General features: G+C 70.2%; 97 protein-coding genes, 4 tRNA genes, 3 pseudogenes and 2 CRISPR repeat arrays (1 of these 106 running past the window's edge). Of the genes and pseudogenes, 48 read left to right on the top strand and 56 right to left on the bottom strand.

Annotation, left to right across the window (positions count from 1 at the left end; genetic code table 11):
• Positions 1-151 precede the first annotated feature (151 nt).
• Positions 152-1,741, top strand: coding sequence for a hypothetical protein (locus EV186_RS12330; RefSeq protein ID WP_133849362.1), 1,590 nt, complete (start codon positions 152-154; stop codon positions 1,739-1,741).
• Here the strand turns inward: EV186_RS12330 and EV186_RS12335 are convergent.
• The 6 genes from EV186_RS12335 to cas2e all read right to left on the bottom strand — a co-directional run bounded on the left by EV186_RS12335 (position 1,735) and on the right by cas2e (position 8,295).
• A complete protein-coding gene (locus EV186_RS12335; protein WP_133849363.1) occupies positions 1,735-4,080 on the bottom strand; it encodes a tetratricopeptide repeat protein in 2,346 nt (781 codons plus the stop codon). The two genes, EV186_RS12330 and EV186_RS12335, sit on opposite strands and share 7 nt — an antisense overlap.
• 193 nt (positions 4,081-4,273) lie before the next feature.
• Positions 4,274-4,912, bottom strand: a complete 639-nt coding sequence (locus tag EV186_RS12340) for a hypothetical protein (protein ID WP_133849364.1) — start codon at positions 4,910-4,912, stop codon at positions 4,274-4,276.
• A 705-nt stretch (positions 4,913-5,617) separates the two neighbouring features.
• A complete protein-coding gene (locus EV186_RS12345; RefSeq protein WP_208115581.1) occupies positions 5,618-6,007 on the bottom strand; it encodes an STAS domain-containing protein in 390 nt (129 codons plus the stop codon).
• A 50-nt stretch (positions 6,008-6,057) separates the two neighbouring features.
• Positions 6,058-6,558, bottom strand: coding sequence for an ATP-binding protein (locus EV186_RS12350; RefSeq protein WP_133849366.1), 501 nt, complete (start codon positions 6,556-6,558; stop codon positions 6,058-6,060).
• Between the two features lie 363 nt (positions 6,559-6,921).
• Entirely contained in the window at positions 6,922-7,209 is a 288-nt protein-coding gene (locus EV186_RS12355; protein WP_133849367.1) for a hypothetical protein, read from the bottom strand.
• A 103-nt stretch (positions 7,210-7,312) separates the two neighbouring features.
• Positions 7,313-7,891: a CRISPR direct-repeat array (repeat unit 29 nt; unit sequence GGGAACAGCCCCGCGGGCGCGGGGACGAC).
• Between the two features lie 59 nt (positions 7,892-7,950).
• Complete coding sequence (gene cas2e, locus EV186_RS12360; RefSeq protein ID WP_133849368.1) at positions 7,951-8,295, bottom strand: type I-E CRISPR-associated endoribonuclease Cas2e; 345 nt, start codon at positions 8,293-8,295, stop codon at positions 7,951-7,953.
• Between the two features lie 555 nt (positions 8,296-8,850).
• On the opposite strand from cas2e, the gene EV186_RS12365 reads away from it, so the two are divergent.
• The 10 genes and pseudogenes from EV186_RS12365 to EV186_RS12405 all read left to right on the top strand — a co-directional run bounded on the left by EV186_RS12365 (position 8,851) and on the right by EV186_RS12405 (position 22,750).
• Positions 8,851-9,183 (top strand): hypothetical protein, encoded by a 333-nt coding sequence (locus EV186_RS12365; RefSeq protein ID WP_208115582.1) that lies wholly within the window; start codon positions 8,851-8,853, stop codon positions 9,181-9,183.
• 6 nt (positions 9,184-9,189) lie between these two features.
• The gene (locus EV186_RS12370) at positions 9,190-12,816 is read left to right on the top strand and encodes a P-loop NTPase family protein (protein ID WP_133849369.1); all 3,627 of its coding nucleotides are present in this window, start codon (positions 9,190-9,192) and stop codon (positions 12,814-12,816) included.
• Positions 12,817-13,084: 268 nt separating this feature from the next.
• A CRISPR array of direct repeats spans positions 13,085-13,537; the repeat unit is 27 nt; unit sequence GAACAGCCCCGCAGGCGCGGGGACGAC.
• A 212-nt stretch (positions 13,538-13,749) separates the two neighbouring features.
• Positions 13,750-16,116, top strand: a complete 2,367-nt coding sequence (gene cas3 / locus EV186_RS12375; RefSeq protein ID WP_133849370.1) for a CRISPR-associated helicase Cas3' — start codon at positions 13,750-13,752, stop codon at positions 16,114-16,116.
• A 122-nt stretch (positions 16,117-16,238) separates the two neighbouring features.
• Positions 16,239-17,115 (top strand): annotated as a pseudogene (locus EV186_RS12380) (IS5 family transposase).
• Positions 17,116-17,191: 76 nt separating this feature from the next.
• A complete protein-coding gene (locus EV186_RS39915) occupies positions 17,192-17,419 on the top strand; it encodes a hypothetical protein (protein WP_166659091.1) in 228 nt (75 codons plus the stop codon).
• Entirely contained in the window at positions 17,407-18,312 is a 906-nt protein-coding gene (locus EV186_RS12385) for an IS630 family transposase (RefSeq protein ID WP_243753993.1), read from the top strand. The genes EV186_RS39915 and EV186_RS12385 overlap by 13 nt, the downstream gene beginning before the upstream one ends.
• A 61-nt stretch (positions 18,313-18,373) precedes the next feature.
• Positions 18,374-19,156, top strand: a complete 783-nt coding sequence (locus tag EV186_RS12390; protein WP_133849371.1) for an aminotransferase-like domain-containing protein — start codon at positions 18,374-18,376, stop codon at positions 19,154-19,156.
• Positions 19,111-19,830 carry an aminotransferase-like domain-containing protein gene (locus tag EV186_RS12395; protein WP_133849372.1) on the top strand — a complete coding sequence of 240 codons (720 nt, stop codon included), beginning with the start codon at positions 19,111-19,113 and terminating at the stop codon, positions 19,828-19,830. The genes EV186_RS12390 and EV186_RS12395 overlap by 46 nt, the downstream gene beginning before the upstream one ends.
• A 1,166-nt stretch (positions 19,831-20,996) precedes the next feature.
• Positions 20,997-21,317: a helix-turn-helix domain-containing protein gene (locus EV186_RS12400; protein WP_133850215.1), complete on the top strand. Its 321-nt coding sequence runs from the start codon at positions 20,997-20,999 to the stop codon at positions 21,315-21,317.
• Between the two features lie 62 nt (positions 21,318-21,379).
• The gene (locus tag EV186_RS12405) at positions 21,380-22,750 is read left to right on the top strand and encodes a tyrosine-type recombinase/integrase (protein ID WP_243753994.1); all 1,371 of its coding nucleotides are present in this window, start codon (positions 21,380-21,382) and stop codon (positions 22,748-22,750) included.
• Positions 22,751-22,786: 36 nt separating this feature from the next.
• Here EV186_RS12405 and EV186_RS12410 read toward each other — a convergent pair.
• The 4 genes from EV186_RS12410 to EV186_RS12425 form a co-directional block, all read right to left on the bottom strand.
• Positions 22,787-22,861, bottom strand: a tRNA-Val gene (locus tag EV186_RS12410).
• Position 22,862: 1 nt separating this feature from the next.
• Positions 22,863-22,934, bottom strand: a tRNA-Cys gene (locus EV186_RS12415).
• A 72-nt stretch (positions 22,935-23,006) separates the two neighbouring features.
• A tRNA-Gly gene (locus EV186_RS12420) sits at positions 23,007-23,079 on the bottom strand.
• A gap of 107 nt (positions 23,080-23,186) precedes the next feature.
• Positions 23,187-23,612 (bottom strand): SsgA family sporulation/cell division regulator, encoded by a 426-nt coding sequence (locus tag EV186_RS12425; RefSeq protein ID WP_133849373.1) that lies wholly within the window; start codon positions 23,610-23,612, stop codon positions 23,187-23,189.
• A 450-nt stretch (positions 23,613-24,062) separates the two neighbouring features.
• Between EV186_RS12425 and EV186_RS12430 the strand changes: the two genes are divergently transcribed.
• From EV186_RS12430 to thrS, 4 genes are all read left to right on the top strand, one after another.
• Positions 24,063-24,464: a TIGR02611 family protein gene (locus tag EV186_RS12430; RefSeq protein ID WP_133849374.1), complete on the top strand. Its 402-nt coding sequence runs from the start codon at positions 24,063-24,065 to the stop codon at positions 24,462-24,464.
• Positions 24,465-24,515: 51 nt separating this feature from the next.
• Positions 24,516-24,587 (top strand) — tRNA-Val (locus EV186_RS12435).
• Positions 24,588-24,815: 228 nt separating this feature from the next.
• Positions 24,816-25,781, top strand: a complete 966-nt coding sequence (locus EV186_RS12440; RefSeq protein ID WP_133849375.1) for a hypothetical protein — start codon at positions 24,816-24,818, stop codon at positions 25,779-25,781.
• A gap of 117 nt (positions 25,782-25,898) precedes the next feature.
• Complete coding sequence (gene thrS, locus EV186_RS12445; RefSeq protein WP_424982806.1) at positions 25,899-27,920, top strand: threonine--tRNA ligase; 2,022 nt, start codon at positions 25,899-25,901, stop codon at positions 27,918-27,920.
• 42 nt (positions 27,921-27,962) lie between these two features.
• Here thrS and EV186_RS12450 read toward each other — a convergent pair whose 3' ends face one another.
• On the bottom strand, positions 27,963-29,561 hold the full coding sequence (locus EV186_RS12450) for a carboxylesterase/lipase family protein (protein ID WP_133849377.1): 1,599 nt from the start codon (positions 29,559-29,561) through the stop codon (positions 27,963-27,965).
• 60 nt (positions 29,562-29,621) lie between these two features.
• Here EV186_RS12450 and EV186_RS12455 point away from each other — a divergent pair, with 60 nt between their 5' ends.
• Positions 29,622-30,578: an aminoglycoside phosphotransferase family protein gene (locus EV186_RS12455; protein ID WP_243753995.1), complete on the top strand. Its 957-nt coding sequence runs from the start codon at positions 29,622-29,624 to the stop codon at positions 30,576-30,578.
• A gap of 23 nt (positions 30,579-30,601) precedes the next feature.
• Positions 30,602-31,189, top strand: a complete 588-nt coding sequence (locus EV186_RS12460) for a TetR/AcrR family transcriptional regulator (RefSeq protein WP_133849379.1) — start codon at positions 30,602-30,604, stop codon at positions 31,187-31,189.
• A gap of 5 nt (positions 31,190-31,194) precedes the next feature.
• Here EV186_RS12460 and EV186_RS12465 read toward each other — a convergent pair whose 3' ends face one another.
• Complete coding sequence (locus EV186_RS12465) at positions 31,195-32,070, bottom strand: NAD(P)H-hydrate dehydratase (protein ID WP_133850217.1); 876 nt, start codon at positions 32,068-32,070, stop codon at positions 31,195-31,197.
• On the bottom strand, positions 32,045-32,773 hold the full coding sequence (locus EV186_RS12470; RefSeq protein WP_133849380.1) for a histidine phosphatase family protein: 729 nt from the start codon (positions 32,771-32,773) through the stop codon (positions 32,045-32,047). Before EV186_RS12470 ends, EV186_RS12465 begins: the two co-directional genes overlap by 26 nt.
• Positions 32,774-32,903: 130 nt before the next feature.
• On the opposite strand from EV186_RS12470, the gene EV186_RS12475 reads away from it, so the two are divergent.
• Positions 32,904-34,445: a glycoside hydrolase domain-containing protein gene (locus EV186_RS12475; RefSeq protein WP_133849381.1), complete on the top strand. Its 1,542-nt coding sequence runs from the start codon at positions 32,904-32,906 to the stop codon at positions 34,443-34,445.
• Here the strand turns inward: EV186_RS12475 and EV186_RS12480 are convergent.
• The 3 genes and pseudogenes from EV186_RS12480 to EV186_RS12490 form a co-directional block, all read right to left on the bottom strand.
• Positions 34,442-34,807 (bottom strand): dienelactone hydrolase family protein, encoded by a 366-nt coding sequence (locus tag EV186_RS12480; protein ID WP_133849382.1) that lies wholly within the window; start codon positions 34,805-34,807, stop codon positions 34,442-34,444. The two genes, EV186_RS12475 and EV186_RS12480, sit on opposite strands and share 4 nt — an antisense overlap.
• Positions 34,762-34,980 (bottom strand): annotated as a pseudogene (locus EV186_RS40475) (MFS transporter); the annotation flags it as partial. The gene EV186_RS12480 and the pseudogene EV186_RS40475, both read right to left, overlap by 46 nt.
• Positions 34,977-36,476, bottom strand: a complete 1,500-nt coding sequence (locus tag EV186_RS12490) for a flavin-containing monooxygenase (protein ID WP_133849383.1) — start codon at positions 36,474-36,476, stop codon at positions 34,977-34,979. The pseudogene EV186_RS40475 and the gene EV186_RS12490, both read right to left, overlap by 4 nt.
• Positions 36,477-36,891: 415 nt before the next feature.
• Between EV186_RS12490 and EV186_RS12495 the strand changes: the two genes are divergently transcribed.
• From EV186_RS12495 to EV186_RS12520, 6 genes are all read left to right on the top strand, one after another.
• On the top strand, positions 36,892-37,293 hold the full coding sequence (locus EV186_RS12495) for a cupredoxin domain-containing protein (protein ID WP_133849384.1): 402 nt from the start codon (positions 36,892-36,894) through the stop codon (positions 37,291-37,293).
• A 219-nt stretch (positions 37,294-37,512) separates the two neighbouring features.
• The gene (locus tag EV186_RS12500; RefSeq protein ID WP_133849385.1) at positions 37,513-38,931 is read left to right on the top strand and encodes a phenylacetate--CoA ligase family protein; all 1,419 of its coding nucleotides are present in this window, start codon (positions 37,513-37,515) and stop codon (positions 38,929-38,931) included.
• Between the two features lies 1 nt (position 38,932).
• The gene (locus tag EV186_RS12505; protein ID WP_133849386.1) at positions 38,933-39,907 is read left to right on the top strand and encodes a hypothetical protein; all 975 of its coding nucleotides are present in this window, start codon (positions 38,933-38,935) and stop codon (positions 39,905-39,907) included.
• Positions 39,908-40,080: 173 nt separating this feature from the next.
• Entirely contained in the window at positions 40,081-41,610 is a 1,530-nt protein-coding gene (locus tag EV186_RS12510) for a PP2C family protein-serine/threonine phosphatase (RefSeq protein WP_133849387.1), read from the top strand.
• A gap of 9 nt (positions 41,611-41,619) precedes the next feature.
• The gene (locus EV186_RS12515; protein WP_133849388.1) at positions 41,620-42,693 is read left to right on the top strand and encodes a cobalamin B12-binding domain-containing protein; all 1,074 of its coding nucleotides are present in this window, start codon (positions 41,620-41,622) and stop codon (positions 42,691-42,693) included.
• Complete coding sequence (locus tag EV186_RS12520) at positions 42,690-43,022, top strand: STAS domain-containing protein (RefSeq protein ID WP_133849389.1); 333 nt, start codon at positions 42,690-42,692, stop codon at positions 43,020-43,022. The genes EV186_RS12515 and EV186_RS12520 overlap by 4 nt, the downstream gene beginning before the upstream one ends.
• A gap of 122 nt (positions 43,023-43,144) precedes the next feature.
• Here EV186_RS12520 and yidC read toward each other — a convergent pair whose 3' ends face one another.
• The 9 genes from yidC to EV186_RS12565 form a co-directional block, all read right to left on the bottom strand.
• Complete coding sequence (yidC, locus tag EV186_RS12525; protein WP_133849390.1) at positions 43,145-43,996, bottom strand: membrane protein insertase YidC; 852 nt, start codon at positions 43,994-43,996, stop codon at positions 43,145-43,147.
• A 69-nt stretch (positions 43,997-44,065) separates the two neighbouring features.
• Entirely contained in the window at positions 44,066-44,386 is a 321-nt protein-coding gene (locus EV186_RS12530) for a DUF6412 domain-containing protein (RefSeq protein WP_133849391.1), read from the bottom strand.
• 66 nt (positions 44,387-44,452) lie between these two features.
• Positions 44,453-45,259 carry a hypothetical protein gene (locus EV186_RS12535; RefSeq protein ID WP_133849392.1) on the bottom strand — a complete coding sequence of 269 codons (807 nt, stop codon included), beginning with the start codon at positions 45,257-45,259 and terminating at the stop codon, positions 44,453-44,455.
• A complete protein-coding gene (locus EV186_RS12540) occupies positions 45,256-46,101 on the bottom strand; it encodes an SMP-30/gluconolactonase/LRE family protein (protein ID WP_133849393.1) in 846 nt (281 codons plus the stop codon). The genes EV186_RS12535 and EV186_RS12540 overlap by 4 nt, the downstream gene beginning before the upstream one ends.
• 4 nt (positions 46,102-46,105) lie before the next feature.
• A complete protein-coding gene (gene dgoD, locus EV186_RS12545; RefSeq protein WP_133849394.1) occupies positions 46,106-47,251 on the bottom strand; it encodes a galactonate dehydratase in 1,146 nt (381 codons plus the stop codon).
• A gap of 12 nt (positions 47,252-47,263) precedes the next feature.
• Positions 47,264-48,013 (bottom strand): SDR family oxidoreductase, encoded by a 750-nt coding sequence (locus EV186_RS12550; RefSeq protein ID WP_133849395.1) that lies wholly within the window; start codon positions 48,011-48,013, stop codon positions 47,264-47,266.
• Between the two features lie 76 nt (positions 48,014-48,089).
• Positions 48,090-49,121 (bottom strand): ABC transporter permease, encoded by a 1,032-nt coding sequence (locus EV186_RS12555; RefSeq protein ID WP_133849396.1) that lies wholly within the window; start codon positions 49,119-49,121, stop codon positions 48,090-48,092.
• Entirely contained in the window at positions 49,118-50,635 is a 1,518-nt protein-coding gene (locus EV186_RS12560) for a sugar ABC transporter ATP-binding protein (protein ID WP_133849397.1), read from the bottom strand. Before EV186_RS12560 ends, EV186_RS12555 begins: the two co-directional genes overlap by 4 nt.
• The gene (locus EV186_RS12565; RefSeq protein WP_133849398.1) at positions 50,635-51,663 is read right to left on the bottom strand and encodes a substrate-binding domain-containing protein; all 1,029 of its coding nucleotides are present in this window, start codon (positions 51,661-51,663) and stop codon (positions 50,635-50,637) included. The genes EV186_RS12560 and EV186_RS12565 overlap by 1 nt, the downstream gene beginning before the upstream one ends.
• Positions 51,664-51,749: 86 nt before the next feature.
• On the opposite strand from EV186_RS12565, the gene EV186_RS12570 reads away from it, so the two are divergent.
• The 4 genes from EV186_RS12570 (at position 51,750) to EV186_RS12585 (ending at position 54,611) form a co-directional block, all read left to right on the top strand.
• Positions 51,750-52,688, top strand: a complete 939-nt coding sequence (locus EV186_RS12570) for a sugar kinase (protein WP_133849399.1) — start codon at positions 51,750-51,752, stop codon at positions 52,686-52,688.
• A complete protein-coding gene (locus EV186_RS12575; RefSeq protein WP_133849400.1) occupies positions 52,685-53,308 on the top strand; it encodes a bifunctional 4-hydroxy-2-oxoglutarate aldolase/2-dehydro-3-deoxy-phosphogluconate aldolase in 624 nt (207 codons plus the stop codon). Before EV186_RS12570 ends, EV186_RS12575 begins: the two co-directional genes overlap by 4 nt.
• A complete protein-coding gene (locus EV186_RS12580) occupies positions 53,301-54,050 on the top strand; it encodes a FadR/GntR family transcriptional regulator (protein WP_133849401.1) in 750 nt (249 codons plus the stop codon). The genes EV186_RS12575 and EV186_RS12580 overlap by 8 nt, the downstream gene beginning before the upstream one ends.
• 186 nt (positions 54,051-54,236) lie before the next feature.
• On the top strand, positions 54,237-54,611 hold the full coding sequence (locus EV186_RS12585; protein WP_133849402.1) for a hypothetical protein: 375 nt from the start codon (positions 54,237-54,239) through the stop codon (positions 54,609-54,611).
• Positions 54,612-54,666: 55 nt separating this feature from the next.
• On the opposite strand, the gene EV186_RS12590 is transcribed toward EV186_RS12585, so the two are convergent.
• Complete coding sequence (locus tag EV186_RS12590; protein ID WP_133849403.1) at positions 54,667-56,727, bottom strand: NPCBM/NEW2 domain-containing protein; 2,061 nt, start codon at positions 56,725-56,727, stop codon at positions 54,667-54,669.
• 135 nt (positions 56,728-56,862) lie between these two features.
• Here EV186_RS12590 and EV186_RS12595 point away from each other — a divergent pair, with 135 nt between their 5' ends.
• Entirely contained in the window at positions 56,863-57,567 is a 705-nt protein-coding gene (locus EV186_RS12595) for a FadR/GntR family transcriptional regulator (protein WP_166659145.1), read from the top strand.
• Here EV186_RS12595 and EV186_RS12600 read toward each other — a convergent pair whose 3' ends face one another.
• Positions 57,568-58,074: a winged helix-turn-helix domain-containing protein gene (locus EV186_RS12600; protein ID WP_243753996.1), complete on the bottom strand. Its 507-nt coding sequence runs from the start codon at positions 58,072-58,074 to the stop codon at positions 57,568-57,570.
• Positions 58,075-58,332: 258 nt separating this feature from the next.
• Here EV186_RS12600 and EV186_RS40775 point away from each other — a divergent pair.
• Positions 58,333-59,181 (top strand): annotated as a pseudogene (locus EV186_RS40775) (MFS transporter); the annotation flags it as partial.
• A gap of 177 nt (positions 59,182-59,358) precedes the next feature.
• On the opposite strand, the gene EV186_RS12610 reads toward EV186_RS40775, so the two are convergent.
• The 6 genes from EV186_RS12610 to EV186_RS12635 all read right to left on the bottom strand — a co-directional run bounded on the left by EV186_RS12610 (position 59,359) and on the right by EV186_RS12635 (position 64,947).
• Entirely contained in the window at positions 59,359-60,237 is an 879-nt protein-coding gene (locus EV186_RS12610; protein WP_133849405.1) for a Rieske (2Fe-2S) protein, read from the bottom strand.
• A 36-nt stretch (positions 60,238-60,273) separates the two neighbouring features.
• Entirely contained in the window at positions 60,274-61,005 is a 732-nt protein-coding gene (locus tag EV186_RS12615) for a glycosyltransferase family 2 protein (protein ID WP_243753998.1), read from the bottom strand.
• A complete protein-coding gene (locus tag EV186_RS12620) occupies positions 61,002-62,300 on the bottom strand; it encodes a bifunctional PIG-L family deacetylase/class I SAM-dependent methyltransferase (RefSeq protein ID WP_133849406.1) in 1,299 nt (432 codons plus the stop codon). The genes EV186_RS12615 and EV186_RS12620 overlap by 4 nt, the downstream gene beginning before the upstream one ends.
• Positions 62,297-63,232, bottom strand: coding sequence for an acyl-CoA dehydrogenase family protein (locus tag EV186_RS12625; RefSeq protein ID WP_243753999.1), 936 nt, complete (start codon positions 63,230-63,232; stop codon positions 62,297-62,299). Before EV186_RS12625 ends, EV186_RS12620 begins: the two co-directional genes overlap by 4 nt.
• Positions 63,233-63,316: 84 nt before the next feature.
• Positions 63,317-63,865 (bottom strand): HAD-IIIA family hydrolase, encoded by a 549-nt coding sequence (locus tag EV186_RS12630; RefSeq protein WP_208115583.1) that lies wholly within the window; start codon positions 63,863-63,865, stop codon positions 63,317-63,319.
• 83 nt (positions 63,866-63,948) lie between these two features.
• On the bottom strand, positions 63,949-64,947 hold the full coding sequence (locus EV186_RS12635) for a DNA topoisomerase IB (RefSeq protein ID WP_133849409.1): 999 nt from the start codon (positions 64,945-64,947) through the stop codon (positions 63,949-63,951).
• A gap of 130 nt (positions 64,948-65,077) precedes the next feature.
• On the opposite strand from EV186_RS12635, the gene EV186_RS12640 reads away from it, so the two are divergent.
• Positions 65,078-65,527: a hypothetical protein gene (locus EV186_RS12640; RefSeq protein WP_133849410.1), complete on the top strand. Its 450-nt coding sequence runs from the start codon at positions 65,078-65,080 to the stop codon at positions 65,525-65,527.
• A gap of 13 nt (positions 65,528-65,540) precedes the next feature.
• Here the strand turns inward: EV186_RS12640 and EV186_RS12645 are convergent, their stop codons facing one another.
• Positions 65,541-66,563 carry an NAD-dependent epimerase/dehydratase family protein gene (locus EV186_RS12645; RefSeq protein WP_133849411.1) on the bottom strand — a complete coding sequence of 341 codons (1,023 nt, stop codon included), beginning with the start codon at positions 66,561-66,563 and terminating at the stop codon, positions 65,541-65,543.
• Between the two features lie 127 nt (positions 66,564-66,690).
• Here EV186_RS12645 and EV186_RS12650 point away from each other — a divergent pair, with 127 nt between their 5' ends.
• On the top strand, positions 66,691-67,089 hold the full coding sequence (locus EV186_RS12650) for a hypothetical protein (protein ID WP_133849412.1): 399 nt from the start codon (positions 66,691-66,693) through the stop codon (positions 67,087-67,089).
• Positions 67,090-67,214: 125 nt separating this feature from the next.
• The gene (locus EV186_RS12655) at positions 67,215-67,589 is read left to right on the top strand and encodes an STAS domain-containing protein (RefSeq protein WP_166659146.1); all 375 of its coding nucleotides are present in this window, start codon (positions 67,215-67,217) and stop codon (positions 67,587-67,589) included.
• Here EV186_RS12655 and EV186_RS12660 read toward each other — a convergent pair.
• The 3 genes from EV186_RS12660 to EV186_RS12670 all read right to left on the bottom strand — a co-directional run bounded on the left by EV186_RS12660 (position 67,562) and on the right by EV186_RS12670 (position 71,091).
• On the bottom strand, positions 67,562-68,329 hold the full coding sequence (locus EV186_RS12660; protein WP_133849414.1) for a SigB/SigF/SigG family RNA polymerase sigma factor: 768 nt from the start codon (positions 68,327-68,329) through the stop codon (positions 67,562-67,564). The genes EV186_RS12655 and EV186_RS12660 overlap by 28 nt on opposite strands.
• Positions 68,330-68,402: 73 nt before the next feature.
• Positions 68,403-69,158, bottom strand: a complete 756-nt coding sequence (locus tag EV186_RS12665; RefSeq protein WP_133849415.1) for a Pvc16 family protein — start codon at positions 69,156-69,158, stop codon at positions 68,403-68,405.
• Positions 69,139-71,091, bottom strand: coding sequence for an ATP-binding protein (locus EV186_RS12670; RefSeq protein ID WP_166659147.1), 1,953 nt, complete (start codon positions 71,089-71,091; stop codon positions 69,139-69,141). Before EV186_RS12670 ends, EV186_RS12665 begins: the two co-directional genes overlap by 20 nt.
• A gap of 40 nt (positions 71,092-71,131) precedes the next feature.
• Between EV186_RS12670 and EV186_RS38875 the strand changes: the two genes are divergently transcribed.
• The 4 genes from EV186_RS38875 to EV186_RS12690 are packed head-to-tail and all read left to right on the top strand — an operon-like array spanning position 71,132 to position 79,839.
• The gene (locus EV186_RS38875) at positions 71,132-72,694 is read left to right on the top strand and encodes an NlpC/P60 family protein (protein ID WP_166659148.1); all 1,563 of its coding nucleotides are present in this window, start codon (positions 71,132-71,134) and stop codon (positions 72,692-72,694) included.
• A complete protein-coding gene (locus EV186_RS12680; protein WP_133849416.1) occupies positions 72,694-74,505 on the top strand; it encodes a dynamin family protein in 1,812 nt (603 codons plus the stop codon). The genes EV186_RS38875 and EV186_RS12680 overlap by 1 nt, the downstream gene beginning before the upstream one ends.
• Positions 74,502-76,031 (top strand): dynamin family protein, encoded by a 1,530-nt coding sequence (locus EV186_RS12685; protein ID WP_166659149.1) that lies wholly within the window; start codon positions 74,502-74,504, stop codon positions 76,029-76,031. Before EV186_RS12680 ends, EV186_RS12685 begins: the two co-directional genes overlap by 4 nt.
• Before the next feature lie 49 nt (positions 76,032-76,080).
• Complete coding sequence (locus tag EV186_RS12690; RefSeq protein WP_208115584.1) at positions 76,081-79,839, top strand: eCIS core domain-containing protein; 3,759 nt, start codon at positions 76,081-76,083, stop codon at positions 79,837-79,839.
• A gap of 7 nt (positions 79,840-79,846) precedes the next feature.
• On the opposite strand, the gene EV186_RS12695 is transcribed toward EV186_RS12690, so the two are convergent.
• A complete protein-coding gene (locus EV186_RS12695; protein WP_166659150.1) occupies positions 79,847-82,501 on the bottom strand; it encodes an Hsp70 family protein in 2,655 nt (884 codons plus the stop codon).
• 142 nt (positions 82,502-82,643) lie between these two features.
• On the opposite strand from EV186_RS12695, the gene EV186_RS12700 reads away from it, so the two are divergent.
• The 7 genes from EV186_RS12700 to EV186_RS12730 are packed head-to-tail and all read left to right on the top strand — an operon-like array spanning position 82,644 to position 95,227.
• On the top strand, positions 82,644-83,624 hold the full coding sequence (locus tag EV186_RS12700) for an AAA family ATPase (protein ID WP_133849420.1): 981 nt from the start codon (positions 82,644-82,646) through the stop codon (positions 83,622-83,624).
• A gap of 8 nt (positions 83,625-83,632) precedes the next feature.
• On the top strand, positions 83,633-84,778 hold the full coding sequence (locus EV186_RS12705) for a DUF58 domain-containing protein (protein ID WP_133849421.1): 1,146 nt from the start codon (positions 83,633-83,635) through the stop codon (positions 84,776-84,778).
• The gene (locus tag EV186_RS12710; protein WP_133849422.1) at positions 84,775-87,201 is read left to right on the top strand and encodes a transglutaminase TgpA family protein; all 2,427 of its coding nucleotides are present in this window, start codon (positions 84,775-84,777) and stop codon (positions 87,199-87,201) included. The genes EV186_RS12705 and EV186_RS12710 overlap by 4 nt, the downstream gene beginning before the upstream one ends.
• Before the next feature lie 7 nt (positions 87,202-87,208).
• Positions 87,209-89,512 carry a PASTA domain-containing protein gene (locus EV186_RS12715; RefSeq protein ID WP_133849423.1) on the top strand — a complete coding sequence of 768 codons (2,304 nt, stop codon included), beginning with the start codon at positions 87,209-87,211 and terminating at the stop codon, positions 89,510-89,512.
• Positions 89,512-91,620: a PKD domain-containing protein gene (locus tag EV186_RS12720; RefSeq protein ID WP_133849424.1), complete on the top strand. Its 2,109-nt coding sequence runs from the start codon at positions 89,512-89,514 to the stop codon at positions 91,618-91,620. The genes EV186_RS12715 and EV186_RS12720 overlap by 1 nt, the downstream gene beginning before the upstream one ends.
• A 10-nt stretch (positions 91,621-91,630) precedes the next feature.
• On the top strand, positions 91,631-93,742 hold the full coding sequence (locus tag EV186_RS12725; protein ID WP_133849425.1) for a PKD domain-containing protein: 2,112 nt from the start codon (positions 91,631-91,633) through the stop codon (positions 93,740-93,742).
• A 33-nt stretch (positions 93,743-93,775) separates the two neighbouring features.
• Complete coding sequence (locus EV186_RS12730) at positions 93,776-95,227, top strand: COG1470 family protein (RefSeq protein ID WP_166659151.1); 1,452 nt, start codon at positions 93,776-93,778, stop codon at positions 95,225-95,227.
• 79 nt (positions 95,228-95,306) lie between these two features.
• On the opposite strand, the gene EV186_RS12735 is transcribed toward EV186_RS12730, so the two are convergent.
• From EV186_RS12735 to EV186_RS12800, 14 genes are all read right to left on the bottom strand, one after another.
• Complete coding sequence (locus tag EV186_RS12735; protein WP_133849427.1) at positions 95,307-95,777, bottom strand: zinc-ribbon domain-containing protein; 471 nt, start codon at positions 95,775-95,777, stop codon at positions 95,307-95,309.
• Entirely contained in the window at positions 95,774-96,316 is a 543-nt protein-coding gene (locus tag EV186_RS12740) for a phage tail protein (RefSeq protein WP_133849428.1), read from the bottom strand. The genes EV186_RS12735 and EV186_RS12740 overlap by 4 nt, the downstream gene beginning before the upstream one ends.
• Positions 96,313-98,274, bottom strand: coding sequence for a putative baseplate assembly protein (locus EV186_RS12745; protein WP_133849429.1), 1,962 nt, complete (start codon positions 98,272-98,274; stop codon positions 96,313-96,315). The genes EV186_RS12740 and EV186_RS12745 overlap by 4 nt, the downstream gene beginning before the upstream one ends.
• Positions 98,271-98,678 carry a GPW/gp25 family protein gene (locus EV186_RS12750; protein ID WP_133849430.1) on the bottom strand — a complete coding sequence of 136 codons (408 nt, stop codon included), beginning with the start codon at positions 98,676-98,678 and terminating at the stop codon, positions 98,271-98,273. Before EV186_RS12750 ends, EV186_RS12745 begins: the two co-directional genes overlap by 4 nt.
• The gene (locus tag EV186_RS12755) at positions 98,675-99,040 is read right to left on the bottom strand and encodes a PAAR domain-containing protein (RefSeq protein ID WP_243754000.1); all 366 of its coding nucleotides are present in this window, start codon (positions 99,038-99,040) and stop codon (positions 98,675-98,677) included. Before EV186_RS12755 ends, EV186_RS12750 begins: the two co-directional genes overlap by 4 nt.
• 43 nt (positions 99,041-99,083) lie before the next feature.
• Positions 99,084-100,748, bottom strand: a complete 1,665-nt coding sequence (locus tag EV186_RS12760) for a VgrG-related protein (protein ID WP_243754001.1) — start codon at positions 100,746-100,748, stop codon at positions 99,084-99,086.
• Positions 100,729-101,412, bottom strand: coding sequence for a CIS tube protein (locus EV186_RS12765; RefSeq protein WP_133849432.1), 684 nt, complete (start codon positions 101,410-101,412; stop codon positions 100,729-100,731). The genes EV186_RS12760 and EV186_RS12765 overlap by 20 nt, the downstream gene beginning before the upstream one ends.
• Positions 101,412-103,094 (bottom strand): eCIS core domain-containing protein, encoded by a 1,683-nt coding sequence (locus EV186_RS12770; RefSeq protein WP_133849433.1) that lies wholly within the window; start codon positions 103,092-103,094, stop codon positions 101,412-101,414. Before EV186_RS12770 ends, EV186_RS12765 begins: the two co-directional genes overlap by 1 nt.
• A complete protein-coding gene (locus tag EV186_RS12775; RefSeq protein ID WP_133849434.1) occupies positions 103,072-103,533 on the bottom strand; it encodes a phage tail protein in 462 nt (153 codons plus the stop codon). The genes EV186_RS12770 and EV186_RS12775 overlap by 23 nt, the downstream gene beginning before the upstream one ends.
• Positions 103,526-103,708, bottom strand: a complete 183-nt coding sequence (locus tag EV186_RS40700) for a DUF6760 family protein (RefSeq protein ID WP_133850222.1) — start codon at positions 103,706-103,708, stop codon at positions 103,526-103,528. Before EV186_RS40700 ends, EV186_RS12775 begins: the two co-directional genes overlap by 8 nt.
• The gene (locus tag EV186_RS12785) at positions 103,705-104,061 is read right to left on the bottom strand and encodes a hypothetical protein (protein WP_133849435.1); all 357 of its coding nucleotides are present in this window, start codon (positions 104,059-104,061) and stop codon (positions 103,705-103,707) included. Before EV186_RS12785 ends, EV186_RS40700 begins: the two co-directional genes overlap by 4 nt.
• 76 nt (positions 104,062-104,137) lie before the next feature.
• Positions 104,138-104,569, bottom strand: a complete 432-nt coding sequence (locus EV186_RS12790; RefSeq protein ID WP_133849436.1) for a phage tail protein — start codon at positions 104,567-104,569, stop codon at positions 104,138-104,140.
• A 14-nt stretch (positions 104,570-104,583) separates the two neighbouring features.
• Positions 104,584-106,173 carry a phage tail sheath family protein gene (locus tag EV186_RS12795; RefSeq protein WP_133849437.1) on the bottom strand — a complete coding sequence of 530 codons (1,590 nt, stop codon included), beginning with the start codon at positions 106,171-106,173 and terminating at the stop codon, positions 104,584-104,586.
• 378 nt (positions 106,174-106,551) lie between these two features.
• A complete protein-coding gene (locus EV186_RS12800) occupies positions 106,552-107,580 on the bottom strand; it encodes an aldo/keto reductase (protein ID WP_133849438.1) in 1,029 nt (342 codons plus the stop codon).
• Between the two features lie 86 nt (positions 107,581-107,666).
• On the opposite strand from EV186_RS12800, the gene EV186_RS12805 reads away from it, so the two are divergent.
• Positions 107,667-108,242: a TetR/AcrR family transcriptional regulator gene (locus tag EV186_RS12805; protein ID WP_133849439.1), complete on the top strand. Its 576-nt coding sequence runs from the start codon at positions 107,667-107,669 to the stop codon at positions 108,240-108,242.
• 40 nt (positions 108,243-108,282) lie between these two features.
• A complete protein-coding gene (locus EV186_RS12810) occupies positions 108,283-110,175 on the top strand; it encodes an ABC transporter ATP-binding protein (protein WP_133849440.1) in 1,893 nt (630 codons plus the stop codon).
• Positions 110,176-110,188: 13 nt separating this feature from the next.
• Here the strand turns inward: EV186_RS12810 and EV186_RS39930 are convergent, their stop codons facing one another.
• Both EV186_RS39930 and EV186_RS39935 read right to left on the bottom strand, forming a co-directional pair.
• Complete coding sequence (locus EV186_RS39930; protein WP_243754002.1) at positions 110,189-110,578, bottom strand: hypothetical protein; 390 nt, start codon at positions 110,576-110,578, stop codon at positions 110,189-110,191.
• Positions 110,579-110,581: 3 nt separating this feature from the next.
• Positions 110,582-110,854 (bottom strand): hypothetical protein, encoded by a 273-nt coding sequence (locus EV186_RS39935; RefSeq protein WP_243754003.1) that lies wholly within the window; start codon positions 110,852-110,854, stop codon positions 110,582-110,584.
• 107 nt (positions 110,855-110,961) lie between these two features.
• Here EV186_RS39935 and EV186_RS12820 point away from each other — a divergent pair, with 107 nt between their 5' ends.
• Positions 110,962-111,444 carry a GNAT family N-acetyltransferase gene (locus EV186_RS12820; protein ID WP_166659152.1) on the top strand — a complete coding sequence of 161 codons (483 nt, stop codon included), beginning with the start codon at positions 110,962-110,964 and terminating at the stop codon, positions 111,442-111,444.
• A 140-nt stretch (positions 111,445-111,584) separates the two neighbouring features.
• Here the strand turns inward: EV186_RS12820 and EV186_RS12825 are convergent, their stop codons facing one another.
• A complete protein-coding gene (locus EV186_RS12825) occupies positions 111,585-112,478 on the bottom strand; it encodes a proteasome assembly chaperone family protein (protein WP_133849442.1) in 894 nt (297 codons plus the stop codon).
• Positions 112,479-112,762: 284 nt separating this feature from the next.
• Between EV186_RS12825 and EV186_RS12830 the strand changes: the two genes are divergently transcribed.
• Positions 112,763-114,841, top strand: a complete 2,079-nt coding sequence (locus tag EV186_RS12830) for a helix-turn-helix transcriptional regulator (RefSeq protein WP_166659153.1) — start codon at positions 112,763-112,765, stop codon at positions 114,839-114,841.
• 6 nt (positions 114,842-114,847) lie between these two features.
• On the opposite strand, the gene EV186_RS12835 is transcribed toward EV186_RS12830, so the two are convergent.
• Positions 114,848-115,343, bottom strand: partial view of an ATP-binding protein gene (locus EV186_RS12835; protein ID WP_133849444.1) — the 3' end only. 1,835 nt of this gene lie beyond the right edge of the window; 496 of the gene's 2,331 nt are visible here — the last part of the coding sequence; its start codon lies off the right edge, out of view; it ends in the stop codon at positions 114,848-114,850.

The raw sequence follows: 115,343 nt of genomic DNA on the forward strand, positions 1-115,343 counted from the left end.
CGGAGCCGGGAGCCGGGAGCCGGGAGCCGGGAGCCGGGAGCCGGGAGCCGGGAGCCGGGAGCCGGGAGCCGGGAGCCGGGAGCCGGGAGCCGGGAGCCGGGAGTGGTCGACGGTCCGTGCCAAGCGGCGGGTGTTGGTGGTGTGCCGGACCATGACCTCGGCCAACCGGCTGCTCGACGTCGTGAATGTTTTCGCCGGCGATCACCGGGTCGAGTTGACCTTTGTGATCGACCACGGCTCGGTATTCAGCCGCGGCGCTGAGGAGCGGGTGCGTTCCGCTGGGTATCTGCCGGTCGCGATGGCCTCGATCCGTGCGTCCGAGTTCGATTTGGCATTGGCCGCGAGTGACAAGGGCGCCCTGGAGACGCTCGATGTTCCGCTCGTGCTGTTGGCGCATGGCGCCGGTTATCATCGGCACACCGGCCCTGCGCGGACGTCTGGCGATCGCGCCGTGTCCGGGCTTGCGGTGGCCGCTCTTCGGGACGCCCACCGGTTTCCGACGGTGGTCGGACTCGCGCATCCTGCGCAGCGTCCACGGCTTCGGGAAGTGTCGGCGGCGGCTGCTCGGCGGGCCGAGGTGGTTGGGGATCCCTGTCTGGACCGGCTGGTGGCCGGCACGGCTCTACGCGATGTCTACCGGGAGGCCTTCAGCACGGTTGGCCGGACTCTCGTCGTGGTCAACTCGACGTGGGGGCCGAACTCGTTGTTCGGCTCCGACCCACAACTGGTGTCTCGACTTCTCGCCGAGCTCCCGGTGGACACGCACCGGGTGGCGTTGGTCTTGCACCCCAATGTCTGGGCCTGGCACGGCCCCGGGCAGGTGCGTGCCTGGCTGGTCGAGGCGCGAGAAGCGGGTCTGATCATCGTTCCCCCGGAGGAGGGCTGGCGCGCGGCGTTGATCGCGGCGGATGCGGTCATCTCCGATCACGGCTCGGTGACCTGTTACGCGGCCGCGCTCGGTCGTCCGGTGGCGTTGGCCGCCGACGGCGGGGACGAGGTCGTCGCCGGGTCGCCGATGGACCTCCTGCGCAAAGACCTACCACGCATCCGCGGCCGCGATCTCCTTCTGCCACAGCTCGAGGATTTGCTGACCGATCACCGGCCGGAACTCACGCAGTCGCTGACGACAACGGTCTTCGACCAGACCGAAACATCCACCAACCGGATGCGACGTCTGCTGTATTCGATGCTCGACTTGGCACCACCTCGCCGGCACCGGGCAGCGCGACCGCTACCGATCCCGGAGCTGGATGTCGCCCCAGCGCAGGCGCACGCCGTGCAGGCGACGGTCGTCAACGGTGGCACCATCGAAGTCCGGCTCGAGAGGTTCGCCGCGGTGTTCCATGACCGTTGGCTGACGCCCGGGCATGAACGCTTCCTGGCGGCCTTCGACGACGAACACGACTTGCGGCTGCGCGAGTCAGCCTCCGTCGTCGCGGCCCGGCAAGCCGCGGCCTCCGTCGGCGAGGCTCACGACCGTGTGGGGCAACTGCGCATCCGATTCCCCGCGGCGCGCACCACCGCGTGCCGAGTCGGTTCGCACCTCGTCGTCTCCACGGCCGGTGCCGTGCGGATCGTCGCCTGTCCCGCCGACCCGCCAGGTGGCGACAGGCTCGATGACCTGGGTGTCGCGGCAGCGCTGCACGCGATCCACCGGTCTGGCCTGTCCTTCCCCGCCGGCTCACCGGTCATTGTCACCGCCGGCGGTTCGACGGTTCACCTTGAGCCGGCAGGTCACTGACCGGCTTGACGGCGGGCATGGATCCGGGCCGCACGCGGGCTGCCCATGGTCGCGTATGCCTGCTCGGCCCGATGGAGCAATTGCTGTTCGGCCGCGCTGTCGCCCCGGTCACGGGCCATCCTTGCGAGCAGCACACACGCATCGGCTTCGCCGGCGGTGAGCTTGAGCTCACGGGCTTGCTCGAGGGATGAGCGCGCGGCGTCTTCCGCTTCGTCCGTCCGGCCGGCAGCGTGCAACGCGGCTGCGGTGGTGAGTTCGATGCGCGGCAAGAGCGACCGGCCATCGGAGTGTTCGATGAATCGCCGAGCCGAGGCGAGCAACGACAGGGCCTCGTCGATACGGCCCAACTCGACCAATGTCCGTCCCGCCAACCAGGACTGCAACGCGATGCCACGCGGCCGGCCCAGCTTCTCGTTGATCGTCAGCGCTCGCCGGAAGCAATCCAATGCCTGTTCGTACTGGCCCTGCGCGAAGTGGACGTTGCCGGTGAAGTCCAGAGTGGACGCGAACATGCGCTCGTCGTCGTCCAGTTCGGCCGCCAACGTCCGCGCCACGTCCAACTGCCGGTGGGCAGCCGCGTACTCATCCCGCTTCTGCAATGCTCTGGCCATTTGGCACCGCGCTCGGGCCTCGGCGGCGGCGTTACCCGACAGGTGCGCCGCGGTCACCGCCAACTCCCCTGCCTCGCTCCAGGCGGCCAGCGGCTGACGGTTGTCGTAGTAGGCGTAGAGGCCCTCGAACAGCTGCCAGACCGGCTCGTGCCAGCCGTGCTCGGCGCACGCTCGCATCAGGCCCAGCAGGTTGGCGTGCTCGTTCTCCAGCCAATCCAGTGCCTGCTTGGCGGACATCGCCGGCACCGGCACATCGCCGATGAGCTGAGCTGGATCAGTGACCCGCAGACGTTGCGTGCCGGTGGCGGCGACGTCGGCGGCCACCGCCCGGGCCAGCCACCAGCGCAACGCGCGGCGCAACGCCGCGGTGCGATCGCCTTCGGTGTCCTCCTCCAGGGAACGGCGAAGGGCGTGCGCCTGCACCAGACGGTGCAGCTCGTAGGTCCGGTCGGGGCGTTCCTCGATGAGACTGGCTTGGCTGAGGTGGTCGAGCGCTCGCCGCACCTGCTTGACCGGCAAGTCGCACAAGGCGGCGACGACCTCCAGGTGCAGGTGCGACCCGACCAGCAAGCCGGCCATCCGGTACACCTGCTTGCCGACGTCGGTGAGGTCGTCGTAGGCGAGGTCGAACATCGTGTTGATCGCCGCGCCGCCGGTGAGACCGTCGAACGGATCGGTGTCGTCGAACTCCTCCAGGAGCCGTTGGACTGTCCACGTCGGCCGCGTGGACAGCCAGCCTCCCGCCACCCGCAAGGCCAACGGCAGGTGCCCGCACAGCTGAGCCAGCTCAGCGGCGTGGTCCGGCTCGGCGGCGATGCGACCGTCTGGGCACATCTCCGACAACAACGCCACGGCATCCGTCGGATCCAGCGCAGCCAGCTTCATTTCGACCGCGCCGTCCTGGATCAACTCAGGTAGCGCGAGGTGACTTGCCGCGACCACCAGGCTGCGACCCGACGCCGGAAGCAACGGCAGCACCTGCGCGTCTTGGGTGACACCGTCGAACACGACAAGGAGATTCATCTCCGCGGTCATCGTCCGGCACAAGTCCGCCCGGCCGACAAGATCCGGCGGAATCCACTGATCGGCGACGCCCAATGACCGCAACATGGTGCCGGCCACCTCACCAACGGCCACCCCGCCGCGATGCCGCAACGGACCGAAATCGACGTGCAGCGAACCATCGACGAAACGGTCACCGAACCGTGCGGCAACCGTTCGCACGAACGCCGACTTACCGACGCCGGGCATGCCGCGCAACGCCACCACCCCCGGGCGGTCCTGGCCAGCCACCACCGCATCAACCAGATCACCGATCCGCGCCAGCGGTCCCTGCCGGTCGACGAACCCGCGCGGCGGCGGCGGGACTTGCCGCGGAACGGCTGATGGCGGGGGTGCAACGCCGATATTCACGGTCCCGATGTCCCGGCCCTGCACCACATTCGCCGCGCTGCCAGACACTTCGTTGCGCGTGCCGTCCCTGCCGTTGTCCGGCATCCACCCCTCCAAGCCCGCTACGACGTCGATCACTCTACGCGACATGCCGACAACAGCTCTCCGGACCGGGTGACCGGCTTGGCGGCGTGGCCAAGGGCATAGAACGCTCGCGCCACAGGATCTACTGGGCTGCGAATGGATGCGGCAAGACGTAACGATTGAACAGCCTGGGCCTCTTGACCAGGATGCAGCCGACCCAGAACGAAGATCGGACGGCCCGCTGACCGCCACACGACTAGATCAACGACAGAGACCGGTTGACCGTCAACACGGCAGAATCCCCGCCAACCACAGTTGCCGGGGATTCTGACTTGGCCACGATGACTGCGAGGCCAGCTCGCTCTGGCGAACGCCGAGCGGGGCCAGCGGCCCTGCGGCACTGAGCTGGAGTGACAGGTGAGCAGAAGCCTGCATCCTTGGCCTCCTATTTATTACATCCAAGGACGTCAATTTCTATTTTCGTAACAAGGCCGGTAATACCAGCAATCAGGCCACCGTTACCGCTCGAAAACGTAGAGCAGTCAGGCTTGTCGCGCTTGAACCCGTCGTAGTCCCATTCGACCGAAGCCCGGAAATCCCCGTTCGGAAACTTTGACGACATGATCCCCGTGGTGTGGTAGGGGCTGCCCTGCGGCCTGAGCTCTCGGGTACCTTTGAGCATCGTCTCGCCACTGGCTTTGAGGTCGACGTCGATCACCCAGGGAGGCTGCCCGAAGACGGAGAATTCGTCCGTCAACTCCTCGGGCGCGCCCTTGTCCAGCGGGACATACGCTCGCGCTTGTTGGTTGATGTCGACGGGAGGCTCGCAAGCCTCGACCGGGTTCCTCGCGTCGTGGTCGAAGAACTTCCAAGTTTTGCCGTTGCGGTGAACGTACACGTGCCCATACACGTCCACGCAGCCATCGAGCACATGTTGATTTCCGACAATATTGCCCAACGTAATTGGACGGAAGGAGAGGTTCCACGGATAGGTCTTCGCGTCAGCCTGCGTCGAGGCGTCATTACTGCGCACGGGCGCCGCGGCTGCTGGAGTAGCCACACCGAACATCACGACCAGGGCCAACGCAGTGACGGTTCGCGATCGCATCAGCAGACCTTTCTTGAGTCATTTGAAGCGCCACCAACCATTCCAGCGCAACGAGTGCTGCGCGCGCGGTCTAACCCAAAGGTGTCCGATCATTATCCGACTCGGGGTAACTCGATCGTGGTTCTTTCACGCTGCGTGGCCGAGCGCCCCGGCCGGTGACGAGAGTGACCGCCCTGAGTGCGGGTCGGAAACAGCCCGTGCGTGCGGCACAACGTGATCGCTCGCCGCGCCGGTATGTCCACGGAGGGAACAGCCCCACAGGTGCGGGGACGACGGGAGCCGTGCTGGTCGCGAGTCAGAGGTGAACGGAACAGCCCCGCAGGTCCGGGGACGACCGTTGGCCCGTGATGCCGTTATGGCGGAACCCCATTGACCACAGCCTTGTCAGCCCGACGACTCTTGCAGGGACCCTTGGTCGAGTTCCGCGGCCTCGGCTCGTCGCCCGGAATGCACGCGGGCGTGGTGTGGACCGCCTTCTGGCTGTGATGGACGCTCGACGCGACGGTCAACCTGATGAAGGCAGTCCGTGCCGGAAATCTCGTCTCAACCGGCCGCCAGAAGGGTGGAGGCGCGCCGTCGAGCGCGGCGGGATTCCAGCCTTCCCAATGGAAGACTCCACATGAGGGGATGGTGTCGGCTGGGCCGATCTGCCAGTCGGCTCGATATTGCACTTCGCAGGTACTAGCGCTGTTCCCGGTCGGCGGCGAGGGCTTCGTCGACGGTGTGGTAGAGCGTCAGTACTTCGTCGAGGCGGGTGACCTCGATGGGCCTGATCACGGGACGGTTGGAGTCGACCACGATGCGAAGGTGCTCCTCGTGCCGCTCGGCACGCAGGCTGGCTTTGAGCAACACCGTGAGACCCGCCGAGTCGAGGAATGTCACCTCGGTCAGGTCGAGCACGCACGGACCGCCGCCCGCCTCGTCGATGCAGCTCAGGACCGCGGCACTCATGTCGGGAGCGGTATCCAAGTCCACCTCACCGGCGACCGCAACCACAACGGTGCCCTCGACCAGTCGACGGGCGAAGTGCAGTCCCTCCGGGCTCTGCTCCGTTCCCGAGGGTGGGCTCACGACCTGGACGCTATCGCCGATCACGGCCGACGGCTCCAACGACGAAGGCGTCATCGTTGATCGCCCGCCGGTGATCGCGGCGCCTGGTCAGCCTGGCGTTCGGCGGGCGCGGTGGCCATGTGCCGGGCGTGACCGCTGGTCCCGGCACCATCCAGGCCCAGCTCGGCCCAGACGGTCTTGTGGTCGCGGTAGCGGCGCACACCCCACTCCGACGCGAGCTGGGACACCAGCAGCAGCCCGCGTCCACCGTCGCAATCCGGGGTTCGCGCCTGCGGCAGCGTGCGGGAACCATCGTCAACCTCGACCCGCAAACGCCGACCCTGATCAAGCAACGCCAGACGACACACCCGCGGCCCCGACGCGTGCTGGTGCGCGTTGCTGATCAGCTCATCGGCGACCAACAGCGCGTCGTCCACCATCACGCCGTCCCGGCCCGCCAGCAACCCACGCATCAGCGACCGAACCTCACGGGTGGGAGTCGCATCAAGATCGCAGCTCACGTCGGCTGGTGCAGGTTCACCATCTGCAGCGTCCTCGGCCTGCGTCGCCATGTGCCCATCCCCCTCGCTCTCGACGGCCGGCACCGAAAGCGGCCCTTCACCCAGGACATGCCCGCCTTTCGGTGCACCGAAACAACGACCTGCCACCACGCACACTGCTGCTCTGCGGCGGTCAACCGCGATCTTGTGCCAGGCTGCGGGCAGGAACGTGGCAGGTGGGCCTCACGCGGCGGGCATGCCGAAGATCATCACCCGGAACCGCATCCGTCGAGGCGTTTCGTGTCATGGAGCCTGTTCCCGAGGCTCTCCTCATCAGTCCCTGCCGTTCGACCTCGAGGCGTATCCGTGACCGTAACGACGATCGATGTGGCCCGGCCACCAGCCGCCCTGCCCCGGAGCGGGGTGCTGAGGGTGCTAGCGGTGGACGCCCTGCCGCTGGCTGCCTACGGCTTGCATGCGCTTGTTGGCCAGACCCGCAGCCTTGCCTGGTGTGGCGCGGCCCGCAGCATGGATGCGGCCGTCTGTGCCGTTCGCGATCTGCACCCGCACGTCGTGCTGGTGGACAGCGAACTCGACCCTGACGCGCGTGGGGTTCAGACCCTGCTCGGCGCCCATCCCAGCGTTCTGGTGATCGGCCTGGTCCGAGACGACCGTCGCACCGCAGCCGGATTCGTCAAGGCGGCGCGTGCCGCGCGGGTGCACGCGGGGACAACGCCAGCTCCTCGGACACCTCCCGGGTGGCGTCCGGAACAGCCCCGCGTGCGCGGGACGACGGGCTCAACTTGCGCAAGCTCTTTCCCGAAGGGGGAACAGCCCCGCGTGCGCGGGGACGACGGAGTGACCACGTGCACCAGGTGCGGCGGGTCCGGAACAGCCCCGCGGGCGCGGGGACGACGCCGGGTCCGGGGCGACCGGCGGCAGCTTCACGGGAACAGCCCCGCGGGCGCGGGGACGACGGCACGGCGTCCAGCTCGCCGATCGTCCCCTCGGGAACAGCCCCGCGGGCGCGGGGACGACGTTCTCAGGCCCGACATGAAGGCGTTGGTGTGGGGAACAGCCCCGCGGGCGCGGGGACGACGGCGATGCCTGGCAATCCCGTCCGGGCCACGGGGGAACAGCCCCGCGGGCGCGGGGACGACTCCGCCGATTGACCGGATCAGGGTGACCGACACGGGAACAGCCCCGCGGGCGCGGGGACGACGGGGGCAGAGCCGAGCTGACGGGGTACGGCCCGGGAACAGCCCCGCGGGCGCGGGGACGACATGTTCCGGTAGGACCGCAACTCGAGTACCAGGGGAACAGCCCCGCGGGCGCGGGGACGACGTCGTGACCGACAAGCGCGGCCGCAAGGTGCGGGGAACAGCCCCGCGGGCGCGGGGACGACACTTATTGACCTGCGGGTTTGGCGCAAGCGAAGGCTCTTTTTGTTTAGTTGTGACGTGGCTATCTTGGCCTACGGCCGCGGCGGCGGCGCGTGGCGCTGCTCCAACCCGCTGGTTGGTTAGTGGGGTTGGTCTTGTCGGGCCGGAGCCAGAGTTGGATGCCGTCGAAGTCGGTGAGGGTCCAATCGTGGCCGTACACGGCTAAGGTGAGGCCTTGCTCGTTGGTGGCGCTGTAGATCATGATCGGGCGGCCGGTTTGACCATTTCGGTGACGCGGTTCCACATGAGCGCGCGGACACAGCTGCTGATCTTTGCCGACAAACACCCCTGGCGAGATTTCCAGCAGCCATCGGGTGAGGTGGCCGCGGAGGCCGACTGGGCATGCGGCGAGGACGATGACGGTCACTCCTCGTCTCCATCAGAGTCGTCGCCACCAGAGTCGTCTCCGTAGCAACTCCGCCCCGGCACCATTCGGCCGCTGCCGTCCCAAGGAAGACGATGTCCTCGAACGGTTCTGGCCCGTATCGTTCGAGGACGTCAGTTCTCGAAGTCGCGTCTGGCTTCCCTGGAAACATCGAGAACTCGACAGGTAACCCTCGACCGCGCCAATCTCCACCGTTGCCCCCTCCACCGCGGGCCGCGGGCTCGCGTGCGGCTGCGGATCGCCGACAGCGTCGAGAACCCGAGGTGCTCGCCCTGGGCATCTCGGGGCCACGCTGCACGCGTCGTCGACGCCACTCCGATCGCCCAGGTCGCGCATCAGGCGACCAAGGCAGCGATTGCGAGAACGCCGGCTCCGAGGTCAGGCCGTCGCGGGCCGCCATTGCGCAGCCGAGACCAACCCGCAGGGCCATCGGTTCGCGACGCCAGTTCTGGTGGCCATCCGTGACTGCGAGCCGCTGACGGTTCCGATATTTCCGTGGAATGACACACCGGGACCGGACCCGACGATGGTCACGGCATGAGTGGTCGCCGGATCGCGCTGTTCGTCACGTGTGCGGTCGTGCTTGCCCTTGGGGTGACGTTCGTGTTTGTCAGCACGGATGCGGGCAATCGGCTGGCAACGATCGTGTCGGCGCTCGGGGCGGTCGCGGCGGTGGGTGTCGCGGTGTGGGCCGCCCTGCTCGAGCGACCTCGGGGCGTCGTCGTCTCCGGGACGGGCAAGGCGACCGCCGGTCCTAGCGGGACGGCGAACAGCGGCTACCGCGGTCCGGCGAACGAATCGCTCGAGGTCCGCGATACCGGTGATGCGTCGGGCGACGGCGGCGCCAATACCGGCGTCCAGATCGACTGAACGGTGATGAACGAGAAAGTGGTGGCACGCGACACCGGCGACGCCGCCGTGGTGGCGGGTGTGGCGAACACCGGTGTGATCACCGGTTCGGTCACTGTGACCGGGCGTCCGGTCGCTCGGTCGGTCTACCGGCGCCAAGCCCTGCGCATCATGCCTGACCGCCTGTTCGATCGTGAGGCGGAGCTGGCCCGGCTGGTCGAGTTCTGCGCCGCAGCGGATGGCCCGTCGTACTCGTGGCTGCGAGCCCCGGCATGGGCGGGCAAGTCCGCCTTGATGGCCTCGCTGGCGGCGGCTCCGCCCGGTGGCGTTCGCATTGTGCCGTTCTTCGTGACCTCGCGCTGGGCCGAGCAGAACGACCATGTTGCCTTCACCGACGTGGTCACCGAACAACTGGCCGAGCTGCTCAGTGAGCCGGTGCCGGAGGCCATGCCAGCCACCCGAGGTTTGGTCTTCGACGACCTGCTCGAACGTGCCGCGGCGCTGTGCGTGAGCCGGGGCGAACGCCTCGTGCTGCTGGTCGACGGCCTGGACGAGGACCGTGGTGTCGTGGCCGGCCCGAACGCTCACAGCATCGCGGCGCTGCTCCCGGCCCCGACCCCGCCAGGGCTGCGCGTGCTCGTGTCCGGCCGCCCGTCGCCGCCCATCCCATCGGACGTGCCTGCCCGACATCCGTTGCGCGACAAGGCAATCGTGTGGGACTTGACGCCGTCCCGGTTGGCCCAGGTGGTGCGCGAGGACATGCTGCGCGAACTGGACGCCGCCCTCTACGGCGCGCCCATCGAGCGTGACCTCGTCGGCCTGGTCACCAGCGCGAGAGGTGGCCTGAGCACCCGGGACATCGGCGAACTGACCGGGCTATCGACGCACGAAGTGCACCGGCACCTGAACACCGTCGCCGGCCGGACCTTCATGGGCAGGCCGTCGCACTGGTTCGACCACGACGTTTACGTGCTCGGCCATGAGGACCTCCAGGTGGCGGCCACCGAGCAACTCGGCGCCGACGAGCTGGCCCGGTACCGCCAGAAGCTGCACCAGTGGGCGGACGGATACCGGGAGAAGGGCTGGCCCACCGACACCCCGGAATACCTCCTGCGCGGCTACTTCCGTCTCCTGCAACAGGAACGGGACCTCGATCGGATGCTGGGCTGCGGCACCGACACCGCCCGGCACGATCGGATGCTGGACCTGACCGGCGGTGACAGCGTCGCTCTGGCGGAGATCGCGGCGGCGAGCGACGCGTTCACCGCGCTCGATCCGCCGGACCTGGTCGCGGTCAGCCGCCTGGCCGTGCACTACGACTCGCTCAGCCGGCGCAACGCCGACATCCCGCCGGAGCTGGCTGTGGTCTGGGCTGCGGTAGGCCACACCGTCCGAGCCGAGAACCTCGCCGACTCCATGACCGATCCAGCCGACCGGGTGCTCGCCCTGGTCCAGATCGCCCGGCAGGCCCACACGAGCCACCACACGGTCGACGATCTGCTGAGGCGGGCCCTGACCACCACCCGCTCGATCCGCGAACCCGGCAAGCGCACCTGGGCGCTGACCACCGTCGCCACGGCGTTGGCGGAAGTGGAGCGGCCCGGCGACGCTCGCCAGGTGCTGGACGAGGCGACCGCCAACGGATTCCCCGAGCCCTGGGTCCAACCGTTCCTCGCGACGGCCGCGGCGAGCCTTGGCGATCCGACGCTGGTCGTGGAGTTGGCCCGCCGGCTCGACGACCAACAACTGTTCGCTGTGGCTGCCGCGCGCCGGGCCCAAGCGGGCGACACGCGCCAGGCCGACGAGTTCCTCGACCACATCGCACTGCCCGACCAGAAGGTCTGGGCGGCGGGCATGGTGGCCGAGGGATTCGCCGCGGCGCACGACTGGGAGCGAGCCATTGCGGCGGTTGATGCCGCCGAGGCGGGCGCGATGCTGGTCAGCGACGAGCCGTCCCGCTCGCACATGTTCGGCCAGCTCGCCCGCGTCTGCGCCCTCGCCGGCGACCCGGCTCGCGCGGAGCAGCTGATCGACAAGGCCGCGACCACCGCCGGCAACGTTTCCTCAGATCATCGCCACGGTCCGCTGGCCCGGGCGGCCGCGGCGGTGGGCCGCTGGGACGAGGCAGTCCGAATCGCCACGTCGATGTCAGGATCAGCCGTGCCCGCCGAGCTTGCCAAGGATGCGGCGAAGGCAGGCCGGATCGAGTTGGCCGACGAACTCGCCGCCGGCATTTCCGACACCAAGGCGCGGCTGGCCGTCACGGCATCGCTCGCCCGGATCGCGGCCGACGCCGGCGACCGCGAGCGCGCCATCGCCTTGGCCGACGCGATCGAGACCACCGCACGCTCGGCCGCCGCCCACTTCGCCAAGCCCGACACGTTGGCCGCGGTCATCACCGCACTCGCCACGACCGGACACGTGTCGGACGCCGCCGCGCTCGCCACCTCCATTCCCGAGCAACGCCACCGGAACAGAGCGCTGGCCGCGGTGGCCGGCGCCGCTCCGGCCGAGCACCGTGATACGGCAGCGGCCCTCGCACGGTCGATCGACGACCCCGACGACGCGGCTCGTGCTCTCGCGGACGTCGCCATGACCGCCGCGACCGCGGGCGACCTCGCGGACGCGATCGCGCTCGCCGAGGAGGCGGTCACCATGGCAGCGGCACTGGATCCGTCCTTCGACCAAATCGGTCAACTGCCGGCGTTCGGCCTCGCCGCCCGGACATACGCCGTGGCGGGCCAACCAGATCGCGCGGTCGCCACCACCAACCTGCTGACCAACGAGACCTTCCGCGAAACCGTGCGCACCACCGTCGCCACGGCCGCGGCGCAAGCAGGCCGATACGCCGACGCCGTGGCGATCGCCCGCACCGCGACCGTAAAACGGGATCGGCTGTACACACTCGCGATCATCGCAAGCACCGCCGTGGACACCAGGGACCTCGACGTCGCCCGGGACATCGTGGCCGACCTGGCCCCACCGCTCGGCTGGGCCGCCGATGAACTGGCGCGCACCTACACCGCACTCGGCGAACAGGCGCAGGCCCTCGCCATCGTCGACCACCTCGAGTCCACCGCACGGGCGAAGACCGAACCACGCTGGCACGACGAGGGCCTCATCGACGCCGCGCGCGCCTTCGTCCACGCCGGCGGCGCCACCAACCTGCTGGCCCGCTTCCCCGAGATCATCCCGCTGGCCGAGGACACCAGCGGCCCGCGGTGGCGCCAGGGCCTCCAGCACGCCGCCCGACGCGTGCTGGCTGCCGCAGCACTGTGGCACGCGAAACGTGGTGAGATCGACAAAATCCTCGCGCTCACAAATACCATCGGGCCCGTGCGCGAGCACCTGGGCATGACGGGTGTCGGGCTCCCGCAGGCCGACGCCCAGGCAGCTGCAGCCCTGGCGCTCGCCGAATCAGCGGGCATCGACCAGGCCCTCGACCTCGCACGCTCCATCAGCGATCCGACCCGAAGGGCAACCGCCGTCACCGCCATCGCCACCCACGCCGGAGCCCCTGCCAACCGCGCGCTGGTCGCCGAGGCGATCCGAACTGGCGGCGTCGTGCCCTGCCTGCCGGCGCTCGCGGCCGTCGATCCGGACGCCGTGGTCGCCGTAGCAGACGAAGCAACTCGCTTGATTCACATCATTTAACGCGCCGACAACTCAGGGACGCCGCAGTCCACAGACTCAGCGGTGCGAGGAGCACTCGCGGTGATGTTGCAAACGTGCATCTCGGTGGAGAACAGCCCCGCACGTGCGGGAACACGGCGCCGCGTCGTCAGGCCAGGTCCTCGGCTCGGGAACAGCCGCGGTGCGGGGAGCACGTCCGTTCGTCGTGCCGAACGTCATCGGCATGGGGAACAGAGCCGCGGATGCGGGAACCACAGCTCGTCCCACTGCGCGTCGGTGATGCCGGCGGGAACAGCCCCGCGGGTGCGGGGACGACCTGTCGCTCGCCGAGGACAAGGTGCTCGATGGGGGAACAGCCCCGCAGGCGCGGGGACAACTCGTTGAACGCCAGTTGGCGGCCGGTGTCCGCGGGAACAGCCCCGCAGGCGCGGGGACGACGTGACCCCGTACACGACCAGCACGTCACCGGAGGGAACAGCCCCGCAGGCGCGGGGACGACGAAGTCGAGCCCATCGACACCGAGAACATGACGGGAACAGCCCCGCAGGCGCGGGGACGACCGGACAGGGTTGCGTCTCTGGGTGCCATAGGGGGGAACAGCCCCGCAGGCGCGGGGACGACGCCCCGTCGACCTTCTGGTCGATGTGGTCCACCGAACAGCCCCGCAGGCGCGGGGACGACCCGGCCGCGCGGGGGACGCTGCATGACTGGCTGGGAACAGCCCCGCAGGCGCGGGGACGACACTTGCTGACCTGCATGTTATCGGACGTTGGCAGCCGTTCCGGGTCGGTTTGTCGCGGAGTCCAGCTGTCGCAAGCCCATAGGCAGGCTGTCCTGCTTGTCTAGATTCTGGCCAGTCATCTAAACCGGACAGTTTGAGACTCGCTGAAACGCGAAGGTCGTGGTCTGAGATGTAGCGGCCGTAGGTTCGTGCTGTCCGGCAATGGGGCGTGGATGCGTTCACTCGACGCGATCGTGGCGTTGTGGGGCAAGTCTGCGCGGGATGAGTCTGGTCGGTGCGTCGGGTGGCTTCCGTTGTTTCAGCACCTGGACGATGCCGAGGGTGTCGCTGGGCGGCTGGTCGATGAGTGGGTTTCCCCGCTTGCGTTGTCTTGCATAGGAAACGATCTGCCAGGCGGTGTCAACGAGGTCCGCCAACTCGCCTGCTGGCTGGCCGCCGTACACGACTGCGGGAAGTGTTCGCCGGCCTTCGTCGTGCAGGTACCCGAGTTGGCTGAGTACTTGCGTGGCTTCGGTTTGTCGCTCTCTCGGCGTTTGGCTGACGATCCGCATCGCAGCTCGGTCAAGCATGCTCTGGTTGGTCATCGTGCGGTGCGGGACTGGTTGAAGGCGCAGTATGGTTTCGCGCCTCGCGGCATCGGGGGGCAGTTGGCGTCGATTGTCGGAAGCCATCATGGTGTGACGCCCGACGATTCCGCGTTGTCACTGGTTGGGTCGCGGCCGGACCTCGCCGGGGACGGCGATTGGGCGACGACGCGCGAGGCGGTGCTTGCGCGGGCCACGGAACGGTGCGGCGGTGCAGCGGTATTCGCGCGATTCGCGACCACGCGGCTGAGTGTGGCGAGCCAGGTCTTGTTGACCGGAATCGTGATCTTGGCGGACTGGATCGCGTCGAATCAAGAGCTGTTTCCGTTGCTGGTGGCGCCGTCGCCGGACGCGCCGATCATTCGTCCGGACGACGCGGTGACTGCGCAGCGTGTAGAACGCGGGTGGCGGCAGCTGCAGCTGCCTGCGCGGTGGCGTGCTGTGGCGCTGGACAGCGATCTGGACGCGGAGTTCCAGTTCAGATTCGACCGTGCCGGTGCTCGTGCGCGGCCAGTGCAGGCGGCTGCGGTCGCGGTGGCTCGGGCGCAGCGGACGCCGGGATTGGTGATCGTCGAAGCGCCGATGGGCTCGGGTAAGACCGAAGCGGGTTTGCTCGCGGCGGAGGAGCTCGCCGCGCGATCGGGCGCCAGTGGCGTGTTCGTAGCGCTGCCGACCCAGGCGACAACCGATGCGATGTTCGGTCGGGTGCTTGCGTGGCTGGACCGCCTGCCGCGCGAGGGTGCCGTCACGTTGAACCTGGTGCATGGAAAGGCCCACTTGAACGACGAGTTTCGTGGCTTGGTGCCGGAGTGGAAGGCTGCGGGGATCGGCCAGGATGACGATCCGTCGTGCCAGGCGGCGATCGCGCACTCGTGGTTGCGGGGGCGGAAGAAGTCGGCGCTCGCGTCGTTCGTGGTGGGCACGATCGACCAGGTCCTGTTCTGTGGGTTGAAGAGCCGGCACCTGATGCTGCGGCACCTCGCGATGGCGGGCAAGGTCGTCATCATCGACGAGGTGCACGCCTACGACGTGTACATGTCGCAATACCTGGATCGGGTGCTGCAATGGCTGGGCGCCTACGGCGTGCCGGTGGTGCTGCTGTCGGCGACGCTGCCTGATCGTCGACGAGCCGAACTGCTGCGGGCGTACGACCCTGAAACCCCTGTCACCGACGAACACCCCGGCTACCCCTTGATCAGCAGCTCGGGTTGTGTGGCGCCGATGATCCTGGCGTTGCAGGAGGAAGCCAACCCAGTCACTGTCGACCGCTTGCCTGATGACGCCGACACGCTCGTCGCCTATCTGCGCACGCATCTGGCCGACGGCGGGTGCGCCGCCGTCGTGCGCAACACCGTGACCCGCGTGCAGGAGACCGCGAACCGGTTGATCGAGGAGTTCGGGTCGGACGCGGTGACGGTGACGCATTCGCGCTTCCTGGCCTGCGAGCGTGCTTCGTTGGATCGCTCGCTGCTCACCCGGTTCGGCCCGGACGGGAGCAGGCGGCCGCGGCTGCACATTGTGGTCGCGTCGCAGGTGATCGAGCAGTCCCTCGACGTCGACTTCGACTTGATGATCAGTGACCTCGCTCCGGTGGATCTGGTGCTACAGCGCCTCGGCCGGCTGCACCGGCACCAGCGGACCCGCCCCGGCCCAGTCCGTGTGGCGCGGTGCGCGCTGGTCGGAGTCGAGGACTGGTCGGCCGACCCGGTCACGACGCCGAGCGCAGCCCGCCGGATCTACGGTGAGCACCAGTTGCTGCGCGCGGCCGCGCTGCTGCGCGATCGGGACACGATCGGCCTGCCACACGACATCGCACCGCTGGTCCAGACCGCCTACGGAGCGGGCCGGCTCGGCCCGGACTCGTGGCAGCCGACCATGGCAACCGCCGCCGCGACCGCCGAGCGGCTCGCAGTCGAACGCACCGCGAAAGCCGGCGACTACCTCGTGGGTCCACCCGGTAAAGCTGGGTCCCTAGGGCCTGTATCGAAGTGGTGAGCTGGTGATGGCGTGGGTGTGGGCTGTGTCGGCGTGTCGTTGATCAAATAGATGAGGTCTCCGGTAGATCGATCATCGACCAAGACGATCAAGACACCGGAGACCTCGTGGACACCCTAGCGGTGGCGGGGCGGTTCGACCTGACCGACGCGCAGTGGGCCTTGCTGGAAGGGCTGTTGCCGAAGCCTGTGCGGTCGGGTCGGCCGTCGTTGTGGAGCAGACGACAGTTGATCGATGGGATTCGGTGGCGGGTGCGCACGGGTTGTCCGTGGCGGGACCTGCCTGCGATGTATGGGTCGTGGGCGGCGGCGTATGCGCTGTTCCGGCGATTGCAACGCAACGGCACCTGGCACAGGATCATGATCGCGTTACAGGCTCTGGCTGATGCAGGCGGAGGGATCGTCTGGGATGTCAGTGTTGACTCGACCGTGGTGCGGGCCCATCACCATGCTGCGGGTGCCAGGAAAGGGGGATCTGCAGGCCGAGTCCCCGGGCGGTGTCCGGGAGGAGCCTGCTGATCACGCGTTGGGTCGGTCCAGGGGTGGCTGGACCACGAAACTTCACCTGGCCTGCGAGCAGGGCCAAAAGCCGTTGTCGCTGGTGCTGACGGGTGGGCAACGCGGTGACAGCCCCCAGTTCATCCCTGTTCTCGCGAGCATCAGGGTGCCCCGGCTCGACGGTGGCCGGCCCCGCACCCGACCAGATCGAGTGTTGGCTGACAAGGCCTACACATCCAAGGCCAACCGAGACTACCTGCGACGCCGGGGAATCAAGGCCACCATTCCGAGCAAGGCTGACCAGGACACCAACCGCCGCAAGAAGGGGTCGAAGGGTGGCCGCCCACCAGCCTTCAACCCCGAGATCTACAAGCAACGCCACGCCGTTGAATGCGGCATCAACCGGCTCAAACGCTACCGAGCCGTCGCCACCCGCTTCGACAAGCTCGCCGTCCGCTACGAAGCCACGATCCACATCGCTGCCATCAACGAATGGCTCTGAAAGACTTCGATACAGACCCTAGTGCTGTGTCTCGAAACGTTGGCGCGGTAATCGTGTCGGGCTGACTCTGCCGGGCGTGGCTGGAAGGCTGCTGGTGGAGGTGGTGCTGGTGGCGCGTCAGCCTGAGGTGTTCGTGCGTGCGTTGGAGCCTGAGCAGGCGCAGCGGCTGGTGAAGATCACAAGGTCAACGAAGGATCGTGTCCGGTTGCGGCGGGCGGGGATCGTGTTGGCGTCGGTGCAGGGCCGGGCCGCGAGTGAGATCGCAATCATGTTCGCCGCGACGAGGGGTACGTGCGGGAGGTGATCCACGCGTTCAACGAGCAGGGGTTCGCGGCGTTGGACCCAAAATGGAGCGGCGGCCGGCCACCTAAGTTCGGGCCGGTCGCCCGCGAACTGATCTGCCAGATTGCCCGCAGCACGCCTTCGGCGCTGGGACAGCCGTTCAGCACCTGGAGCTTGACCAAGCTGGCGGCCTACCTGGCCGAGCACCGTCGGCTGGAGGTATCGGTGGAGACCGTGCGGCGGGTGTTGCGCGCCGCCGGTATCAGCTGGCAGGCGACCAAAACGTGGAAGGCCAGCAGTGACCCGGACTTCGCTGCGAAGATGGCCAGAGTCCTTTCTCTGTATGACCATCCGCCTACCGACGGCAGGGTGATCTGCGTCGATGAGTTCGGCCCGCTCAACCTGCTGCCCCGACCGGGCAAAGGCTGGTTCCGCGCCGGGCAGCCGGCCAGGCAACGGGCCACCTACACCCGATCCGCGGGAGTGAGGCACATGTTCGCCGCCCTGGACCTGGCCTCCGGGCAGCTGTTCTACAGATTCCGCGACCGCAAGCGCTGGCGAGAGTTCCTCGACTTCGTCAAGCAGCTACGCAAGCGGTTCCCGACCGGGCGGCTCTACCTCGTGTGTGACAACTACAGCCCACACCAGAAGACCGAGGTCCTCACCTGGTGCGCCGCCCACAACATCGAGCTGACGTTCACCCCCTCGAACGCCTCCTGGCTGAACTGGATCGAGTGCGAGTTCACCGCCCTGCGCTACTTCACCCTTGACGGCAGCGACTACCCCACCCACACCGCGCAAGAACAGGCCATCGCCCGCCACATCCGCTGGGCCAACCGCCACGCCACAGCCAAACGCCACTACGCGGTCAACTCCAAGATCCGCAGACCCGATTACCTACCGAACGTTGCGTGACGCGGCACTAGCAAGACGGTCTGACGCCGTCTCGTTCGCCGTCGGGGCGCCCGAGGCGGGCATGCTTCCGGTCGAACTCGTCGAATCGGCAACCAGGGCAGCCTTCGAGCGTTACGGGAGCGCACTGCTCCAATACGGCGAGCCGCAGGGTTTTGCCCCCTTCTTGAAGGCCTCAGAAACACTATTAAATGCTCGCGGTGTCGAATGTGATGAGAACCAGACCTTCGTGTCCACCGGCGGCTCGGGCGGGCTCAACAATATCGCCATGGCGATACTGGAACCCGGGAGAACGGTTTTGGTGGAACGGCCGACGTACACACCAGCCATGGCGGTGTTCCGTGGTTATGGCGCAAATGTCGTCGAGGTGGACACCGATCAGGATGGCCTGCGGCCCGAAGCACTGGCCGACAAATCGGTCCGATACCCGGGTGCTGTGCTGTACGTGCTGCCCACATTTCAGAATCCGACCGGCCGCACCATGCCCGCCGATCGACGCGCGGATATCGCCGAGGTGATCCGCCGCTTCGGCACTCTGGCCATTGAGGACGACGTCTACGCCGATCTGCGGTTCCGGGGTGAGCCTGTGCGGTCGCTTTACAGCCACGCCCCCGACAACGTCGTCTACCTCACCTCGATGTCCAAGACGGTCGCGCCCGCGTTACGCCTCGGGATCGCGACCATGCCGCCCAAGTTGCTCGACGCGGTGCTCCGACTGAAGCCAGGCATCGACATGCAGACATCAACCTTACCCAGGCGATCGGTGCCGAGATCCTCTGCTCGAGCCGGTTCCCCGACCATGTGGCGCGGATCGTCGAGGCGTATGGCACCAAACTCCGCCTGCTGATCGCGTCGTGCGAGCAATACCTGCCTGTCGGGTACCATTGGAACTCGCCCGACGGTGGCATGTTCACCTGGCTGACGGGCCCCGACGATTTCGACGCCGGCGCGTTGCTACCAGCGGCGATCGAGGCCGGAGTCGCCTACATACCGGGAAACGTCTTTCACGTCGACGACACCGCGCACCGCAACACGTTGCGGCTGAGCACCGGAGCAGTGGCCGCGCAGGACATCCGCCGCGGGATCAAGCGCCTCGCGGCGGTGCTGAGTGACGTGACCATGGCTGAACGAGCGGAACACCCGGTGATCGGAGTGTGGGAGGTTTGGGCCGAGGGCGCACCCTTCGACCATCACGTGATGACGTTTCACGCCGGAGGGACGATGGTGCAGGCAAACCCTGAAAGCGGCAACCCATGGTCAAGCGACAGCATCGGGATGGGCGTGTGGCAGGCGGACGGGTCGTCGGTGCATGGCGGCTTCCTGGAGACCCGCGCCGACCGGATCACCCGGCAGGCCATCGGCAAGAGCGTGATCAGCTTCGCCCTCACCGTCGACGGCGACCGGTTCCGTGGCGTCGCATCCGCTGTCGGGTACGACCGCGCCGGCACACCAATCGGCGAGAAGGCGTCAGCCGTGCTACGCGGCGAACGATTCGTTCCACCACCTCAACCAGCTCGATGACCTTCGGCGAACGCGAGAAGGCTCCTGTTGTCCGCGGCTATTGGAACCCGTCGGCTTGGCGATCTGGTGCGCGACGTCCCGCCGCCCCACCGGTAGCGTTCGGGTTCGCACGCGCTCGCGAGCCTGCTGGACTGTCACCACGCCCTTGCTCACCAGCGTTGTTCATCGAGTTCTTTGCTACGCGCTCCGGCGTTCTGACCACTGATCCACCCTGACCGGACCACCGATAACGTTCGCACGCTCGGGAACCACGTGCCGCCTGGCGCCGTCAACGGCTCTCCCGTTCTGTCAGTGGAGGACCTCACAACAGGGCAGGTCCTGGCGCCGCCCGGTGACCAGCATGTCCTTGAGCGGACCATTGTTGTCGCCCCTGGATTGGAAGCAGCAGACGGTCCAGTCACCCCTTCGATGTACTGCGGCTCCGCGATGATCGCGTCTTGGAAGCTCGCTTTCCAGTCACCCAGAAAGCCGATCACTTCGGCCCTTGCCTTTGAGATCTACGCCACTCGCCACGTCGAGGTAGGTGGTGTCGTCGGCGAAGGACTTGGCGGCAGCGCCTGGGATCCGGCGCACATTGCGCGCGCCCGACGCCCGCCGACGAGTAGCCAACAGTCCGACGCGCCGTGGTGCGAACGTGGTGCGAAACGGGGAGGTCCATGGTTCCGTGGTGCCAAATTTTACATGCACAGTTATCTATAGATACTGGTAGAGGCTCCAGAGACAGTCTCTGGGGAGCCTTCTAAGCTCTTGACCGCAGGCTCGAGTGTTGCTCCCGCACGCTTCGCAGATTGGTACCGATGGCGCTCCGCTGGCTCCGATCCGGCAGTACAACAGCGCATCGCAGGCCCACGCCATCGCCCGCGGTCCCAGTTGAACTGTGACTTAGCCACGGCGCCAAATAACACAACCCAAGCGCATAAGCCTCAACCAACCGTCATGCAGCGTCACCGGCTGGCCAGAACATGATGAAGCGAGAGACCTTATCGGCAGAGGATGACAATTTCCAATTGACCTGACGGCAGTAACCATGCCAGATAGCTCGTTGGCAAGAAGTGTGGAATCTCCGCGCCTGCAGTGCTCTGAGTTGTTCCAGTTCCGCCGCTCGTCGCAGATATGAAGCAACGGCAGTACTCTGCAGCAAGAACTGGATCAATCACGGGGGAATGATGACGGAAAACGCCGTAACGGGCTTTTCGAACTCGCCTGACGGCAACGCAGAGTTGGCTGATTGCCTACGCGCTTTGACGAATGTCTTGCGAGCGTGGCTGGACAGGGTACCGCAAGATCCCGACGCGTTGCTCACGCCGGACGACATGGCGCTGGTGCTCAAGTTGCCAGCGAGGACGATCAAGGACCAAGCTGCCGCCGGCGTCTTCCAGCACCACCGGTTCGGCAAGCACTACCGGTTCAGCCGCGCCGACATCGCGGCGATCCAGCAGCGCGCCGAGTGCTCCGAGCAGCCGGTTCGGCGGCCTCGGATCCGTTGAGCTAGTGGGCAACTGTCGAGACGCCTGGTACGGGTCCAATCCCACGCAGGATGGAGAGATGAGTGGCTTACGGGCAACGAACGCACGACGGACCGGGTGGATGGCGGGCACGCTACCGGCGACCAGACGGCAGCTTGGGTAGCGAGTCCGGATTCTCCTCGGAGACCGCGGCGGAGAACTGGGGGCTTGAGCAGGAAGCGCTCATCCGGCGCAACCTCTGGATCGACCCCGCCGACGCCAGGACCACGCTCACGATGTTCTCCGCTGAGTGGCTCGACGCGATCGGACAACGGCTGTCCCCCGGCACGCTGGCGAAGTACGAAACACACCTTCGAGTGCATCTTGTCCCTCAATGGGGTGAGTGGCCCATGATCGCGATCTTCAACAGCTATCTGGAGATCGAGAAATGGGTCACCCAGTTGCATGAGGACGGTTACGCGGACAACACCGTCGCATCGATTTTCGCGACGTTCTCGACCCTGATGAACGCGGCGGTCCGAGCACGCATCATCCCGGCCAGCCCTTGCACCGGAATCCGGGTGACCTCAGGCGCTTACGAGGCCGAACGGCTCGTCGCGTCACCGGTGCAAGGCCTGCGCGCGGCGATGCGGTTGCACGAGGCCGGCCTCGGCCTCGGCGGTTTTGTGCTGTGCTTGGCCAACCTGTACAGCGGCGCCCGGTGGGGCGAGCTCGTCGGTCAACAACGCCACGAGTACGACCACTACGTCCAAGGACTGACGATCAAGGCACCGCTGAAGGAGGTCAACGGCGCCGTCACCAAGAGCGGCATGCCAACCGGAAGTCCGGACGGCGAACCGGTACCGGCAGAAGCCATGCCGCGACGTCGACGCCCGAAGACTGCTCGAGCCGGGCGGACCAAGACCCCAGCCGGAACGAGGACCGTGCGGCTACCACCGGGGATCGCAACCCTTTACGAGATGCTGATGGCGAGCCATGATCACCCGTTCGTGTTCACGTCACCGCTCGGGCAACCGTTGCGGCGGGCGAACTTCCGGCAACGGTTCTGGCGCCCGGCATGGGATGGCATCCCGGGAGACGGCAAGGAAACGAGGTATCCACCGATCTTGCCCTGGTTCACCTTCCACGAAGGACGCCACACCCACTCCACCTGGATGATCGAGGACGGCGTGCCCGAGGTCGCTCGCCGCGCCCGGCTCGGGCAGAAGATGAAGGGCATCGCCCGGACCTACGACCACGTCACCGAGCCGATGCAGAAGCAAATCCTCGACGGCCTGGAAGCACGCTGGCGACAGTCGATCAACGCTCTCCGACCGCAGGAACGCGTGACGCTTCTCACGTGGCTGCCCCACCTCGAGGAGGTCCTGGAGCGCCCTGCTGAGCGGCTTACCGTAGGACGGTTCGCCATTATTTCGCCATTTGATCTTGAACAGACACCAACGGCCTGCCCCTGAAGTACAGAGACAGGCCGTCTGACCAGCATATATAACTGGTGGGCGATACTGGGATTGAACCAGTGACCCCTACCGTGTCAAGGTAGTGCTCTCCCACTGAGCTAATCGCCCGAGGCGGAGGCGGGAATCGAACCCGCGTACAGGGCTTTGCAGGCCCTTGCCTAAACCACTCGGCCACTCCGCCGTGCCCGCAGGTCGCTGCATCAACCGACACAGCCTCCCGAGGTACGGCCCGAAAGGCTGAGGGCCGCTCCCGAGCGGACGACGGGATTCGAACCCGCGACCCTCACCTTGGCAAGGTGATGCGCTACCAGCTGCGCTACGTCCGCATACCCACTGACCTGGGGTGGAACCCCTTCGCTGTGGTGCGAGCGAAACTCTATAGGACGCCCGCAACCGGTTTCAAACCAGGGGGTCCAAAAGATCTTTCCGCAGGTCAGGACAGGTCGTTTGAGATCAGGTGGGTCAGCGCCTCGTCAACGTCCACCCAGAGGTGCTCGTTGCCCGGCACGACCACGTCGTAGGTCTTGTCGAGGAAGTCGGCGAGCTCCTGCGCGGACGCCTCGAAGACGGCGTGCCCGGACGGCGAGCTCAGCTCGATCACCACGACCTCGGGGTCGTCGACGGCGGGCCGGATCCGCACGTCACCGTCGCCTGCCTCGGCGATCAGCCCGTCGGCCAGCAGGTCGCGGGAGAACACCCACTCGACCCAACCGGCCTTGCCGGTGCGGAACGCTGCGATGACCGCGTACGGATCGCGGGTGTCGTAGCGCAGCTCGACCTTCACCGGGACCGCGGGCGTGCGCGGTGCCAGCAGGTCGAAGACCGCTGTCGAGCGGAGCGTGACGTGGTCGTTGCGCATCGTCGCTACCCTTCTGCTCCCTTCCCGGCCGTCCAACGACCGAGTCACTCAGTTGTGACGCCCGAGGCGGCTTGCCGGCACGCGGATTGGACGTACATCACCCATCCGGGCCAAAATTACCTCGGTCTGCGACCGGTCGAGTGCGCACGGTGACGCATTCGCTCGCTCCCGTCCATCCTTACCGGTCAGAGCCACGCGAGAACAGGACCGTTGCCGGAATGTTGGCGGGCGAGTTCTCTCGCTTGCGATTATTCCGCCATTGCGCCGCGCGTGTCTCCTCCATCCGGCGCAGCCCGCAGCGTGACGGGCATCTCCTCAGGCGGTTCGCCCCGATCCGCCCGAATCCGCTGCACGACTCGCGAGCGCCAAGCAGAATGGCACGGTGCACCCCCTGACCAGACCAGACGCAGCGAGGCGCAGCTGAACGCCGAGGACGGGGACGGGGCCGTCATGACCCGCACCACCCCCAAGAAGCGACGGTGGCGCCCGAAGAACCCCGCACTGCTCGCCATCTACCGCGCCGGCGTCGGCGTGGTCGGCACCGCCGTACTGGTGCTCGGCGTCGTGCTGATCCCCTACCCGGGACCCGGCTGGCTCGTCGTGTTCGCCGGCCTCGGCATCCTCGCGACCGAGTTCAAGTGGGCGAAGGTCACCCTGAAGTGGCTCAAGGCCCGCTACGACGCATGGGCCCGTTGGCTCGGCCGCCAGCACTGGACCGTGAAGGCGCTCGTGATCTTGTTCGTGTTCGCCGTCGTGGTCGCCACGCTGTGGGTGCTGAACGCGTTCGCCCTGGTGGGCAAGTGGTTCCACATCGAATGGCCGTGGTTGGCATCCCCCGTTTTCGGCCCCTGAAACCCTCGTGTACGGTATCCCCCATCACCGCAGACGAGCGGTGAGATTCCCGGGCGATTAGCTCAGCGGGAGAGCGTTCCGCTCACACCGGAAAGGTCACTGGTTCGATCCCAGTATCGCCCACTCCACTCAGGCGACGTGTGTCCGCGGATTGCGCGGACCACGTCGTTTCGGTGTTTTCTGGGGGTGCAACCCCCAGACCCCGCCCGGAGGGCTTCGCCCCCGGACCCCCTGACGTGGTCGGGTTTGGCGGCACGTGTCCGGATCCCCAACGTGGCTCCGAGCTGGCGTGTCTTGCTGGATTTCGAGGTGGGACCGGTTGGGTTTTTCCGACGACGTACGCTGCTGCGCGTGAACAGGCGTGTTGGGGCGGTGATGGCGGTCGCGGTCGTCCTCACAGGACTGCTGGCCGGGTGTTCGTCTGATGAAAAGCCGGCGACGGGTCTGCTTGCCATGCTCGGCAAGGTGAAGGCCACGCCACAAAGCCGGATGTCCGTCGAATACGGGGATCTCGACCGCCAGCGCGAGCTGGCCGAAGCGGCACCGGACCGGACCCGTTCCCTGCTCGGCACCGGCCTCGGCAACCTCGCCCAGTACAGCATCCCCATCAAGGACGGCGTTGGGCTCGACCTGTTGGGCATGCACAAAGCCATCCGGGTGGGCGTGCCACCGCAGTGGGCCGGGCTCGTCGAAGGCGACTACGACGTCGACGCCGTCAACAAACGGCTCGCCGACCGCGGTGTGCACCGCGACAGCGGCGACGACGACAGCACCAACTGGAGCAGCGGCGGGGACGACGAGCTGCGCGTGGACGGGCCGATGGCGGGCGTCGTGCCGCTCAACGAGTTCACGAAGCTGCGCACCGCCAAGGGCTCCTTCGCCTACGCCCCCAACCAGGACCTCGGCTGGGTCACCGACCCCGGCGACGACACCCTCGCCGACGACCCCGCCCTCCAGGACCTCGCGGACTGTCTCGGCGACGTCCTCTCGGCCCACATCATGGCCGTCGGCCCCTCGAAGCTCATGGTGGCCTCGGGGGTCCGCGCGACCACCCCCAAGGACGCCACCGAGGTCATCTGCGCCGAACCGGGCGCGGACCTCGCCGTCCAGCTCCAGCAACGCGCGATCAGCCAGCTGGCCGACGGGCAGACCACCCGCCAGCAGCCGTGGTCGGAGATCCTGCCCGGCGCGAAGGTCGACATCGCGGGCAAGGCCAGCACGTGCGTGCGCATCACGCTGCCCACACCGGCGGGCAAATTGATCGGGACCACCGCCGCCCTGCGCGCGGACGACCTCGCCGAGCTGTTCGCCGCCTAAACCCGCAGGACTCGCGTCTGAGCTGGTCGATACAGTTACGCCCAGCGTTGCATCCAGACCTTCGAAGGAGTCCCCGTGTCCGAGATCAGGCCCGCATCCGCCGCACCCGCGCCGCGCGTGGTGGTTCCGGCGGGCACTACCGCGGGCACGGCGATCCGGGAGGCGGGGCTGCCGACCAAGGGTCCGGACGCGGTCGTCGTGGTCCGCGACGCCGACGGCAAGCTGCGTGACCTGTCCTGGGCGCCCGACGCCGAGGCCGAGGTCGAGGGCGTCGCCGCCGACACCGAGGACGGGCGCGCGGTGATCCGGCACTCGACCGCGCACGTGCTCGCGCAGGCCGTCCAGCAGCAGTTCCCGGAAGCCAAGCTCGGCATCGGCCCGCCGATCCGCGACGGCTTCTACTACGACTTCCAGGTGGACAAGCCGTTCACGCCCGAGGACCTGCAGGCGCTCGAGAAGCGCATGAAGCAGATCATCAAGGGCTCGCAGCGGTTCTCCCGGCGCGTGTTCGACTCGCTCGACGCGGCCAAGGAAGAGCTCAAGGACGAGCCGTTCAAGCTGGAGCTCGTCGACCTCAAGTCCGGCGATTCCACTGTGGACACCGAGGAGGTCATGGAGGTCGGCGGTGGTGACCTGACCATCTACGACAACCTCGACCCGCGCACCGGCGACAAGGTCTGGGCCGACCTCTGCCGCGGCCCGCACCTGCCGACCACCAAGCACATCCCGGCGTTCAAGCTCACCCGGGTGGCCGCCGCGTACTGGCGCGGCGACGACAAGAACCCGCAGCTGCAGCGCATCTACGGCACGGCATGGGAGTCGCAGGAAGCGCTGGACAAGCACCTGGAGCTGCTGGCCGAGGCCGAGCGGCGCGACCACCGCAGGCTGGGCGCGGAGCTGGACCTGTTCAGCTTCCCCGACGAGATCGGCTCCGGGCTCGCGGTCTTCCACCCGAAGGGTGGCATCATCCGCCAGGAGCTGGAGAACTACTCGCGCCAGCGGCACGCCGAGAGCGGGTACGAGTTCGTCTACAGCCCGCACATCACCAAGGGCACGCTGTTCGAGACCTCCGGGCACCTCGGCTGGTACAAGGACGGCATGTTCCCCGGCATGCACCTCGATGCCGAGTACAACGAGGACGGCACGGTCCGCAGGCCCGGCCAGGACTACTACCTCAAGCCGATGAACTGCCCGTTCCACTGCCTGATCTTCGGCTCGCGCGGGCGGTCGTACCGGGAACTGCCGCTGCGGCTGTTCGAGTTCGGGTCGGTCTACCGGTACGAGAAGTCCGGTGTGATCCACGGCCTGACCCGCGTGCGTGGCATGACGCAGGACGACGCGCACATCTACTGCGCGCGCGAGGACATGGTCGACGAGATCAAGCGCCTGCTCGACTTCGTGCTGGAGTTGCTGCGCGACTACGGTCTCGACGACTTCTACCTCGAACTGTCCACTCGCGACGACGAGAAGTACATCGGCACCGACGAGGAGTGGGCCGAGGCCACCCAGGCCCTGCGCACGGCGGCGGAGGACAGCGGGCTCGACCTGGTCCTCGACCCCGGCGGCGCGGCGTTCTACGCGCCGAAGATCTCGGTGCAGGCCAAGGACGCGGTGGGCCGCACCTGGCAGATGTCGACCATCCAGGTCGACCTGATGCTGCCGCAACGCTTCGAGCTCGAGTACACCGCGGCCGACGGCTCCCGCAAGCGGCCGGTGATGATCCACCGTGCGCTGTTCGGGTCGATCGAGCGGTTCTTCGGCGTGCTGACCGAGCACTACGCGGGCGCGTTCCCGGCGTGGCTCGCGCCGGTCCAGGTGGTCGGGATCCCGATCGCGCAGGACCACGTGGATCACCTGCTGGGTGTGCAGAAGGCGTTGCGGGCCAAGCAGATCCGCGTCGACGTCGACATGAGCGACGACCGGATGCAGAAGAAGATCCGCAACCACACCACGCAGAAGGTGCCGTTCATGCTGCTCGCCGGCGCCAAGGACGTGGAATCCGGCGCGGTGTCCTTCCGCTTCCGGGACGGCACGCAGATCAACGGCGTGCCGGTCGCGGACGCGGTGGACGCCATCGTCCGCTGGGTCGGCGACCGCGTGAACGACTCGCCGACGGCGGAAAACTTCAAGATCAGCTGAGGCGCCGGGGGCTCAGGCGGGTTCGCCTGAGCCCCCGGTCCGTCAACGCCGGACGGTCTGCCAGAACGCGCACTGGTGTCGGGCCGAGGTGTCGTCCGGGCCGGTCGTGCCCGGGGCCAGAGCGGTCACGGAGCTGGAGGTCGGCGTCATGGCCCGCATCGCGGGCGCGCCCGGTGCGGTCGGGACGCCGGTGCGTGCGAAGCTGCTCCAGTAGGCGATCATCGTGTCGGCCAGCCGATGTTGCCCCTGGCCGTCCAGCAGGTTGTGCCCGCCAAGATCGAACAGGTACGGCAGGTCGGTGGCGTGCGCCGCGCTGTGGGCGAAGGCGGGGTCCTTGCTGCCGTTGACGTTCGGCGGTCGCGGATCGGCGAACTCGTAGCCGTACACCCGCGTCCGGGCCGCCATCGCGCGGTCCCCGGCCAGCGTCGGGCAGCTCCACGCGCTGTCGGTGACCACCCGGGCCCAGGCCAACGGCGCCGACCCGAACCTGGTCAACGGGTAGCGCCGCAACACCTTCGGCGCGCTCGCCCCGAACGCGGTCCTGACCAGCGTCGGGTACGTCGCCGCGGTGATGGCCTTGGGGTCGGCGGCTACCGCCCCGGCGACGAACGAGTTGTGCTCGTCGCGGTTGCCGCCCGACAGCACCGGGATCGCGGCGATCTTCCCTTCCTGCACCGCCTTCACCGGTTCGATGGGCAGCAGCTCGGTGCCGTAGGCCAGCTGGTTGGTGAAGCGCTCGCCGATCTTCACCAACGCGTCCACCGGCAGCCCGCGTAGGCACGCGAGCGGGTCGGATTGCTTGCAGCCCAGCGTCTTCGCCGCCGCCAGGCCGTTCTGTTCGTTGGCCGCCAACGGCTTGTACGGCGTGTCGTCGGGCAGGCCGGGGAAGAGCCCGCCCGCCGGCCAGTGCAGCCCGCACGTCCCCGACGAGATGGCGATCCGCTGCACGAGACCGGTGGCGGCGGGTGAGGTCAGCAACGCGCAGGCCGACATGCCTCCGGCCGACTCACCGAACACCGTGATGTCGTCCGGGTCGCCGCCGAACGCGGCGGCGTTCTGCTTGGCCCACCTGGTGCCCGCGACCTGGTCGGCGAACCCGAAGTCGCCGGAGCCGGCCAAGCCGGGCAGGCCGAGGTAGCCGAACACGCCGAGGCGGTAGTTGACGGTGACGACGATGACGTTGCCCCGCGCGGCCAGGCGTTGTGCGTCGTACTCGGCGCCGGCGCCGGAGGTGAACCCGCCGCCGTGCCACCACACCATCACCGGCAGCTTCTCCCCCGCACGCCGCGAGTACGGCGTGGTGACGTTGAGGAAGAGACAATCCTCCGAAGTGGACGATTGCGAGCCGGGAACCGCGGTCGCCTGAGGGCAGGCCGGTCCCGCCTTGGTCGCGTCGACGACGCCGGGGGCCGCGGGCGCGGGTTGGGGCAGAGTCCAGCGCCGCTGGCCCGTCGGGGGCTGCGCGTACCGCACACCGAGGAACTCCCGCGCGGTGGCCGTTGTGCGCCCGTGCAGGGTGCCGCTGCTCGTCGAGACGGTGGTTTCCGTGCTCGGCGCGTCGGTGGCCGCGGATCCGGCGCTGCCGGGCGAACACGCGGTGACCATCGCCAAAGCGGCCAGACTTGCGATCACGCGCCTCACGCAGCAGCTCCCCCGTTAATTGCGTTGTCCCAACATCCTTTCCGGACCAGGATGCCGCAGGTGAGCAGCACGCGCAGTGTCGGTCCCGTGCCCCAGCGCATCACCGTCGAAGCCGAGCAGGTACGCGGGCTCGTCCGCGACCAGTTCCCCCAGTGGGCTCACCTGCCGGTCCGGCCGGTTGCCAACAGCGGCTGGGACAACCGGACCTTCCACCTCGGCGACACGATGCTGGTGCGGCTACCCAGCGCGGCCGAGTACGCGTTGGCGGTGGACAAGGAGCACCGGTGGCTCCCGGTGCTGGCGGCCGGCCTGCCGCTGCCCATCCCCGTTCCGCTGGCCAAGGGCCGGCCAAGCGCGGACTACCCCCTCCCGTGGTCGGTCTACGCCTGGATCGACGGTGTGCCCGCGACCGCGGACCGCATCGCCGACCCCGTCCGGTTCGCGATCGACCTGGCCGGATTCCTGGCCGCGTTGCAGGACATCGACCCCACCGACGGTCCCCTGCCGGGCACGCACAACTGGTTCCGGGGCGCGCCCGTGCGCACATACGAACAGCAAACCCACCGCGCGCTCGCGACGCTGGCGGGGCACATCGATGTGGGCCTCACACGCGAGATCTGGCAGGCCGCCGTGGATGCGCCTTGGGACGGAGTGGCGCGCTGGTTCCACGGCGACGTCGCGCAGGGCAACCTCCTGCTCGACGACGGGGAGCTGGCCGCGGTCATCGACTTCGGGACCTGCGGGGTCGGCGATCCCGCCTGTGACATGGCGGTCGCGTGGACGCTCCTGACCGCCGACGGGCGGCAGGCGTTCCGCGAGCGGTTGTCCGTGGACGACGCGACCTGGGCGCGTGGCCGCGGGTGGGCGCTGTGGAAGGCGCTCATCACGTGTGCGCAGAACCCGGGCGGTGCGCCGGAACCGCGGCGGGTCCTCGCCGAGATCTTCGCCGAGTACTCCGCCGAGTTCGTCGGGCGCGATACCGCTGCGCACAACGCGAATCTGCGAGATGAGAAGTAGAGCTCGTCGATAGGCTGGCGCGCATGGCGGAGGCCCTGGACACGCTGCGCACGCGCAAGAAGGCGGCGACGCGGCAGTCGTTGCACGAGGCCGCGCTGCGCTTGGCGGTGGAGCGCGGGCTGGACGGGGTGACCGTCGAGGACATCGCCGACGATGCGGGCGTCTCACGCCGGACGTTTTCCAATTACTTCGCAAACAAGGAGGATGCGATCCTGCACGCGGACCGTGAGCGGACCGCGGAGCTGGTGGCACTGGTCGAGGGCAGGCCGGCCGGTGAACCGCCGTGGCAGGCGTTGCGGGCGGCCACCGGCGTGCTCTACCGCGCCCAGGCCACGCCGGATCCCGAGTGGGTCACGCAGTTGCGGTTGCTGCGCCGCCACCCGTCGTTGCTGGCCCGGCAGGCCGGCGACCACATCACGCTGGAGCAGGACCTCGCCGCCGTCCTGATCCGCCGCGGGCACGACCTGGACCGCGAGACGGCCCAGCTGATGGCGTCGACGTTCCTGACGGTGGTGCGGACCGCGAGCGTGCTGTGGCTCGAGGAGCCGGGCAAGCAGCCGCTCCCCGACGTCGTGGACCGTCTGCTGGGGCGACTGCGCTTCGAGGGCTGAACCGGTCAGCCGCTGAGTTCGGCGATCACGATCGGGATCTGGTCGAGCAGTTCGCGCGCCAGCAACCCGACCCGGCCCCGGCCGGGGATGAGCCGCTGCCCCGCCACGGCGTGGACGTGCGCGGCCCAGCACGTCGCCTGGGTCAGGCTCCCGGCCCGGGCGAGGAATCCCCCGACGAGCCCGGCCAGCACGTCGCCGCTGCCCGAGGTGGCCAGGCCGATGTGGCCCGAACCGTCGACCCAGAGCGCCCCGTCCGGGGCGGCGGTGCAGCTCATCAGCGTCACCACGGCCCGATAGCGCTCGGCGATCCGCTGGGCGGCCACCGGGGTGTCGGGCAGGTCGTCCTCGTCGCAACCGAGCAGGTAGGCGGCCTCGGTCGTGTTCGGGGTGAGCACCAGCCGGTCCTGGACGGGCTTGGCCAGCGCGGGGTCGTGGCTCAGCGCGCCCAGCGCGTAGGCGTCCAGCACGACGCGGGCATCCTCGTGCACGCGTGGGAGCAGCCGTTCGAGCAGCGCCCCGGTTTCGTCCACATCGGTCAGTCCCGGACCGATCACGAGCACCCGGGCGCCGTCCAAATAGGACGCGAGGGTTTCGTCGCCGGTGCGCGATACGGCGCCGTCGTCGGTCTCCGGCAACGCGACGACCATCGCCTCCGGCACGCTCAGGCCGGCCGCGCTCGCATGCCGGGCGGCGGTGGCGAGCTGCAAGGTGCCCGCACCCGCCCGCAGGGCCGCGGTCCCGGCCAGGATCACCGCACCGGGCGCCGCCGCCGCACCGCCGACCACCAGCGCGGTCTGGCGCGGCGACGTCTTGTGCCGCCACTCACGCAACAGCGCGGGCGTGACGACGGTCGCCTCAGGCGATCCGGGAGCCTGGTTCATCATCCACCGTGGGTTCGGCACCTTCGCGGTGCAAGTGGTCGATGTGCTGGGCCAGCGCCAGCCGGTAGCGCGGCCCGTCCGCCTCCCACGCCGTGACCGACGCGTTGGGCACCGGTGTTTCCGCCGCGTGGTCCAGCAAGTCCCGCTCCGGAACGCCTTCGAGGATGTAGCGCAAGGCGAACACGGTCATCTCATGGGCGAACAGCAGCGCGCGGCCGCCCGGGTGGCGGCGGTGCAGCTCGTCCAGCAGGAACCGCACGCGCAGCACGACATCGGCCCACGACTCCCCGCCCGGCGGCCGGTAGTAGAACTTGCCGAGCCGACGCTTGCGCGCCTGCTCGTCCGGGTACTTGCTCGCGGCCCCGCGCGAGGTGAGCAGGTCGAGCTGACCCAGCTCGCGGTCACGGATGCGTTCGTCGAGCACCAGTTCGCGCTCGACGCCGCTCTCGTCGAGCGCCAGGCGCGCGGTGTCGGACGCACGCCGGTAGGTCGACGCGATGACGATGTCCGGCCTCGGCGCACCGGCCAGCCACCGGCCGACGGCACGGGCCTGGTCCTCGCCGAGCTCGGTCAACGCCACGTCCGCGTCGCGCTCGTGGATGTCGATCTCGTCGAGCCCACCCGACTCCGCCTGCTCGCGTGCGACGTTGCCGGCGCTCTCGCCGTGGCGCACCAGGCCGATCCATTGCAGCTGTCCCTCCACGTGAACCAGGTACCACGTCGGCCGCCCGGGCAATCTTCGATCGTTTTCCCCCAGGTCCAGGGCGAATGGCCCTGCCACGCGGGGCGGTCGAGCGGCTGCACTTGCGGCAGGACCGTCGAGAGGCGAAACGATGAGAGCCGTCGCACTGCTGGTGATCGCCTCGCTGGCGTTGCTGGCCCCCGTGGCCTCGGTGCCCGCGGCGGCGGCACCCGCCCCGGTCGCGTTCACCGGCCGGGGGTTCGACGCGTGCAGCGCACCCAGCTCGGCCGCCATGGACGCCTGGCTCGCGTCGCCCTACCGGGCCGTCGGCATCTACTTCGGGGGCAGCAACCGCGGCTGCACCCAGCCGAACCTGACCGCCGCGTGGGTGACCCACCAGCAGGCCGGCGGCTGGCACCTGCTGCCGATCTACTTCGGCCTGCAGGCGCCGTGCACCACGTCGACCAAGCCGAACCGGATCGACCCGGCGCAGGCCGCCGCGCAGGGCCGGGCCGAGGCCGACAGCGCGGTGACGGCGGCGTCGGCACTGGGCTTGGGCCGCGGCAGCGCGCTGATCTTCGACATGGAGGCCTACCAAACCGGCAACGCCGCGTGCACCACGGCGGTGCTGGACTTCCTCGGCGCGTGGACGTCGCGGCTGCACGACCGCGGCTACTTCTCGGTGGTGTACTCGAGCCTCGCCTCGGGCGTCGCCGACCTCGTGGCCGACTACAACTCGACCTCCCGGCCACGCCCGGACTACCTCTACTTCGCCCGCTACGACGGCCTCGCCACCACCGACAACTCGGCGATCCCGGCCGGCTACTGGACGCCGAACCGGCGGATGCACCAGTACGCGGGCGGCCACGACGAGACCTACGGCGGCGTGACGATCAACATCGACAACGACTACGTCGACGTCAAGCCGTTGCCCGCACCCACGTTCGGCGACTTCAACGAAAACGGCTGGACCGACCTGATCGCCCGCGACAAGACCAGCGGACAGCTGTACCTCTACGCGGGCAACGGCACGAACGTCGGGAACCGGGTCGGCATCGGCAGCGGGTGGGGCAACTACCCCACGATCATCCGTTTCGGCGACTTCACCCGCGACGGGCACGAGGACGTGATCGCCCGCGAGTCGACCACCGGCTACCTGTGGCTCTACCCCGGCACCGGCACCGGGCTGACCACCCGCATCCGCATCGGCACGGGCTGGAACGGCATGCGGGAGATCACCGCGATCGGCGACCTCAGCGGCGACGGCTACCCCGACGTGCTGGCCGTCGAGTCGGCCACCGGCTACCTGTTCCTGTACCCGGGGCACGGCACCAGCCTCGGCACCAAGGTCAAGATCGGCAGCGGCTGGAACGCGATGGGCGAACTGACCGGCATCGGTGACCTCGACGCCGACGGCAAGCCGGACCTGCTGGCCCGCAACAACTCCACGGGCGCGCTCTACCGGTACTCCGGGCGGGGCCCCGGCGTCGCGTCCGGCGTCGTCATCGGCAGCAGCTGGACGAGCATGCGCGACCTCACCGGCGTCGGTGACTTCAACCGCGACGGCCACCCGGACCTGATCGCCGTCCGAGCCGCCACCGGCACGTTGTACCTGTACCCGGGAACCACCGGCCGGCTGGCGTCCGGCATTGCCCTGTCCACCGGCTGGACCAACTTCAGCCCGTTGTTCTAGCCGAGGAACGCCTTGAGCATGGGCAGGAACCCCGGTACGAGCTGGTCCCGCCGGGCGACGTCCGGGCTGGGCGCACCGGTGAACAGGCCGTGGTCCGCGCCGGGGAAGACCGTGATGCCGTGCCCCGCCACGTCCGGCAGCGCCGCCGCGATCCGGTCGACGCTGAGGGCCACCGGGATCGAGTCGTCGGCGTCGCCGAACAGGGCGAGCACCGGGCACCTGAGTTCCGGGAGCAGGTCCGCGGGGTCGACGTCCATGCTGCGGGCGAAGAACGCCGCCGTGGCCGCGGTCGGGGTGGCCAGGACGACCGGCGGTCCAGTCGATCCACCACGACACCGGCGGGCAGCGAAACCAACCCCCAGGGAATCTCGACCGCCACGACGACAAGGCTCAACGCCATGGGGCTACTGGTGATTTGAAGGACCAGCAGCGGTAACGCGGCCGCGTGCATGCCGGTGCCGGTAGCCGACACGAGCGTGGCACCGAAGAGCCGGTGGAAGGAGCCGCCCAGTTTCACATGTGACGTTGCCTTCATCCGGCTTCCGTGGCGCCCACGCTCGACCGGGCGGCCACGGGGTCGGTGAACCGCATGGCGCCGTCGTCGAGGGGACCGTGGCGCAGCGCGACCACGTCGTGGACGTAGCTCATGCCCATCTGCCACGGTTTGCGCGAGCCCGCCTGGGGCAGCCGGTGCAGGGCGCGCTGCACGTAGCCCGCGGCGAAGTCCAGCAGCGGCCGCCGTTCCAGCGTCGGGTCGTCGTTCACGGGGACGGCGATGCGCTTGCCGGTGGCCGTCATGTGCTTCATGACCCGCACGACGAACTCGCTCACCAGATCGGCCTTCAACGTCCACGACGCGTTGGTGTAGCCGATGGTGAACGCGAAGTTCGGCACGTCCGCGAGCATCATTCCCTTGTAGGTCAACGCTTTGCTGACCTCGACCGGCTCGCCGTCCACGGTCAGCGTGGCCCCGCCGAACACCTGCAGGTCCAGGCCGGTCGCGGTGACGATCACGTCGGCGTCGAGGTGGGTGCCCGATTCGAGCTGCACGCCGGTGGCGTCGAAGCGGGTGATCTTGTCGGTGACGATCGAGGCCTCACCCCGCGCCAGCACCCGGAACAGGTCGCCGTCCGGCACCACGCACAGGCGCTGGTCCCACGGGTTGTAGACCGGGTTGAAGTGGGTGTCGACGTCGAAGCCGGGCGGCAGCGCCTTGATCGTCAGCTTGCGCAGCAGCCGGCGCACGACGTCCGGCCGGCGCCGGCTGAGCTGGTAGGTGACGATCTGCATCAGGGCGTTCTTCCACCGCGTGACGCCGTAGGCGCGGCGCGGGCCGAGCACCGAGCGCAGCCGGTTCGCGATCGCGTCCTTCGACGGCAGCGCCACGATGTAGGTCGGCGACCGCTGCACCATGGTCACGTGCGCGGCATCGGCGGCCATGGCCGGCACCAGCGTGACCGCGGTGGCGCCGGAGCCGATGACGACGACGTTCTTGCCGGTGTGGTCGAGGTCCTCGGGCCACTTCTGCGGGTGGACGATCGTGCCCGCGAAGTCCTCGGCGCCCGGGAACTCGGGTGTGAAGCCACGGTCGTAGCGGTAGTAACCGCTGCAGCACAACAGGAAGCCGCACGTGAACCGTTTGACGTCACCGGTCTCGGTGACCGCCTCGACCGTCCACAGCGCGTCCTCAGTGGACCAGGACGCCGCGGTCACCTTGTGCCCGTACCGGATGTGCTTGTCGATCCCGGCTTCTTCGGCGGTGGCCCGGATGTAGGACAGGATCGACGGGCCGTCGGCGATGGCCTTGGCGTCCAGCCACGGCCGGAACCGGTACCCGAGGGTGTGCATGTCGGAGTCCGACCGGACGCCCGGGTAGCGGAAGAGGTCCCACGTGCCGCCCATCGCCTGACGCGACTCCAGCAGGGCATAGGACTTGCCGGGGAACGCGTCCCGCAGGTGCCACGCCGCGCCGATCCCCGACAGCCCGGCCCCGACGATCACGACATCGAGGTGTTCCACGTGCTCGACCATCCGCCCATGGTAGAGGCCCGGCGGGCGCTCGGGTCACGTCGGCGGCCACACCCCCAGCGCAGTCAGTGAATAATCAAACGCCGTCAGAGTTCGTTTCTTCTGTTCAAAAAGGTCTTGGAGCCTTTTCGTACCCGGCCGAATACGGTCCGCCACCAAGAATTCTTTTGCTTGATCTACTGGGAAAACTGTGTTTACGATCCCTCACGTTTTCGTCGCCGAGAACGGCGTCTAACCCATTCAGCGCAACGGGCGTTCGATTAATGCTGCGTGCACACGGGAGGTCACTGTGCCAATTCACGCGCACCCCGCGAATGCATCGGTTCCGGTACGCCCGAATGGACGCGAGCCGACGGGATTTCGTCGCTATTGTCCGTTTCACATCGTCGATTCAGCCGTCCGGGCGGGAGCCAAGTAGATGCCAATCCCCCGAATCCTCTTCGCCGTGCCGCTCATCGCGGCCGGCGTGCTCCTGCCCGCGGCGGGCGCGGCGCTGCAGGCCCCGGCCACCGGCGCGATCGGCATGGACCACGAGGTCTTCACCCAGGACGCGGTGACCATCAAGCAGGGCCAGACGCTGACGCTGACCAACAACTCGCGCTGGATCCACATCATCGGCCTGGGCAAGGGCGGCCGGATCCAGGACTCGAACCCGGCCGTCCCGATCGACTACCGGCGGCTGATGGAAGAGAACACCTCGTACACGAGCGGCAAGTGGGAAACGCCCGGCACGTACTTCATCACGTGTTCGGTGCACCCGCTGATGACCGTGAAAGTGGTCGTGGAGAAATGCGACTGCTGTGGTGGCGGCGGTTGCTGACCACCACCCACAAAGGCCCCCGCTCACACTCGACCTTGGTGAAGGGAGGTTTGCCATGACGACCGTCAAGAGCAGCGTGAAGCACGTCCGCTACGTGCTGGGCTCGCTGACTGCGGTGCTGTTCTCCGCAGTGGCCGGTGCTCAGTTCTGAAAATGAGAACCCGGGTGTCGCCGCGAACGTGACGACACCCGGGTCCGGACTCGCGAAGGGAAGCGAGCATGTTCGAGACCGGCATCCGGCAGCTGCGCCTCGCGCTGGGAATGGTCGGCGGGAAACGCCTGAACACCCGCAACCTGGCCAGGCTGGTCGGCGACGCGCTCGCGACGCTGCAGGAGTTCGGCGAGCCCGGCGCGGACGTCCAGCAGCTGGTGGACGGCCCGTTCGCCGATCCCGAGGCCCGCGACCACCTCGCCACCCGGGGCATCCAGCGCACGGCCGCGCGCCTGGCCCAGCAGTCCCCGTTCTACCAGCGGCGCTTCGCCGCCGCGGGCATCACGCCCGGCAAGCTCAAGCTCGACGAGCTGGGCGCCATCCCGGTCACGGTGAAGAGCGAACTCGTCGAGCGCCCGGCCGAGTTCCGCTGCGCCGACACCGAGGTGCACCTGACGACCCGCACCACCGGCACCACGGGCAAGCCCGCCGAGGTGTGGCTGTCGAAGTACGAGATCGACCTGTGGGCCGGTCTCGGCGCGCTGTCCGCCGTGCTGCGCGACGAGCTGCGGCCCACCGACATCATGCAGGTGCACTCCAGCTCGCGGGCCACCGCAGCGGTCCACCTCGACGTCGGCTCCTGCCGGCTCGCGGGGGCGGGGTGCCGGGTGCTCGGCATCGTCCCGCCCGACAGCGCGCTCGACGGGCTGACCGCGGGCGGTGCCACGATCATGGCGACGTACCCGAGCTACCTCGCCGAGCTGGTGGTGGCCGCGCGCCGGCGTGGACTCGGGCCTGACGACTTCCCGCTGCGGCGCATCCAGGTCGGCGGCGAGGTGCTCTCCCCCAGCCTCAAGAAGGCCGCCTACGCGCAGTTCGGCGTCGAGTCCATTTCGGACTCCTTCGGCATGACCGAGGTCATCCCGGTCACCGCGCGCACCTGCGGCCAGGGCCACCTGCACCACGACATCAACACCGGCTACGTCGAGTACCTCGACCTCGACACCGGCGAGCCCGCGCGGCCCGGCGCGCTCGCGACCGTCGTGATCACACCGTTCTTCCCCTACCGCGACTGCATGCCGGTCTTCCGCTACGACACCCGCGATGTGGTGCGGCTGCTGCCCGACGAGCCGCTGACCTGCGAGGTGTCGGCGCTGCCCGCGTGCGGCCCGCTGCTGGGCAAGGCCGACCACCTGCTGCGCGCCGGCGGCGAGGTGGTCACCGGGCGGCAGCTGACCGAGGCCGTCGAGGCGCTGCCCAGCGAGCCGTGGCCCGGCCGCTACCGCGCGAGTGTCCATGGTGGACGGCTGCGGTTGGCGCTGCCGACGTCCGCGGTGGCGGGGCTCTCCGAGGCCGACGCCCGCGCGCACTTCGCCGCACACGGCCTCGACGTGGCCGAGCTGACCCTGGTGCCCGACAGCGAGGCCGTCGGCCTGCGGCCGCTGCGCACCGACCTGCACGAGCTGACCTTCGCCGCGGGAGCGTGACATGGCCGACGACCTGGTGTTCACAACTGTCTTCGAGCTCTTCGTCGCGGTGGGCGGCACCGTCGTCACGACGGTGCTCGCGCTGTTCTACCTGCGCCGCGTGCGCCTGGAGCGCCCGGCGGTCGGCGTGTTCAACGGCCGCGACATCGCCGTGCTGCTGTGCGTGCTCGCGCTGCTGCCGACGCTGTACGTCGTGCTCGCGCACTGGGCGCTGACCACGTTCCTGGCGATCACGTTCATGGCGTCGCTGTCCATCGGCTACCGGCCGGTGGTGCGCAACCAAGGCCTGCTGTGGGCCGGGATCGGCCTGCTGCTCGGCGCCAACATCTGGATGGCCCGCACGATGCTCGGCACCGTGCTCGGCTGGCAGCTGTACTGGGTCGAGACGAGCGTCATCGTGGTGCTCGGCGCGTGCGCGGTGGCGAACCTCTACGTGCAGGGCGGCATGCGGCTCAAGCACGTGGCCCGGTTCGCGTTGCTGCTGGCGGTGTACGACCTGGTGTTCACCGCCGTGACCCCGCTGACCAACGAGCTGGCGCAGGACTTCCTCGGCTACCCGCTGGACCCGTCGTTCGGCTTCCGGCTCGGGCTGTTCAACGCCACCCTCGGCCTGGGTGACCTGCTCATCTACTCGCTCTTCGTGGCCGCCGCGTTCAAGGCCTACGGCCGCTCCGCCGCCCGCTTCGCCATGGTCGTGGTCGTGGTCTTCGGCGCCGTCATCCCGGCGACCGCGCCCCTGCTGATCAACTTCATCGACGCCCGCGCCGACGTGGTGGTGCCCGCGCAGACCTTCTTCGGACCGGGCGCGTTCGCCGCGTACCTGTGGCTGCGCCACCGCTACGGCCGCGAGCGGACGATGAAGGAGTTCCTGGCCAGCGATGACGTGGTGCACGCCGTCGTGGCCGCGACGCCCGCCGTCGCCGTCGAGCCGGTCCCGGCCGCCCCCGCCGCGGCAAGCGCGGCCATCGTCGACTGACCGCCGGTCCAGCACATCGAGCTGGGACGGCTTGATTTCGTGCCCCGTCGTGCGGAAACCTGGAAGAAAGCACGCTGTCGCAACCAGGTTCGGGGAGAGGTGAGGGGCCGGCGAGGCTAGTCCCAGGCGATTTGTCAGATATTCACTGGCGCACGGCGCCCTGTGCGGCCCTCATGGTCGACGCCGACGGCGTCGTGGAAGCCGTCAACGACCTCGCCGCCGACACACTGCCGGACGAGCAGCCTGGTGCCCCGCTGTCGACCAGCTGGCTGGCCGCCGCCCACGTCACGCGGCCCGGCCCAGTCGAAGGCCCAGTCGAAGGCCGGGTCGGCGAGCGCACCTTCGAGGCCCAGCCGGCGCCTGGCCCGGATGGCACCACCATGTGGTGGCTGGTCGACGTGACCGCGCTCCGCGACGCGCAGCGCGCCCTTCGGATCGAGCAGCGCCGCACGGAGTTCCTCGGCCAGACCGCGCAGGCGCTGACCGCGTCGCTGAACGTCGAGCGCAGCATGGAGACCGCCGCGCAGCTGGCCACCACCCACCTCGCCGACGCCGCCGTCGTGGTGGCGCCGCAGAGCCGCAACCGGCTGCCCGCGGTGTTCTGCGTGCATGGCGGCGAACCGGTCCATGCCCTGCTCGCCGTGGACCCGGAGGACCTGCCCGGGCTGGCCGAGGCGATGCAGGGCTACCCGCCGGTGCCCTCGCGCTGGATCGACCCGGCCGCCGCCCCGGCCTGGCTGCTGCCCGAGGGGATGACCGAGGTCGGTTCGATCATGGTCATCCCGCTGCCGGGGCACGGCGTGCCCGCGGGCGCGCTCGTGCTGCTGGGCCGCGCCGGGCGCACGGCCTTCACCGACGACGAGGTGGTGGCCGGTCTGTTCGCGGCGCGCTGCGGCGCGGCCATGTCGGCCGCGTGGATGTACGCGCAGCAGGCGTCGATCACCGAGACGCTGATGCGGGACCTGCTGCCGCCCACGCTGCGCCGGGTCGGTGGCGTCGAGTTCGCCGGGCGCTACCACGCCGCCCGCGAGTTCGACCGGGTCGGCGGCGACTTCTACGACGTGCACGTCGTCGGCGATCCCGGCGCCGACCAGGTCGAATCGCTCACGGTGCTCGGCGACGTGTGCGGCAAGGGCCTGACCGCGGCCGTGCTGACCGGCAAGATCCGCAGCACCCTGCACGCGCTGCTGCCGATGGCCCACGACCACCAGCAGATGCTGAGCCTGCTCAACGGCGCGCTCTACGACCGCGACAACACGATGTTCGTCACGTTGGTGCTGGTCTCCGCTGTCCGTCACGGCGGCGGCGTCCGGTTGCGCGTCACGTGTGCGGGTCACCCGGCTCCGCTGGTCGTGCGGGCCGGCGGCGAGGTCGAGGCGGTGGGCATCGACGGCCACCTGATCGGCGTGCTGCCCGAGGTCGAGTCCACGACCGCCGAGGTGCTCCTCGCGCCCGGCGAGACCTGCCTGCTCTACACCGACGGCATCACCGAGGCCCGTGGCGGCCCGCTCGGGGACACGATGTTCGATGATGAGCGGCTGCACCAGGCGTTGGCGCACTGCGCGGGCATGCCCGCCGACGCCCTCGCCGAACACGTCCACATGCGTGCCGCGCAGTGGGTGGGCGCCGGGCACCACGACGACATGGCCTTGGTCGCCATCACCGCGCCCCCTGACCGTGCGGGGCGCATCGGGAAGGGGTAGACAGGCCCCATGGGCTCCACCATCGCCGTCGTCCCCGAGGTCGACGAGTACGCGGAGCGGTTGTGGGCCGCGGTCGCCGACGGGGACGAGACCGCGGCGGTCGGCAGCGTGCTCGACGGGTACCGGGCCGGGATCGACCCCGAGGCCCTGCTGCTCGATGTGATCGGCGCGGTGCAGCGGCGGGTCGGCATCGAATGGGCCGGCAACCGGCTCACCGTGGCCCAGGAGCACGCCGCGACCTCGATCAACGACCGGGCGATCGCCGCGCTGGCGCACGTGCACCGGTTCCCGGAGCCGACCAGGGGCCGGATCACCGTGTCCTGTGTGGACGGTGAGTGGCACGCACTGCCCGCCCGGCTGCTCGCCGAAGTGTTGCGGCTGCGCGGTTTCCGGATCGACTACCTCGGCGCGCAGGTGCCCGGGCCCCACCTGATCGCGCACCTGCACCGCACCGGCCCCGACGCGGTCGCCCTCTCCGGGTCGATCGCGACCCGGCTGCCCACCGCGCACGCCACTATCACGGCGTGCCAGGCCGCGGGCATCCCGGTGATGGCCGGCGGGGCCGCGTTCGGCCCGGACGGGCGCTACGCCAGGCAGTTCGGGGCGCAGGCGTGGGCGCCGGACGCCCGGGCCGCCGCGGACCGGCTGGCCGAGCCGCTCCCCCGCCCGCACGAGGCGCACCAGCCGATCGACGACCTGCCGCACCTGGCCGACCAGGAATACACGATGATCTCGCGCAGCAACCGGCAGCTGGTGCAGGCCATGTACACGGGGCTGGAGGACCGCATCCCGGCGATGCGCGACTACACCGACCTGCAGCACCAGCACACCGCCGAGGACCTCGCGCACATCGTCGACTTCCTGGCCACCGCCGTGTACACCGGCGACTCGTCGCTGTTCACCTCCTTCATCCTGTGGACCGCGGAGATCCTCGAGGCACGCGCCGTGCCCGCCACCGCGCTGCCGCCCTCGCTCGAGTTGCTCGGCGCCGAACTGCGGGACTTCCCCCGCGCGACGGCGATGCTGCGGGAGGCGGGAGCCGCGCTGGCGTCTCTTGTCGCCGGACGCGAAGTCCGCGCATGACCGATCACCGGAGCCTGACCTGCACGTGGCACAGCCCGCACACCGAGGCCGGACGGCTCCGGTTGGACGGCGAGCTGGACTACGGGAGCGGTGACGTCCTGCTGAGCGCGGTGGGTCAGTGGCTCTCGGCCACGGCCGAGGTGCGGGAGCTGCGGATCGACTGTGCGGAATTGCGGTTTTGCGATTCTTGGGGGTTGTCCGTGTTGCTGACCGTGCATCGGTTGGTGACTTCGCGGGGGGCTCGTTTGTCGCTGGACAATCGGAATGATGCGCTTGATCGGTTGCTGACTCGAACCAATACGCTGGATCATTTGACTGGGCGGATTTAGCTGGTCTGCCCCGTGTCAAACCGAACCCAGCACCGCCCCGTTGGCTTGGCTCGCTGGTGGTTCTCGTTGCGCGCGACCTGGCCTCGCCGGCGAGGCTGCTGATTCCTGCCGCCGGCCGGGGCTCAGCGGCGTTTGGGCTTCTGGCCGGGGCGCGGGGCGGTGACCTTCGGCTTGGCCTGGGCCGGGGCCTTCGCCTTGGCCGCTTCCTCGCGGTCGATCTTCGCGGTCAGGACGTGTTGCTGGACATACGTCCAGGTGTTCGTGGCCAGGAAGTACAGCAGCGACCCGATGGGCACCGGGAAGAAGAGGCCGGAGCCGAGCATGCCGAGCGGAGCCAGGTACATCATCACCCGGCTGAGCCCCGCCACCTGCGGGTTCACGTCCGCCTGCCGCTTGAGCGACATGCGCATCGTCAGGAACGTCGCCGTGCTGGCGATCAGCATCAGCGGGATGCCCACGGCAAGCATGTGCGGGCGGTCGGTGCCGAACGAGGCCAGCTCCGCCGCGGGCTGGCTCAGCCAGTTGCCCAGCTTCGCGCCGAACAGGTCCGCGTTGAGGAACGACGTCACACCCGCGTGGTCGAAGACGTGGTTGCTCGTGGCACCAGGCTTGAAGTCACGCAGCACCCAGTACAGGCTCAGGAAGACCGGGATCTGCAGCAACGCGGGCAGGCACCCCGCGAACGGGCTGGTGCCGTTGTCCGCGTGCAGTTTCTGGATCTCTTGGGCCATCCGCTGGCGATCGTTCTTGTACTTCTCGCGGATGCGCTTCACCTGCGGGGCGAGCTTCTGGTTGCGCCGCCCGGCCCGCAACTGGCTGAGCACGGGCTTGATCAACACGGCGCGGATGGTGAAGACGAGGAACACGATGGCGAGCACCCAGGCCGCCCCGCTGTCGGGGCTCAGCAACGTGCCGAAGACCTTGTGCCAGAACCAGAGGATGGCCGAAACCGGGTACAGGAAGATGTCGAACAAGGGTCGCTCCAGGATTCATGCGTGGTGACATGGGCAGACGGGAGCGACTGCCTTACTTCGTTGAAGAGATCAGGCAGCCGCGCTGCCGAATCCCGGAGCTCGTGGTCGGGTGCGCCCGCGCGCGTCGGGGTCGCGCAAGCGCAGGAAGACCGTCAGCTTGGCGCGTTCACGCAGGCTGAGGGTCCGCACCGCGGACGGCCTGGTCTCGACGCCGAGGCGCACCTGCAACACGACGGCCACGACCAGCGCGGCGGCGAAGCCGGCGGTCAGCGCGGTCGCGATGCCACCGAGGCCACCGAAGCCGCTCGCGGTGGGGAGCGCGACGAACAGGGCAGGCAGGAAGAGCGCGAGCAGCAACCGCACGCGCAACAAGACCGGATCCCGCCCCATGCCCACCACTGTACTGATCAGAGCTCCTCGATGGCGGTTCCAGGGGGCCGGACGCGATCACCCAACCTATCCAGTGATGCGCAGGGCCCACTCGACGGCGCCGGCGGACGGCACGGTGACGGCGTCGTCGGGTTCGGCCTCGGCCAGGTCGAAGACGGCGCCGAGCATGGGCTCCACGCCGATGCTGCGGTAGGGCCCGTCGGGCGGGAAGCCGCCGAGGTTGCGCCAGAGCGCCACCGAGCGGCGCACGCCCTCGTCGGCGGTGAGGGTCATCGTGAGCTTGTCGCCGTTGTCGTGGACCGAGACGTGCTCGCAGTCGACGGCGATCGCCCCGACCGCCGTCTTGTCCGACGGGCCGAGGCGGTGCATGGGGATGCCGCCGCAGTCCGGCCACGTGGTCGTGGCATACCGGGCGTCCGGCGGCCACGGGCGGTCCAGCAGGTCGGCACCTTCCGGGAACACGCGCACGGAAACGCCGTAGGGCAACGCGAGCCGCGCTCGCGTGGAGAGGTCGAGCAAGGCGTGGGCCGCCCAGATGAACCGGTACCCGGGCTCGGCCGTGAGCCGGTACGCGGCCTCGATCCCGTCCGGGAGTTCCTCGAACCGGCGCCGCAGCTGGAAGTCCGGTGTTCGCACCGAAGCGGTGCGGTCGTCCACCGCGTGCCACGCCCGCGTCCACGCGGCACCGTGGTCGGGAACGCCGCGCACGGTCGGGACGCACTCCTCGAGCCCGCCCGCGTCCACGAAGGCGTCACCGGGCCGGGCGGTGGCGCGTGCGGAGTCGTCGCGGTGCCAGAGCCAGTCCCGTCCGCCCACGTGCAGTTCGGTCCACCGGCCGCCCAGGGCGAGGTCGGTGGTGATCTTCGCGGTCATCCGCCGAACGGCCGCAGCGGCACCCCGCGCACGCCCACCTCGGCGGCGAACAGGGCACCGGCCTTGGGATCGTCGCCTTCGCCCAGGCCCTCCCGCGAGGTGGTGATGTGGAGGCGGTCGAGGTCCGGGCCGCCGAACGCGCACGAGCTCACCTGGCGGGCGTCGACCTCGACGACGTGCAGCAGCTCGCCGCCCGGCGCGTAGCAGTGCACGGCGCCGCCGCCCCAGAGCGCGACCCAGAGGTTGCCGTCGGCGTCGATGGTCATGCCGTCGGGATCGCCGCCGGTCACCTCGACGACCGGCCGGCGGTCGACCAGGCCGAGCTCGGGATCGAAGTCGTAGCAGTCGATCCGGCCCGTCGGCGTGTCGATGTGGTAGGCCAGCGTGCCGCCCAGCGACCACACCATGCCGTTGGGGGTGGTGAAGCCATCGGCCACCGCCTGCACCGAACGGTCCGCGTCCAGGCGCCACAGGGTGCCCGCGCCCGGGCGCGCGTCGTAGGCCATCGAACCGCAGTAGAACCGGCCGAGCGGGTCGCAGGCGCCCTCGTTCATCCGCACCGACGTGTCGGTCCAGGCTTGCGTGGACCACTCGACCGCGCCGTTCGTGTCCACCAGGGCGAAACCGCGCTCGGTGGCCACGACCATGCCGCCGCTGACCCGGGCTCGCCACGCTGCGGCGACCGCACCGACGTGCAGCCGGTCGGCCCCGCCGTCCGGGCGCAACGTCAGCACGTCGCCCGCCAGCATGTCGACGAACTTCACGGCCTGCTCGCCGGGGTGCCAGCCACAGCCTTCGCCGTGGTGGGTGAGCACGTCGGTGATCTGCTGGGCCTTCGTCATGACCTCACCACTCCGCGAACGAGCCGTCGGCGTGCCGCCAGATCGGCGACCGCCAGGAATGACCTCGCTTGTCGGCTTCCCGCACGGCCGCCTCGTCAACCTCGATCCCGAGCCCCGGTGCCGCCGGCGGGCGCAGGTGCCCGTCGCGGAAGTCGAACACGGCGGGGTCGACGAGGTAGTCGAGCAGGTCGCTGGTGGTGTTGTAGTGGATGCCCAGGCTTTGTTCCTGGATCAGGAAGTTCGGCGTGGCGAAGTCCACCTGCAGGCACGCCGCGAGCGCGATCGGCCCGAGTGGACAGTGCGGCGCCACGTGCGCGCCGAACACCTCGGCCAGCGCGGCGATCCGGCGCGATTCCGAGATGCCGCCCGCGTGCGAGAGATCCGGTTGCACGACGGCGATGCCCGCCTGCAGCGCGGGCAGGAAGTCGGTGCGCGAGTAGAGCCGCTCCCCCGCGGCCAGCGGGATGGACGTCTGCGCGGCCAGGTCCGCCAGCAGGTGGCCGTGCTCGGGCACCAGCGGCTCTTCGACGAAGATCGGCGCGACGGGTTCGAGCGCCTTGACCAGCCTGCGCGCGTTGGCCATGGAGACCCGGCCGTGGAAGTCGATGGCCAGATCGCGGTCGTCGCCCAGGACCGCGCGGGCCGCCTCGGCCCGGGCCACGGCGTCGGCGATGTCCTTCGGCGACGCGATCGGCGCCATCCGGCCACTCACGTTCATCTTCACCGCGGTCAGCCCGGCGTCGACCTGCCGTTGCACGCCCTCGGTCAGCTCGGACGGCGAGTCACCGCCGACCCAGCCGTACATCCGGACCTGGTCCCGCACGGGGCCGCCGAGCAGCTCGTGCACCGGCGCGCCGCGGTGCTTGCCCGCGATGTCCCACAACGCCTGGTCGATCCCGGCGACCGCGCTGGCGAGCACCGGACCGCCGCGGTAGAAGGTGCCCTTGGTCATCACCTGCCAGTGGTCCTCGATGCGCAGCGGGTCCTGGCCGAGCAGCACCTCTTCCAACTCGTGCACCGCGGCACGCACGGTCTCCGCACGGCCCTCGACCACCGGCTCGCCCCAGCCGACGATGCCGCTGTCGGTCTCGATCCGGCAGAACAGCCAGCGCGGCGCGACGAGGAACGTCTCCAGCTTGGTGATCTTCACTCGTCACTCCCCCTACGCGAACCGGACACCGAGACCCCCGTCTACCGCCCAGTTCGCACCGGTCACATACGACGCCGCGCGCGAGGCCAGGAAGCACACGACCTGGGCGACTTCTTCCGGCGTTCCGATGCGGCGCAACGGGTGCACGCCGAGCAACTCCGCTTCCTGGTTCGGGTTGTCCGAGCGCTCCAGCCACTCCTGCACCAGGGCCGTGCGGACGTAGCCGGGGCTGACGGCGTTCACCCGGATCTGGTGCGCCGCGACCTCCAGCGCAAGGCTGCGGGTCAGCCCGACGAGCCCGGACTTGGCCGCCGCGTAGGGGAACATCCCTTGCGTGGTCAGCGAGGAGTGCAGCGACGCGACGTTGACGATGCTCCCGTGCCGCCGCTCGATCATCGACGGCAGCACGGCGCGGCCACACAGCCACGCCGACTTCAGGTCGACCGAGAAGACCTCGTCCCAGTCGGCCTCGGTCATGGTGACCGGGTCGAAGTAGGCGTTGCGGCCGGCGTTGTTGATCAGGACCGTGGCCGGGCCCAGCGCCTCGGCGAGCGCTTCGAACGCCCCACGCACCTGGGTCGCGTCGCTGATGTCGCCCTGGACGGCGAAGATCCCCGGCACCGCCTCGGTGGTGCGCACGTCCACCACGCCGACCGACGCGCCCAGGTCGCGGGCCTGGGCCGCGATGGCCGCCCCGATCCCTTGCGCGCCACCGGTGACGAGGACGACCTCGCCGTCCAGCAGACCCTTCCACTCACTCACGCGATCGCCTCGCTGACGCGAGACCGTGCCGAATCCCCCTGGCGCGTGGCATCCATGATTCGCTCGCAAGCTTCGCTCACGTAGGCATCCCGACCCGTCGTTCGCCACTGCGCAACTGCATGATCACGACGGCGATGACGAGCAGCGCGCCGCGGGCGACGTTCTGCCAGAACGGGTTGACACCGAACAGGATGATGCCGTTGTCCAGCACGCCGAGCATGATCACCGCGAGCATGGTGCCCGCGATGGTGCCGCGACCGCCTTGCAGGGCACAGCCACCGAGCGCCGCCGCCGTGACGGCCTGCAACTCGAGGCCTTCACTGCCGGACACGGGCTGCCCCGACCCGGTGCGAGCGGTGATCAGCACCCCGGCGAGCGTCGCGACCACGCCGGCGATCGCGTAGACGGCGAGGATGTAGCGGTTGATGTTGATGCCCGCGAGCCGCGCCGCGGTGTCGTTGCCACCGATCGCGTAGATGTTGCGGCCGAGGTCGGTGTAGCGCAGCACGAGGTGTGCGATCAGGGCGACGATCGCGAGGATCCAGATCAGCGTGGGGATGCCGGCGATGGCGCCGCGGGCGATGAACACGAACGCCGCGTCGGTGCCGGTGTAGCCCTGCGCGCGGCCGTTGGACACCAACTGCGCGACGCCCTTGTAGGCGGCCAGCGTGGCCAGCGTGGCGACCACCGGGTTGACCCGGCCGTAGACGATCACGACGCCGTTGACCAAGCCGGCCAGCAGGCCGACGCCCAGCGCCGCGAGGATGCCGAGCGTGGCACCGCTGTGCGTGAACACCATCGCCGAGACCACCGAGCCCAGCCCCGCCGCGGAACCGACGGAGATGTCCAGCCCGCCGAGCAGGATCACCACGGTCTCGACGATGGCCAGCAGCCCCATCACGGCGATCGCGGTACCGATCACCTCGATGTTGGACAGCAGGAAGAACTCGCTGTGCTTGGATCCGATGAGCGCGACCAGCGCCACGAGCGCGATCAGCAGGCTGACGTTCTGCACGCCGATCGCGTCGAGGGCCCGGCGCACCCCGCTCCGCCGCGGCACGGCCTGCGGCGCGAGCTCGGCCTCCGGGGCTTCGGCCGTCGCTTTCATGATGCTTCCTCTTCGATCTCGTTCTCCGACATGGCGAGGGCGAGGATCTGCTCCTCGGTGGCGCGAGCCGGCAGCTCGCCGCTGACCCGGCCGTCCTTCATCACGACGATCCGGTCGGCGAGCCCGATGACCTCCGGCAGTTCGGAGGAGATGATCAGCAGGGCGGTGCCCGACTCGGCGAGCCGGTTGATGATCCCGTAGATCTCCGCCTTCGCGCCGACGTCGACACCGCGGGTGGGTTCGTCGAGGATCAGCAGCGCCGGTTCGCGGGCCAGCCACCGCGCGAGCACCACCTTCTGCTGGTTGCCGCCGGAGAGCTTGCGGACGTGCTGCTCCATGCTGGGTGCCTTGATGCGCAACGAATCCACGAACCGCGACACCAGCGCACGCTCGGCGCGCTGGTTGACGAACCGCAGCTTGCTGAGCCGGCGCAGGCTCGCGAGCGAGACGTTGTCGCGCACGCCCCGGTCGAGGATCAACGCCTCGGCTTTGCGTTCCTCCGGGGCGAAACCGATCCCGGCACGGACCGCGTCGGTCGGCGACTTCATCCGGATCCGCTTGCCCTGCAACACCATCGTGCCCGACCGGATCGGCACGTCACCCACGATCGCCTTGGCCAGTTCCGAGCGGCCGGCGCCGACGAGACCGGCGAGCGCGACGATCTCGCCTTGCCGCACGGTCAGCGAGACGTCGGAGACGTCGTCGGTCGTGACGTCCTCCAGCGACAGCACGACCTCGCCCGGCTCGTGCCCCGTCCGCTGGAACATCGCGTCCAGGTCGCGGCCGACCATCATCCGGACCAGCTCGTCCTCACTGGTCTCGCCGGCCGGGCGCACGCCGACCAGGGCGCCGTCGCGGAGCACGGCGATCCGGTCGGCGATGCGGAAGATCTCCTTCATCCGGTGCGAGACGTAGACGACGGCGATGCCCTCGGCCCGCAGCCGGTCGATCAACGCGAACAGGATGTCGACCTCGTGGTCGGACAGCGACGACGTCGGTTCGTCGAACGCGACCACCCGCGGCTTGCCGGTCAGCCCGCGCAGGATCTCCACGATCTGCCGTTGGGCGGGTGAGAGCTGCCGGCCCAGCGCGTCCACCGGGATGACATCGGCGAAGCCGAGGTCGGCGATGAACTGCCGGGCCTGCCTGCGCGCCGCCGCCCGCGAGAACAGCCGGCCGCGGTTGGGCAGCGCACCGGCGAACACGTTCTCCGCGACGTCGACGTGCGGGATGATCTCCGGTTCCTGCGCGATCACCCGGATGCCCGCGTGGTGCGCGGCCGCCGGGCTCGTGTGGTGCACGGGCACCCCGTCGAGCTCGACGTGGCCCTCGTCGGGCTGGTGATCGCCGTTGACGATGCGCAGCAGGGTCGACTTGCCTGCGCCGTTCTCCCCCATCAGGGCGAGCACCTCGCCGGCGCGCACGTCGAGGCTGACGTCGGTCAGCGCGCGCACGCCGGCGAACCGCTTGCTCACCCCGGTGAGGCTCAGCACCGGGATCTCGTTCTTTTCCATCAGGTGCAGACCAGACCCGACTTCTGCCAGTTGGTCTTGTCGACCATCTCGGTGTGCGCGATCGTCTTGGGCGGCAACGCCTTGCTGTTGCGCAGGTGGTCCACCATCACCTGGATCGCCGAGGCGCCGACGGCCGGACCACCGATGTAGAGCGCGGCCTTGTTGCCCGAGTCCTGCCCGGCACGCCAGTCCTTGCACGTGAGGTACGCGCCGAGACCCACGCCGATGATGTTGTCCGGCTTGACCCCGCCGTTCTGCAGCGCGGTCACCACGCCGGTCTCGTTCTCGTCGTTGCAGCCCCAGACCAGCCAGTGCTTGACGTTCTGGTTCGAGGTGAGCACGGCCGAGGCCTTGTTCTGCGCGTCGGTCACCGAGTTGTCCGTGCCGATCTTGATCTGCTGCGGCAGGTCACCACCGGTCGCGGTCTTGAACGCGTCCTCCGCGCCCTTGACCCGGTCGCTGCAGGTCTGCAGGTCCTGCTTCCAGGACTCGATCACGCGGGTGTCCGAAAGGGACCAACCGGACGCCTTGAACAGCTCGCCCGCCTTGGTGCCGACCGAGTTGCCCATCTGGGTGCCGTCGAAGCCGACGAACGGGGCCTCCTGGCCGGTGCCGTCCTTGATGGCGTCGTCCGCGGCCATCAGCGGGATGCCCGCGTTCTTGGCCGCGCCGATCACCTGCGGGCCGATCTGCTGGTCGGGCACCACGATCACGATGCCGTCGACCTTCTGCGCGATCACCGCGTCGAGCTGGCTGATCGCCTTGTTGGCGTCGGTGCCGAGGTCGATCACCTTGACGTCGACGTTGCCGAGCTGCTGCGCCTTCTGCTTGGCACCGGTCGCTTCGTCGACGAAGTACTGCTGGTCGCCCTGCTTCTGCAGCAACGCGATGGTGAGCTTGCCGGTCTTGGGCGCCGCACCGCCGCTGCCGGGAGCCGCACCCGTGTTCTGACCACTGGAACACGCGGCGACCAGCGAGGCGATCGCCGCCGCGGCCGCTGCCGCACGCAGGGCTGAGAACCGGCTCATCGTTGGGCCCTCTCATATAGTATGACTGTATGCTCCTTGGGGTCGTAACGTAGAAGTGCGCTCAGTTCACTGTCAAGGGGATGGGCATGACCGGTTCGATCGTGACCCTCGGCGAGGTCATGGCGTTGTTCTTGACCGCTGACGCACGCCCCCTCGGCATGGCGACCGACTTCCGGCTGGACGTCGCGGGCGCCGAGGCCACCGTCGCGATCGGACTGGCCCGGCTCGGCCACCACGCCGTCTACCTCGGCCGCCTCGGCGACGACCCCCTGGGCGCACAGATCGTGCGCACGATGCGCGGGCACGGCGTCGACGTCACCGGGTTGCAGCTGGTCCCCGACGGGCCGACCGGGTTGCTGGTCCGCGACGCGCCGGTGGACCGGCCGATTTCCGTGCGGTATTACCGGTCCGGGAGCGCGGCCGGCACGGTGTGCCCGGACGACATCCCGCCGCCCCTTGTGGAATCAGCGGCCCTGGTGCACCTCACCGGCATCACCAGCGCGCTCTCCGATTCGGCTCACGCGACCGTGCTGCACGTACTGCGCTTGGCCCGCGAAGCCGGGGTCCTGGTCAGTTTCGACCCGAACGTGCGGCTGACCCTGGCGCCCCCGACGCGCTGGCGTGCGATCTTCGAAGAAGTCGTGCCGTGGTGCGACATCGTGCTCACCGGCGCCGACGACGCCCGCGTGGTCACCGACGGCGACCCGGCCGCGTGGTTCCTCGACCGCGGCGCGAAAACGGTCGTGGTCAAGGACGGCGCCAAGGGCGCGTACGAGACCGACGGCACGACGGTGACCCAGGCGCCGGCCCGTCAGGCCGTGGTGGTCGACCCGGTCGGCGCCGGTGACGCGTTCGCCGCCGGGTGGCTCGGCGGCTGGTTGCGTGGCCTGCCACCCGAACAGCGGCTGCGCGAGGCGTGTGTGGTGGCGGCCCTGGCGATCGGCGCGCCGGGAGACATCGCCGGGCTTCCGGACGATCGAGTGGTGCAGGCAGTGCTGGCAGGCGAAGGAGACGTGACGCGGTGAGCAGCACAGCGGTGTTCGACCAGGTGCGGGCGTGCGGCGTGGTCGCCATCATCCGCACCGATTCCGCCGAGACGGCGCGGCGCCAGGCCACCCGGGTGCTCGAGGCCGGGCTGCCCGTGGTCGAGGTGTCGCTGACGACGCCGGACGCGTTGTCCGTGATCTCGTCGCTGGCCGCCTCGACGGACGCGGTGATCGGTGCGGGCACGGTGATCAGTGCCGAACTGGCCCGCAAGGCCATCGACGCGGGCAGCCGGATCCTGGTCAGCCCCAACCTGGTGCCGGCGGTCGTCGAGGTGGCGGTCGAGCACGACGTGGCCGTGCTGCCCGGGTGCATGACCCCGACGGAGATGACGACCGCGATGGAACTCGGCGCGACCGCCGTGAAGATCTTCCCGGCCCAGGTATGGTCGCCGCACGCCCTGCGCGGCCTGCTGCAGGCGTTGCCGGACCTGCCGACCGTGCCCACGGGCGGCATCGGTCCGGACGACGCGGCGGACTGGATCGCCACCGGGGCGGCCGCGGTCGGCGTCGGTTCGGCGCTGACGGCGGCGGAGAACGTGACGGACGTGGTCGCAGCGCTGGGCGCGCGGATCGCGCGAACCAGGAGCACAAATGCCTGAACCGAGCACGACGCGGTTCGCCTACGACGACACCGGTCTGGACGCGGCTCGCGGTCGTCACCAATTCGTGGTGAACCGGCTGGGCCTGATGATCGCGGCGGGCGAGCTGGCCGAGGACTCGCAGATCCTGCCGGACGAGATCTGCGAGCGCTTCGGCGTCTCGCGCCCGGTGGTGCGCGAGGCGCTGCGGGTGCTGGAGGCGAAGGGGATGGTGAGCCCGAAGCCGAAGACGGGCACCCGCGTGCTGCCGATCCACCAGTGGAACCTGCTGGACCAGGACGTGATCAGCTGGCGGATCATGGGCCCGCACCGGACGCGCCAGCTCAGCGAGCTGACCGATCTGCGGGTGGCCGTGGAGATCTACGCCGCCCGCAAGTGCGCCATCGACGTCACCGCTGAGCAGCTCGCCGAAATGCACAAGTGGTGCGATGCGATGGCAGCGGCGGCGCACGCGGGCAACCTGGAGGACTTCACCGAGGCCGACATCGCCTTCCACACGGCGTTGCTGGACGCCTCGGGCAACACCGTGTTCCGGCAGTTCGCCACGCCGTTCGCGGTGTTCCTGCACGCGAAGAACGAGCTGCACACGTTGCCCGAGCGGGTCGACGAGACCGTGCTGGACAGCCACCGCGGGGTCGTGGAAGCCATCGCCGCGCACGACGCCGATCTGGCGGAGTCGTTGTGCCGCAAGATGATCGAGGCGTCCCGGGCGGAGCTGCTGCGCAACCTGCCCCAGGACTGACGCGGCGCATTTTGGCAGGCAGTTCGCTTCTTTCCCACATCGCGCCGATTCCGCCGTCAATTACGTGAGTCGACTCGATTGCGCCGTCTGCCCGTCGAGGTGCACCGCTCGGCGGTACTCACGCGTCAGTGCCGCTCATACTGTCGGTGGCCCGGAACTGCGCCGCTCATCGTCGATGGAGCATTCATGAATACTGGTCGCCTGGCCACTGGAATTGCCGTCAGATCGTTGGCGGCGGCATTCGTGCTCGTGAGCGGGTCGCTGGCCGCAACCGCCACCGCGGCCGCGGCAACCGAAAGTTGCAACGACAACACCGTTCTGTTCTATGACAGCGGGGTCGTCACGGCCTCGGCCTACGAGTTCTGCTTCACCGAAGGGGGCGGCGAGCCGCTGGTCACGCCGCTGCCGTCGAACATCCAGGAACGGGACCTGGTCACCGGCGACTGGGTCACGCTGGTCACCGGCGTGGGCGCGATCCACTACACGTGCACGGGCACCACGGCCCACAAGTTCCGCATCACCCTGACCGAGCTGAAGAAGATCACCGCGCCGTGCACCTGACGCGCGTGGGAGCTGCCCCGCGGACCTGTTCCGCGGGGCAGCTCCCAGCACACGATCAGCTGCAGGTGAGCGTGGGTGCGCCCCAGTCGGCGTTGTCGGAGGTCACGCCGTCACCGGCGTCGGCGACCGCGATCCGCAGCGACTGCGCCCCGGACACGTCCACGGTCATGTGCTCGACCGGGTCGGCGCCGTGCAGGACCGGGCTCTGGTAGGCCAGTTCGCCGTTGGTGTAGACGGAGAACACCACCGATCCCTTGTTCCCCTGGGAATCGTCGATCCCGAGGTCCGCCGAGAACGAACCGCAGTGACCGCCCAGGAAGTAGTCGATCTGGCCGGCGGGGTGGGTCCAGAGACCCTTCGGGTAGAGCTGGCCGCCGATCGACAACTCGTTGCCGTAGTAGTTCTTGTCCTTCAGCGCCGGGCCGTAACCGTTGGCCATCGACAACCAGTTCAGGTCGCTCAACGCCACGGAACCAGCCGGTGGCGCCGCAGGCACGAGAACCTTGGTGGCGTAGGTGACCACGCGGGGTTGGCCCAACTCCTGGAACTTCAGCGTCGTCTTGAGGTCGTAGGTCCCGGGTGCGATGTCCGCGGACGGTTCGACCTTCCACTGAGCCGTGGCCTGACCACCGGCACCCTTGAGCAACGGCAGCGTCCTCGGCCCGGCCGGGGTGGCGGTCCAGCCCGCCGGGGCCGTGAGCGACGCGGTGGCGCCCGGAACCGGGAGCACGCCGTCGTTGACCGCGGTGCCCTGCAACGTCACCGGCTCACCGGGCGCGGCCACGACCACGTCCAGGCCGGGCACGGTGCCGGTCGCCGCGGCACCCCAGCTCACCGCGGTGCCGACGCCCGCGGTCTTCCCGCTGATCCGCAGCATCCGCGAACCGTGCGGGGGCAGGTAGCCGGAGAACGTGCCCGCGGACTCGAACGTCTTGTGCTGCCACAGGTCCCGGGTGCCGTAAGCCGACGACTTCGGCAGACCCAACTCGGTGGCGTTGGTCTGCACGAGCCGGTCGCGGTCGGTCCGGTTCACCAGCAGGACCGCGGTGTCGCCATTGGACAGTGGCCGGGCCCAGACGTCCTCGTCCGGCGTCGCGCGGACCTTGTAGCCCGCCTTGCCGAGCTTGTCCTGGTCGATCGCGATGACTTCCTTGTTGGTCAGGATCTCGCGCGTCGCCGCGCTCATCGAACGCAGGTCGTTGCCCGCGAGCAGCGGCGCGGCCGCCATCGACCACATGCTGAACTGGCTCTGGTAGGAGGTGTCGTCCAGCTCGCCGTGGCCGACCATCAGGATGTCCGGGTCGTTCCAGCCGCCGGGACCCGCGAGGTCGTGCAGGCGCGCGACCTGGTCGCCGTTACGCAGGAAGGAGTCCCAGTTGTCGCTGTAGTCGGTGGAGGTGCGCCACATCTGCGCGAGCTCGGGGGCGAACTCCCACGATTCGACGGCTTCCTCCCAGACGCACATGCTGAACAGCATCGCCCGCGGTGCCTCGTCGAACGCCTTGGCCCACCGGGAATACAGGGTCTTGGCAACATCCTGTTTGGACATTCCGGGGAAGTCGTTGTACGGCACGGCGCACCAGTCGACCTTCACGAAGTCGACACCCCAGCTCGCGAAGGTGTTCACGTCGCGGGCCTCGTTGTTGTATCCGGCGGCGTACCCGGCGCAGGTCTTCGTGCCGACGTCGGTGTAGACGCCGAGCTTCAGGCCCTTGCCGTGCACGTAGTCGGCGAGCGCCTTGATGCCGTGTGGGAACTTCTTCGGGTCGGCGGTCATGTTGCCGTCGGCGTCGCGTGCGCCCGCCCAGCAGTCGTCGAGGTTGACGTAGTCGTAGCCTGCGTCGCGCATGCCGCTGCTGACCATCGCGTCGGCGGTCTGCTTGACCAGGTTCTCGTCGACGTTGCAGAAGAAGGTGTACCAGTCGTTCCAGCCCATCGGCGGGGTGGCGGCGACGTTGTGCGGGTCGTGGTGCGCGGTGGCCGCCGGCGTAGCGGTAGATGGGGCGGTCGGCTGCGCGGTCGCCGTCGTCGGTGCGACCACGAAGGCCAGGGCTAAGAGTCCACCGACCAGCAACGCGAGCCACGGTGCCCGCCTGCCGGTGCGTGTCCTGAGCATCGTCGAGCTCCCTCCTCGCGCCGCACGAGCCGGGGCGCGGTGGTGGCGATCGTAGGGAACCTCGTGAGACTTTGTCTAGATAATCTGACAATACGACCGGACCGGCCCAACGGTGGCATGCGGCATGCTGGGCACGTGAGTTCGGCACCCCGGGGCCTGCACGGCGCCCTCATCCACGACCTGGGCCGCAAGATCGTCGGCGGCGCGCACCCGGCTGGGGTCGCGTTGTCCCTGGACGGGCTGTGCGCCGAGTATCAGGCCTCGCGCCCGACCGTCCGCGAGGCGCTACGGGTGCTGGAATCCAAGGGGTTGTTGAAGATCCGGCAGAGCCTAGGCACCCGGGTGCAGCCGGTGGACCAGTGGAACCTGCTCGACGCCGACGTCGTCGCATGGCGCCTCGAGGGCGCGGACCGCGCCCAGCAGGTGCGGGAGCTGCTGCAGATGCGCCTGGCCGTCGAGCCGGTCGCGGCCGGGCTGGCCGCTCAGGTGCCCGACCCGTCGATCGTCGCGCGCCTCGAAGCAGCACTGGCCGCCATGCGCACCGCGGCCGACGACGGTGACCTGCGAGCCTTCACCGAGGCGGACGTGGAGTTCCACGCCACGCTGCTGTCCGGATGCGGCAACCGCATGTTCCCGCTGCTGACCGTGCTGGTGGCCACCGCGCTGGAAGCCCGCGAACAAGCGCTGACCCAGCACCACGTCGACCTGTCGGTGGCCGCCTTGGAACAACACGGCGCCGTCATCGCCGCCATCGGCCGCGGCGACCCCGAGACCGCCGAGCAGCAGATGCGCGCCATGCTCCGCGCACTGCAGCACGAGGAGACCCCGGCCGGGCCGTGACTAACCGGCGCTCAGGAGCGGGCCGATCGTGACGAGGTCGGCGCCGTCGAAGCGGTAGCCGACCCCGCGCACCGTGGTGATGTGGTGGCCGTCCGGGCCCAGCTTCACGCGCAGGCGGCGGATGTGCACGTCGATCGTGCGGCTGCCCGGCGGCTCCCCCATCCCCCACACCTGGGCCATCAGGCTGCTGCGGCGGTGCACCTTGCCCGGGCGCGCGCACAGGTGCAGCAGCAAGTCGAACTCCAGCCTGGTCAGGTCCAGCGGCTCGTCCCGGAGCACAACCCGGCGTGACTCCGGGTCGAGCACCAGCCGGGGCGACTCCGATGCCTTGCGTGGCACAGGAACCACCGGCACAGGGACCACTGGCTTAGGGACCACCGGCTCGGCCGACAAGGCGGCGCCGGGGACGGCGGTGGCCGCGCGCACGAGGTCGTGGAGCGCCGCCAGGGCGCCGGCCGTGTGCGGGAGCTGGATGTTCAGTTGCAGCACAACCGTGTTCGCGTTCACCTGGGCTGCCTCCTGAACCGTTCCGCCGTTCGCCGGTGACCCCCATGCGATCGCGTTTCCCCGCGCCACGTCAATCGCCGGGAACTGGCTCTTGCCATGTGGGACAACGCGTTTCGCAAGAAGATCGGGCTCGGAGCGGTTCTCAAGGCCTGGGCGGGTTGACCTCTGCCTCGAGCAGTGGGTAATGTCCCCACCCCCTAGCGACGCCTCTCGGGCAGCTGGTGGTGGGGACCGACCCACCAGCTCCAGGAGGCGTTCGTGTCCCACCAAAACCCTTTGCGGCAGCGGGATTTCCGGCTGCTGCTGGCCGGTCAGACGGCCGCGCAGTTCGGTGCGCAGCTCAGCGGGGTGGCCATCCCGCTGCTCGCCGTGCTCACTCTGCACGCCGGCGCGCTACAACTCGGGGTGATCTCCGCGGCCGGCACCGTCGCGTTCGCCGTGCTCGGGTTGCCCGCAGGCGCTTGGCTCGACCGGTGGCGGCGCCGGCCGGTGCTCGTCGCGGCCGATGTCGTGCGCGCGGTCCTGCTGGCCAGCATTCCGTTGTGCGCCATGGTGAATGCCCTCACCATCACCCAGCTGGTCATCGTCTCGTTGCTGGCCGGGGTGGCGCGAGTGTTCTTCGACGTCGCCTACCAGCCCTACCTGCCCACGGTCATCGGCCGGGACACCGTGCTGGCCGGCAACTCCGCCATGGAGACCGCGCGGGCCGGCGGGCAGATCGCCGGGCCGGGGCTCGGCGGCTGGCTCGTCACGGTCCTCGGCGCGGCCAACGTCGTGCTGGTGCAGGCGGTCACGTTCGCGCTCTCGGCACTCGCCCTGATCCGGATCAAGACGACGGAGCCGGCCCTGCCCAGCCGGCGCACCAGCATCCGCGAGGGCCTGACCTTCGTCCGGCGCACCCCGCTGCTGCGCGCCACCGCGATCGCCAGCGCGGCGGGCAACTTCTCGTTCGGCATCGCGTCGGCGGTGAGCGCGCTCTTCGCCGTCCGCACGGTCGGCCTCTCCTCCACCGCGCTCGGCGTCGTGCTGGCGGTCGGTTCGGTGACGGTCATGCTCGGCGCGGCCCTCACTCCCCGGCTGGCCAAGGCCCTCGGGTCGGCCCGGGTCATCTGGCTCGTGCCGGTCGCGTGCGGGCCGCTGGCGTTGCTCGGCGTGTTCGCGGCACCGGGCTGCCATGAGTGCAGAGGCGCCTGGCTGTTCAAGCGCCCGCGAAGACTTGCTTGGACGCTAACGCACAGCCCAATGGTCCGCAGTTCGACTGCGGTGCAACCGTTCTGGAACTCGTCAACTCGCGGGCACGCCGGCGAAGGTGCGGACCTTCGCATACAGCACGCCTTCGCGGATCTCGGTGTCCAGCACGGGTTGTGGCGCGATCGCCGGGCCGTGCACCACGGCCCCGTCGTCGACCCGGAAGGCGCTGCCGTGCCAGGGGCAGACGATGCACCGCTCGCCTTCGACGGTGTCGAGTTCGCCGTCGTGCAACGGCGCCGCCATGTGGCTGCACTCGTCGTACAGCACGGTGAAGCCGGTGCTCTGCTTGATCACCATGACCGGGATGAGCCCGGCCATCCGGCGGGCCGGACGATCGGTGGTGAAGTCGTTGACCAGCCCCAGTTCGTGCCAGTCGTCCGGTCCGGTGTGCGGGACCTCGGCGGCGTGGTTGGCGCCCATCGCGTGCCGGGAGATCAGGTCGCCGCCCAGGGCGGCCGAAGCGACGGAGATGACGCAGCCGAGCAGACTGCTCGCGGTGCCCGAGCGCCCCCGCGCCCGCTGCACGAGGGACGCCCCGTAGCAGCCGAGCGCCACCGTGTTCAGGGTTGCGTGGACGATGCCGATGCGTTGCTGCTCCTCGTGTCCCTCCGCGAAGTCGGCGAGCCCGGTCGTCGCGGCGGGCACGCTGGTCACGATGCCGAGCCCGATCAGCCGCTTGGCCGCGGCGTCCTGGTCGCCGATGACGTCCAGCGCCGTCGCGGCGGTGAAGAAGCCGAGCGGCATCTGCGCGAGCGCGGGGTGCAACGCGTGCCCGAGCCACACGCCGTGCAGCGCGTTCTTCACCGCGCCGGGCTGGAGCACCTTGTGCACGGCGTCGCGCACCAACCCGGCGGCACGATCCAGCGCGGTGACGTTGGCGATGAGATCGATGGGGCTGCGTCGGCTCGGCATACACCCGGAATAGCCCGGATGGACGCCGCTGAAACGTCACGGACCGGCATCGAGGTCACCCAACAGGCTGGCGAGACCGCCCACGGCACGGCCGTCGAGGCGGGCGCTGGTGCGCACCACGGGGTCCGTCGGTTGCGCCACGCGCCGGCCCGCGGCGGCCAGCCTGCGCCACAGGTCGCGGTCCTCGCCGGTGTCCAGCGGCGCGTAGCCGCCGACCGAGAGGTAGGCGCTGGCGCGCACGCCCAGGTTGGCGCCGTACACGTGGTCGTGGTCCAGCGGGCGTATTCCGGCGGCGACCTGTTCGCGGTAGCGGCGCAAGGTCGCCGGCCGCAGGTGACCTGTGCCGGTCAGCCGCACGAGCCCGGCGACGGCGTCCAGGCCGGCGTCCGCGTGCGCGACGTGCCCGGTCACCCAGTCGGTGCCGACGACCGAATCCGCGTCGGTGTTGAGCAACCACACCGCGGCCGGGTCCACCGCACCGAGGTCGGCGAGCACCGCCCGCATGCCCAGGGCGCGCACCTCCCCGAGGCGCAGCGGCAGGTCGTTGCCCACCACGAGCACGTCCGGGAATTCGTTGCGCACCAGCGCTTCGGTGTCGTCGGCGCACCGGTCCGGGACCACGCACACGACCCCGCGCAGCGCGGAGGACCGCAGCGCCCTGGTCACCGACCGCAGGCACGCGCCGATCCGGGGACGCTCGTCGCGGGCGGGCACGACGACACCAACGGCCGCGACACCGACCGCCGCGATACCGCCGGTGGCGATCACGAGCGGCGCAGGACGTGCAGCAGGAACTCCTCGTCGGTGTGCTCGACCACGGTGCGCAGCGCCGGGTGCTCGGTGAGCACCGCGTGGGTGGCCACCGCGTCCCGCGGTGCCTCGGCGGGCCAACCGCGCCAGTGCACGGCGACGAAGTCGCCGCCGGGCTCCAGCACCGACACCAGCTCCGCGACCGTCTCCTTCAGGTCCACATCGGACAGGTAGTAGAGGATTTCGCTGCACACGACCAAGTCGGCCCGCACATCCGGCAGGTCCGCGGGCATGTCGGCGGGTACGGCCGCGACGGTCACCGCCCGTGCGCCGGCCGCCCGCGCGGCCGCGACGGCCTCGGGGACGGGGTCGAACGCGAGCACGCGGTCGCACCGCTCCTGCAGCTGCACGGTCAACGCACCGGTGCCGCAGCCGGGCTCGATGGCCAGCCGGTAGTGCTCGCGCGGCAACGAGGCCAGCACCACCTGCCGCTTGCGCCGCTCGTACCAACTCGACCGGGTGTCCCACGGATCGGCGTTCGCGCCGTAGAGCGCACCGAACCGCTCGACGGGCGCGGAATCCTCGCGTGGTTCGCGGAACACCACCTCGTGGTCGCGGGCGAAGTGCGCCAGCATCGACCGGTCCAGGATGGCCGGCTCGCCGCGCGGGCCGGGCCGCAGCTGCGAGGCGAAGGCCGCGAGGGCCACCGCTTTGCGCCGTTGTCGCGTCGGGGTCAACGGGATCCGGGCCGCCCGGGTCCACGGGATGGCCGAGTCGACGGGGTCGGTCCAGTGCCACATCCAGATCGGGTAGGACCAGCGGTGCGCGGTGATCGGCGCGGCGGCGAGGGCCGCACGCCCGGCCGCGGCGTGGTCGGGGTGGGGGTCCAACGGCCACGGGGCCAGCACGCAATCGGCGTCGCGCAGCAGCGGGCGCAGCCGGTCGGTCAGCTCGCGTTCGTGGTCGGCCAGCCCGGAATCGGGCAGGTCCAGCCACCGCACCTCGGTGTCCGGTGCGCCGAGTGCGCGCAGTGCCTTGGTGAGTTCGCCGGTGCGCTCGCGCGCCAGCGCGCCCTGTTCGGCGTGGTCCGCGGCGGGGAAGGCGAGTTCGCCGCGGGTGGCGACCACGAGCGTCAGGTCCCCGCCCTCGTCGTGGTACGCCTGCAGGAAACCGCCGAGCGCGAGCGTCTCGTCGTCGGGGTGGGCCGCGACGACCACGATCCGCCGGTGCTCGAACAGGTCGGCGGCCGCCGTGACCCGGGTGGCCAACGGCTCGGACCACCGCGCTTCCGCCGTGACGGGACGCCCGCTCATCGGCACCCGGCCAGGACCAACCGGCCCAGGGCGGCGAAGTCGCGCTCGCCGTGGTGCTGGCGCACGTACACCTGCAGGTCGGCCAGGGCCTGCGCGAAACCCCGGTCCCGCGACAGCGCGGTCGGCCCGGTGATCCGCGGCACCCGGTCGAGCACGTCGCGGGCCAGGACCTCGACCGCGCCGCGGCACACCATAACCAGGTCCCGGTGCTCGGCGGACGGCTCTGCGTCGATGGCGGCCGCGGTGTCGGCGAGCAGCGCGCGCGTCGCGATGAGCCCGGTGTGCAGCGCACCGAGGTGGGCGAGCTGGTGCTCGTCGGGTTCGCGCTCGGCGAGCTGGGCCCGCAGCCGGTCGAGCACGCCCGCGCACCCACCCCACCAGACGGCGGCCACTCCCCCGCCACCCCACCAGAACCCCGGGCGCTCCAGGTAGAAGCCGGGCGGACCGACCACAGCGTCGGCTCCGACCGGCAGGTCGTGGAAGGTGACGTCGCCGCTGTCCGAGGCGTCCATGCCGATCGCCTGCCACGCGTCGGCGTCCCGGCTGATCCGCTCGTCGGTCAGGTCGACGTCCACCAGCAGCGACTTGTCGTCGTCGGCCAGGGCCGCGACCAGCGCCCGGTCCAGCGAGCCGGTGCCCGAGCAGAACCGGACGGTGCCGCTCAGCGCGCCGTCGCGGATGACGGCGCCGGTGCCGCCGGAGCGTGCCGCCCAGACGCCGTAGAGCCGGCCCGGCCGCGCGGTCAGGCCGGCCTCGTGCAGGATCGACACCGCGTCGACGTGGCCCTCGGCCAGCCGGGCCACGGTGAGGTCGGCGCGACCCAGCTCCTCGAGCGCCGCCCAGCGGGCGCCGGTACCGCCGGACCCGGGGTCAGGCAGCTCGAGGGCGCCGTCCGCGAGTGCCGTGCGCGCCGCGGCCGCGACCGATGCCACTGTTCGTTGGGTACCCACGGACACCGGTTACCCAGCACGCACTGGAAGCAAGCAGCAGCAGCGGGTTCGCCCCGGTCGTCGTCCTCACTGGACCGACGGGGTCAGGTCCTCCCGCGTCGCGTCGATGACGCTGTGCACGGCGTCGACCAAGGTCGTCTCCACCCAGGATGCCGCTTCGACCTCCGCCCGGGCGGTCGACAGCGTGGGCACCAGGATGCCCACCGCGCCGGCCGCCCGCGCCGCTTCGACGTCGGCGGCGGTGTCGCCGATCACGAAGGTGTGCCGGGGTTCGACGCCCAGCTCGCGGCAGGCGGCCAGCACCAGGCCGGGCTTGGGTTTGCGACACGAGCAGCCGTCGGCCGGCGCGTGCGGGCACACCTGCCATGTGTCGAAGGGGCCCAATAATCGTTCCACCTGGGCATCGACCGCGTGGCCGGCCGCCTCGGTGAGCGACCCCAGCGCGATGCCCGGCTGGTTGCTGAGCACGCCGATGTGGATCTTTCGCGACCGGGCGGCGTCCAAGGCCGCCAGGGCACCGGGCATGGTGCGCACGGCGGTCGGGTCGGGGTTGTCGGGCACCTCGACCACGAGCGTCCCGTCCCGGTCGAAGAGGATGGCGCGCGGCGTGTTCATGGGCATCCTCTCGGGTCGGCGGGTCGTGGTGCTTGTTCAGAGAATCGGCCGCAAACGGCGCCGCCAAACACGAAACGGCGTCCTTATCGAGTCAGCAACCGGATCACGGCGCGCTCCACGATCGCGGTCGCCCGCGGCCCGTCGGCCCGCTTCGCCCGCCGCAGCGCCGCCTCGATGGTCTCGCCCTCCTCGAACCGGTCGATCACCCTTGGGTCCACATAGGACCGGCGAGCCACGGCCGGGGTGTTGCCCAGTTCGTCGGCCACCGCGCGCATGGCCCGGCTGACCACCTGGCGTGCCTTCGTGGGGCTCGTCGGCCGCTCGCGGCGGGCCAGGAACGACGCGGTGAACACCGTCGCGTGCCAGGTGCGCAGGTCCTTGACCGTGTAGCGGTCGCCGACCAGCTCCTTGAACCGCGCGTTCACGGTCGTGGCCCGCACCTCTTGCCACTGCTTGCCCTCGCGGTAGGCCAGCAGCCGCCCGGTGCCGGGCTCGGCCTTCAGCAGCGCGCGGACGAGCTTCGCGAGCTCGCGGTCGGTCAGCTCGAACTCCTGGCGGACCCCGCTCTTGGCCGGGTAGTCGAAGTGCAGGCGGTCCCCGTCCACCCGCACGTGTTCGGGCAGCAACGTGGTCAGGCCGTAGCTGCCGTTCTGCTCGGCGTACTCGTCGCCACCGGTGCGGAACACCCCGCGGTCGAGCATCCACAGGGTTCCCGCGAGCACCCGGCGTTCGGTGAGGCCGCGGCCACGCAGGTCCTCGAGGATCTTCTCGCGCACCTTGGGCAGCTTGCGGGCCAGCGCCACCACGCGGGCGTGCTTCTCCTCGTCCCGGGCGGCACGCCACTGCTCGTGGTAGATGTACTGGCGCCGCCCGGCATCGTCGATCCCGACGGCCTGGATGTGGCCTCGCTCGTCCGGGCAGATCCAGACCTCCCGCCACGCGGGCGGGATCACCAGCTTCTCGCACCGGGCGCGGGTTTCCGGGTCCAGCGGCCCGCCGTCCGCGGTCAGGAACCGGAATCCCTTGCCGTGGCGGCGGCGTTGGAGACCCGGCGTGTCCGGGTCGCTACGGGTGAGCCGCATGAGCCCTTGATGCCCACCGCCGATCCCGGCGAAACCTCGCCACCAGGGCGTGTTCAGGCCCCAGCCATTCGGGGTAATCGACGATCATGACCGAAGCGGACCAACCGGAACAGGGCGGGCGCCGAGGACGATGAGCGCCATCCAGGACGGCGATTCGCCCAACGACATCGCCCACAAGCTGCTCGGCCTGGTCGAGCGCGGTCACGGCGAGGCGGTCACGGACGTCATAGAGGAGCTGCTGCCGCCGGACCCGGACCGCACGGACGGCCGGATCGAGGCCGTGGTGCTGGAACTGCTCGAGCGGGCGGCCCAGGCGGCGAAGGGCCGCACGCCGGCCACGGATCTGCCGGCCGACGAGCCCTACCAGCTCGAGTTGTACGACCACTCCGGCGAAGCGCTGACGATCGACGACGTCGGCCCGGTGCCCCGCGCTGCCCTGCGGGCGCTGCTGGCGCTGCTCACCGACCGGCGCCACGACGCCGTCGAGCAGGTCGCGCTCGTGCTGGACAACGGCTCACGCAACGACGCGGCCACGCTGCTGACGACGAGCCTGCTGTGGAGCGGGGCGGACAACGACTAGATCAACGACCAGATCAGGGTCGCAGGGCCGGGCTGGCAGGCTGACCCGCGCCCTGCGCGAGGCCCTCCAGCAGGTCCTGCACCGCGGCACGCGCGGTCACCTTCGGTTCCCAGCCCAACTCCGTGCGAGCACGGCGGGTGCTCATGACCGGCACGCGCATCGCGAGGTCGAGCCAGCCCGGCGACACCGGCACCGCGCGCAGCCGCCACGCGCCGTGCACGATCGGCCGCAGCAGCCGGGCGGGCATGGGCACCAGCCGCTTGCCGACGAGCTGGGCGAGGTCCTCGGCCGAGAGCACCGGGTCCGTCGCGATGTTCACCGCGCCGGGCAGCCGCGTCCGGATCGCCGCGACGACGGCGGCGGCCAGGTCGACGGCGTGCACGACCTGCATGCGCAACGCGCCGGGCAGCGGGACCATCGGCAGCCGGCCACGGCGGAGCACCTTGAAGAGGGCCCTGGGAACCGGGCCGATGAAGAAGCGCTGGATCTCCTCGGCGGCGGCGCGGTGCATGACCAGGGCCGGGCGCAGGCGGGTGACCGTGGTGGCGGGGTGCCGCCGCTCGAACTCGTCGAGGTAGGTCTCGACCGCCGCCTTGTCGGTGCTGTACATCGACGACCGCACGCCCGTCGCCGGCCACTGCTCGTCCACCGGCGCGGAGGTGACGGCGGGGGCGTACGTGCCGATCGACGACACGTAGACCAGGTGTGGCACCCCGGCCCGGGCGAGCGCGTCGAACACCCGGCGCGAACCGTCCACATTGGTGTCGCGCAACGCCTGGCGGTCGTGGTTGGGCTGGATCGCCCAGGCGAGCTGCACGACGACGTCCGCGCCGGCGAACACCTCCTCGAGCCGCCCGCTCGCGCGGGGATCGGCGATGTCGACCTCGTGCCAGCTCGTGTGGGCGTACGGCGGCAGGGGTTCGGGCCGCCTGCGCGCGATGGCGTGCACGGAGTCGTCCCCGCTGCCGGACTCGTGCAGCGCGTCGAGGACCGCGGTGCCCACGTTGCCGCTCGCGCCGATCACCACGATCTTCATCTGTTCCTCCGCCGAACGTCCACGATGGTCCTCCTCACCTGGAGGATCGCTCGGCTCCGGATTCCCGCTGGGCGTCGATCGAAACGTCGGCGCCGACGACGTCTCGGGCATTGGTTAGGGTTCCGGAATGCCGCCCGATGACGACGAATTCGTGCTCGAGGCACCGGCGACGGCACACGCCGCGCCGGTCGTCCGGGCGATGGCGGCCGCCGTCGTGATGGCCCACGACTTCCCGCTCGAGGAGATCACCGATATCCGGCTGGCCGTGGACGAGGCGTGCTCGCTGCTGCTGCCGCTCGCCGCACCCGGCACGAAGGTCTGCTGCGCCGTGCGGATCGACGCGGGTGTGGCCCACTCCGTCGAGGTCATGGTTCGGGTGGCCAGCGCCGAGGAAGGCCTGCCCGACTCGGTCGACCTGCAGATCCTGCGCGCCCTGGCGACCGACCTCAAGACGTGGGCCGAACCCGACGGCGAGGCAAGCACACACCTGCTGATCAGGATGCTGATGACCCGCGCGAACGCGTGACGCGCATCCTGTGCCGGATGCCCGGCACGAGGTTATCTTTGACGGCGAACCACCTGACGGCTTCAACCCGTGTGGCCGGCTCTCGTGTTCACGAGTTCCGGAGGGTCGCGATGCCCCGAATAGGCGTGACGGACACGGTCGAGAACGACGCGCTGGCCATCGCCATCAGCGGTGACCTGGACCTGCTCACCGCATCGGCCTGCGCGTGCGAACTGACCCGCGCCCTGGCCGACCGGCCGCCGGAGTGCCGCGTGGTGGTGCTGGACATGCGGGGCGTCGGCTTCTGCGGCGCCGTGGGCATACGCATGCTCCGCACGTTCGCCGGGCATTGCGCCGAGCTCGGCCTCTACGTCTGCATCCTCGCCGGCAAGAAGAGCGTGGTGCGCCGGATCGTCGAGCTGGCCGAGCTCGAGGAGGTGCTGCCGGTGGTCGACGACGTCACCGCCGCCACCAACTGGCTGCCCCTGGCCGGTCAGGCCTCGATGTCCGACCGCAGCTGAGCCAGCGTCTTGGCCAGCAGGCGCGAGACGTGCATCTGCGAGAGCCCGACCCGGTCCGCGATCTGCGACTGGGTCAGATCACCGGAGAAGCGCAGCGCCAGGATCAGCCGTTCCCGCGCGGGCAGCTTGCTGATCAACGGGCGCAGCGAGGCGACGTTCTCGACCATGGCCAGCGCGGCGTCGTCGTCGCCCAGGGTGTCGGTCACCGCCGGGTGCTTGCCCGGCTGGTCGGAACCGGCGCCCGGGTGGTCGATGGAGAAGAGCTGGTACGCGTTGGCCGCCTCGATGCCCTCGTAGACCTCGTCGATCGACAGTCCCAGCACCGTCGCCAGCTCGCTGGGCGTCGGCGACCGGCCGAGGCGCTGGCGCAGCTGCTCGGACTCGGCGGTGATCCGCAGGTGCAGTTCCTTGAGCCGGCGCGGCACCGAGAGCGACCACCCGGTATCGCGGAAGTACCGGCGGACCTCACCCATGATGGTCGGTACGGCGAACGCGAGGAACGGCTTGTCCCGCTGCGGGTCGAACCGGTCGACGGCGTTGACCAGGCCGAGCCGCGCCACCTGTTCCAGGTCCTCCAGCGGCTGACCACGGCGAGCGAACTTGCGCGCGATGTGGTTGGCCAGCGGCAGGTGCCCGGTGATCAGCTCATCGCGGATCCGCGCACGCTCAGCACCCTGGGCACCGGCCATGCGCGCGAAGAGCGGGCCGAATCGGCCGTACTCGTCGTCGCGTCTCGTCATGGCCCTGAGTACCCGAGCACCTCCCTGGAAAAACGTCCGTGAGGCCTGGAAAAAACGTCGGTCAGACCACGGTTCACACGTCCGAACCACCCCGGCCGGCGACCTTGTGCCGTCGCTCGCCGTCCACCCGGAGTTCGTCGCCGACCTCGGCGCTCACCACGAACGAGCCGTCCGCGCCGACCTCGGCCGCGCCGTGCGGGGTGGACACGATCGTGCCGGGCGGGGCGTCGGTGCGCCCGGCGACGAAGAGGCGCTCGTTGCGCTCCCCGCCGGTCGGCGTCGCCGCGATGCCGATGCGCCGCACGGCCGGGCCCGCCTCGGCCATCAGCCCGATGTCGACGGTCGCGGTCACGGTGACGTCCAGGCCAGGCTTGAGCTGCCCGCCGAGCGCGGACCAGAAGTCGGAGTTCTCCGAACCGTCGCCGGTGGCCAGGGTGAGGCTCGGCCGCGGCTCGACCGTGCGGTAGGCGGGCGCGACGTGCTCGGCCTCCAGCACGGGCTGGGTCAGCACGGCGGCGAGCGTGGCGCCGAGCAGCGAGTGCTCGTCGCGGGAGTCGGCGGTCCAGGCGGTGATCAGGTAACGGCAGTCGACCCTGGGCTGGGGCGCCCGGTGCACGGTGCGGCCCGCGTCGTCGGTCTCGGTGAAGATGCCGAACTCGCGCTCGGAGGTGTTGCGCCGGACGTCCCACAGGTAGAGGTTGATCGTCGGCCGCGAGACGCGGGCGGCCCAGTCCTTGTCCGGCGCGGCGAACACCACGTCGATCTCCTTGGGCAGCGGGACCACCGCGCGCAGGAAGGTCTCGAGGGATTCATCGAGCAGGTGCAGCATCGTCGTCGCCTTTCACCAGGTTGTAGTAGGGACCGAATTCGGCTTCGGTGCGCAGCCTGCCGAGTTTCTGGAATTCGCGTTTGATGGCGAGCACGACGCGTTCCATCGTGACCTTGCCGTCGTGTGCGGCGGCGAGGAACGCGGCGCCGAGCGCGGCGTTGCGGATGATGCCGCCGGTGATGCGGAACTGCCGGGCCAGGAAGTCGAGGTCGAGGTCGCCGACCGGCGCGGTCGACGGGAACGCCTGCTGCCAGATGAGTTTGCGGTGCGGCTCGTCGGGCGCCTCGAAGTCGACCGCCACCGAGATGCGGCGCAGGAAGGCGTCGTCGATGTTGCGTTGCAGGTTGGTGGCGATGACGACGATGCCTTGATAGGTCTCCAGGCGTTGCAACAGGTAGGCGACCTCGACGTTGGCGTACCGGTCGTGCGCGCTGCTCACTTCCGAACGCTTGCCGAACAACGCGTCGGCCTCGTCGAAGAACAGCACGAGTTCACCGGCGGAAGCGGCCTGGAAAATGCGTTCAAGGTTCTTCTCGGTCTCACCGATGTACTTGCTGACCACCGAGGAGAGGTCGATCTTGTAGAGGTCGAGGCCGAGCTCACCGGCGAGCACCTCGGCGGCGAGCGTCTTGCCGGTGCCCGACGGCCCGGAGAACAACGCGACGACGCCGGTGGACGGCAGCGGCGAGAACCCCCACTCCTGGTACACCGTGCTGCGGAGCCGGCAGCGCGCGATCAGCTCGGTGATCTGCGCGGACTGGTCGGTGGGCAGCACGAGGTCGGTCATCGTCCGTTGTGGACGGACGCGGACGGCGAGCTGGTCGAGGTGGCCACCGGCCAGGCGCCGCACGCCGTCGGCGACGCGCTCCGGGTCGCCACCCACGGCCGCCGCGACCAACGGCAACTGGTCGCGGGTCAGCGGGAACGCCGGGTCCGGGCCGATGCCGAGCACGCGTTCCCAGTCGACCGGCCCGGCCAGCGCCGAGTCGAGCCGAAGCTCGCTCCACCCACGCCGCGGCAGCGTGTTCAACGGCAGTTCGCCCGCCGAGCTGAGCACCCAGGTGAGCCGGTCCGCGTCGGCGATCCGCGCGGCCGCCTCGGCGTCGAGCGGAGCGTCCACTTCGAGCACGACCACCCGGTCGCCCAGCACGGCTTCGCGCACCACGGCGGCCCACTCCCCCGGCGTCGCCGGGCAGCGGCAGACGAGCAGCCCGCGGCCGGGGCACCGGGCGGCCACGGCGGCGAACCGGGTGGCCGCGTCCGCGCCGGTGGCCAGCAGCAACTCCGGTGGCGCACCCGATTCGCTTGTGGTGCCGACACGGCGCGTGGCCGCGGGCAAGCCGGGATCGGGTGAGTCGTCACCGGCCAGCGCCCACGACACCCGGGCCGCGGGCCAGAACGTCCGCCCCGCCCAGGGACCGTCCTCACTGGTCTCGACCAGGGCCGCCCCGCGCAGTGCGCCGCCCGGACCCAGGGACGGCGCGACGGGCTCGCCCAGGATCCGGATCAAGGTGGCCATGGTCAGCCGCGGCACCTGCACGTTGTCCTGCACGTACGCCACGAGCCGCCCGCGTTGCGGCGACGCGTCCACAGCGGCCAGCAGCGCCAGCACCATGGCATCGCGTGGGGCGAGCCCGGCCACCCGGCACACCCGGGCGAACACCGAGTCGCCCCGCAGGTGGTCCGCGAACGCCGACCCGGCCGCCGTCATGTGCGGCGCGAGCGCGGCCCGCACGACCTTGACCTGCTCGGGTTCGGGGGCGCCGAGCCCCGGCAGCCCGGCCAGCACGCGCTGCACGTCGTCCTCGCCGACGTACAGGCCCGCGAAGTCGCGCGGTTCCAGGCCGTCGCCCAGCCGGCAGACGAGGGCCTCGCACTGGAGCAGCACGTCGGCGAGGACCTGCCACGCCGGAATGTCATCGCTGACGGACACGTAACCCCCGGTTCATTGCATACGACATAGGAGCGACACGGTGGACTTCGCGGTGTTCGGCACGGACCAGGGTTCGGGGGCGACGATGGCAAGGTATACGGCCGAACAGATCTACGCCTTCGCACGCGAGGCTGGTTTCTCCCCCGATCAGGCCGCCACGATGACGGCCGTCGCGCTCGCCGAGTCCGGCGGCAACGGCGGCGCGCGCAACCCGCGCGGCGAGGACAGCCGCGGGTTGTGGCAGATCAACGTGCGTTCTCATCCCGACCTCGCCAAGTACGACCTGTACGACCCGGTCCAGAACGCCAAGGCCGCGTACCAGGTATCGCAAGGCGGCGCCGATGTGTCACCTTGGACCACCACCCATGGTGGGGTCTCGGCCCGTTACCTGCGTTATCGTTCCGACGCCGAGGCCGCCGCGGCCGCGTACGGCGACGGTTCCGGGCACGGGATGTGGAGCGGGTCGGCGGGTTACGGGCACCCGACGAGCGCGGGCGACGCGCGCGGCGCGCACACCGGTCACCCGACCCAGGCGACCCAGTCGACCCACCCGTCCACCGAGGACGGCAGCGCCGCGGTCAACGCCCACACCGCGTCGGCGACCGCCGAGCCCACGACCGAGGCCGAGGAATACGGCCTCGCGCTGGACGCGGGCACGCCGGACGCGATGGCCGGCGGCAGCCCACCGGCGAGCGCCGGTGACGAGTACGGCGTCGCCCTGACCCCGCAGGCAGCGACCCCGAAGACGACGACCCCGGCGCCGGCCGAGTCCACTCAGGACGTCCAGACCATGAGCGCCCAGCCGGCGGCGGGCGACAACCCCAGGCGGGACAAGTTCCTGCAGGTGGCGACCGCGCAGACCGGCGACGACTACGTGTGGGGCGCGAAGGCGGGGATGGACGACCCCAACCCGAGCGCGTTCGACTGCTCGGACCTCGTGCAGTGGTCCACCCACCAGGTCGGGGTGGACCTGCCGCGCACGGCGTGGGAGCAGTACGAGTTCCTGCACAAGAAGGGCTACACGATCCCGGTGGAGCAGGGCATCCACACCCCGGGCGCGTTGCTGTTCAGCTTCTCGTCCGATCCGGACTCCGGGCACCCGGCGCACTCGCACGTCGTGATCAGCCTCGGCAACGGCAAGACCATGGAGGCCAAGGGATCCCAGTACGGCGTCGGGTCGTGGGAGGCGAACACCCACCGGTTCCAGTACGCCGTGGTGATCCCCGGCATCTCCGACGGCGCGGTCACGCCGTACACCCCGTCGGCCCACCAGCAGGCCGCGGGCGACGACTTCGACCATCAGGTGCAGAACGATCCGTCGGCAATGGACGCCGACCCGGTCACCGTGTCGGCGAGCCAGCAGCTCACCGGCGCCGCGCCGGAGGCCTACCACGCGCCCCCGGCCGAGCACCACGCCGATCACACCGATCACGCTGCTGACCACCACGCGGACCTGATGGCCAGCACGGACGTCGACGGGGACGGCATGGACGACGCGTTGGCCCACGTCTCGGCGTGGCCGGCGCACGACGCCGACACCCACGGCGACGACTTCGGCGTGGCCGACGACCACGGCCACCACGACCCGGCGGGGGCGCACTGATGGGCGCCAGGAACGCGGCCGAGACCGCCGAGATGCTCCAGGTCCTCGACGCCGCCGTGCAGGAGACGCGCCGGGCCGGCCGCGAGGACCTCGCCGAGAAGCTGACCAAGGCGCGGCGCCAGCTCACCTCCGGCGCGTGGCACGTGCTGGTCGCCGGTGAGTTCAAGAAGGGCAAGAGCGCGCTGGTCAACGGGTTGCTCGGCATCGAGGTGTGCGGGGTGGACCCGACCGCGTTCTCCGCGGTGCCGACCATCGTCCGCCACGGCACCAAGCCGGCGGCAGCCCTCGTCGTGGACGGCGCCGAGCGACCGCGCACCGTCACGATCGACCCCCGCAAAGCCGCGTCGTACGCCTTGCGCGGCACCACCGACGCCGACGAGCCGCTGCAGGCCGTGGAAGTGGTGCTGCCACGCAAGTTGCTGGCCGGCGGGCTGGTGCTGATGGACACGCCCGGGCTCGGCGGCGGGTTCGCGTCGGCCTCGGCGGCGGCCACGATGCGGGCGCTCAACCTGGCCGACGGCGTGATCGTCGTGACCGACGCGTCGCAGGAGCTGACCGCCGCCGAGCTCGACTTCATCCAGCACGCGGCGCAGGCGTGCCCGAACCTGCTGATCGCGATGACGAAGATCGACTTCTACCCGCAGTGGCGCAAGATCCTCGACCTCGACCGGGCGCACCTGGCCGACGCCCACCTGGACATCGAGATCGTGGCCGTGTCGTCGACGTTGCGCGACCTCGCGCTCGCCACCGGGGATCCGGCGCTCAACGCCGAATGCGGCTTCCCCGTGCTGGCCGACCGGCTGAACTCCCGGCTCACCGCCGTGCACGCCGCCGAGTCGGTGGCGACGGCGGCCGACGTGGCCCGTGGTGCCTTGCGGCAGGTCGCCGAGGCGCTCGCGACCGAGCACGCCGCGCTCACCGAACCGGACCAACGCCCAGCAGTGCAACGCAAGGTGGAGCAGTCCGCCGAACGCGCCCGGCAGCTGGCCGGTTCCTCGTCGCGCTGGCTGAACACGATCAACGACCGGTTCGCCGACATCCAGTCGAACCTGGACACGAACCTGACCGAGCGGCTGCGCCGGGTCGAGGGCGAGGCGACCCGCCGGGTCAAGGAGGGCGACCCGACCCGCGAGTGGGCGGAGATCGTGCCGTGGTTGCAGCGGCGCACCAACGAGGAACTGACCGACGCGCACACGAAGCTGATCGAGTCGATCGACGACCTGGCGGGCGAGATCGCCGCGGTGTTCAACGCGACCGCGAGCTCGGTCGGCGCCACCACGGCCGGCGGCCGGCTCGGCGGCGACGTCGCGATCGGGCAGCTGGCCGGCAAGAAGGGCGGCAAACTGGAGGTCGGCATGCACGCGGCCCGCGGCTGGTCGTTGTCCAGCTCGGTGGTGACCACCTTGCTGGTCACCACGTTGCACCCAGGCCTGCTGATCGCGTTGCCGATCACGGCCGTGCTGGGCAGCGTCTTCGCCTACAAGGCCGTGCGCAGTTACAAGACCAGCAAGCTGGACACGACCCGGGCCGAGGCGCAGCGCGCCGTCGCGGCATACCTGGCCCAGGCCCGGATGGACGCGGCGCGGGCGGCGCAGGACCTGATCCGCCACGGCCGCATCCGCATCCGCGACTACTACCTCGACCAGGCCGCCGAACTGGTCACGGCGGCCAAGCACGAGCAGGTGGCGACCGAACGGGCCGCGCAGGCAGACACCCAGGCGGCCAGCGCACGCGGTGCGGCCGCCAAGGCCGAGCTGGACCGGGTGGCCGGTCTCTTGTCCACTGTGGATCGCATGGCGGGTGCCCGGTGACCGCCCCGGTGCCGCTCGCGGCGCGGGTCCGGTCGCTGCTCGGCGAGGCCGCCCGCAGCTACCAGGGCCGGCCCGCCGAACGCCGGCTCGCCGATGCCGCACGCTGGCTGGACGGCCCACTTCGGGTGGCGATCGCGGGCCGGGTCAAGGCCGGCAAGTCCACTTTGCTCAACGCACTGGTCGGGACCCGGGTCGCGCCAACGGATGCGGGTGAGTGCACCCGCGTGATCACGTGGTACGGCTACGGCCGGGAACCGGCGGCGACCGCCGTCCCCCGCGGCCGGCCGCCGGTCCGGCTGGCCATCGGCGACAACGACGGCCAGTGGTCGTTCGCCCTCGACGGGCTCTCCGCCGACGAGGTCGACCTGATCGACGTCCGGCTGCCCAGCAACTGGCTCGCCACGATGACGCTCGTCGACACACCCGGCATGGGCTCGCTCACCGAGTCGGCGGGCCGCCGCACCCACGACTTCCTCGGCGACACCGGCAGCGTCGACGCGGTGCTGTACCTGATGCGGCACCTGCATTCGTCCGATGTGGACTTCCTGGACGCCTTCCACGACACCGACGCGGCCGAGACCAACCCGGTCAACGCGATCGGCGTGCTCTCGCGGGCCGATGAGGTCGGCGGCGGCGACCCGCAGGCCATCACCAACGCCAAGCGGGTGGCCGCCGGCTACCGCGCCGATCCGCGCATCCGCGGGCTGGTCCACACGGTGCTGCCGGTGGCCGGCCTGCTGGCCGAGACCGCGGCGACGATCACCGCGGACGACTTCGCCGGCCTGGCCGCGCTGGCCGCCGCCGGTGCGCCCGCGTGCGCGCCGCTGTTGTTGTCCGCCACCCGGTTCGTCGCGCCGTACAACGCGGTGCCCGTGTCGCCGGAGATCCGCGCCCGGCTGCTCGGCAAGCTCGGCATCTACGGGATCCGGCTGAGCCTGGACGCGATCCGAAACGGCACCGCCGACACCGCCGCGCTGGCCGCGTTGCTGCGTGCCCACAGTGGACTCGACGAGCTGCGCGGGCTGCTGATGAACCAGTTCGCCGGGCGCCGGGACGTGCTCAAGGCCGACGGCGCGCTGCGGCTGATCGACACCGTGACCCGCGAGGACCCGATCCCGGCCGCGCCGCGGCTGCGCCAAGCCGTGGAACGCCTGCGGGTCGGCGCGCACGAACTGGCCGAGATCCGGCTGCTCACCGAGCTGCGGGTGGGCTCGATCCCGGGCGCGCCGGAGCAGCTCGCGGCCATGGAGCAGCTCCTCGGCGGCAACGGCACCGCGGTGCTCGACCGGCTCGGCCTGCGCCGCGACGCGCCCCGCGAGGACGTCCAGGCCGTGTTGACGGGCCTGCACTCGCACTGGCGGCGGGTCGCGCAGAACCGCTTGTCCGACCCGGCGCTGGCGCGCGCGGCTCAAGTGCTGCAACGCACGTGTGAAGGGCTCGCCGCCGCCAGTAACGCGCCGGGCGACCAGCGACGACCTCCCGGGCAAGAGGTGCAGAGCCAGAACGGAGCCGGATCGCGTGGGTGACGCGGGGGTTCGAGAGGAACCGGTAGCGCGGCAACAGGTCCGCGCGCCGGTGTCCGTTGCCGAGCCCGAGGTCGCGCGGGCTCCGGAAACCAGCCTGGGTCTGGGCAACGCGGCCATGGGCCGGCTGCTGAGCTCGGGTGGGCCGTCGTTCGCCGCCGCAGCGCAGGGTCAACCCAATGTGCTGGGCCAACCGGGGGTGCTGGCGGGCGGCAACCGGGCGGTGCAGCGGGCGATCCGGCGTGCGGGCGACGGTTCGGGGCAGGCGCCCGAGGGGTTCGCCGGCCGGTTGTCGTCGGCCGAAGCGGGCATGCCACTTCCGGACCAGGCACGAGAAACGCTCGAGGAGTCGTTCGGCACGCCGCTCACGGACGTCCGGTTGCACGTCGGCGGCACGTCGGCCGACCTCGCGGCCGACGTCGGCGCGCGGGCGTTCACCGTGGGCCAGGACATCTACTTCGGACAGGGCGAATACGCCCCGGACTCCCCCTCCGGGTACGAGCTGCTCGCCCACGAGGTCACGCACACCCTCCAGCAAGGGGGCGGCGGCCTCGCGTCGGCGACCACCGTCAGCAGCCCGTCGGACCCGAGCGAGCGGGAAGCGGTGTCCGTGGCGCGCCAGGTGAGCGCCGACCGCGGCCGGCCGATCCCGGTGCCGAATTCCGCCGCGCCGCCAGTGGTCGCGCGGGACGTGTCGGCGACCGACCTCATCCCGGACTCCATCCTCAACGGCATCAGGACCACGCTGTCGGTGGTGCCCGGGTACACCCTGCTGACCCAGATCGTCGGCAAGGACCTGATCACCGACCAGCCGGTGGCCGCCAGCAACGAGCAGTTGCTGGAGAGCCTGCTCACCTTCGGGCCGTTCGGCGCGGGCGTCGCGCCGGTGCTGCGTGGCATGAAGGTGATCGGCGAGATCGTGTCGCTGGTGACCGGCGGGCTGGCCGAGCACAACCTGACCCTGGCCCGGATCGGGCACGACGTCGAGGCCGCGTGGGACGAGGTGTCGGTCACCAAGGGCATCGACGGCAACGCGGCCATCGTGCGCCGGTACGTCGACGCCATCCTGCGTGACGTCACCGCGTTCGTCGGGTCCCTTGTGGACAAGGTGCTCGAGATGGTGCGCGCGGCGGTGGCCGAGGTCGCCGAGCCGCACCTGGAGACACCGGAGATCAAGCCGGTCTGGGACCTGGCGCGCAAGGTCCTGCACCACGATCCGTTGCGTGGCACCGATGTCGACGCGCCGACCGTGGAGATCCTCGGGGACTTCCTGCGGCTGATCGGCCAGGAACAGGTGCTGGCGCAGATGACCGAGCGCGGCACGCTGCAGCAGACCGCCGACTGGCTGGACACGCAGTTCGCCACGTTCTCGAGCATCACCGGCGAGCTCATGGCGCTGTTCCGCGACGCGTGGGCCGCCATCCAGCCCCAGAACCTGCCCCACCTGCTGGACACCCTGCCGCAGTTGGCCGAGCGGGCGTTCGCGCTGGTGCGCCGGATCGGCGCGTTCGCATCGACGGTGATCGGCAAGGTCCTGGAGATCATCAAGAAGTCGCTGCTCGGCTGGCTCAGCGAGAACGCGCACCGGATGCCCGGGTTCCACCTGATGACCGTGATCATCGAGCGCAACCCGTTCACCGGCGAGGCCGTGCCGCGCACGCCGGAGAACCTGATCAAGGGCTTCATCACGCTGATGCCCAACGGCGAGGCCACGTACAACCAGCTGGCCGAGTCCGGCGTGATCGCCGACGCCGCCGGCCGGATCACCGCGGCCATGACGCGGCTGGGCATCTCGTGGGACATGGTGACGGGCACGTTCCACGCGGTGTGGGACATGTTGACCCTCAACGACTTGCTGGCGCCGGCGGCCGCGTTCGAGCGCGTGCTGGCGAAGGTCGGCGAGCCGCTCGGGCGGATCCTGGAGTTCGTCACCGAGGTCGTCAAGGTCGTCATCGAGCTGATCCTGAAGCTGATGAACTTCCCGTCGGACCTCGTCGGCAGCATCATCAACAACGCCATGGCGGCGATCGAGGACATCAAGAAGGACCCGGTCGCGTTCCTGCAGAACATGTTGCAGGCGTTGAAGGCGGGCTTCACCGGCTTCTTCGACGAGATCCTGCAGTTCCTGATGTCCGGGCTGGCGTCGTGGCTCTTCCGCGGGCTCGGGCCGCTGGGCATCACGGCGCCCCCGGACTTCACCCTGAAGTCCATTTTGGACCTGGTGCTGCAGGTCCTCGGGGTGACGGTCGACACGCTGTGGCAGAAGCTGGGCAAGAAGATCGGCCCGGAGAAGGCGGCCAAGCTGCGGGCCGGCGTCGGTGCCCTCGGTGAGGCCTGGGCGTTCATCAAGGACGTGCAGGAGGGTGGCGTCGCCGCCGTCTGGCACCACCTGGTGGACAAGCTGACCGGCCTGTGGGACATGCTGCTGCAGACCGCCGAGCAGTGGATCATGACCCAGATCATCGAGAAGGTCACCGCCAAGCTGATCTCGATGCTGGACCCCACCGGCGTGATGGCCGTGGTGAACAGCTTCATCGCCTTCTTCAAGGCCATCCAGTCGGCCATCGACTACCTGCGCGACATCCTGCAGATCGTGAACGAGTACGTGACGACGTTCGCGCAGGTGGCGGCCGGGAACGTGGCGCCCGGGGCGGAGAAGATCAAGCAGGGCCTCGGCCACGCCGTGCCGGTGGCGATCGGCTTCCTGGCCAACCAGGTCGGGCTCGGCAACGTGCCGGAGAAGGTCGTCGAGATCATCGGCGGCCTGCGCCAGCTGATCGACGAGGCCCTGGACTGGTTGTTCGACAAGGCTTTCGAGCTGGGCGGGGCGGCGCTGAACGCCCTCGGCCTCGGCGGCGACAAGGCGGCGGAACCGGCCCAGGCGCAGCCGGCGATCGACCTGCACGTGCACTTCGACATCGAAGGGCACGACCACCAGATCTTCGTCGATCCCAAGGGCGAGCTGATGGTGGCCTCCGAACCGCAACCGGTGACCAACCTGGAGCACCTGCGCACGCTGTTGGGCCAGTACCGTGCGCTGCCGCCGGAGACACCGATCGAGCCGCGCAAGGCGCTCGTCGACCAGATGGTGGCCCTGATCAAATCCGATCCCGAACTCGTGGCGCAGCTCAACGAGGGCGAACAGATCGACCAGTTGTGCGCGGAAGCCGACATCGGCTTCGACGCGGCGGTGAAGGAACTCAATGCCCTCAAGGACGAGGACAAGGAGACGAGCAAGACCTTCGCGGTGGGCAAGGGGTACACGGCGAAGAGCGGCTGGGGCAGCGACGACACCGAGTCGGAGAACTACGACCCGCAGCGGCTCGCGATCGTGGTCTCCACCATCTCCGCGCAGTACCAGCAGATGAAGATCACGCAGAAGGTGATCGCGGAGCACCCGGAGATCTTGCCCACCGACGCGGAGATCGACGCGGCGTTCGATGCGATCGCGCGGACCGGATCGCCACCGCCGCGCCAGGACTACGACGTGCCCCGCGACATCAAGCCCGCGGTGGACAAGGCGTGGGCCGAAGGCATGCAGGCGGCGAAGAACCAGCAGAAACGGCAGACTTCGCGAGCCGGGAGCAACGACCAAGGTGTCATGGGTCGCTACGGGCACTCGCACGCCGAGCGGCAGGTGTGGGAGATGACCCAAGCCACCGCGATCGGTGTGTCGCAGAAGGTGTGCGGGCGGTGCCGGCCGGAGTTCAAGGCCAACGCCGACGCCGCCAAGAAGATCATCGTGATCAAGGACGGCGCCGGCCAGTACCTCGTGTTCCGGCCGGGGAAGGACCCGGCCTACCGCAAGTGACCAGGCATCAGGCCTTGATCGTCCAGGTGGCCGCGTCCACGGTCTCGCCGTCGCGGCCTACACCGACCGCTGTGGTCGAGTCGCCGGTGGTGGCCAGGCCGTAGAGGTACAACGGAGTCGCCGAACCTGAGGCGGGCTTGACGGCCAGCTCCGTCCAGTCACCGCCGTCCTTGCTGCGCCAGCAGGCCACCGACGGCGCATCGGCGGTACCGGTCGAACCGCACACCATCGTCGTCCCACCCGGTTGCTCGGCGATGGCCCACAGCGCGGGTGAACCGGCGGGCACCGCGCTCGCCGCCTTCCACGTCTTGCCATCGGCGAAGGTCCAGATCACGGGACCGCGATGGGCGCCGGTCAGGGCCGAGCCGATTGCCACGACGCCGCCCGACGTGCGGACCATCCGTTGCACTGCTTGGGGTCCCGGACCGGTGAGGCCGGTCGCGGGCGCCGCTGTCCACTGTGTCCCGTCGGTCGAGGAGTACACGGCCACGTCGCCGTCGGCGCGGTCGGTGCGGCGGTCGATGGCGGCCGCCAGCAGACGGTCGCCGTCGGCGGTCACCGCGGTCAGTTCCGTGATGCCCTTGCCTGGGGCGAAGTCGGCCGCGGCGGGCACGAGGGTCCACTTCGTACCGTCAGGCGAAGTCCACACTGCGGGACGGCGGGCATCGCCGGCACCGGACCAGCCGACGGCCACCAGACCGTTCGGGCCGACCGCCACGTCCTCGAGCGCGCCTTGGCCACCACCGCCGATCGTCGCGGCGGCCCACTGACCGCCGTGGCGCACCCACGCCCGGGGTTCCTGGCGCAGCGACGTGCCGACGGCGACCAGATCGCCGGAGGGTGCCGCCACGACCGCGCGCATGGCATCCGCCCCCGCAGGCGCGGAGACCAGTTTCCCCGACGCGGTCAGGATCCCCGTTGCTCCACCGTCCGATGTGGAGCCTGACGGTAGCGTCGAATGACCACCCGGGGAGTCCGAATCGGACGGTCGGGTCAGCAGGTAACCCACGACGCCGAGGATCGCGACGATCACCACCGCGATGAGGATGGCGCGGCCGCGGCCCTTCGTCCGGCCGGATTCCGCGGTGCGCTCGCGGGTGCGGATCACCATCGGCTCGTTCGCCGACTTGGGCGGCGGGATCGCCGCGATCACGGCGCTGACGTCGGTGGCCGCCGTCAGGCCGGTGCCCACGAGGTCCACCGGTTCGCTGACCGCGGGAGCCGCTCCCGCCGAGCGGGACGGCGAGTTCGGAGCGGAAGAAGGCGGAGCGCCCAGAGACGAAGCACCGGAAGGCGCCGCGCTCGCCGAGGAAGCCCCCGACGGCGCACCCGCAAACCCAGCACCCGCAAACCCGGTCCCCGACGGCCCGCCACCCGATGGCGCCGCACCCGCAAACCCGGGCCCCGATGGCCCGCCACCCGGCGACGGAGCACCCTGGGGCGGCGCACTTTGCGGCGGCCCGAAGGATCGCGCGGCAGCGGGCCGCGGCGGGGCGGGCGGCGGCCACGGCGCCGCACCACCACCAGCACCACCACCGCGCGGAGGCGGCGGCGCGGGCATCGGCCGCACCGGTCCGATCGGCCCCGGCCGGGGACCGGCAACCCGTGGCGCGGCGGCAATGGCCGCCCCCAGGCTCACCGTGTACTTCGGGTGCGCGTCGACCGCCACCCGCAGCCCCAGCTCACTGGCCAGCAGCTCGCTGACCAACGGGATCCGGCTCGACCCGCCCACCAGCAGCACCCCGTGCAGCGATCGCGGCTCGACCCCGGCCCGCCGGACCACCTGGCCGAACACGCCGACGGTGCCGAGCACCTGGTCGCGGATCAGCGCCTCGAAGTCGCCCCTGGTCACGAGCACCTGGCGGGACACCCCGGGCAGCAGCACCGGCACGATCGCCTCGGTGTCGGCCGACAGCGCCTCCTTCGCGTCCACAACGGACTGCAACAGCTGCCCGAGCCCGGCCGCCGCGGCCGGGTCGCTCTGGTCGTAGTCGGCCACGTCGATCCCGGCCAGGTTGCCCACGTGCCGGAACAACGCGTAGTCGAAGTCGATGCCGCCGATGGCGTCGTCGCCGCCCGCCTCGCCGTGGATCTCCACGCCCGTCGGGGTCTTGCGCACGACGCTCGCGTCGAAGGTGCCGCCGCCGAAGTCGTACACGCCGATCAGCGAGCCCGGCTCGACGCGTTCCTGCGCGGCGTACCAGGTCGCGGCGGCGACCGGCTCGGGCAGCAGTCCCACGGACTGGACGCCGGCGGCCCGCGCGGACTCGAGCAGCAGGTTGCGCCGGTAGTCGCCCCACTCGGCGGGGTGGGTCAGCACGACGTGGCTGGGCCGCCCGCCCTGCAGCTCGGCGACCCGGTCGACGGTCCAGCGCAGCACCCGCCCGGTCAGCTCGTGCGCGGTGAAACTGTGGCCACCCAGCAGGATCGGGACCTCGTCACCCATGCGCCGCTTGAACTCCCGGGCCAGCCGGTCCGGTTCGCTCAGCCCCCGCCGCGACGCGGCCTCGCCGGTGAGCAGGGTGCCGTCGTCGCGCAGGAACAGCGTCGACGGGATGGCGTCGGCGCGGTTGCCGAGCGGCACGGTCTGCACGCGACCGTCACGCCAGAGCGCGGCCGCCGTGTACGTGGTGCCGATGTCGACGCCGAGTGGGTAGGTCACCGTGCCACCGTAGAGCCTGACCATCTCCCGGCGGATAGCCCGAACGTGTCTGCGTTCGACCCGTAACCCTATGGGCCGTTGGTCCGACATTGGACACGAACGGCAGCCGTGGGCGTTGCCGCGAGGGCTTTCAGGGGCACCAATGACCTACAGCACCGGTCCTACCGAACAGGTCGGCTGGGTTCAGCGTCGCTGCCAGGACCTTGTCCGCAACGTCGAGCACTTCATCCACGGCAAACCCGCCGTGGTCTGGAACTGCGTTATCGGGCTGCTCGCCGAGGGGCACATCCTGATCGAGGACGTGCCGGGCGTGGCGAAGACGTCGCTGGCCAAGGCGCTGGCCCACTCGATCAGCGGCTCGATGAAGCGGATCCAGTTCACCCCGGACCTGCTTCCCTCCGATGTGGTCGGTGTGCAGCTGTTCGACTCCAACAAGCGCGAGTTCGTCTTCCGGGAAGGCCCGGTGTTCGCCAACATCGTGCTCGGCGACGAGATCAACCGCGCGTCGCCGAAGACCCAGTCGGCGCTGCTCGAGGCGATGGCCGAACGCCAGGTCACCGTGGACGGTGTCGCGTACGCCCTGCCGCGGCCCAACTTCGTGATCGCCACGCAGAACCCGGTGGACCAGCAGGGCACGTACTCGCTGCCGGAGGCCCAGCTCGACCGGTTCATGATGCTGGTGCGGATCGGCTACCCGAGCCCGGAGGCCGAGGTCCGCATCGTCGCCGACGGCATCGCGCGCCGGCTGCCCGAGCAGCTGCAGCCGGTGACCACGGTCGAGGAGATGCAGCAGATGATCGACATCGTCCGCAGCATCTATGTCTCCCCCGCGCTGCAGAACTTCATCGTGACGATCACCAGCGCGACCCGCACGGTGCCGCAGCTGAAGCTCGGTGCGAGCCCACGCGCCAGCAACGCCCTCGCGGCCGCCGCGCAGGCCCGCGCCGCGGTCGAAGGCCGCGCGTTCGTCACCGCCGACGACGTCAAGGCGATGGCGCGCGCGGTGCTCTGCCACCGGCTGATGCTCACCCCCGAGGCCGCGGTGCGCGAGTTCCGCACGGAGGCCATTGTGGACAACATCTTGGCCGCGGTGCCCGTGCCGCAGGCCCCGGTCAGCGTCTAGGGGCCGAAGTGCCGACGAAATCGGGAATCGCGGTCGCCCTCGGCGCCGTGCTGTTTCTGGTGCTCGGCTGGCTCGCCGACTACCCGGAACTCGTGGCGATCGGTCTGGCCGGCCTGGCCACGCTCGTGGTCGCCGCGCTGTGGATGCTGATGCGCCCGGACCTCGCGGCGTCGCGGGAGATCCGGCCGCAGCGGGTCACCGCGGGCGAGCCGGCGTTCGGCGTGCTGACCGTGACCAACGAGGGTCGCAGGCGCAGCCCGCCGATCATGGCGGCGGAGGCGGTCGCCGAGCAGCAGGTGACGATCCCCGTGCCCGGGTTGAAGCCCGGCGCGACGCACCACGCGAGCTACCGGCTGCCGACGGGCAGGCGCGGGGTCTACCAGGTGGGACCGCTGACGATCGGGCACACGGACCCGTTCCGGCTCATGCGGATCGGCCGGGACTACACGGCCTACTCCACGCTCTACGTGCACCCGAAGATGAGCTACGTCGAGCCGGTGCCCACCGGGCAGACCCGGGACATGGACGGCCCGACGTCGAGCTTCTCCGCCCAGGGCGGGGTCGCGTTCCACAGCCTGCGCGAGTACGTCCCCGGCGACGACTGGCGGTTGATCCACTGGAAGTCGACCGCGCGCCAAGGCGACCTGATGGTGCGCCACAACGTGGTGCCCAACGAGCCGCGGCTGATGGTCGTGCTGGACACCAGCGCCGCGGCGCACACCGAGCGGACCTTCGAGAACGCCGTGAGCGCGGCGGCCTCGCTGGCCGTCGCGGCGATCCGCGGCGGGTTCCCCCTGGAGCTGCGCACCACCGGCGGCGAGGTGTACGCGACCGACCGCGGCGGTGAGGGTGCGCTCGGCGTGCTCGACCTGCTCGCGTCCGCCCGGGTGTCCACGTCGGACGATGGGCTCGCCGCCGTGCCGGGCATGGTGACCCTCGACGACAGCGTGTCGCTCGGCGTCGTGACCGGGCAGCCGGACCCGCGCCTGCTGACCGTGCTGCCGGCCGTGCGTCGGCACTTCCTCATGGTCAGCCTGGTGCAGTTCCTCGACCGGTTCGACGCTCCCCCGGCCGCGCTCAACGGCGTGGTCGCGCTGTCGGCCCGCACGATGGACGAGTTCGCCACGACCTGGAACAGGTTGGTGCGCACATGACGCCCGGACCACCGCCACCGCAGCCGTTCGGTGGGCCGCCCCCGTGGGCACCGCCGGCCGGCCCGCAGTCGTCGAACGGCCACCAGCCACCGCCACCGCAAAACCCGGGCAACGAGCCGACCCAACGCGTGGCGGCGCCCGCCGCCGACATGCCCGCTGGGCAGAGCCCCGCTGCGGAGAATCCCGCGGCGCCGGCGAAGCCCAAGAAGGTCAAGCCCGCGCGCGAGCTGCCGAACCTCGGCCAGTACCTGCAGCTGATCCTGACCGCGACGCTGGCCACGACCGGCGGCCTCGCGTTCCTGCGGTACTTCAGCGATCGCGGGTTCCTCGTCGCCATCGGCGCGGCCGCCGCCGGCGGGACCGTCCTCGGCGGACTCGCTGCCGCGCGACGCTGGCCGGCCTGGGTGACGATCCTGCTGGGTGTCGCCGGCTTCCTCGTGGTCGGCGTGTTCGCCGTGTTCCGGTCGACGTTGCGCCACGGCATCCCGACCTGGGACACCGTCACATCTTTCCTCGGCTCGATCGGCACCGGCTGGTCCCACATGATCACCGTGAGCCTGCCCGCCGATCCGGCCGGTGACCTGGTCGTCACGCCTGCGCTGATCACCTGGGTCGCGGTCTTCGCGGCCAGCGTGATCGCCGTTCGCACGCGGTCCACGTTGGGCCCGCTCGCGCCGTTGCTGGTCGCCTTCGGCCTCGACCTCCTGCTGAGCGCGGGGCGACCGGTCGGCGGGCTGGTGCTCATCGGTGCCGTGCTGGCGCAGGTGCTGCTGCTGGCGTTGGTGCGTGCGGGCGACGAGACGAGCGCCGGGCGCCGGGTCTCGGGGCTGGCGTTCGGCGTGCCCGTGATCCTGGTGGCCGTCGCGGCCGGGCTGGTCGGCACGCAGATGTTGCCGCTGGCCAAGGGAACCGACCGGTTCGACCTGCGTTCGGTCGTCCCGGTGCCCCTGGACCTCGGCGACGGCCTGTCCCCGCTGTCCACGCTGAAAGGCCAGCTGCGTGAGCCGCAGCACGACCTGTTCACCGTCCGGATGAGCGGCGACACCGCGGGCCTGGATCGCGTGCGAACCGTCACGCTGGACCACTTCGACGGTGCACTGTGGACCTCCAGCGACCGGTTCCTGCTCGCCGGGCACACCCTGCCCGCCGACGGGGACCTCACGGCCGACCGCCGGGTCTCGCTCTCGGTCACGATCGGCGGCCTGCAGGGTCCCTACCTGCCCGAGGTCGGGGCGCCGACCCGGGTGACCGCGAACCGCGTGGCGTTCGCCGAGGACTCCGGCACGCTGGCCACCGACGTGCCCGCGCTGGCCGGCCTGAGCTACGACCTCGACGCGGAAGTGCCCGGCCGCCAAGGACTCGCGGACGCGGTGCCCGCCCCGGACGCCGACGTCGCCCGCTACACCGACCTGCCACCCGGGTTGCCGCCCGAGGTGGCGGCGAAGGGTGCGCAGCTCGCGGGCGCGGTGGCCGCGCCCTACGACAAGCTGATGGCGATCCAGAAGTACCTGCAGGGGCTCCCGTACAACCTGGACTCGCGGCCCGGGCACTCCTACGACGCCGTGCGCAGGCTGTTCAGCCCCAACCCGGCCGACCAGGTCGGCTACGCCGAGCAGTTCGCGTCCGCGTTCGCCGTGCTCGCCCGGTCGCAGGGCTTCCCGACCCGGGTCGCGGTCGGCTACCTGCTGAACCCGCAGGAGCGCAAGGGCGACAGCTACACGGTGTCCTCGAAGGACGCGCACGCGTGGGCCGAGGTGAAGCTCGCCGGGTACGGCTGGGTGACCTTCGAGCCGACCGACCCGCAGCGGCACGCGGGCACGACACCCAAGGAGCCCGAGACCGACACCGGCCAGCAGCACGACAAGCAGGACGACCAGACCAAGGCGTCCCAGCCGGTCGAGGACCCGAACCTGCCGAAGGTGGCCACGTCGTCGTTGACGCCGCTGGACTGGGCGTTGTTCGTGGCCATCGGCCTCGGCGTCCTGGTCGTGCTCACCCCGATCGCGGTGGCCGCGGAGAAGGTGCGCAGGCGCCGGATGCGGCGCACCGGCAGCCGGGCCGCGAAGATCGTCGGCGCGTGGCAGGAGTCCGCGGACCGCTTGGTGGAGCACGGAGTTCCGGTCACGGCGGCGCACACGGCCGCCGAGGTCGCCGAGCAGGCCCGCGAGCGGCTGGGTGAGGAAGTCGGCGCGGTCGCCGTGCTCGCGCCGATCGTGACCGCCGCGATCAGCAGCCCGGACGAGCCGGAGGAGCAGGCCGTCGCCGAGGCGTGGCGGCTGGATGCGCAGCTGGGCCGGGAACTGCGCAAGACGAGGGGCACGTTCGCGACCGTGCGCGCGTGGCTCGACCCGCGGCCGTTGTTCACCCGACGACGCGACCGCAGGCGCAGGCAGCGCGCGCTCGAGCACTTGACCAGGGGGTAGTCAGGCCATGCGGCGCCAGTGGCTCAAAGCCGGTGCGAGCTCGGTCATCGCCGTCGCGGCGGTGGCCGGGCTCGTTCTCACGGGTGTGGACAACGGCAACGCGGCGCGTGAGGTGCGGCTGCGCTCCGGCGCGGCGTGGCTGCCGTCGTCGCAGGTCGGCCAGGTCACCCTGCTCGACGGGTCCTCGGCGGAGATCGCCGCACAGGTCCAGGTGGCGCCGCAGGGTGACCCGATCGACGTGGTGCAGCAGGGCTCGACCGCGTACGCGATCGACCACCGGGCCGGCACGGTCCGCCGGGTCGACGGCGCGACCTTCGACCCGACCGCGCCCGCCACGCCGATTCCGGCGGCCCGGGCCGGGCTGACCGCGTTCGCCGACGAGAAGTCCTTGTACGCCTTGGATTCCCAGCGCGGTCTCCTGGTCGACACAGACCCGGTGACGCTCGCGCCCCGCGGCCGCCCCATCTCGCTCGCGGCGCAGCTGGCCGCCGGCGGTGCCGCCATGGACGACGCGGGCACGCTGTGGATCATCGACCAGACCACCGGCGACCTGACCTCGGTGGCCGGGTCGACCCGCACCACCTACCGCGGGTTCACCGAGCCGGGCACCAGCGCGCTGACCATCGCGGGCAACCGGCCGGTGGTGGTGAACACGACCGACCGCACGGTGAGCACCGCCGACCCGCTGACCGGCAGGCCCGCGCGGGTGCTGGACCTCGACCTGCGGCCGACCGACCAGGTCGAGGTCAGCGGGTCGCCGCACTCGTCGCGGCTCTACGTCGTCACCTCGCGTGGCGTGGTGATCCTCTGCGACCTCGGCGCCCAGAGCTGCGACGCGACCGTGCCGCTCGACCCGTCGGCCACCGAACTCGGCGCCGCCGTCGAGGCCGGGAACCGGCTGTTCGTGCCCGACTACGGCGGCGGCCGGGTCTGGGTGATCAACCTCGACGACCGGTCCGTGCTGGCCAAGCCGCAGGTGCTTCCGCCCGGCCGGTTCCAGCTGCTGACCCGCGACGGTGTCGTGTTCTTCAACGACCCCAGCAGCGAGAAGGCCGGTGTGATCCGTCTCGACGGCGGTGTCCGGCCCGCCGCCAAGTACGACCCGAAGGACCCGAAGAAGGGCCTGCACGCGCCACCGGACAGCAAGACCCCGGAGCAGTCCCCGCAGGACCAGCACCCGCAGAAGCCGGAAGACCAGCAACAGCCGCAAAACAACACCCCGTCCACCGACACCCCGCGGACCAACACACCGCAGCCCCCGGCGAACCCCGGCAGCACGCCGATCACCACCCCGGTCACCACCCCGCCGCCCGGAGGCACGCCTCCTCCGGCGAAACCACGGCTGCGCATCACGGTGTCCACGACCAGCCCCGCGGTGAACGACGACGTGGCGCTGAAGGTGACCAACGCCAGTGGTCCGGCGCCGAAGGCGGCGATCTGGGACTTCGGGGACGGCACCAAGGGCGCGGGTCTCACCGTCTCCCACAAATGGGCGGTGGAAAAGACGTATCAAGTGACGGTCACCGCGACTCTGCCTGACATGCGCACCGCGAGCACGTCGCTGAGCCTCACGGTCACGCCGCCGCCGACGGTGACCGTGCCCAACGTGGTCGGCAAGAGCCAAACCGAGGCGAAGTCGGCCATCGAGGCCCTCGGGCTCAACACGGTCGTGTCGACGGTCGCCAGCAACACCGTGCCCGCCGGGGTCGTCATCGCCCAGAACCCGGCGCCGGGCAAGTCCGCCGCCCCCGGCAGCGACGTGGCGATCACCGTCTCCACGGGTCCGACCTCGGTCGACCTCCTGGCTGCCGCGCCGGGTGCTGCCTGGCAGAGCGGTGCCGGTGCGTTGCCGTTCAACGGCTCAGACACCGACAACCGCGGCTTCGTCATCCACCGCGACGGCGAATACCAGCTGAACGGGAAGCCGTGCCGGTTGGAGGACGGCAGCGCACCGTCCTACCTGGAAACCCACCCGCAATGGGTTCCCGGTGGCTGGATCGAAGGCAAGTACACGTTGTCGGCGCCGATCATCGCCGGTGACCACTTCCGCGCCACCGTCGGCTTCATCAAGTGCGACGGCGTCGCCCAGCCGCAACTCGGCAAGGTCACCTTCGGGGTCGACGTGAAGGCACCGGGTGGGGCCGAATGCGCGGGCGGCATCGGCAACAAGACCGAAGACGGCACCATGCTCGGGCTCGACGTCGACCTCACCGGCTGCGCCGGCGCCACGCAGCTCACGTTGCGCGTCGACGACAAGGGCGATTCCCAGCAGGACTGGGCGTCCTGGGTGAACCCGCGGATCGAGGGCTGATGCGTCTGGACCGCAAGCGCGTGGGCACCGGCGCCGCCGCCATGGCGAGCGCCGGTGCCCTCGCGGCCGCGGTCGTCGTCGGTGCGGGACACGGGAATCCCGCACGCGAGGTCACCCTGCTCTCCGGCGCTGCCTGGCTCGCATCCGCGCAAGTCGGCCAGGTGACCCTGCTGGACGGGTCGTCGGCCGAGGTCGCCGCGCAGGTGAAGGTCGCGGATCCGGGTGCCTCGGTGGACGTGGTGCAGCAAGGCTCGACGGCCTACGCGGTCAACCACACCGCCGGGACCATCACGAGGGTCGACGGAGCCACCTTCGAGCACGGCAAACCAGCGACACCGATCCCGGACGCCCACGATGGCCTGACCGCGTTCGCCGGGAACGGCCCGCTGTACGCGTTGGACACCCAACGCGGACTGCTGGTCGCAGCCGACGCCCGGACCCTTGCCCCGCAAGGACGCGCGCAGTCGCTTTCGGCCCTGCTCATCGCCGGCTCGGCCACAATGGACAGTGCGGGCCACCTCTGGCTGATCGACCAGGCCACCGGCGACCTCACCCGGGTCGTCGGCGCCGAGCAGACCACCCACCGCGCCACGACCAAGCCGGGCAACAGCGTGCTCACCATGGCCGGCGACAACCCGGTGGTCGTGGACATCACCGACCGCAAGGCCATCCGCATCAGCCCGGACGCGGTCATGCCGGACACGGTCATCGACCTGGACCTCTCGCCGTCGGACAAGGTGCAGGCAAGCGGTTCGCCGCACGGGCAGCGCCTGTACGTCGTGAGTTCACGTGGCGTGCTGGTGATCTGCGACCTGGCCGCCGCCAAGTGCGGTGCCACCATCCCGATCGCCGCCCCAGCCACCACCTTCGGGCAGGCGGTCGAAGCGGGCAACCGGGTGTTCATCCCGGACTACACCGGCGGTCGCGTGTGGATCGTCGACCTCGCCACGCAGGTCGTCGTGGCCAAACCACAAGTCCTGCCACCGGGACAGTTCCAGCTGCTGACCCGCGACGGTGTCGTGTTCTTCAACGACCCCAACACGGAGAAGGCCGGAGTCGTGCGCATCGACGGCGGCGTGCGCAACGCCGCCAAGTACGACCCCGCCGATCCGAACAAGGGCCTCAACGCGCCGCCCGACACCAAGACGCCCAACGCATCCCCGACGCAGAACCAGACGCCGCCTTCGTCCACGCCGAACCAGCCGACGGACACGCAGCTACCGACATCTGCCACCGGCCCGAACCAGTCGACGGTGCCGACCGTGCCGACGGTGCCAACCAATCCAACCGTGCCGACCCAGCCACCGACCACCACAACGCCGCCGCCCGTGAAGCCGAAGCCCAAGCTCGGCATCAAGGTCTCCAAGGCCGACCCCACGGTCGGTGAGCCGGTCACGCTCGAGGTGACCAACTCGACCGGCGGCCTCGCGTCCGCGAGCTGGGACTTCGGCGACGGCAAGAGCGCGACCGGGCTGTCGGTGCAGCACAAGTGGGACGCGGCCAAGACCTACCAGGTGTCCGTGCGAGCGACGACCACCGACGGCCAGAGCGCGAGCACCGGGCTCTCGGTCAAGGTCGGGGTGCCGCAGGTGGAGCTGAAGGTGATGGTGAGTGGCGGCGGCTCGATGACCGGCGGTCCGATCAACTGCCCGCCGACCTGTACGGCCAAGGTCGACAAGGACTCCAAGGTGGTCCTCACTGCGCACGAGTCCACACAGGACGAGTTCAGCTACTTCATGCCCGGCTGTTCCACCACCGGCGGCACCGCCACCGAGCCGACGTGCACCGTGAACATGTTCGCGGACCAGGTGACGGGGGCGGGTTTCACCCCGATGCCCAAGCTGACCATCACGATCAACCAATATCCGGGAACGGACAACCACGTGACCGGCGACGGCGTCGCCTGCCCGCCGTCCTGCACGGTCTACTTCCACTCGACGCCCGCCAAGACGGTCACGCTCGAGCTCGTTCCCGACTCACAGTCGTACACCAACCCGTGGGAGGAAGGCTGCGACAGCATCATCCCCGGCACCTATCCCGATACCGACAAGTGCGTCGTGACGATGACCTCGGACAAGCACGTAAAAGCCACCTTCGGACTGACCTGATCGAGGACTCATGCATCTGAACCGCAGTCGGATCGGGACCAGCGCCGCCGCCTTGGCGAGCGTCGGGGCCCTCGCGGCCGCGGTGCTGGTCGGTGCGGGGCATGGCAACCCGGCGCGGGAGATCAACCTGCTCTCCGGGGCGGCGTGGCTGCCGTCCTCGCAGGTCGGGCAGGTCACGCTGCTGGACGGGTCGTCGGCCGAGGTCGCCGCGCAGGTGAAGGTCGCCGATCCCGGTGCGGCCGTGGACGTCGTGCAGCAGGGGGCGACGGCGTACGCCATCAACCACACCACCGGCACCATCACCCGCGTCGACGGAGCCACGTTCGAGCAGGGCAAACCCGCGACACCGATTCCCGATGCCCACGCCGGCCTGACGGCGTTCGCCGGCAAGGGCCCCTTGTACGCCCTGGACACCCAACGCGGTGTACTGGTCGCCGCTGACGCGCGAACCCTGGCCAACCAAGGCGAACCGCAGTCGCTCGCGGCCCGGCTCACCGCCGGTTCGGCCACGATGGACGATGCCGGGCACCTCTGGCTCATCGACCAGGCGACCGGCGACCTGACCCGGGTCGTCGGCAACCAGCAGACCACCCACCGCGCCACCGCCAAGCCGGGCAACAGCGTGCTGACCATGGCGGGCGACAACCCGGTGGTCGTCGACATCACCGACCGCAAGGCCCTGCGGGTCAGCCCGGACGCCGTCGCGCCCGACACCGTCATCGACCTCGACGTCGCACCCGACGACAAGGTCCAGGCCAGCGGCTCACCGCACGGACAGCGCCTGTACGTCGTGAGTTCGCGTGGCGTGCTGATGATCTGCGACCTCGCCGCGGCCAAGTGCGGCGCGACCATCCCGATCGCCGCGCCCGCCACCACTTTCGGTCCTGCCGTCGAGGCCGGCAACCGGGTGTTCGTGCCCGACTACACCGGCGGTCGCGTGTGGATCGTCGACCTGGCCACGCATGTGGTCGTGGCCAAGCCGCAAGTGCTGCCGCCCGGGCAGTTCCAGCTGCTGACCCGCGACGGCGTCGTGTTCTTCAATGACCCCAACACCGAGAAGGCCGGCGTCGTGCGGATCGACGGTGGTGTCCGCAACGCCGCCAAGTACGACCCCGCCGACCCGAACAAGGGCCTCAACGCACCACAGGACAAGCCGACGGCTCCGTCAGCGCCACCGTCGCAGCCGCAGACGCCGCCACCGTCCTCTCAGGACCAGCCGCCGAACACGCAAACCACCCAGCCGACGGTGACCGACCAGCCCACCGTCCCGACTGAGCCGACGGTCCCCACCCAGCCGACCGTTCCCACGCAGCCGACCCAACCCACGCAACCGCCGCCCAAGCCGAAACCCAAGCTCGGCATCAAGATCTCCAAGGCAAATCCCGTTGCCGAGGAGACCGTGACGCTGCAGGTGACCAACTCGACGGGCGGGATCGCTTCCGCTGACTGGAACTTCGGCGACAGCAAGGGCGACAGCGGCACCACCGTCCCCCACGCATGGGCCGGTGGAGGCACGTATCAGGTGAGCGTCAAGGTGACTGCTCCGGACGGGCAAAAGGGTTCCACGAGCCTGTCGGTAACGGTGCAACCGAAGCCCATACCCAAGCACAAGCTCACCGTATTCGTAGAAGGTGGCGGCGGGCACCTCGTGGGCGGCCCGATCAACTGCCCATCCGCGTGCGAGACCGACATGGCCGAAGGCAGTTCGCTCACCTTGACCGCCAACCCGGATCCGGGCAAGGTGTTCAACTTCTGGAACCCCGGGTGCAGTTCCACCGGCGGAACCGAGACCAACCCGACCTGCACCGTTCGGATGGGCACGGCGGATCAAGTTGCGAGCGCCGCGTTCACCGACGGCAAGACGCTCAGCGTGACCATCAAGGGCAACCTCGGCGCGGGCGGCACGGTTACCAGCGATGTCGGCGGCATGAACTGCTCGAGCGGAACGTGCTCGATTACCGTTAGCCCCGGCACCCATGTCACCCTCACGGGCCAGGGGAACGCCACGAGCGACTTCTCGTTCTGGAGTAGCTGCCCGGACGGCGCCAATTTCAAGAAGTTCTGTGAGTACCCGATGGATACGGATTACAGCGACACGGCGACGTTCAACCCGAAGTCGTAGCGAGAGGGACATTCTGTGGCAGCACCGGTGAAAGTGACCGTCGCTCCCGAGCGGATCGGGGTGCGACCGGGGGAGAGCGCCGAGGTCGAGGTGACCATCCAGAACGGCACCGCGGTCGTCGAGCACTTCGGGGCGGCCGTGGTCGGCCTGCCCCGCGACGACTTCTTCCAGTGCGAGCCGGCGGTGGTGAAGCTGCGGCCGCGCGAGACCGGGACGGTGAAGGTGCGGATCACCGTGCCCGAGCGCGGCGGCATGCCCGCCGGGCCGTACACGCTGGGCGTGCTCGTCCGCTCGCCGTACCAGCGCGAGGTGTCCCGCTGCGAAGAGCTGCCGATGGAGGTCGCGCCGGCACCGGAGCTGACCATGTCCGTCCAGCCGGAGGTGGTGCTCGGCGGGCGGGTTGGCCACTACACCGTGACCCTGGGCAACGACGGCAACACCCCGCTCGGCATCACCCTGTCCGGAAAGGACCAGGAGAGCCGCGTCGGGTTCGAGTTCGAGCCGCGTCAACTGCTCCTGGAGCCGGGCATGGCTGGTGGCGCGCAGGTCACCGTGCGCGCCAACGCTCCCATGACCGGGCAGGAGGTCCGCCGCGCGCTGACCGTAAAGGCGGACACCGGCGAGCTGAACGTCGAGCGTCCCGCGACCTTCGTGCAGCGCCCGCGCATCGCGGGCGGCCTGATGCGGGTGGCCGGGATCGCGACCGGGATCGCCGTCATGGCGGGCGCGGCCATCGGCGGCGCGTTGATCATCCGTGACAACAAGACCGCCAATGCCGCGCAGACCGCTCCCCTGCAGCCGACGTCAAACCAGCAGCAGCAGCAGCAACAACAGCAACAGTCGGGAGCGCCCAGCAGCGGCGGTCCGCAGCCTTCGGGTGCTTCGGCGGCGCCGTCGTCACCGGGCGCGTCCCAGCAGACCGTGGCTCCCTCCGGCGCGGCCGATCCGTCCGCCGCCCAGGGCGGCCTCTTCATCGACTTCGCGCAGTCCCCCGACGGCCAGCCGGTGGGCAACCGCCTGATGAGCGGCGACCAGTTCGCCGACAAGGGCGTCACCATCGCCGCCGACACCCAGCTCGCGCCCGACGCGTGCAAGACCGCGAACGGCTTGGCGCTGCGCACGATCACGAACTTCGGCAGCTTCCTCACCAGCGCCGACCCGGCAACGGCCGAACGCTGCAACACCAACCCGATCCGCTTCACCTTCAGCCAGCCGGTGGGCGAGGTCCGGGTGAACTTCACCGGCGCCCACATCCAGGACCGCGCGGCCGTGGCCGACCCCAAACTCGGCTACACCCTCACCATCCAACTGAGCGACGGCACGGTCCAGGCCGCCCAGGGAACCGTCCAAACCGGATTCATCACCTTCACGGCCCCCGCGGGCGGAGCAACAGTCCAGTCAGTGGTCTTCAGCCACAGCAACCCCGACCCGGCCGCGAAGGACCTGACGATGATCAAGTCCATTGCCTTCTCCCCACCCAAGTAGCAGGGCCGAGCCGACTGCCCTGAATGACCCATCCGGGACACCCAACGTCCCCAATGGGACATTCAGGGCGGTCGGCGACTCACAGCAGCCAGGCGAGCAACCACACCGCGCCCACCGCGACGACCGGGATGCCGATCACCAGCGCGAGCTTCCACCACTGCGACTTCGGCTTCGGCAACGCGGCGGCAGGCGGCGGCGCGGTTTCCCGCCGCGGTGGGAAAGCGGCCCCAGGCCACAACTCCGCCCCGCACACCTCGCACCGCTTGCGGTGCGGCGGGTTCGCCGATCGGCACCGGCTGCACCGCGGCCCGTAGACCTGCGCTTGGCGCGGCGGCGCGTACGGCGACGAATACGGCGCCGCCCCGAACCCGGGCACCGGCACCTGCTGGGTCGCCTCGACGCGGTCGACCGGCAGCTCCGGCTTGTACACGATCTTCTGCGCCACCGGCTCGACCGCGGCCGGCCGGTCCAGCAGCAACGGGTACCCGCAGTGCGGGCACAGCTTGGCGCCGGTCGGCGGGATGGGCCGGCCACACTCAGGGCACGTCATGACGGCTCCTGTTCGGATCGGATGCGCAGTTCCACGCGGGCCCCGACCGGCAGCTCGTCGGCGAGGAAGGCCAGGACCTGCTGGCGGGTCAGCATCCCGGTGTGGTCGAGCTCGATGACGACGCGGTCGTCCGCGGGTGGGATGCGGTCGTCCGGGGCGAACACGCCGCCCGAATCAAAAACATCCACCCGGCTGTCGGTCAGCGCCTCGAGCAACGTCTCCAGGCCGCGACGGGTGCCGCGCCACACCAGCGCCTTGCCGACGGCACGGATCAGCCGGCGTTGGGCGTCGCGGGTGTCGGGGTCGTCGGCGGCCACGAGCGCCGCGTCGATGTCCAGGCCGACCCAGGACGCCAGGTAGGCGAGCATCTCCGGGGACGCGTGGTTGACATCCACTTCGTACTCGATGTCGTCGACCTGCTCACGCACCGAGTCCGCGATCTCCTCGAACGCCTGGACGAACCCGGCGATCACCTTGTCCCGGCCCATCGCGGGCGGGAGTTGCCCGAGCAGCCAGCCAGGCCCGTTCGGCCGGTTCATTGGCGCACCACCACTCGGTGCGCCACCGAGAGGAACAGCTCGTCCCGGGACAGGCGCACCCGCTGGCCGACCTCCTCGGGGTCCCGCTCGCCACGCAGGTCGGCGAGGAACAAGTGCACGGTCTCGGCCCGCAGCACCCCGGCCACGCCACGCAACACCGAGAAGATGTCGCCGATGGACAGGTCGAAGTCGAACGGCCAGCCCTGGCCGTCGGGTCCGCCGGTGATCGGGTTGAGGAAGCGGTAGAGCGCCGCCTCGGTGTCCGCGCGGATCTTCTCCGGTCGCACCGTGGGCGCCGCGTGCACCTCGGCGGCGACCGTGATGCCCTGGTAGGACGGCACGTCGATGCGCACCTGCGTGGTGAGCAGCCGCCGGTCGTCCAGGTAGAGCCGGATCTGGTCGGTGAGCTGGCGGGGCAGCGCCAAGTCCTGCAGCCGCAACGCCTCCGGCGCGATGTCGACCCGGGGCACCACCATCAGCCGCGCGGGCTCGCCGGAGTTGGCCGGTGGCAGGCACCGCGCACGCGCGACGCCCGGCGCCGCCTCGAGGGTCAGCCGCTCGAAGTCCTTGGCGGTGACGGCGCGGTGCCCACCACGCAGGTAGAGCGGTCCGCGGACCTTGGCGTTCTCGACCGACTCGGCGTCGACGCCACCCGCGGCGGGTTCGAGGTTGGTCACCGAGTCCACCGACTGGATGGCGGTCAGCGGCACGGTCAGCTTGCCAGCGCCCACGTTCCCGCGCCGGCCGCCGCCGTAGCGGTAGCCCTTGACCCAGATCTGCGCGTCCTCGTCCGGCACGGCGCCGTACTGGCGAACGCGGCCGTCCCGCCCGACCACCCGCGGCCCGAACCGGATCTCCCCAGTGGACCCCGACCACGTGAACACGCGGTCGTTCTCCCCCGCGTCGGTGAAGTCGGCGACCTCGGTCCAGCGCTGCCGCTCACCGTTCGAGCCGGCGTCGTGCCGGGGCGGGAGCACCTCGATCGTCTCACCGGCCCGCCGCGGCAGCACCGGCGCACGCCGCACCACGAACCGCTGCCCGGCCTCGCCGGTGCTGGTGCCGAGCAGTTCGCGTGGCGCCGGCTCGGCGTGGTGGGCCGACACCGACCCGCCGAGCCCGATCACGGCGATGGAGCCGAGCAACGGCGAGGTGTCGTAGGTGCGCCCGTCCTCGGCCGGGTCGATCAGCACGCACCGCACCCAGCACGCCCGCACGGAGCCGATCGCCAGCTGCTCGTGCCGGCCGGCCAGCAGCAGGGTGACCTCACCGGAGCTGTTGAAGCCGTCGCTGGTGTCGCTGAGCACGCGGGCGTTGCGCCAGTCCCGGCCGTCCCAGCTCTGCCAGCGCCGCGGTGGGTTGCGCGGGTCGATGCCGCGCCCGGCCGCGCCGCTCACCTCGACGTCGAGCTGGATCCGATTGCCCGCAAGGCTTTCGGCGAACCCCAGGTACAGCGCGTCGTCGGTGCGCAGCGACGGGAAGATCGGCACGTCGGCCCCCGCGAGCGCGAGGTCTTCCGAGACGTCGGAGAACCGGCCGTCGGTGCGGGTCAGGCACGCGCTCAGCGTCGGGTTGACCAGCAGCAGGTCGCTGTCGGTCATGAACACGATCTGGTCCTCGCCCGGCCCGCGTTCGGTGCCGACCTGGGTGCCCGACGGGATCCGGATGGGCTGCTCGGGCGGCGCGGCCAGCGTGAACAACAGGTCCGTGCGCGCGGGCGCCGACGACGCCAGCTCGATGCCGACGAGTTCGAGGAACTTGACGTAGAGCCGGTCCGGCACCTGGTTCAGCCGGTACAAGATCATCTCGGTCATCCACGCGAACAGCTCGATCAGCGCGACACCGGGGTCGGACACGTTGTGGTCGGTCCACTCAGGACAGTAACGGGTGATCCGCCGCTTGGCCTCGTCCACGATGTCCTGGAACCGGCGGTCGTCCAGGTTGGGCGCGGGCAGCGTCATGGAGCGGGCTCCTCGTGCGGGATCACGTAGAACGGGTAGACCAGGTTGCGGTAGTCGTTGGTGGCCACGACGCGGTAGGCGATCTCGATGTCCACCCGGGCACCGTCGCCGGCGGCCAGCGCCTGGACGGTGGTGGCTTCCACCCGGGGCTCCCAGCGGGTGATCGCGTCGCGCACGCTCTGCTCGATCAACCCGAGCGTGTTGGCGTCCACGGGCGCGAACACCTGCTCCCACATGGCACAGCCGAAGTCCGGGCGCATCAGCCGCTCGCCGGGCGCGGTCGAGAGGATCATCCGCAGCGCGGCGTCGATCTCCTCGGCGCCGGTCACCAGCCGCACGCTCCCGCCGGGCGTGATCTGTCCGGGGAACGCCCAGCCAGAACCGATCAGATCCGGATTCGTCATCCCGCCATCACATCCGTCGAGCCGGCAGTGATGGTGCAGGTAGGGGCGTCCACCGGGTCGTTGCAGGTCATGACCTGGTCGCCGACCCGCGCGATCCCCTTGCCGTTGACCAGGACCGTGACCGAACCGGCCAGCACACGGCCCTGGTTGGTCGGCGGCTTGCTGAACGTCATCGGCGGCACGGCCAGGTGCGGCGGCGAGTTCTGCGCCACGCTGGTGACCGTCGCCGCGGGCAGGCCGTTGATCATCACGTCGGTCGACAGCCCGGACACGAGCGTGCCCGCGAAGGGCAGCGGGGTCGGGGTGGGCACGGGACCGCCGGGCGAGGGCGTGAGCAGGATGTGGATGTCCGTCCCGGTCACGGCGTCGCCTTGTCTTGCCGCTGGTTGTGGCATTGCCGTCCCCCTAGTTGAGCTTGATCGGTTTGCCGGACAGGGTCATGGCCGCGCCTGCGGAGATGTCGACGGTCTGCCCGGAGAGTTTCAGTTGCTGGTTCGCGTTGACCTCGATGCGGTCGGCGGTGATCACCAGCTTGCGCGCGCCCTGCAGCGTCGACTCGTCCTCCTGCAGGTGCAGCTTCACCTCGGCGTCGCCGAGCGCGATCTCCACCGAGCTGGTCGGGTCGTCGACCAGGCTCACGCGGTGGTTCTTGCGGCTCGCCAGCACCCGCGTGACGACCTGACCGGACTTGGTCGGGTTGTCCTCGGGCGGCTTGTCCTTGCGCCCCCACAGGCCACCGAGCACGACCGGGCGGGCCTTGTCGTCGTGTTCGAACCCGACGAGCACCTCGTCGCCGACCTCGGGCAACCACTGGAGACCGCGCCGGTCCCCGGCCCCCGGGGCGACCACGCGTGCCCACGTGCTCTCGTCCTCGGACAAGGTCGGGAACTTGACCTTCACCCGGTTCTGCGCGTCGCGGTCGTCGTTGTTGGTGACCACGCCGACGACCAGGCTCCCCCAGCCGCGGCGCTCCGGGCTGCCCGCGCCACCGCCACCGAGCAGGTCGACCAGCCCGTCGGGTTCCTTGCCACCGCACACGAACCTGGTGGTGTACGGCCGGTTCGCGCCGTAGACGTGCTCGACGCTGGTCAGCCGGTACTTGCCCGCGAGGCGCTTGCCGACCCGGTCGAGCGAGACGTCCTGCCCGGCGCCGAGCCACGGGTTGCCCGCGGCCTCGCCACGCAGGATCACCTGACCGCCGGAAGCCTTGAGCAGCAACGCGTTCGCCTGCGCGTCGGCCTCGGCCTGGTTCGCGGCCGGGAACTGGCCCGCGCGGCGGGTGACCGCGCCGAAGCTGCGTTTCGCCGCCGCCGCCATCTGCTGCACGGCCGGTGCGTCCGAGCCGGGGTCGGGGGTGTTCGCGCGGCCGGTGATGGCCCGCTTGTCGACCGGGTCCCACGCCGTGACGACGACTTCGTCACACGCCTCGGCCGAGGCGAACCGCACCGAGAACGACCGCAGGTTCTCGCCCCAGGTCAGCTTCGGTGGCTGGCTGCGCCCGGCCGGCTTGCGCTTGAAGTGGAAGGTCTGCTCGGTGATCCACAGGTCGTAGCCGTTGCGCCCGGCGAGCCTGCGCAGGAACGCGTAATCGGTCTCGCCGTGCTGCAGCGTGTGGTCGCGGACGTCGCTCGTGGCGTCCACATCGGCGTCCAGGCCGTACTCCCCCGCGATCCGGCGGGCGATGTCCCCGTCGGCCATGTTCGTGAACGCCTTGGACTTGGCGCCCCGGGCGAGCCGGTGGGTGAGGTCGAGCCCGGTCAGCACGAGCTCGTGCCGGCCCGACATGCCTTGCTGCACGGCGACCGCGGTGATCTCGCCGGAGGTGACGACGACCGGGTCACCCTCGGCCCGGAAGGCGATCTCCACGCGGGTGCCGAGGGTGAACTTGTCCTCGTCGAACAGCTCGAAGTGCGGGTCGTCGAAGCGCACCTCGAACGAGTCCGGCAGGTGCACGGACTCCTCGACGTGCACGAGGGTCAGCAACGCGTAGAGCTCCGTGCGCAACGGAGCCCCGTCGACGGTCAGGATCGCGCCGTCCAGGCGCCGCTGCTCAGCCACGATCACCCCCACGCCGCCGCACCCCGATCTCGGGGATGGCCAGCACGGTGCCCTCGGGCAGCACGAGCGGGTCGAGGATGTTGTTGGCCTCGGCGATCAGCCGCCACCGGTTCGGGTCGCCGTAGCGGGCGGCCGCCACCCGGTCCAGGGTCTCCCCTGGCCGCAGCTGGTGCACCGCGTGCAGCGAGGGCGTGTAGGACGTCGGGTTCTGCAGCGGGAGCTTGCCCTCGTCGTTGAACTGCTTGAGCGAGATGTCCGCCTTGGCCCGCAACGGCATTCCCGTGCTGGCGAAGTAGGTGAACTTCAGCTGCAGGCGCTCGATGATCGCCTTGAACGAGTTCAGCGGTCCCCAGTGGAACTCCACCCACGGCGGCCGGCCGGAGTTGCGGCTGCGGTCCGCGCCCGGCAGCTTGCTGTCCACCTTCATCAAGTTCAGCAACAGGTTCGTGTGGTCGGTGACCGACTTGCCGGTGCGGGTCGTGTCGAAGGTCAGGCTCAACGCGAGCGTCGCCGACTGACCGGCCTGGAACCGCAGCTCCGGCGCGTCCTTGCCCTTCGCCTCACCGGCCGGCTGCCACGTGTTCTGCTTGCTGATCGTCAGATCGGCCGGGTTGAACATGCACTCGATCTTGTCGCCGCCCTCGGTCTGCAGGTAGGCGCGCTGCGGTCCGGCCATCAGAACACCCCCGCGTAACGACCGCCGCGCCGTTCGAGCTGACGCAGCAAGCGTTCCTCGAGCGCGGCGGTGATCTTGTCGAGATCGGCGGGGCTCACCGCGCCCGCCGCACCGGTGAGCGCACCGGCCACCTGCTGAGCGGCGCCGGTGGCCGACGACACCAGACCGGCCGCCTGGGTCGTGGCCGCGGCGCTCGCTTGGCTGAACGCCTGGGAGCCCCCGTCCACCACCTGATCGAGCGCGCCGCCGATGCCTGGCATCGCACCCGAGGCGAACTCGATCACCTGGTGCCCTTCGGCCGCTCCGGCGGCCACCTCGTCGGCCACCGCGGCCGCCGGGCCGGCGAGGGCCGACGGGAGCGCGCCACCGAGAGCGGTCAAGGCGGCCGGTCGGGCCGCGTCGACGAGCCCCGCCGCCCCGGCACCGCCGACCGGCAGGTGGTCGACGATGCCGGCGGCGACCGTCTTCGCCTCCTGCGCTCGCTGCCGCAGGCCGGTCACGGCCTCGTTGCCGCCGACGACCGATTGGGCCTGGTCGGCGAGCTGGTCGGTGAAGTGGTCGGTGAGCGCCGACCGTGCGATCGATGCCCTGTTCCCTTGCCGCCCAATGCTTGCTTGTGCCGGGCTTCCTTGTGCCGGGCTTGGTTGTGCCGGGCCACTGCGGACGGACCGGGCCACGACGGCGCCGAGCATGCTCGTACCGCCGGCCCCGCCGACATTGCCAGCGGCGCTAGAACTAGCAGTGCTAGAACTCCTAGCGATGCTAGATCTAGCAGCGCTAGGAAATCCGGCGATGCTGGATCTGCTGGGACCACCAGCCGCCACCGAACGCTGCACCTGGGCACCAACGCCTCGGGCGGCCCGCTCGTCGGCATCCATGGCGCCGGATGCGGACCGCAGCAGGAACCGCGGCCGGGTCACCGGGTTGCGGGCGTGGCTCAGCTCGTGCGCCAGCACGCCGATCCGATCCGGCCGGGCACTGGGCATCTCCGGCAAGTGGACGACCGAACCTGTCGTCGCGCCTTCCGCACCAGCGGCCTGCAACGCCGCCCGGGTCGCCGGCCCGGTGGTGAAGGACGTCCGGTCGGCGCTGCCCGCCAGCTCGGCGACCAGCGGTCGCAGGTCGGCGGGAAAGGGCCGCGCGGGTTCCAAGGGCACCCGCGCGATCGCCGCCTGCCAACGCTGGACCGGCGTCGTGGCAACGGGTTCGGCCGGTTGGGCCGCCCGTGCCACCACCGCACGTCCCGGTTCCGCCGCGACCCCGGATCCCGCGCCGCTGCTGCCCGGCATGAGCTGCTTCGCCCGGGCCACAAGCGAAGAACCCGAGGCAGCGGCCAACTTCGACGACCGCGCCAACGACGATGCCCGCGTTGCCGAGCGGGCCGCCAGCCGCGACTCCTTGGCCACCAACAGCTTCGACCTGATCAACGGCGCGGCCGATCCCGGGCTCGACGACGTGGCCGCCGGTCCGGGTCGGTCCGCCGTCAGCTGGGCACGGCGGACCATCATCCGAGCGGTGAAGCGCCACCACGGCGGACGGACCGCCAACGCGTCCACCCGGCCCGTGTGCACCGCACGCGCCACCGGCGCGCCGGTGGCGCGCGCCAGCGGGCGCCGCCAGCGCGCCGGGATCAGGTGCCGCAGCAGGGATCCCAGCCGGTTACTTCTGCGGGGCGAAGCCACAGTGGCACACCTCCAACTCCTCCACCGCGACGTCACGGGACGACGCGGACAACCGCGGCCCCGTCCACTTCACCGGAAAGGCATCCACGAACGCCCACTTGCGCACGACCTCACCCGCCGCGTCCAGCAGGCTGATCGAGCCGTGCTTGGGCTCGATCTTGTTGCCACCGGCCGCGAGGCCGTCGCCGGAGCAGCTGGCGAACCACTGGAACAGGTTGTCGGTGTCGGTGATGCCGCGCTTGAGCACCAGGTTCGGCCACTTCATCCGGCCGGGCAGCTTGTGCGTGAAGTGGTTCTGCCCGCCCTCGGCGAGCTCCTCCACGTCGAGCTGCACGGCCAGCCCACTCACCTCCGTGAACGACCCGATCGTCAGACCGTCCACAGTGAACATGAACCGCCCGGTGAACGGCGGGTCCGGGGTGCGCGGCGCGTTAGTCACCGGCCACTCCTTGCCAGAATCGTTCGTTCAACGCGCCGACCTCCTCCAGGAGCCTGATCCGGTCGCCGTGTTCGAGGTCCAGCAACTGGTCCAGGCCCCAATGCAGGTGGTAGGCCAGGTAAGTGACCTCGCGCCAGAGCTCTTCGGCGTCGTAGCGGCCGAGGTCGACCGTCAGTCCACCGTGACGGCCTCCTCCGGGAAAGGGCTGCCCGGCTCCAGGTCCTCCAGCACGCTCGGGTCACCGAAGTTGATGACCCGGTAGAAGTCCTGCAGGTACCGGTAGTCGCTGGCGAACAAGCCTTCGATGACCTTCGGGGTGAGCCTGCTCATGGTGCCGAGCTCGGTGATCACCCGGGCGAGCACGATCACGTTGGCGTACGCGTCGTTCTCCTTGACCCGCGGGTCACGCAGCGGCTCGATCTCGTCGCGCGCGCACGCCAGGCGCATGACTCCCTTGCGGTGCAAGGTCCCGTCGTCGTCGACGTAGCCCTTCGGCAACGTGAACGGGTACTCGGTGTGCAGACTCATGCGATCGCCTCGCTGCCGCGAGACTGTGCCGATTCCTTACGGCGCATGACATCCATGATTCGCTCGCAAGCTTCGCTCATGCCCGAACCAGGCCCTCGTGCGTGATCACGACCTTCTCGGTCGCGATGTCGTTGGCGCCCGCGTCGAAGTCCGCGCCGGTCCACTTCGACGGCCAGCCGTCGGTGAAGTTCCAGCGGGCGATCTCCTCCATCTTGGAGTTCTTCGCCACGATCGAACCGTGCCGCCGGGCCTTGTCGATGTCGCCGTCGATGACCTGCTTGCGCCACTCCCACAACGAGTGCGTCGAGTCGATGCGGCGCTCCAGCGTGATGTCCGACCACTTCATGGCGCCGGGTTGCTTGCGGATGATCATCCGCCCGTCCTTGGTGACTTCCTTGTACTCGATGGTCTCGGTCTCCGACTCGATGCCGGAGACCTTGCGGAAGCTGCCCATTTCGATGCTGTCGATCTCCAAGATGAAGACCGAGGTGGTGCTGAGGTCAGGCACTGTTCATCCCCTTCTTACTCGGCGGTGTCCGTGCCGCCCTGCCACTGACTGATCCGGAAGACGACGAACTCGGCCGGTTTGACCGGCGCGAGGCCGACGTCGACGACGAGCTTGCCGTCGTCCACCGAGGTCGCCGGGTTGTTCGACTCGTCGCACAGGATGAAGAACGCCTGGTCCGCGGTCGCCCCGACCAGCGCGCCCTGCATCCACAGTCCATTGAGGAACGCCGCGACCGTGCGCCGCACCCGGGCCCACAGGTCCGCGTCGTTGGGCTCGAACACCACCCACTGCGTGCCGCGCCGGATGCTTTCCTCGATGAAGATGAACAAGCGACGGACGTTGATGTAGCGCCAGCTCTGGTCGGTCGCCGCGAGGGTGCGGGCGCCCCAGATCCGGATGCCGTTGGCGCCGAACGACCTGATGCAGTTGACCTGCGACGGGTTCAGCAGGTCCTGCTCGCCGGTCGTCACGTCGGTCTCCAGGCGCGTGACGCCGCGGATGACCTCGTTCGCGGGCGCCTTCCAGACCCCGCGGGTGGCGTCGGTGCGGGCCCACACACCCGCGATGTGGCCCGACGGCGGGACGGTCATGAACCGGTCGCCGTTGGTCGCACCGGGCCGGGCCAGCGGGTTCTGCACGACGACGTGCGGGTAGTACAGGGCGCCGAAGGCGCTGTCCTTGGCCAGCGTCGAGCGGTACTCCAGGGCCTGCTGGGCGTTGAGCCCGGGCGGCGCGTCGAGGATCGCCATCTTCGTGCGGCTGGACTCGCACCAGTCGACGAGCTTGCCCTGCGCGGCGAGGTAGAGCTCGTAGTCGACGGAGCCGTCCGCCTTCGTGCAGGCGGTGATCAGGTCCGGGATCGCCACCATGGTCACGTCGTCGGCGATGGCGAGGCCCGCGTAACCGGTCCGGGTCGCTTCCGAGCCCTCGAACTGGGTCGGCGAGACGCCGTTGGCCGCCGGCGGCGTGGCGGGCAGGTTGTACGTGCCCGTGGCCGGAATCCGCTCGGCGAGCGACAGGCCCTGCGCGTTGTGCACCTCGACCTTGATCAGCTTCGACCGCTCGTTGATCACCCGATCGGCGGCGCGCTGGCCCTTGCCGACGCTGATGCCCGTGTGCTCCTCGATCACCTGGCCGCCCTGCACGACCTTGAGCGTGAAGTCCGGCGACGGCTCCTGGCCTTCGGCCGGGGGCTGCTGCTCGATCACGATGTCCAAGGTGGCCGCCGGGTCGAGGGCCTGGACGGTGAGCGTCTCGAGGTCCTTGCGGCCGGCCGCGGGCAGCGCCCTGGGCTCGGCCTTCGCGTTGGCGCCGGCAATCCGCACGATGTAGCAGATGCCGCCGCCGTTCTCGAAGAACCCCTTCACCGCGTGCGGCAGCAGGATGCCCGGCGCGAACCCGCCGTAGATCCGCTCGTACTGCGGCCAGCTCGTGATCAGCTGCGGCTTCACGCCGTCGGGGTCGGTGGGATCGCCCAGCTCCGCGTTGTAGGCCGCGGTGAACCCCACGAACGCCGCGACCGCGGTGCCGACGCCCTGCAGGGGCATCGATCCGCTCGGGCGCTCCTCGATGTAGACGCCTGGGGCGCCATACGTCGCCGCCATGAATGTTCCTCCGTGTTGCTGGCAGACCACCGGCGCGACGTGCATGCGGTGGCGGGTGATTTTTGGGCTTGCGAAGCTTGCGAAGGGCACCGTCGAAGACGAGTGGTGCGGGTGCGGGCACCCTCCACTCGGAACAGTCCAGGCCACTGGCCTGGTGCGCGTGCCACCTCCTGAGCCGGCGTCGAGCCGGCCTGGGTGACCGGGTCTGCCTTGGTATCGACGGGACCCCGGAGAACGTTGCGGGTGGATCTCACCATCTGCCCCTCCGCCGCGTTCGGTTCCGACAACCCCGGTCGACCAGCGGATTCACCAGCGCCGCGAAAAATACAAAAAGAGGTGACCGCCTCTCGGCGGTCACCTCTGGTCCACATCGGAGGGTCAGGCGGCGGCCCGTTCGGCCGCCGGCCTGCGGCGCAGGCTCACCCGCCGCAGGGCCTGGGGCACGTGCGCGGACTGGTCGGACGCGCCGACGTCGGTGCCGGGCGGGACGATCTCGTCGATGCGGTCGAGCAGGTCGTCGGTGAGGGTGACGTCCAGGCCCGCGAGCAGGTCGTCGAGTTGCTCCATCGTGCGGGGACCGATGATCGCGCTGGTCACGCCGGGGTGGGCGATGGCGAACGCGACCGCGAGGTGGGTCATCGGCAGCCCCGCTTCGGCGGCGAGCGGCACGAGCTTCTCGACGGCGTCGAGGCGCTGCTCGTCGCTGAAGTTGGTGAAGAGCGAGGCGCGGCGCAGGTCGGTCTGCTGTCCTTTGCGGATCCGGCCGGTGAGCATCCCCTTGGCCAGCGGGCTCCACACCATCGTGCCCATCCCGTAGCGCTGGGCCACGGGCAGCACCTCGGCCTCGATGCCCCGGTTGAGGATCGAGTAGGTCGGTTGCTCGGTGTGGAAGCGTTCCAGGCCGCGCCGCTCGGCCACCCACTGGGCCTCGACGAGCTCCGACGGCGGCATGGCCGACGAACCGATGGCCCGCACCTTGCCGCTGCGGATCAGGTCGGTCAGCGCGGAGAGCGTCTCCTCGATCGCGGTGTCCGGGTCCGGCCGATGGATCTGGTAAAGATCGATGTGGTCGGTCTGCAAGCGCCGCAACGAGTTCTCGACGGCGGTCAGCAGCCAGCGCCGCGAGCCGCCCTGGCGGTTGGGGTCCTCCCCCATCGGCCGGGACGCCTTCGTGGCCAGCACGACGTCGTCGCGCCTGCCCTTGAGCGCCTTGCCCACGATCTCCTCGGACTCGCCGCCGGAGTAGACGTCGGCGGTGTCGACGAAGTTGATCCCGGCGTCGAGCGCCTTGTGCACCATGCGGATCCCGTCGTCGTGGTCGGGGTTGCCGAGCGCGCCCAGCATCATCGCGCCGAAGGCGTACGGGCTGACCTTGATGCCGGTGCGGCCGAGCGTGCGGTACTGCACGGGGTTCCTCCTGGGGTAACCTAAGTGGAAAGCTCTTCCGCAACTATACGGAACGGCTTTCCGCTTATGCAACCACGAGGAGGCCCGTGCCCGAGAACGCGACCCGCCGACCGCGCGCCGACGCGCGCCGCAACATCGACGCGTTGCTGGAGGCGGCGAAGTCCGTCTTCGGCACGTCGGGCGTGGACGCCCCCGCCAAGGAGATCGCCGACCTGGCCGGGGTCGGGGTCGGCACCCTGTACCGGCACTTCCCGCAGCGCTCGGACCTGGTGAAGGCCGTGTTCCGGCACGAGGTCGACGCCTGCGCGGACGCGGCCCCGGCACTGATCGCCGCGCACGAGCCGGGAGTGGCCCTGGAGAAGTGGCTGGGCCGGTTCACCGGGTTCCTCGCCACCAAACGAGGTCTGGCCCCCGCGTTGCACTCCGGCGACCCGGCCTTCGACGCGCTGCCGGCCTACTTCATGGAGCGGTTCGGGCCCGCGCTCGGTTCGCTGCTCGAGGCGGCCGCGGCCCACGGTGACATCCGTTCCGGCGTCAGCCCCGAGGACCTGCTGCACGCCGTCGCCAGCCTGTGCCTGCCCGTGCCTGGCGAAGGCGTCGCGTACAACCGGCGCATGGTGGCGCTGCTCATCGACGGGTTGCGGTACGGCGCCACTCGTTGAGCGGTCGACTTGTCGGTGGCATGCGGTAGAGACAGACCGTGTGAGCACACCGTTGATCGGCGTCGAGGACGTCGCGATCCCCAAGTGGGCGAAGGCTTATCAGAAGGTGGCCGAGTCGGGGTTCCGCGACGCCGTGCGTTCGCTGCCCACGACCGTGGCCCTGGTGGTGCGGCTGGGCTGGTCGAGCGCGCCGCGGTTGGTGCTGCTCGCGGGCCTGGTGCACGTGGTGTCCGGCTGCGTGACCGCGTTCGGCTTGCTGGCCACCGCCAACGTGTTCACCGAACTGCTCGCGCATGGCCCGACGCCCGAGCGCGTGGTGGCGTCGCTGCCCGCGATCGCGGTGGTCGTGGGCTCGTACGCGTTGCGTGCCCTGCTCGACGCGTGCGCCGAGGCGGTGGAAGGCACCCTGCGGCCCCGGGTGGCGCTGGCCGCCGACTGCGAGATCACCGCCGCGGTCGTCCACGCGCCGCTGCTCGCCTTCGAGGACGCCGGGTTCCGCGAGCTGGCCCGCCACGGCGCCCGTGACGGGGCCAAATCGCTGGAGACCAGCCTGGAGTCGATCGCCTCGCTGGTGTCCTCCGCCATCGCCGTCATCGCGTCGCTGGTGACGGCGGCGAGCCTGAACCTCTGGCTGGCGCCGGTCCTGCTGCTCGCCGCGGTGGCCGACGGTGGCGCGGCGGCACGCGTGGCCAAGCTGAACTACGTGCACTTCCTCGCCACGATCTCGCGCAACATGCGCAAGTGGGTGCTCGAGGACACGGCCACCGGCCGCGAGCTCGCGCTGGAACGGCACGCGCTCACCTTGCAGGAGCGGCTGCTCGCCGAGCACCAGCGGCTCGGCACGAGCCTGGCCGAGGATCAGGTCCGCCTTTCCCGGCGCCGCAACAAGACCCGGCTCGTCGGCCGCGCGCTGGCGGGGCTCGGCACGGGCATCGCCTACGTCGTGCTCGGCGTGCTGCTCTACACCGGCGCGCTGGCGCTCGCGCTGGCCGGCACGGCCGTGCTGGCGATGCGCACCTCGGCGACGTCGCTGTCCAACGCCATGCGCGAGGTCAACAGCATCTACGAGGACTCGTTCAAGATCACGTTCTACACCGAGCTGATCAAGGAGAGCCAACGCCGCCAGCCACGACCGACGTCGCTCGTGGCTCCGGTCGACCCGGCGGAGATCCGGCTGGAGCGCGTGAGCTTCACCTATCCCGGTCAGACCACCGCCGCCCTGAAGGAGATCGACCTGACCGTGCGGCGCGGTGAGGTGATCGCCCTCGTCGGCGAGAACGGCTCCGGCAAGACCACCCTCGGCAAACTCATGACCGGCCTGTACCCAGCGACCGAGGGCAAGGTGTTGTGGGACGGCGTCGACATCGCCACCGTCCAGCTCACCTCGGTGCACGACCAGATCGCCGTCATCGCCCAAGAACCGGGCCAGTGGCCGATGACGGCACGCAACAACATCCTCGTCGGCCGGGTCGACCGCGCCGATCCCGGTGCCTGGGAGCACGCCGTCGCCGCCTCGGGCTCGGACGAGGTGCTCGATTCGTTGCCACACAAGGAGGATTCGCTGCTGTCGCGCCACTTCGAGGAAGGCCAAGACCTCTCCGGCGGCCAGTGGCAACGCCTGGGCATCGCCCGCGGCATCTACCGCGACGCCCACATCCTCATCGCCGACGAGCCCACGGCGGCCCTGGACGCGAAGGCGGAAGCCCGCGTGTTCCAGGCCCTCCAGCACGCCAGCGCCCGCCGGACGACCGTGCTGGTCACGCACCGACTGGCGAACATCCGCGCGGCCGACCGGATCGTGGTGCTGGAGCAAGGCCGGATCGCGGAGATCGGTACGCACCAGGAACTGCTGGCCGCCGGCGGCCCTTACGCGCAGCTGTACGGGATCCAGTCGCGCGCCTACCTCGACACCGCCGAGGCGCCCATGAATTAGCGAGCCACGACCGTCAGGCGCGGGCCGCGGTCACCCACGGCCGCCGCCGACCGAGCACGACAACCAGAACGATCAACGACAACGCCGGCAACGGATACCCCAGCACGACCCCGAACGTGACGTCGACGGTCACCGCGACGACCGCGGCGACGAACACCCACTTGGGCGCCGTGCGGGGCTTGGCCGCGGGCGACCAGGACGTCCGCTTCCCCGGCTTCGCGACGGAAAGCCACACCTGGAAGGACAACACGCTCGCCATCAACCCGGTGCCGACCACCTGCGGCCAGGCGACGACGTCCGCCGCGCCCGCGCGAGCGGCCGACGCGGACTCGTCCAGGGAGCCAGACAACAGGAAGATCCCCGCGTACAGCTGCACGAACGTCAGCACGAACTTCGTCAGCACCCATCAGTGGCGGAAGTAGCCCCACGCGGTCGCCCCGGCGAGCACCAGGCCGGTGAAGGCGGCGACGTTGGCCATCGGCGCGAGCAGCACCATGTCCAGGCGCCGCGCCATGGCGGTGGCGGCGACGCGGGTGTCCTGATCGGTGGTCACGGCGGCCAGCGACATGAGCACGAGCAACGCCAGCGCCTGGCTCATCCACGCCACGGAGGACACGATGTGCAACCAGACGACCGTCTGCCGCCAGCGCGGGGATGTCTTGGTCTTGGTCGAGGTCACGTCCTGACACTGTTGTCGGTGACATGGGCACGCACATCCGGGCGATCCCTGAAATCGGCTCAGGGGCCGCCTTGCTGCTGGTCCGGACCACCGCAAGACTGCCGACCATGGCAGATGTGACGATCCGGCCGGCGACGGCCGATGACCTACCGTTCCTGCTGGAGACGATGGTCGAGATCGCGAACTCGCCGTACTACCGGCGCACCCGCGAAGACCTGCTGGCCGATCCGCGGGTGCGCCACTACGTCGAGGGCTGGCCCCGGCCATCGGACGTGGGCGTGATCGCGGTGCGGGGCGAGCGGCCGGTCGGTGTGGCGTGGGTGCGGTTCTTCGGCGAGGACGAGCGGTCCGACGGCTTCGTCAGCGAGGACATCCCCGAACTGGCGGTCGGCGTCGACGCGGCCGAGCGCGGCAAGGGTGCCGGCAGGCTTTTGATGACCGCAGTTCACGACGCCGCTCGCGCGGCCGGGATCCGCCGCACCTCACTTAGCGTCGATCGACCGAACCGGGCGGCCGAGATGTACCTCGCCCAGGGTTACCAAGAGGTCCGCTCGACCGAGAACTCACGCGTGATGGTTCTGGAGCTATGAGAAAACCCCGCGTGGCAAGCAGGTCGGGGGTCCGCCGGCCACACGGGGTCTGCCAGTTACGTCGTCGTGCCCATGATCAGTGTTACAGCCCCGAGCGGGCCGGATCGCATGCCAGGACAGGGAAGCGACGCGCCCGGGGCTCAGTCCTCCGACTGCTCGGACAGGAACCGTTCGAGTTCGGCGCCCAGCTCGTCGGCGCTGGGCAGGCGCTCGCCCTCGGTCAGCAGGGTCCGCGGGCTCCGCGCGAAGGCGTCGTACTGCTCCTCCAGGGCCTGGACCAGCTGCGTCGCGTCGCTGGACTCGGCGACCTGGCGGGCGATCTCGGCCTCGGCGCGGGCGGCGGACTCCCGCAACGCATCGGTGTCGACGACCACGCCGGCCGCGTCCTTCAACGCCTCCAGCAGCTTGATCGCCGCCGTCGGGTAGGTGCTCTGCGCGAGGTAGTGCGGCACGTAGGCGACCAGGCCCACGGCGTCGTGGCGGGCCTGGCCCAGGCGGTACTCCAGCAGCGCCGAGAGGTGACCCGGCACCTGCACCTTGGCGAACGGCGACTTGCCGTCGACCAGCTCGGGCCGCGTGGCGTGCCGGATGACCGGCAGGTCACGGGTGTGCGGGACGCTCATCGGGATGCCCTGCAGGCCGACGGTCAGCCGCACGCCCCACCGCTCGACGAGGCCGCGGACGGCCTCGACCACGGCCTCCCACCGGCGATCCGGCTCGGGCCCGGTCAGCAGCAGGAACGGCGTGCCCTCGGCGTCCCACACCAGGTGCACGACCAGCTCGGGCGCGTCGTAGCCGATCCAGCGATCGGTGTCGTAGGTCATCGCCGGGCGGCGCGCCCGGTAGTCGATCAGGTCGTCGAGGTCGAACCGCGCGATCACGCGGTGCTCGAGCGTCTCCAGCATGTGCGTCACGGCCGTCTCACCGGCCGATCCCGCGTCCACGAAGCCGTCGAAGTGGTGCAGGAGCACCGCCCCGCTCAGCTCCGGGACATCGGAGTCGACCTTGACCAGGTCGTCCGGCTGCGCAGCCACGTCATACCTCCAGCTTGGAACCCTCCTAGCTGATCAACACACAATACGGTCCCACTATTCCGCCGCTGGACGATGGGCATCACCACGCCGGCGGAACCGGCGCGTTCGGCCGGTCGTCGTCGCGGGCGGTGAACTCGGGCCGTGCGACTTGCGTTTCGCACTTGACGTCACCCCCGGCCGTTCCCGTCGTTTAACCCTGCGCCTGTTGGTGAACACCGCGACGACGTTGGGAGCGAGGGATGCCTCGAGGACCGGGCAGACGCGTGGGCAATCTGCCGGTCCCCATGACGAGTTTCGTCGGCCGCGACTGGGAGTTGGGCGAGACGCGCCGGATCCTGCGCGACGAACGGCTGCTGACCCTCGTCGGCGTCGGCGGGGTCGGGAAGACCAGGCTCGCCACCCAGCTCGGCGCGGGCACGGCCCGGACCTTCCCCGGCGGCGCCTGGCTCGTCGACCTCGCGCCGCTGCGCAACGGGATGGGCCTGCTCGACGCGGTTTCGGCGTCCATCGGGCTCGGCCCGGGCGACGCCGCCGCGGTGGCCGCGCACCTCGACCGCACGAATGCGTTGCTGGTACTGGACAATTGCGAGCACTTGTTGACCGACTGCGTCCGGTTGGTCACCGACCTGCTCCAGCTGACCTCGACCACCAGGATCCTGGCGACCAGCCGCCAGCCGCTGGGCATGCTCGGCGAGCACGTGTTCGAGGTGAAGCCGCTCGAACTACCCGAGCAACCCATCGGATCGCCGCGGCACCTGATGACCTTCGGCGCGATCCGGCTCTTCGTCGACCGCGCGCACTCCGCGGTGCCGGGCTTCGCGCTCTCGCCGGCCACGGCGACCAAGGTGGCGGCGGTCTGCACCCACCTCGACGGCGTGCCGCTGGCGATCGAGCTGACCGCACAACGGTTGCGCACTTCCTCGCTCACCGAACTGCTGCACAAACTGGACGACCGAGACCTGCTCGACCTCAGCAGCCGCGTCGCACACCCGCGGCAGCGCTCGCTACGCGCGCTCAACGACTGGAGCTACGCCCTCTGCACCCCCGCCGAGCGCGAACTCTGGGCCCGGTTGTCGGTCTTCGAAGGCACGTTCGGGCTCGCCGACGCCCAACTGGTCTGCCAAGGCGAGGACATCGCCCGCGACGACGTCCTCGACCTGCTCGCCGAACTGATCGACAAGTCCGTGGTCCTCCGGCGCGACTGCGGCGTCGAGCCCCGGTATCGCCTGACCGAGTCGATCCGGCAGTTCGGTGCGGAGAAGTTGCGACGCGCGGGTGCGCTCGAGCGCTACCGGCAGCGGCACGCGGTCCACTTCGCCGGCGTCGCCGAGCACCTGCTCGACCGCCTGCGCGACGAGGGCATCCCCGGCGTTCACCGGGCGGTGCGACGCGCCCGCCGTGACTTCACCACAGCCGCCGTCCACGTCGTCACCGAGGCCGACTTCCGGTCCCTCGACACGCTCCTGCGCCTGGTGCCGGTCACACCCGGTCAGGCCCTCGCCGATCAGCTCACCGGCGACTACGCCACCGAGTACGCGGCCCTGCGTTCGGCCGCCTGCGGTGACGTCGAAACGGCGTGGGACCAGCTCGGCGCGGCGTTGGGCCGCCACGCCGAACGCGGAGACCAATTCGGTCTGCGCCAATGCATCCGCTTGATGGCCGTGCTCGCCTGGAGCGCCGAGGACGGCTCGGCCGTCCACCGCGTCACCGAGCTGGCGGCACGCATGACCGGCCCGGGCTGGTCGCCGCTGAGCTCCGCCTTGGCCGCGGCCGCCCACCTACGCGACGACGCCGTGGACGCGGCCGAGAAGCTGTTCGCCCAGGCGCTGCTCGACCTGCGCGACACCGGCGATCACTGGTGGCTCGCGTTCTGCCTCGACGGTCTGATCCAGTGCGCCCTGGTGCGCGAGGACCACTCGCGTGCGGCCCGGCTGCTCGGGTTCTGGCGGTCCACTTGGGACTCGGCCGACGCACCGCACCTCGGCGCCAGCGTCGACCCGCACCGCACCCGGGAACGCTTGCTGCGCAGGGAATGCGGTGATCGCCAGTTCGCGGCCGCACGCGCGGCCGGCGCGGCGTTGTCCCTCGACGAGGTCGTCGAGTTCGCGACCGGCACCGCACCGCACCGTCTAGACGAGGGCCGTCTCGACGAGGTCCGGCCGGTCGGCGGCGTACCGCTGACGCCACGCGAGCACCGGGTCGCGGAACTGGTCTGCGAAGGGCTGACCAACCAGGCCATCGGCAACGCCCTGGACATCTCGAAGCGAACCGTCGACGCCCACGTGGAACACATCCTGCGCAAGCTCGGCTTGCTCCGGCGCACGCAGATCGCCACGTGGATCACCCACGAGCGAGCCAGCTGATCCGCGTCACCGCCCGGCCGACGGGCGGTGTTCGGACGTCCAGGCGGCGATCTGCGCGCGGGCGCTGAAGCCGAGCTTCGCCAGGATGTGGCCCACGTGCGTTTCCGCCGTGCGGCGCGCGATCACGAGCGCGTCGGCGATCTCCTGGTTGCTCAGGCCGCGGGCCACGAGGTCGGCGATCTCCAGTTCCCGGGTGGTCAGCGCCGAGTCGCCCCGCGCGGCCCGGCCCGGCGCCTGCCGTGCCGGTTTGCCCGGTGCGGCAAAGGAAATCGCCTGGCTCTCGCTCATCCGGGCGCCCTCGCGGTACCCGGCCTCGAACGCCGCGTCGCCGAGCACCGACCGCGCGACCCGCTCACTGACCTCGTGGTGCTTGCGCAGGTACGCCAGGCCCGACAGCTTGGTGCCGATCGCCTGCCGCGCCGCCTCGGCGGCGCCGAGCAGCCGCGCCGCACGCAGGTGCTCGCCGGCGTCAGCCGCGAGCCACGCGAGGGTCTCCATGCTC

Origin of the sequence: Labedaea rhizosphaerae, assembly GCF_004362825.1 — a bacterium.
Taxonomy (GTDB): Bacteria; Actinomycetota; Actinomycetes; order Mycobacteriales; family Pseudonocardiaceae; genus Labedaea; species Labedaea rhizosphaerae.

Excerpts from the sequence above, each read along its gene's own strand:
- EV186_RS12590 (WP_133849403.1), bottom strand. The coding sequence starts at position 56,727 with ATGCTCAGGACACGCACCGGCAGGCGGGCACCGTGGCTCGCGTTGCTG.
- EV186_RS12635 (WP_133849409.1), bottom strand. The coding sequence starts at position 64,947 with ATGCGGCTCACCCGTAGCGACCCGGACACGCCGGGTCTCCAACGCCGC.
- EV186_RS12370 (WP_133849369.1), top strand. The coding sequence starts at position 9,190 with ATGAACGAGAAAGTGGTGGCACGCGACACCGGCGACGCCGCCGTGGTG.
- EV186_RS12540 (WP_133849393.1), bottom strand. The coding sequence starts at position 46,101 with ATGACGAAGGCCCAGCAGATCACCGACGTGCTCACCCACCACGGCGAA.
- EV186_RS12515 (WP_133849388.1), top strand. The coding sequence starts at position 41,620 with ATGGGCTCCACCATCGCCGTCGTCCCCGAGGTCGACGAGTACGCGGAG.
- EV186_RS12490 (WP_133849383.1), bottom strand. The coding sequence starts at position 36,476 with ATGGTCGAGCACGTGGAACACCTCGATGTCGTGATCGTCGGGGCCGGG.
- EV186_RS12350 (WP_133849366.1), bottom strand. The coding sequence starts at position 6,558 with ATGGCGACGCAGGCCGAGGACGCTGCAGATGGTGAACCTGCACCAGCC.
- EV186_RS12465 (WP_133850217.1), bottom strand. The coding sequence starts at position 32,070 with ATGAACCAGGCTCCCGGATCGCCTGAGGCGACCGTCGTCACGCCCGCG.
- EV186_RS12665 (WP_133849415.1), bottom strand. The coding sequence starts at position 69,158 with ATGCTGCACCTGCTCGATGAATCCCTCGAGACCTTCCTGCGCGCGGTG.
- EV186_RS12390 (WP_133849371.1), top strand. The coding sequence starts at position 18,374 with ATGCTTCCGGTCGAACTCGTCGAATCGGCAACCAGGGCAGCCTTCGAG.
- EV186_RS12565 (WP_133849398.1), bottom strand. The coding sequence starts at position 51,663 with ATGAGCCGGTTCTCAGCCCTGCGTGCGGCAGCGGCCGCGGCGGCGATC.
- EV186_RS12400 (WP_133850215.1), top strand. The coding sequence starts at position 20,997 with ATGACGGAAAACGCCGTAACGGGCTTTTCGAACTCGCCTGACGGCAAC.
- EV186_RS12610 (WP_133849405.1), bottom strand. The coding sequence starts at position 60,237 with ATGCCGAGCCGACGCAGCCCCATCGATCTCATCGCCAACGTCACCGCG.
- EV186_RS12785 (WP_133849435.1), bottom strand. The coding sequence starts at position 104,061 with ATGAGTCTGCACACCGAGTACCCGTTCACGTTGCCGAAGGGCTACGTC.
- EV186_RS12535 (WP_133849392.1), bottom strand. The coding sequence starts at position 45,259 with ATGACCGCGAAGATCACCACCGACCTCGCCCTGGGCGGCCGGTGGACC.
- EV186_RS12585 (WP_133849402.1), top strand. The coding sequence starts at position 54,237 with ATGAATACTGGTCGCCTGGCCACTGGAATTGCCGTCAGATCGTTGGCG.
- EV186_RS12570 (WP_133849399.1), top strand. The coding sequence starts at position 51,750 with ATGACCGGTTCGATCGTGACCCTCGGCGAGGTCATGGCGTTGTTCTTG.
- EV186_RS12500 (WP_133849385.1), top strand. The coding sequence starts at position 37,513 with ATGTTCGAGACCGGCATCCGGCAGCTGCGCCTCGCGCTGGGAATGGTC.
- EV186_RS12560 (WP_133849397.1), bottom strand. The coding sequence starts at position 50,635 with ATGGAAAAGAACGAGATCCCGGTGCTGAGCCTCACCGGGGTGAGCAAG.
- EV186_RS12505 (WP_133849386.1), top strand. The coding sequence starts at position 38,933 with ATGGCCGACGACCTGGTGTTCACAACTGTCTTCGAGCTCTTCGTCGCG.
- EV186_RS12425 (WP_133849373.1), bottom strand. The coding sequence starts at position 23,612 with ATGCGCAACGACCACGTCACGCTCCGCTCGACAGCGGTCTTCGACCTG.
- EV186_RS12715 (WP_133849423.1), top strand. The coding sequence starts at position 87,209 with ATGCGGCGCCAGTGGCTCAAAGCCGGTGCGAGCTCGGTCATCGCCGTC.
- EV186_RS12330 (WP_133849362.1), top strand. The coding sequence starts at position 152 with ATGACCTCGGCCAACCGGCTGCTCGACGTCGTGAATGTTTTCGCCGGC.
- EV186_RS12795 (WP_133849437.1), bottom strand. The coding sequence starts at position 106,173 with ATGGCGGCGACGTATGGCGCCCCAGGCGTCTACATCGAGGAGCGCCCG.
- EV186_RS12765 (WP_133849432.1), bottom strand. The coding sequence starts at position 101,412 with ATGGCCGGACCGCAGCGCGCCTACCTGCAGACCGAGGGCGGCGACAAG.
- EV186_RS12580 (WP_133849401.1), top strand. The coding sequence starts at position 53,301 with ATGCCTGAACCGAGCACGACGCGGTTCGCCTACGACGACACCGGTCTG.
- EV186_RS12680 (WP_133849416.1), top strand. The coding sequence starts at position 72,694 with ATGGGCGCCAGGAACGCGGCCGAGACCGCCGAGATGCTCCAGGTCCTC.
- EV186_RS12750 (WP_133849430.1), bottom strand. The coding sequence starts at position 98,678 with ATGACGAATCCGGATCTGATCGGTTCTGGCTGGGCGTTCCCCGGACAG.
- cas3 (WP_133849370.1), top strand. The coding sequence starts at position 13,750 with ATGCGTTCACTCGACGCGATCGTGGCGTTGTGGGGCAAGTCTGCGCGG.
- EV186_RS12365 (WP_208115582.1), top strand. The coding sequence starts at position 8,851 with ATGAGTGGTCGCCGGATCGCGCTGTTCGTCACGTGTGCGGTCGTGCTT.
- EV186_RS12530 (WP_133849391.1), bottom strand. The coding sequence starts at position 44,386 with ATGGGGCGGGATCCGGTCTTGTTGCGCGTGCGGTTGCTGCTCGCGCTC.
- EV186_RS12640 (WP_133849410.1), top strand. The coding sequence starts at position 65,078 with ATGAGCGCCATCCAGGACGGCGATTCGCCCAACGACATCGCCCACAAG.
- EV186_RS12650 (WP_133849412.1), top strand. The coding sequence starts at position 66,691 with ATGCCGCCCGATGACGACGAATTCGTGCTCGAGGCACCGGCGACGGCA.
- EV186_RS12710 (WP_133849422.1), top strand. The coding sequence starts at position 84,775 with ATGACGCCCGGACCACCGCCACCGCAGCCGTTCGGTGGGCCGCCCCCG.
- EV186_RS12645 (WP_133849411.1), bottom strand. The coding sequence starts at position 66,563 with ATGAAGATCGTGGTGATCGGCGCGAGCGGCAACGTGGGCACCGCGGTC.
- EV186_RS12830 (WP_166659153.1), top strand. The coding sequence starts at position 112,763 with ATGACGAGTTTCGTCGGCCGCGACTGGGAGTTGGGCGAGACGCGCCGG.
- EV186_RS12555 (WP_133849396.1), bottom strand. The coding sequence starts at position 49,121 with ATGAAAGCGACGGCCGAAGCCCCGGAGGCCGAGCTCGCGCCGCAGGCC.
- EV186_RS12660 (WP_133849414.1), bottom strand. The coding sequence starts at position 68,329 with ATGACGAGACGCGACGACGAGTACGGCCGATTCGGCCCGCTCTTCGCG.
- EV186_RS12630 (WP_208115583.1), bottom strand. The coding sequence starts at position 63,865 with ATGAACACGCCGCGCGCCATCCTCTTCGACCGGGACGGGACGCTCGTG.
- EV186_RS12520 (WP_133849389.1), top strand. The coding sequence starts at position 42,690 with ATGACCGATCACCGGAGCCTGACCTGCACGTGGCACAGCCCGCACACC.
- EV186_RS12740 (WP_133849428.1), bottom strand. The coding sequence starts at position 96,316 with ATGAACCGGCCGAACGGGCCTGGCTGGCTGCTCGGGCAACTCCCGCCC.
- EV186_RS12700 (WP_133849420.1), top strand. The coding sequence starts at position 82,644 with ATGACCTACAGCACCGGTCCTACCGAACAGGTCGGCTGGGTTCAGCGT.
- EV186_RS12460 (WP_133849379.1), top strand. The coding sequence starts at position 30,602 with ATGGCGGAGGCCCTGGACACGCTGCGCACGCGCAAGAAGGCGGCGACG.
- EV186_RS12510 (WP_133849387.1), top strand. The coding sequence starts at position 40,081 with ATGGTCGACGCCGACGGCGTCGTGGAAGCCGTCAACGACCTCGCCGCC.
- EV186_RS12720 (WP_133849424.1), top strand. The coding sequence starts at position 89,512 with ATGCGTCTGGACCGCAAGCGCGTGGGCACCGGCGCCGCCGCCATGGCG.
- EV186_RS12620 (WP_133849406.1), bottom strand. The coding sequence starts at position 62,300 with ATGAGCGGGCGTCCCGTCACGGCGGAAGCGCGGTGGTCCGAGCCGTTG.
- EV186_RS12430 (WP_133849374.1), top strand. The coding sequence starts at position 24,063 with ATGACCCGCACCACCCCCAAGAAGCGACGGTGGCGCCCGAAGAACCCC.
- EV186_RS12725 (WP_133849425.1), top strand. The coding sequence starts at position 91,631 with ATGCATCTGAACCGCAGTCGGATCGGGACCAGCGCCGCCGCCTTGGCG.
- EV186_RS12745 (WP_133849429.1), bottom strand. The coding sequence starts at position 98,274 with ATGACGCTGCCCGCGCCCAACCTGGACGACCGCCGGTTCCAGGACATC.
- EV186_RS12495 (WP_133849384.1), top strand. The coding sequence starts at position 36,892 with ATGCCAATCCCCCGAATCCTCTTCGCCGTGCCGCTCATCGCGGCCGGC.
- EV186_RS12820 (WP_166659152.1), top strand. The coding sequence starts at position 110,962 with ATGGCAGATGTGACGATCCGGCCGGCGACGGCCGATGACCTACCGTTC.
- EV186_RS12735 (WP_133849427.1), bottom strand. The coding sequence starts at position 95,777 with ATGACGTGCCCTGAGTGTGGCCGGCCCATCCCGCCGACCGGCGCCAAG.
- EV186_RS12475 (WP_133849381.1), top strand. The coding sequence starts at position 32,904 with ATGAGAGCCGTCGCACTGCTGGTGATCGCCTCGCTGGCGTTGCTGGCC.